Annotated in this window: 96 protein-coding genes; 55 read left to right on the forward strand and 41 right to left on the reverse strand. The window is 73.1% G+C overall.

From position 1 onward, the window contains the following. The first annotated feature begins 1,534 nt into the window (after positions 1-1,534). Positions 1,535-2,308 (forward strand): protein phosphatase 2C domain-containing protein, encoded by a 774-nt coding sequence (locus ACQPW6_RS33415; protein WP_433893451.1) that lies wholly within the window; start codon positions 1,535-1,537, stop codon positions 2,306-2,308. Between the two features lie 114 nt (positions 2,309-2,422). Beyond that, positions 2,423-4,165 carry a pyruvate dehydrogenase gene (locus ACQPW6_RS33420; protein WP_433893452.1) on the forward strand — a complete coding sequence of 581 codons (1,743 nt, stop codon included), beginning with the start codon at positions 2,423-2,425 and terminating at the stop codon, positions 4,163-4,165. 105 nt (positions 4,166-4,270) lie between these two features. Here the strand turns inward: ACQPW6_RS33420 and ACQPW6_RS33425 are convergent, their stop codons facing one another. The 4 genes from ACQPW6_RS33425 to ACQPW6_RS33440 form a co-directional block, all read right to left on the reverse strand. Continuing rightward, the gene (locus ACQPW6_RS33425) at positions 4,271-6,067 is read right to left on the reverse strand and encodes a hypothetical protein (protein WP_433893453.1); all 1,797 of its coding nucleotides are present in this window, start codon (positions 6,065-6,067) and stop codon (positions 4,271-4,273) included. Then, entirely contained in the window at positions 6,064-8,790 is a 2,727-nt protein-coding gene (locus ACQPW6_RS33430; RefSeq protein WP_433893454.1) for a hypothetical protein, read from the reverse strand. Before ACQPW6_RS33430 ends, ACQPW6_RS33425 begins: the two co-directional genes overlap by 4 nt. 101 nt (positions 8,791-8,891) lie before the next feature. Next, entirely contained in the window at positions 8,892-9,728 is an 837-nt protein-coding gene (locus ACQPW6_RS33435; protein WP_433893455.1) for an IclR family transcriptional regulator domain-containing protein, read from the reverse strand. 180 nt (positions 9,729-9,908) lie between these two features. Then, on the reverse strand, positions 9,909-12,737 hold the full coding sequence (locus tag ACQPW6_RS33440) for a fascin domain-containing protein (protein ID WP_433893456.1): 2,829 nt from the start codon (positions 12,735-12,737) through the stop codon (positions 9,909-9,911). A gap of 283 nt (positions 12,738-13,020) precedes the next feature. Between ACQPW6_RS33440 and ACQPW6_RS33445 the strand changes: the two genes are divergently transcribed. Further along, the gene (locus tag ACQPW6_RS33445; protein ID WP_433893457.1) at positions 13,021-13,542 is read left to right on the forward strand and encodes an ATP-binding protein; all 522 of its coding nucleotides are present in this window, start codon (positions 13,021-13,023) and stop codon (positions 13,540-13,542) included. A gap of 72 nt (positions 13,543-13,614) precedes the next feature. Here ACQPW6_RS33445 and ACQPW6_RS33450 read toward each other — a convergent pair whose 3' ends face one another. Next, positions 13,615-14,736, reverse strand: coding sequence for a DUF2637 domain-containing protein (locus ACQPW6_RS33450; RefSeq protein ID WP_433893458.1), 1,122 nt, complete (start codon positions 14,734-14,736; stop codon positions 13,615-13,617). A 444-nt stretch (positions 14,737-15,180) separates the two neighbouring features. Here ACQPW6_RS33450 and ACQPW6_RS33455 point away from each other — a divergent pair, with 444 nt between their 5' ends. After that, a complete protein-coding gene (locus ACQPW6_RS33455) occupies positions 15,181-15,942 on the forward strand; it encodes a GntR family transcriptional regulator (RefSeq protein ID WP_433893459.1) in 762 nt (253 codons plus the stop codon). 290 nt (positions 15,943-16,232) lie between these two features. Here the strand turns inward: ACQPW6_RS33455 and ACQPW6_RS33460 are convergent, their stop codons facing one another. Then, positions 16,233-16,997, reverse strand: coding sequence for a hypothetical protein (locus tag ACQPW6_RS33460; protein WP_433893460.1), 765 nt, complete (start codon positions 16,995-16,997; stop codon positions 16,233-16,235). A 200-nt stretch (positions 16,998-17,197) separates the two neighbouring features. After that, positions 17,198-18,847 (reverse strand): PucR family transcriptional regulator, encoded by a 1,650-nt coding sequence (locus tag ACQPW6_RS33465; protein WP_433894740.1) that lies wholly within the window; start codon positions 18,845-18,847, stop codon positions 17,198-17,200. Between the two features lie 195 nt (positions 18,848-19,042). On the opposite strand from ACQPW6_RS33465, the gene ACQPW6_RS33470 reads away from it, so the two are divergent. From ACQPW6_RS33470 to ACQPW6_RS33510, 9 genes are all read left to right on the forward strand, one after another. Next, positions 19,043-19,933: an FAD binding domain-containing protein gene (locus ACQPW6_RS33470; RefSeq protein ID WP_433893461.1), complete on the forward strand. Its 891-nt coding sequence runs from the start codon at positions 19,043-19,045 to the stop codon at positions 19,931-19,933. Continuing rightward, positions 19,924-20,400 carry a (2Fe-2S)-binding protein gene (locus tag ACQPW6_RS33475; RefSeq protein ID WP_433893462.1) on the forward strand — a complete coding sequence of 159 codons (477 nt, stop codon included), beginning with the start codon at positions 19,924-19,926 and terminating at the stop codon, positions 20,398-20,400. The genes ACQPW6_RS33470 and ACQPW6_RS33475 overlap by 10 nt, the downstream gene beginning before the upstream one ends. A 2-nt stretch (positions 20,401-20,402) precedes the next feature. Continuing rightward, a complete protein-coding gene (locus tag ACQPW6_RS33480; RefSeq protein ID WP_433893463.1) occupies positions 20,403-22,811 on the forward strand; it encodes a xanthine dehydrogenase family protein molybdopterin-binding subunit in 2,409 nt (802 codons plus the stop codon). 134 nt (positions 22,812-22,945) lie between these two features. Then, on the forward strand, positions 22,946-24,412 hold the full coding sequence (locus tag ACQPW6_RS33485; RefSeq protein ID WP_433893464.1) for an NCS2 family permease: 1,467 nt from the start codon (positions 22,946-22,948) through the stop codon (positions 24,410-24,412). Positions 24,413-24,492: 80 nt separating this feature from the next. Beyond that, a complete protein-coding gene (locus ACQPW6_RS33490) occupies positions 24,493-25,632 on the forward strand; it encodes an XdhC family protein (RefSeq protein WP_433893465.1) in 1,140 nt (379 codons plus the stop codon). A gap of 89 nt (positions 25,633-25,721) precedes the next feature. Then, positions 25,722-26,066: an SAV_915 family protein gene (locus ACQPW6_RS33495; protein WP_433893466.1), complete on the forward strand. Its 345-nt coding sequence runs from the start codon at positions 25,722-25,724 to the stop codon at positions 26,064-26,066. Next, positions 26,059-27,489, forward strand: a complete 1,431-nt coding sequence (locus ACQPW6_RS33500; RefSeq protein ID WP_433893467.1) for a hypothetical protein — start codon at positions 26,059-26,061, stop codon at positions 27,487-27,489. The genes ACQPW6_RS33495 and ACQPW6_RS33500 overlap by 8 nt, the downstream gene beginning before the upstream one ends. Beyond that, positions 27,490-28,035 carry a hypothetical protein gene (locus ACQPW6_RS33505; RefSeq protein ID WP_433893468.1) on the forward strand — a complete coding sequence of 182 codons (546 nt, stop codon included), beginning with the start codon at positions 27,490-27,492 and terminating at the stop codon, positions 28,033-28,035. Positions 28,036-28,097: 62 nt separating this feature from the next. Next, positions 28,098-29,210 (forward strand): winged helix DNA-binding domain-containing protein, encoded by a 1,113-nt coding sequence (locus tag ACQPW6_RS33510; RefSeq protein ID WP_433893469.1) that lies wholly within the window; start codon positions 28,098-28,100, stop codon positions 29,208-29,210. Positions 29,211-29,261: 51 nt separating this feature from the next. Here the strand turns inward: ACQPW6_RS33510 and ACQPW6_RS33515 are convergent, their stop codons facing one another. The 6 genes from ACQPW6_RS33515 to ACQPW6_RS33540 all read right to left on the reverse strand — a co-directional run bounded on the left by ACQPW6_RS33515 (position 29,262) and on the right by ACQPW6_RS33540 (position 38,106). Continuing rightward, positions 29,262-31,424 (reverse strand): sigma-70 family RNA polymerase sigma factor, encoded by a 2,163-nt coding sequence (locus tag ACQPW6_RS33515; protein ID WP_433893470.1) that lies wholly within the window; start codon positions 31,422-31,424, stop codon positions 29,262-29,264. A 192-nt stretch (positions 31,425-31,616) separates the two neighbouring features. After that, positions 31,617-33,011 carry a cellulose binding domain-containing protein gene (locus ACQPW6_RS33520; protein WP_433894741.1) on the reverse strand — a complete coding sequence of 465 codons (1,395 nt, stop codon included), beginning with the start codon at positions 33,009-33,011 and terminating at the stop codon, positions 31,617-31,619. Positions 33,012-33,154: 143 nt separating this feature from the next. Further along, on the reverse strand, positions 33,155-34,723 hold the full coding sequence (locus ACQPW6_RS33525) for a beta-N-acetylhexosaminidase (RefSeq protein ID WP_433893471.1): 1,569 nt from the start codon (positions 34,721-34,723) through the stop codon (positions 33,155-33,157). 149 nt (positions 34,724-34,872) lie between these two features. Further along, positions 34,873-35,760: a carbohydrate ABC transporter permease gene (locus ACQPW6_RS33530; RefSeq protein ID WP_433893472.1), complete on the reverse strand. Its 888-nt coding sequence runs from the start codon at positions 35,758-35,760 to the stop codon at positions 34,873-34,875. Then, the gene (locus ACQPW6_RS33535) at positions 35,757-36,734 is read right to left on the reverse strand and encodes a carbohydrate ABC transporter permease (RefSeq protein WP_433893473.1); all 978 of its coding nucleotides are present in this window, start codon (positions 36,732-36,734) and stop codon (positions 35,757-35,759) included. The genes ACQPW6_RS33530 and ACQPW6_RS33535 overlap by 4 nt, the downstream gene beginning before the upstream one ends. 82 nt (positions 36,735-36,816) lie before the next feature. Next, positions 36,817-38,106 (reverse strand): extracellular solute-binding protein, encoded by a 1,290-nt coding sequence (locus tag ACQPW6_RS33540; RefSeq protein ID WP_433893474.1) that lies wholly within the window; start codon positions 38,104-38,106, stop codon positions 36,817-36,819. 271 nt (positions 38,107-38,377) lie between these two features. On the opposite strand from ACQPW6_RS33540, the gene ACQPW6_RS33545 reads away from it, so the two are divergent. After that, positions 38,378-39,220, forward strand: coding sequence for a GntR family transcriptional regulator (locus tag ACQPW6_RS33545; RefSeq protein WP_433893475.1), 843 nt, complete (start codon positions 38,378-38,380; stop codon positions 39,218-39,220). A 168-nt stretch (positions 39,221-39,388) separates the two neighbouring features. Here the strand turns inward: ACQPW6_RS33545 and ACQPW6_RS33550 are convergent, their stop codons facing one another. Together ACQPW6_RS33550 and ACQPW6_RS33555 are read right to left on the reverse strand one after the other, a co-directional pair. Further along, entirely contained in the window at positions 39,389-39,772 is a 384-nt protein-coding gene (locus tag ACQPW6_RS33550) for an SAV_915 family protein (protein ID WP_433893476.1), read from the reverse strand. A 62-nt stretch (positions 39,773-39,834) separates the two neighbouring features. After that, a complete protein-coding gene (locus tag ACQPW6_RS33555) occupies positions 39,835-41,811 on the reverse strand; it encodes a PLP-dependent aminotransferase family protein (RefSeq protein WP_433893477.1) in 1,977 nt (658 codons plus the stop codon). Positions 41,812-41,839: 28 nt separating this feature from the next. Here ACQPW6_RS33555 and ACQPW6_RS33560 point away from each other — a divergent pair, with 28 nt between their 5' ends. Further along, the gene (locus tag ACQPW6_RS33560; protein ID WP_433893478.1) at positions 41,840-42,688 is read left to right on the forward strand and encodes a methyltransferase domain-containing protein; all 849 of its coding nucleotides are present in this window, start codon (positions 41,840-41,842) and stop codon (positions 42,686-42,688) included. A gap of 46 nt (positions 42,689-42,734) precedes the next feature. On the opposite strand, the gene ACQPW6_RS33565 is transcribed toward ACQPW6_RS33560, so the two are convergent. The 5 genes from ACQPW6_RS33565 to ACQPW6_RS33585 all read right to left on the reverse strand — a co-directional run bounded on the left by ACQPW6_RS33565 (position 42,735) and on the right by ACQPW6_RS33585 (position 49,388). Continuing rightward, positions 42,735-43,970, reverse strand: coding sequence for an MFS transporter (locus ACQPW6_RS33565; protein WP_433893479.1), 1,236 nt, complete (start codon positions 43,968-43,970; stop codon positions 42,735-42,737). Positions 43,971-44,363: 393 nt separating this feature from the next. After that, on the reverse strand, positions 44,364-45,371 hold the full coding sequence (locus ACQPW6_RS33570) for an oxidoreductase (protein WP_433893480.1): 1,008 nt from the start codon (positions 45,369-45,371) through the stop codon (positions 44,364-44,366). Between the two features lie 484 nt (positions 45,372-45,855). Further along, positions 45,856-47,394 (reverse strand): MFS transporter, encoded by a 1,539-nt coding sequence (locus tag ACQPW6_RS33575; protein WP_433893481.1) that lies wholly within the window; start codon positions 47,392-47,394, stop codon positions 45,856-45,858. Positions 47,395-47,573: 179 nt separating this feature from the next. Beyond that, positions 47,574-48,257: a LysE family translocator gene (locus ACQPW6_RS33580; RefSeq protein ID WP_433893482.1), complete on the reverse strand. Its 684-nt coding sequence runs from the start codon at positions 48,255-48,257 to the stop codon at positions 47,574-47,576. Between the two features lie 300 nt (positions 48,258-48,557). Beyond that, on the reverse strand, positions 48,558-49,388 hold the full coding sequence (locus ACQPW6_RS33585) for a LuxR C-terminal-related transcriptional regulator (protein WP_433894742.1): 831 nt from the start codon (positions 49,386-49,388) through the stop codon (positions 48,558-48,560). A gap of 140 nt (positions 49,389-49,528) precedes the next feature. Here ACQPW6_RS33585 and ACQPW6_RS33590 point away from each other — a divergent pair, with 140 nt between their 5' ends. Both ACQPW6_RS33590 and ACQPW6_RS33595 read left to right on the forward strand, forming a co-directional pair. Beyond that, entirely contained in the window at positions 49,529-51,202 is a 1,674-nt protein-coding gene (locus ACQPW6_RS33590; protein ID WP_433893483.1) for an AMP-binding protein, read from the forward strand. A gap of 89 nt (positions 51,203-51,291) precedes the next feature. Further along, the gene (locus tag ACQPW6_RS33595) at positions 51,292-52,878 is read left to right on the forward strand and encodes an AMP-binding protein (RefSeq protein WP_433894743.1); all 1,587 of its coding nucleotides are present in this window, start codon (positions 51,292-51,294) and stop codon (positions 52,876-52,878) included. Positions 52,879-52,893: 15 nt separating this feature from the next. Here the strand turns inward: ACQPW6_RS33595 and gcl are convergent, their stop codons facing one another. The 4 genes from gcl to ACQPW6_RS33615 form a co-directional block, all read right to left on the reverse strand. Further along, entirely contained in the window at positions 52,894-54,675 is a 1,782-nt protein-coding gene (gene gcl, locus ACQPW6_RS33600) for a glyoxylate carboligase (RefSeq protein WP_433893484.1), read from the reverse strand. 197 nt (positions 54,676-54,872) lie between these two features. Then, complete coding sequence (locus tag ACQPW6_RS33605; RefSeq protein ID WP_433893485.1) at positions 54,873-55,649, reverse strand: hypothetical protein; 777 nt, start codon at positions 55,647-55,649, stop codon at positions 54,873-54,875. A gap of 210 nt (positions 55,650-55,859) precedes the next feature. Further along, positions 55,860-56,759, reverse strand: a complete 900-nt coding sequence (locus ACQPW6_RS33610) for a 2-hydroxy-3-oxopropionate reductase (RefSeq protein WP_433893486.1) — start codon at positions 56,757-56,759, stop codon at positions 55,860-55,862. 55 nt (positions 56,760-56,814) lie between these two features. After that, complete coding sequence (locus tag ACQPW6_RS33615; protein ID WP_433893487.1) at positions 56,815-57,633, reverse strand: TIM barrel protein; 819 nt, start codon at positions 57,631-57,633, stop codon at positions 56,815-56,817. Positions 57,634-57,764: 131 nt separating this feature from the next. On the opposite strand from ACQPW6_RS33615, the gene ACQPW6_RS33620 reads away from it, so the two are divergent. From ACQPW6_RS33620 to ACQPW6_RS33645, 6 genes are all read left to right on the forward strand, one after another. After that, entirely contained in the window at positions 57,765-58,016 is a 252-nt protein-coding gene (locus ACQPW6_RS33620; RefSeq protein ID WP_433893488.1) for a hypothetical protein, read from the forward strand. A 50-nt stretch (positions 58,017-58,066) separates the two neighbouring features. Then, positions 58,067-58,387, forward strand: coding sequence for a helix-turn-helix domain-containing protein (locus ACQPW6_RS33625; protein ID WP_433894744.1), 321 nt, complete (start codon positions 58,067-58,069; stop codon positions 58,385-58,387). Between the two features lie 91 nt (positions 58,388-58,478). Then, a complete protein-coding gene (uraD, locus tag ACQPW6_RS33630; protein ID WP_433893489.1) occupies positions 58,479-59,000 on the forward strand; it encodes a 2-oxo-4-hydroxy-4-carboxy-5-ureidoimidazoline decarboxylase in 522 nt (173 codons plus the stop codon). Further along, positions 58,997-59,449, forward strand: coding sequence for a hydroxyisourate hydrolase (locus ACQPW6_RS33635; RefSeq protein ID WP_433893490.1), 453 nt, complete (start codon positions 58,997-58,999; stop codon positions 59,447-59,449). The genes uraD and ACQPW6_RS33635 overlap by 4 nt, the downstream gene beginning before the upstream one ends. Before the next feature lie 5 nt (positions 59,450-59,454). Then, positions 59,455-60,342 (forward strand): factor-independent urate hydroxylase, encoded by an 888-nt coding sequence (gene pucL, locus ACQPW6_RS33640; RefSeq protein ID WP_433893491.1) that lies wholly within the window; start codon positions 59,455-59,457, stop codon positions 60,340-60,342. Positions 60,343-60,355: 13 nt separating this feature from the next. Continuing rightward, positions 60,356-61,756, forward strand: coding sequence for an 8-oxoguanine deaminase (locus ACQPW6_RS33645; protein WP_433893492.1), 1,401 nt, complete (start codon positions 60,356-60,358; stop codon positions 61,754-61,756). Between the two features lie 172 nt (positions 61,757-61,928). On the opposite strand, the gene ACQPW6_RS33650 is transcribed toward ACQPW6_RS33645, so the two are convergent. The 3 genes from ACQPW6_RS33650 to ACQPW6_RS33660 all read right to left on the reverse strand — a co-directional run bounded on the left by ACQPW6_RS33650 (position 61,929) and on the right by ACQPW6_RS33660 (position 64,860). Next, positions 61,929-62,435, reverse strand: a complete 507-nt coding sequence (locus tag ACQPW6_RS33650; RefSeq protein ID WP_433894745.1) for an N-acetyltransferase family protein — start codon at positions 62,433-62,435, stop codon at positions 61,929-61,931. A 1-nt stretch (position 62,436) separates the two neighbouring features. Continuing rightward, a complete protein-coding gene (gene aceB / locus ACQPW6_RS33655; protein WP_433893493.1) occupies positions 62,437-64,062 on the reverse strand; it encodes a malate synthase A in 1,626 nt (541 codons plus the stop codon). A gap of 123 nt (positions 64,063-64,185) precedes the next feature. Beyond that, the gene (locus ACQPW6_RS33660; protein WP_433893494.1) at positions 64,186-64,860 is read right to left on the reverse strand and encodes a nucleotidyltransferase family protein; all 675 of its coding nucleotides are present in this window, start codon (positions 64,858-64,860) and stop codon (positions 64,186-64,188) included. Positions 64,861-64,974: 114 nt separating this feature from the next. On the opposite strand from ACQPW6_RS33660, the gene ACQPW6_RS33665 reads away from it, so the two are divergent. Continuing rightward, a complete protein-coding gene (locus ACQPW6_RS33665) occupies positions 64,975-66,855 on the forward strand; it encodes a serine/threonine-protein kinase (protein ID WP_433893495.1) in 1,881 nt (626 codons plus the stop codon). A 287-nt stretch (positions 66,856-67,142) separates the two neighbouring features. Beyond that, entirely contained in the window at positions 67,143-67,472 is a 330-nt protein-coding gene (locus tag ACQPW6_RS33670) for a DUF5955 family protein (RefSeq protein ID WP_433893496.1), read from the forward strand. Positions 67,473-67,549: 77 nt separating this feature from the next. On the opposite strand, the gene ACQPW6_RS33675 is transcribed toward ACQPW6_RS33670, so the two are convergent. Continuing rightward, positions 67,550-68,488, reverse strand: a complete 939-nt coding sequence (locus ACQPW6_RS33675; protein WP_433893497.1) for a hypothetical protein — start codon at positions 68,486-68,488, stop codon at positions 67,550-67,552. 281 nt (positions 68,489-68,769) lie between these two features. Between ACQPW6_RS33675 and ACQPW6_RS33680 the strand changes: the two genes are divergently transcribed. Continuing rightward, entirely contained in the window at positions 68,770-69,627 is an 858-nt protein-coding gene (locus ACQPW6_RS33680) for an SCO6745 family protein (RefSeq protein ID WP_433893498.1), read from the forward strand. 82 nt (positions 69,628-69,709) lie between these two features. Then, the gene (locus tag ACQPW6_RS33685; protein WP_433893499.1) at positions 69,710-69,910 is read left to right on the forward strand and encodes a hypothetical protein; all 201 of its coding nucleotides are present in this window, start codon (positions 69,710-69,712) and stop codon (positions 69,908-69,910) included. 57 nt (positions 69,911-69,967) lie between these two features. Here the strand turns inward: ACQPW6_RS33685 and ACQPW6_RS33690 are convergent, their stop codons facing one another. After that, entirely contained in the window at positions 69,968-70,738 is a 771-nt protein-coding gene (locus ACQPW6_RS33690; protein WP_433893500.1) for an IclR family transcriptional regulator, read from the reverse strand. A 130-nt stretch (positions 70,739-70,868) separates the two neighbouring features. Between ACQPW6_RS33690 and allB the strand changes: the two genes are divergently transcribed. Next, complete coding sequence (gene allB, locus ACQPW6_RS33695) at positions 70,869-72,224, forward strand: allantoinase AllB (protein ID WP_433893501.1); 1,356 nt, start codon at positions 70,869-70,871, stop codon at positions 72,222-72,224. A 118-nt stretch (positions 72,225-72,342) separates the two neighbouring features. Here the strand turns inward: allB and ACQPW6_RS33700 are convergent, their stop codons facing one another. Genes ACQPW6_RS33700 through ACQPW6_RS33715 form a run of 4 tightly spaced genes read right to left on the reverse strand, consistent with a single transcriptional unit; the run spans position 72,343 to position 76,956 of the window. After that, positions 72,343-73,698 (reverse strand): GH1 family beta-glucosidase, encoded by a 1,356-nt coding sequence (locus tag ACQPW6_RS33700; protein ID WP_433893502.1) that lies wholly within the window; start codon positions 73,696-73,698, stop codon positions 72,343-72,345. Between the two features lie 19 nt (positions 73,699-73,717). Then, positions 73,718-74,587: a carbohydrate ABC transporter permease gene (locus ACQPW6_RS33705; RefSeq protein WP_433893503.1), complete on the reverse strand. Its 870-nt coding sequence runs from the start codon at positions 74,585-74,587 to the stop codon at positions 73,718-73,720. Next, entirely contained in the window at positions 74,580-75,584 is a 1,005-nt protein-coding gene (locus tag ACQPW6_RS33710; RefSeq protein ID WP_433893504.1) for a carbohydrate ABC transporter permease, read from the reverse strand. The genes ACQPW6_RS33705 and ACQPW6_RS33710 overlap by 8 nt, the downstream gene beginning before the upstream one ends. Positions 75,585-75,600: 16 nt before the next feature. Next, a complete protein-coding gene (locus ACQPW6_RS33715) occupies positions 75,601-76,956 on the reverse strand; it encodes an ABC transporter substrate-binding protein (RefSeq protein WP_433893505.1) in 1,356 nt (451 codons plus the stop codon). 148 nt (positions 76,957-77,104) lie between these two features. Between ACQPW6_RS33715 and ACQPW6_RS33720 the strand changes: the two genes are divergently transcribed. From ACQPW6_RS33720 to ACQPW6_RS33750, 7 genes are all read left to right on the forward strand, one after another. Then, positions 77,105-78,388 (forward strand): ROK family transcriptional regulator, encoded by a 1,284-nt coding sequence (locus tag ACQPW6_RS33720; RefSeq protein WP_433893506.1) that lies wholly within the window; start codon positions 77,105-77,107, stop codon positions 78,386-78,388. 74 nt (positions 78,389-78,462) lie between these two features. Continuing rightward, positions 78,463-79,290 carry an AIM24 family protein gene (locus tag ACQPW6_RS33725; protein ID WP_433893507.1) on the forward strand — a complete coding sequence of 276 codons (828 nt, stop codon included), beginning with the start codon at positions 78,463-78,465 and terminating at the stop codon, positions 79,288-79,290. A 260-nt stretch (positions 79,291-79,550) separates the two neighbouring features. Then, positions 79,551-80,168, forward strand: a complete 618-nt coding sequence (locus ACQPW6_RS33730) for a bifunctional 4-hydroxy-2-oxoglutarate aldolase/2-dehydro-3-deoxy-phosphogluconate aldolase (RefSeq protein ID WP_433893508.1) — start codon at positions 79,551-79,553, stop codon at positions 80,166-80,168. A gap of 312 nt (positions 80,169-80,480) precedes the next feature. Continuing rightward, the gene (aroA, locus tag ACQPW6_RS33735) at positions 80,481-81,716 is read left to right on the forward strand and encodes a 3-phosphoshikimate 1-carboxyvinyltransferase (protein WP_433893509.1); all 1,236 of its coding nucleotides are present in this window, start codon (positions 80,481-80,483) and stop codon (positions 81,714-81,716) included. A 113-nt stretch (positions 81,717-81,829) separates the two neighbouring features. Beyond that, a complete protein-coding gene (locus ACQPW6_RS33740; protein WP_433893510.1) occupies positions 81,830-82,168 on the forward strand; it encodes a hypothetical protein in 339 nt (112 codons plus the stop codon). Between the two features lie 988 nt (positions 82,169-83,156). Beyond that, positions 83,157-83,981, forward strand: coding sequence for an alpha/beta fold hydrolase (locus ACQPW6_RS33745; RefSeq protein WP_433893511.1), 825 nt, complete (start codon positions 83,157-83,159; stop codon positions 83,979-83,981). A 9-nt stretch (positions 83,982-83,990) separates the two neighbouring features. Beyond that, complete coding sequence (locus ACQPW6_RS33750) at positions 83,991-84,812, forward strand: helix-turn-helix domain-containing protein (RefSeq protein ID WP_433893512.1); 822 nt, start codon at positions 83,991-83,993, stop codon at positions 84,810-84,812. 26 nt (positions 84,813-84,838) lie between these two features. Here ACQPW6_RS33750 and ACQPW6_RS33755 read toward each other — a convergent pair whose 3' ends face one another. From ACQPW6_RS33755 to ACQPW6_RS33765, 3 genes are all read right to left on the reverse strand, one after another. Further along, positions 84,839-85,873 (reverse strand): LacI family DNA-binding transcriptional regulator, encoded by a 1,035-nt coding sequence (locus ACQPW6_RS33755; protein ID WP_433893513.1) that lies wholly within the window; start codon positions 85,871-85,873, stop codon positions 84,839-84,841. A gap of 179 nt (positions 85,874-86,052) precedes the next feature. Beyond that, positions 86,053-87,003, reverse strand: a complete 951-nt coding sequence (locus ACQPW6_RS33760; protein WP_433893514.1) for an ROK family protein — start codon at positions 87,001-87,003, stop codon at positions 86,053-86,055. Further along, positions 87,000-88,721: a class I mannose-6-phosphate isomerase gene (locus tag ACQPW6_RS33765; protein ID WP_433893515.1), complete on the reverse strand. Its 1,722-nt coding sequence runs from the start codon at positions 88,719-88,721 to the stop codon at positions 87,000-87,002. The genes ACQPW6_RS33760 and ACQPW6_RS33765 overlap by 4 nt, the downstream gene beginning before the upstream one ends. Before the next feature lie 196 nt (positions 88,722-88,917). Between ACQPW6_RS33765 and ACQPW6_RS33770 the strand changes: the two genes are divergently transcribed. The 5 genes from ACQPW6_RS33770 (at position 88,918) to ACQPW6_RS33790 (ending at position 96,564) form a co-directional block, all read left to right on the forward strand. Beyond that, entirely contained in the window at positions 88,918-90,234 is a 1,317-nt protein-coding gene (locus ACQPW6_RS33770) for an ABC transporter substrate-binding protein (RefSeq protein WP_433893516.1), read from the forward strand. Continuing rightward, entirely contained in the window at positions 90,231-91,181 is a 951-nt protein-coding gene (locus ACQPW6_RS33775) for a carbohydrate ABC transporter permease (RefSeq protein WP_433893517.1), read from the forward strand. The genes ACQPW6_RS33770 and ACQPW6_RS33775 overlap by 4 nt, the downstream gene beginning before the upstream one ends. A gap of 2 nt (positions 91,182-91,183) precedes the next feature. After that, positions 91,184-92,080 carry a carbohydrate ABC transporter permease gene (locus ACQPW6_RS33780; protein ID WP_433893518.1) on the forward strand — a complete coding sequence of 299 codons (897 nt, stop codon included), beginning with the start codon at positions 91,184-91,186 and terminating at the stop codon, positions 92,078-92,080. A gap of 81 nt (positions 92,081-92,161) precedes the next feature. Continuing rightward, complete coding sequence (locus tag ACQPW6_RS33785; protein ID WP_433893519.1) at positions 92,162-93,364, forward strand: glycoside hydrolase family 76 protein; 1,203 nt, start codon at positions 92,162-92,164, stop codon at positions 93,362-93,364. An 83-nt stretch (positions 93,365-93,447) separates the two neighbouring features. After that, positions 93,448-96,564 (forward strand): alpha-mannosidase, encoded by a 3,117-nt coding sequence (locus ACQPW6_RS33790; protein ID WP_433893520.1) that lies wholly within the window; start codon positions 93,448-93,450, stop codon positions 96,562-96,564. Positions 96,565-96,612: 48 nt separating this feature from the next. On the opposite strand, the gene iolD is transcribed toward ACQPW6_RS33790, so the two are convergent. From iolD to ACQPW6_RS33815, 5 genes are read right to left on the reverse strand one after another with little or no spacing between them, the layout of a single operon-like run. Next, positions 96,613-98,460: a 3D-(3,5/4)-trihydroxycyclohexane-1,2-dione acylhydrolase (decyclizing) gene (gene iolD / locus ACQPW6_RS33795; RefSeq protein WP_433893521.1), complete on the reverse strand. Its 1,848-nt coding sequence runs from the start codon at positions 98,458-98,460 to the stop codon at positions 96,613-96,615. Further along, entirely contained in the window at positions 98,457-99,404 is a 948-nt protein-coding gene (gene iolB / locus ACQPW6_RS33800; RefSeq protein ID WP_433893522.1) for a 5-deoxy-glucuronate isomerase, read from the reverse strand. The genes iolD and iolB overlap by 4 nt, the downstream gene beginning before the upstream one ends. After that, complete coding sequence (iolC, locus tag ACQPW6_RS33805; RefSeq protein WP_433893523.1) at positions 99,401-100,381, reverse strand: 5-dehydro-2-deoxygluconokinase; 981 nt, start codon at positions 100,379-100,381, stop codon at positions 99,401-99,403. Before iolC ends, iolB begins: the two co-directional genes overlap by 4 nt. After that, positions 100,378-101,298 carry a TIM barrel protein gene (locus tag ACQPW6_RS33810; protein WP_433893524.1) on the reverse strand — a complete coding sequence of 307 codons (921 nt, stop codon included), beginning with the start codon at positions 101,296-101,298 and terminating at the stop codon, positions 100,378-100,380. Before ACQPW6_RS33810 ends, iolC begins: the two co-directional genes overlap by 4 nt. After that, on the reverse strand, positions 101,295-102,350 hold the full coding sequence (locus tag ACQPW6_RS33815; protein WP_433893525.1) for a Gfo/Idh/MocA family protein: 1,056 nt from the start codon (positions 102,348-102,350) through the stop codon (positions 101,295-101,297). Before ACQPW6_RS33815 ends, ACQPW6_RS33810 begins: the two co-directional genes overlap by 4 nt. A 108-nt stretch (positions 102,351-102,458) precedes the next feature. Here ACQPW6_RS33815 and ACQPW6_RS33820 point away from each other — a divergent pair, with 108 nt between their 5' ends. The 15 genes from ACQPW6_RS33820 to ACQPW6_RS33890 all read left to right on the forward strand — a co-directional run bounded on the left by ACQPW6_RS33820 (position 102,459) and on the right by ACQPW6_RS33890 (position 115,297). Further along, positions 102,459-103,250, forward strand: coding sequence for a GntR family transcriptional regulator (locus ACQPW6_RS33820; RefSeq protein ID WP_433893526.1), 792 nt, complete (start codon positions 102,459-102,461; stop codon positions 103,248-103,250). Between the two features lie 197 nt (positions 103,251-103,447). After that, complete coding sequence (locus ACQPW6_RS33825; RefSeq protein ID WP_433894746.1) at positions 103,448-104,431, forward strand: sugar ABC transporter substrate-binding protein; 984 nt, start codon at positions 103,448-103,450, stop codon at positions 104,429-104,431. Further along, on the forward strand, positions 104,428-105,465 hold the full coding sequence (locus ACQPW6_RS33830) for an ABC transporter permease (RefSeq protein ID WP_433893527.1): 1,038 nt from the start codon (positions 104,428-104,430) through the stop codon (positions 105,463-105,465). Before ACQPW6_RS33825 ends, ACQPW6_RS33830 begins: the two co-directional genes overlap by 4 nt. Then, a complete protein-coding gene (locus ACQPW6_RS33835; protein WP_433894747.1) occupies positions 105,465-106,307 on the forward strand; it encodes an ATP-binding cassette domain-containing protein in 843 nt (280 codons plus the stop codon). The genes ACQPW6_RS33830 and ACQPW6_RS33835 overlap by 1 nt, the downstream gene beginning before the upstream one ends. Beyond that, positions 106,304-107,443 (forward strand): ROK family glucokinase, encoded by a 1,140-nt coding sequence (locus ACQPW6_RS33840; protein WP_433893528.1) that lies wholly within the window; start codon positions 106,304-106,306, stop codon positions 107,441-107,443. Before ACQPW6_RS33835 ends, ACQPW6_RS33840 begins: the two co-directional genes overlap by 4 nt. Continuing rightward, positions 107,440-108,099 (forward strand): hypothetical protein, encoded by a 660-nt coding sequence (locus ACQPW6_RS33845; RefSeq protein ID WP_433893529.1) that lies wholly within the window; start codon positions 107,440-107,442, stop codon positions 108,097-108,099. Before ACQPW6_RS33840 ends, ACQPW6_RS33845 begins: the two co-directional genes overlap by 4 nt. Before the next feature lie 33 nt (positions 108,100-108,132). After that, positions 108,133-109,512, forward strand: a complete 1,380-nt coding sequence (locus ACQPW6_RS33850; RefSeq protein WP_433893530.1) for an alpha/beta fold hydrolase — start codon at positions 108,133-108,135, stop codon at positions 109,510-109,512. Between the two features lie 13 nt (positions 109,513-109,525). Continuing rightward, positions 109,526-110,152, forward strand: coding sequence for an MBL fold metallo-hydrolase (locus tag ACQPW6_RS33855; protein WP_433893531.1), 627 nt, complete (start codon positions 109,526-109,528; stop codon positions 110,150-110,152). Between the two features lie 72 nt (positions 110,153-110,224). Then, positions 110,225-111,004 (forward strand): exodeoxyribonuclease III, encoded by a 780-nt coding sequence (locus tag ACQPW6_RS33860; RefSeq protein ID WP_433893532.1) that lies wholly within the window; start codon positions 110,225-110,227, stop codon positions 111,002-111,004. Between the two features lie 114 nt (positions 111,005-111,118). Further along, a complete protein-coding gene (locus ACQPW6_RS33865; protein ID WP_433893533.1) occupies positions 111,119-111,571 on the forward strand; it encodes a DUF6278 family protein in 453 nt (150 codons plus the stop codon). A 233-nt stretch (positions 111,572-111,804) separates the two neighbouring features. Then, entirely contained in the window at positions 111,805-112,056 is a 252-nt protein-coding gene (locus ACQPW6_RS33870) for a TfoX/Sxy family DNA transformation protein (protein WP_433894748.1), read from the forward strand. Then, positions 112,053-112,817 (forward strand): amino acid ABC transporter ATP-binding protein, encoded by a 765-nt coding sequence (locus tag ACQPW6_RS33875; RefSeq protein ID WP_433894749.1) that lies wholly within the window; start codon positions 112,053-112,055, stop codon positions 112,815-112,817. The genes ACQPW6_RS33870 and ACQPW6_RS33875 overlap by 4 nt, the downstream gene beginning before the upstream one ends. A 19-nt stretch (positions 112,818-112,836) precedes the next feature. After that, the gene (locus tag ACQPW6_RS33880; protein ID WP_433893534.1) at positions 112,837-113,736 is read left to right on the forward strand and encodes a glutamate ABC transporter substrate-binding protein; all 900 of its coding nucleotides are present in this window, start codon (positions 112,837-112,839) and stop codon (positions 113,734-113,736) included. Positions 113,737-113,822: 86 nt separating this feature from the next. Next, entirely contained in the window at positions 113,823-114,467 is a 645-nt protein-coding gene (locus ACQPW6_RS33885) for an amino acid ABC transporter permease (protein ID WP_433893535.1), read from the forward strand. Then, positions 114,464-115,297 carry an amino acid ABC transporter permease gene (locus ACQPW6_RS33890; protein WP_433893536.1) on the forward strand — a complete coding sequence of 278 codons (834 nt, stop codon included), beginning with the start codon at positions 114,464-114,466 and terminating at the stop codon, positions 115,295-115,297. The genes ACQPW6_RS33885 and ACQPW6_RS33890 overlap by 4 nt, the downstream gene beginning before the upstream one ends. Positions 115,298-115,343 lie beyond the last annotated feature (46 nt).

A 115,343-nucleotide genomic window follows, 5' to 3' on the forward strand; every position in this document is an offset into this window, starting at 1 on the left:
AGGGCAGCAGCCCGGCGATTCGGGCTCGCCGTCAGCCGTTCCCACGCAGGACGTTCAGCCGGGCGACCTCCCGGGCGCCGGTGGGGAGTTCACGTCGGCGCCCCACGACGTGCGACGGGCGGATGATCCCCGCACTGGGCCCTCGCGGGATGGTCAGCCGGGGGAGGCCGAGCCCGGCGTCTCGGGTGGTGGGCCGCTGGCCGGGGTTGATCCGGACTCCGCGAACCGGCCGGACCCGTACGAGTCGCGTCCGCAACCTGCTCCGCCCGTCCAGACGCCTGAGCCTGGCAACATCCCAGCCGACGACGCGGGGCGGCGTGAGGGGTCGCAGCCTGACGATTGGGCCGCTGGCGGCGACTCGCGTTCGGCCTCCGCTCCGCCGGTGCGGGGTCCCGAACCGAGTGGAACCCCGGCCGCCCCGGGGGAGTTCGGACCGTCGGCCTACGACGTCGGGGGGCGCGCTGAGCAGCCGGGCGAGGGGGCGGACCTTGCCGATCCGGCTGCGCCGTACGGCTCGGCTCCGTCGTACACCCCGTCTGCGCAGACTCTCGCGCCCGGCAACGCCCCCGCCGCTGCACGCGAGTTCGGGCCTTCTCCGTTGCACGACGAGGGGACGCGTGGCGCGTCGCAGCCCGGCGAACGGGCTGACGTTGGCGACTCGCGTTCGCCGTTCCCCCTGCCGGTGCGGGCTCCCGAGCCGGGTGATGACCCGGCCGCACAGGGAGAGTTCGGGCCGTCGGCCTACGACGCCGGGGCGCGCGGTGAGCAGCCGGGCGAGAGCCCAACCGTCGCGGATTCGTCGGCGCCGTACGGCTCGCCTCTGCCGGCCGCCCCGCCCGCGCGGGGTTCCGAGTCGGGCGAAGCCCCCACTGCCCCCGGGGAGTTCGGGTCTTCGCCCTACGACGCGGGCTCGCGCGACGTTCCGCTGTCCGGCAGCCAGCCGGATGCCGGCGCCGGGCGTCCCGCGCCAGCCGCGCCGCCCGCGCCCGCGCCGGGCGATCAATCCGGCCAACCGCCGGCTCCGTACAGCTCGCGTCCCGCGCCCGGCGTCCCGTCCGCCCAACCGCCGGCGACAGCCGGGGACCCTGCGGCCGGCAGCCCGCGCCACGTCCCCCCGCCTCGCGTTCAGCCGGGTGAGCCCGCGGCCCGTGCCTCGTCCGGCGCGGCGCCGTCCGGCGAACCCCAAGTGCCGGTCGGCGGCGGCCCCGGCGTCGTGGACGTCTCTCCCTACCGCTCGCGTCCCCTCCCCGTCGTACCTCCCGGCGGGCTCGCCGGGTCGGGCTCGCCGGATCCGCGGGGCGGGGAGCGCGGGTGGTGGGAGGCCGCGCGGGACGGGGAGACCGCCGGTGGGGAAGGGGATGTGCGGTGGGCTCCCGAGCTGCCGCCGGGGTGGGTTGCTGCTGAGGGCGGGGGGGCGGCGCTGCCCGCGGGGAGTGTGGAGGGTGGGGACGTCGGGGGGCCGGAGGTCGTGGGTGGGGGGCCGCCTACCTATGCCGCTGAGCCCACTGCCTGGCCCGAGGCTGATCCTGAGCGGTTGGACGGGCTCGTCGCGGACACCGTGCTTGACGGGGCCGCGTACGGGGGGCTCACCCTGCGGACCGTCTCCGTGCGCGGGGACTCCGCGCGGTACCGGGGGCAGCCTCGCCGGGACGCGCTGCTGACCGCGCGGTTCGGGGGCGGGGACGACGCGCTGCTGCTGGTCGCCATGGCCAGCGGCGCCCGCGCCGCCGATGACGCGCATCGGGCCGCGCAGGACGCCGTGTGCTGGATCGCCGGGGCGGTCGGGCGCAGCCGGGCCCGGCTGGCGGAGGACATGCGGGCGGCCCGGCGCGGCTCGCTGAAGTCCGGGCTGCACCGGCTGACCGACCGCTGCTACGGGCGGCTGCGCGCCCGCGGCGAGGATCTGGGGCTCGGCGACGGCGCGTACACCGCCTCCGTGCGCTGCCTGCTGCTGCCCGCCGACCCGGAGTGCCCGATCCGGCTGTTCTTCGGCGTCGGCGACGGCGGGCTGTTCCGGATCAGGGCGGGCGAGTGGCAGGATCTGGACCTTGACCAGGGAACCTCGGCGGACGGCGAGGACGCCGGCCCGTTCCGCTTCCGCGCCACCGTCGCCCAGCCGGGTGACGCCCTGACGATGTGCAGCGCGGGCCTGGCCGAGCCGCTGCGCGGCGAACCCGCGCTCGCCGCGCATCTCGCCACCCGCTGGAGCGCGGGCCCGCCGGGCACGGCCGCGTACCTGGCCGACGTCCAGACCCGCGTCAAGGGCTACGCCGACGACCGCACGGTGGTGACCGTCTGGGACGAGTGACGGCGGCCGGCCGGCGCGATTGCGGCATCGCGCACCCCGTGCGGAGATGGGAGGGAGCCCGGGTACGCGCCCCGGGACCGAGGTCCCGACCGAGAACCGAGACGGGTGCGCCGGATGCCGAAGCAGACCGTGGCCGAGCAGTTCATCGACGTGCTGGTACGCGCCGGCGTGCAGCGGCTGTACGGGGTGGTGGGCGACAGCCTCAACCCCGTCGTGGACGCCGTCCGGCGCAACCGTTCCATCGAATGGGTGCACGTACGGCACGAGGAGGCCGCCGCCTTCGCGGCCGGCGCGGAAGCCCAGCTCACCGGGCGGCTCGCGGCCTGCGCGGGCTCCTGCGGGCCGGGCAACCTGCACCTGATCAACGGCCTGTACGACGCCCACCGCTCGATGGCGCCGGTGCTGGCGCTGGCCTCGCACATCCCCAGCAGCGAGATCGGCACCGGCTACTTCCAGGAGACCCACCCCGACCAGCTGTTCCGCGAGTGCAGCCACTACAGCGAGCTGGTCTCCAACGCGCAGCAGATGCCCCGGGTGCTGCAGACGGCGATCCAGCACGCCGTCGGCCGCGGCGGCGTCTCGGTGATCAGCCTGCCCGGCGACATCGCCGCGCAGCCCGCGCCGCAGCGCGTGTTCGAACACGCGCTGGTCACCCGGCGGCCCGCCGTCCGCCCCGGTGACGCGGAGATCGACGATCTGGCCCGGCTGGTGGACGGCGCGAACAAGGTGACGCTGTTCTGCGGCAGCGGCACGGCGGGCGCGCACGACGAGGTGATGGCCTTCGCGGAGCGGGTCAAGGCCCCGGTCGGGCACGCGCTGCGCGGCAAGGAGTGGATCCAGTTCGACAACAGCTACGACGTCGGCATGAGCGGCCTGCTCGGCTACGGCGCCGCGTACGAGGCCATGCACGAGTGCGACCTGCTGATCCTGCTGGGCACCGACTTCCCGTACAACGCCTTCCTGCCGGACGACGTGACCATCGTCCAGGTCGACGTGCGCCCCGAACACCTCGGCCGCCGCTCGAAGTTGGACCTCGCGGTGTGGGGTGACGTGAGCGAGACGCTGCGCTGCCTGATGCCCAAGGTGCGGGAGAAGAAGGACCGCAGGTTCCTCGACGCGATGCTGAAGAAGCACGCGGCCGCGCTGGAGGGCGTGGTGAAGGCGTACACCCGCAAGGTCGAGAAACGCACCCCGATCCACCCGGAGTTCGTGGCCTCGGTGCTGGACGAGGAGGCCGCCGACGACGCCGTCTTCACCGTCGACACGGGCATGTGCAACGTGTGGGCGGCCCGCTATCTCACCCCCAACGGCAGGCGGCGGGTGATCGGTTCGTTCACCCACGGCTCGATGGCGAACGCGCTGCCGCAGGCGATCGGCGCGCAGTTCCTGGACCGCCGGCGGCAGGTGGTGTCGATGTCGGGCGACGGCGGATTCGCCATGCTGATGGGGGACTTCCTGACCCTCGTGCAGTACGACCTGCCGGTCAAGATCGTGCTGTTCGACAACTCCTCCCTGGGAATGGTCGAGTTGGAGATGATGGTGGAGGGACTGCCGGCCTACGGCACCACCAACCACAACCCGGACTTCGCCGCCATCGCCCGCGCGGCGGGCGCGTTCGGGGTGCGGGTGGAGAAGCCCAAGGAGCTGCGCGGCGCGCTGCGGGACGCCTTCCGGCACAAGGGGCCGGCGCTGGTCGACGTGGTGACCGACCCGCACGCGCTGTCGCTGCCGCCGAAGATCACCGGCGAGCAGGTCAGCGGCTTCGCACTGTCGATGGGGCGGACGGTGCTGGACGGCGGGGTCGGCAAGATGGTGCAGCTCGCCCGCTCCAACCTCCGCAACGTGCCCCGCCCTTGAGCCGGACGGAAAGCCGGCTCCGAGGTCCCGGGCCGAGATCCCGGAGCCCCGCGGCCCGGCCCCCGCGCCCCGGCTCCCCACCCGCGCGGCCCGCGCCCCCCGCCGTCACGGCCACGGCCCGAAGCACTGCTCCACGAACCCCCTGCTCCCCGCGCCCTGCGGCTCGTCCTTGAACACGTCGCCGCCCACCACCGCCACGACGTGCTGGAAGACGCCGTACTGGTCGTCGTGGCCCCGGTCCTTCGCCGCCTTCTCCCTCTCGCTCTTCACGTCGGCCGCCACCGCATCCGCCCTCGCGTCCCAGTCGGAGAGCAGGTAGCGCTGCCAACTCGGCCCGGTGAACGGCGGTCTGGCCCAGAAGCGGGCGAAGCCGGCCGGGTCGGGGAGCGTCACCAGATCGGCCTTGGCCGCCGTCAGGGCATCGAGCAGGGCACGGGGCAGCCCGCCGGTGTGCGGCGACTTCACCAGGAGGACCTGGAGCCTGCGGCCCGCCTTGCGGGCCTTGGCCGCCGCCTCCACCAGCTCCTTGCGGTGGTTCGCGACCGTGGGATCGTCCATGGAGATCAGCCGGGAGACGCTCTCCGCGTTGGCGGCGAGCGCGAGGTTCGCCGCCTCGCCACCGCGGCTGTAGCCGCCCACCCACAGCAGCGGGTCGAGCGTGAGCGGTGCCGACGAGCCGGCCGCGGACGGCGGGGCGATGGCACGGGTGGTCAACGGCTGGCCAGGACCGCCGATCGCGCCCGTGCACCAGAGCAGTGCCAGCGCCCGCTTGGCATGGGCGGCGAGCCCCGGCTTCAACGCGTGCGTGTAGGCCGCCGAGGTGCCCAGCGCCCCGGGCCACGGCAGCAGCAGCACCCGTACCGCGGGCGGGTCGGCGTCCTTGGTGCGGCGTGCCACCAGGTCGAGCTGCCGCTCCATGCCGATCGGGAGGTTGACCATCCGTGCGCTCGGCGGCAGCAGTTCCTGGCCCTTGGCGGGCGGCGGCAGCCACTCGCGGTCGAGCAGCGACGCGAAGTGGTTGCCCTTGTAGTGGCTGATCGACCGCTCCTGGCCGCGGCTGCGGCCGGTCAGCAGGTAGCGGGCCAGTGAGGCCATGCCCTCGGTGCGGTGCCTGGGGTCGATGATCCCGGTGAAGGTGGCCGAGTCGTAGGCGTACGCGCTGTGCAGCGGCCGGAAGAAGACCGAGCCGCCGACCCTGGTGCCGGCCCGCAGCGGCCCCCGCGCGGACCTCGGCACGGCCGCGAACCAGAGCAGCGGCACTCCCCAGGTGCTGGCCAGCACCCGCAGCCCCTCCGGGTCGCCGTCGCACGCCGGGTCCAGGTACTTCGGGTCGAACTCCCACCGGCCCTGCTCCGCGTCGGCGAAGGAGGTCTCCCGGTGGTGCAGGTCCCACCACAGGGCGGTGATGTCGACGAAGTCGGTACTGATCCGCAGCTGGGACGCGCCCGGCCCGGTCTCCAGCAGCGGGTGCTGCCCGCCCTGCACCTCCATCACGTCCGGGATCTCCGCCACCGGCCGGCGCCCCGGCAGGGTCGCGCCGCCCTGCGGCTTCATCACGAACCTCCCGCGCCGGACGGCGAACTCGTCGAAGGTCACCGTGCCCTTGTCGCTGACCCGCAGCAGCTGCACCACTTCGAGGCCGACGGCGGTGGGCTTGCCCTGTGGTCCCGGCCGCAGGGCGAACTGGAGCCGCAGCGGCACCCCGGTCGGTACGTCGAAGGTCTCGTTTGTCGGCCCCGGCGGCCCGGTGTTGAGCGAGGCCAGGCCGGTGCCGGGGTTCCACCAGTCCGGTTTGGCGCCGGGGTCCTGGAAGACGTCGAGCGACACCGCGTCCTTCTCGGTGAGCAGGAAGTGCGGGTGTCGGTCGGGGCCCCAGCTCACCCTGAGCCGGGCGCGGCTCACAACTGCCGTCCCGTCCTGGGGTCGTAGGCCACCTCGACGGCCACCACCTGGTCGGTGGGCAGCACCTCCACCCACTGGTCGAAGACCTGGTAGGGCTCGGCGGGCCGGAAGCCGCCCTCCAGCGGGTCGAAGCCGGTCTCGAACACCTGCTCCGAGGCGAGGGTGTTGGCGATGTCGGTGTTCTTCGCCTGGAGTTCGGCGGCCAGCAGTTCCAGGACGCCGCCGATGGTGTTGTCGCGGTACTCGGGCGGGTCACCGGGCTGCCAGGTGTACGGCTTGGCGAGCGCGCCCTCGCCCTCCACGCCGGCCCCCGACAGCCAGCCCAGCGCCTCCAGTTCGTGGCCGGGCCGGATGGGCAGCACCGCCTTCACCCAGGCCGCGTTGAGGAACTCGTTGCGCCGCTCGTCGCCGTCGGACTGGATCAGCCAGCCCAGCGAACTTCCCACCGGGGCGGGCGGGGTGTCCTCGGTGATCAGGTAGTTGACCCGGTACTCCAGGTCCGCGGCACCGGTCGAGGCGGTGGCGTGCGGCGGGTTGGAGCCGGCGGTGTGCGCGTAGCGGCTGAGGACGGTGTCGCCGTCCAGCGGGTCGGTGGACGCGGAGTCCCAGTCGTGCGCCGGGACCGGGTAGCGGCCGCGCGAGTCCGCGGTGGTGCCGTGCGGCGGCGGGGTGGTGTCGGGTCGCCAGTAGTCGGGCGCGACGAAGTACAGCATCGAGTCCACGTCGAACATCTGCCGGATCAGCTCGGCCGACAGGTGCGACCGGGTGCCGTGGAAGAGGTCGAGGCCGTCGATCAGGTGGATGAAGACGCTGTGCCGCTCCTCCTTGCGCAGGTCCTCCGACGACCGCTGCTTTACGCCGCTGACCAGGCCGAGCCGGTCGCGCACCGCGCCGGCGTACGCGTCTCGCTGCACCTTGGCGACCGCCTTGCCGTACTCGGCCAGCTCCTCCTGGTAGGCGGCGTCCGCGGGGTCGGCGGCCGGCGGGTCCCAGACCAGCGAGAGGGTGAACGCGATGTAAGGTCCGCCGCCGAAGTGCACGTTGGTGCAGTTGATCCGGAACCGGCCGGAGGCCGCGTCGACCACCTCGTACGTGGCGAGGAACTTGGCGACCTGGCCGCTGCTGGTGGTCGCGGACACCTTGGTGATCCGGTTCTCCGGCGCGGTGCTCAGCCGGTAGCCGGGACCCGGCGGGATCGCGGTGTACTCGAAGTGGGCGACGATGTACTCGTCCTCCTCGCCGTGCCACAGCCGGTCCCAGCCGGGTTCGAGCACCCAGTCCTTGTCGTTGTGCGGGGCGTTGGAGCTGTCCGGGCTCTGCTGGATCGGGTAGTTGTCCGAGTACGTGGTCCTGGCGAGCGTCAACGGGTCGGGTTTCACCGGCTTCTTGATCGACGTCAGGTCCGGCGCGGGCACCACGTGCGCCAGTTCGCCGAGCCCCAGCGACCGGCCCGGGTCGCCGACGAAGACCTGCCAGCTCATCTGGGTGCCGATGTGCTGGAGTTGGATGCCGACCTTGCGCATCTTGCGGCGCAGCTCGTAGTTGACCAGCTTGTCGGTGGTGTTCTGCACCACGTAGCGCCGGCTCGAGGTGTCGGTGGTCTCGGTGACCGTCTTGAAGGTGGTCTTGAAGTTCCGGGTGATCTCGCTGGTGGCCTTGGAGCTCTGCGTCCTGGAGTGCTTGTGGGTCTCCTCCGAGGACGTGTTCGTGGTGTTCTTGGTGCTGTAGCTGGTGCTGACGTCGGCGTGCACGATCCCCACGTAGCTGGCCCCGGCGTTGGCCTGCACGCCGAGCGACGTCTCGTTGGCGTTGGACTCCTTGACCGCGTCGGCGACGTCGGTCTGGTCGGTCAGCGACTCCTCGGTCTTGCGGGTGGACTGCTCGGACTGCTCGGCGGTCTGCTCCACCAGGGTGCGCCGGGTGGCGGTCTCCACCACCTCGACGGTGCCGCCCGGGCTCAGCCACAGATGGCCGACCGGCGTGCCGAGGAAGGTGTCGAACTCGAAGAAGTACTCGCGGAACAGGTTGACCAGGCCGACCGGCGACAGGATGCCCTCGGTCGGCGGCGCCGGCAGTGCCAGCGGGGCCAACGCGCCCTCGCCGACGGTCAGTTGGCCTGCCCCCTCGCCGCTGAACAGCGACCGGTCCAGATCCGCGCCGAGCGCCGCGCCCAGCCTGCTGGCGGCCCCGTAGCCGAGCCAGCCCGGCAGCGGCTGGTAGACGCCGAACAGCTCGCTGGCATACGGGAAGGCGCCCGCGAAGTCGGTGACCGGGCGGCCCTGCTGGGCGGACGGCGACGCGGCCGGCGCGGGCATCGGGTGCACGTTGTCGGCGCTGCCGCCGCTGCTGGTCGCGTACGGCCGTACCGTCCACGGGCGGCCCGGCTGCGGCTGCGTCACCAGCATCACCTCGCGGTCGTCCTGGGCCCGCGGCGCCACGAACGAGACGGTCTGCGCGCCGACCCCGGCGACCTGCCGTCCGACGTACAACCGGCTGAGCCCGTCGTCCTGTTCGAGGAAGCAGCCGGCCAGCGCGGGCACCCCCGGGTAGAGCGCGGGGTCCCGGACGTCGGCGTCGGCCGGCAGTGCCAGCGCGACCCGCTGGCCCGGCAGCAGCTCGGCCGGGGAGCCGGCCTGTACGGAGTAGGTCCACACCTGGTACCAGGACCCGGTGCCCGGTGTGGTCAGCGGTGTCCTGCCGATGAAGGTGACGACGAGCGTCATGAGCGGGTCCCCCCGGGATCGCACGGCGCGAGTGCCGTGGGCGTACGGCTGTCGCTCGCAGACTGCGACACGCCCGAGGGCGGTGTCAGCAGGTGTTCCGCTCAGCGGCCCGGGACGCTCGGATGTTCGGACGTGACGGCGGCGGGCGAGCCGGTGGCGGCGGCGGGGGAGCGGCCCTCGACGGCGGGGGAGCCCGGAACGGCTATGGGCGGCCCGGCGGTTGAGGACGCGGGGCTAGCTGCGGGGCCCGTGGCCGCTGCGGGCCGGGAGGCGCGGGGGAGTGCCGCGGAGATCTGCCGGGCGGTCCTGGTCAGCGCGTCCGCGAGCCGGCTGAGGTCGCGCCGCGGCGGCACCATCGCGCAGAGCGAGGCGATCACCTCGCCGCGCGGCCCGATCAGCGGCACGGCCGCGCAGCACACCCCCGCCGTCAGCTCCTCGTGGTCGAAGGCCGCCCCGCGCGCCCGGATCTCGCTCGCCGCCCACCGCCAGGACCCGGGCATCGGGCCGATCGGCAGGTCGGGCGGCGCGGTGGCCACCAGCACCTTGCCCGCGGCCGTCGTCCACGGCCACATCAGGCCGGGCCGCAGCGGCACCAGCTCCCCGACCTCGCCCGGCACTCCGGCCACCGCCATGGCCTGGCCCTCGCGCAGCACGCTGATCCCCACCGTCGCGCCGGTGGACTCGGCAAGCCGCCGCACCGGCCCGGTGGCGGCGGCCAGCAGGCCCGGGTAGGGCTGCCAGGTACGGCCGAGCCGGAAAACCCGAGCGCCCATTCGATAAACACCGCCGGAGCGTTCGACGGCGCCGAGCGCCGTCAATTGCTCAAGTAATCGGTGCGCACTGGATTTGGGAAGGCCGCTTTCCGCGGCGAGCGCGGTCAGGCCGGCCTCGCCGACCCGCTCCAGCGCTTCGAGCAGCGCGAACGCGCCTTCAAGCACTCCCCTCCCGGCACCCTCCACCGGCTCGACCCCCCGTCCTGGTCCAGCGGTCGCCCAGACAATCAGCCGTTGCTATACAGCCGATAATCCCGGACTTCTCCCGGCCGGCGCAATCATACTTTCGCGCCGACCGGAAACCGCCGGATCAGAACGGGGGGTCAAGGGAGGGTGATATCCGGGTCAGCCCCCGATCAGGTCGAACTCCTCCCACGGCCCGATCGACGTACGGTTGGCGATCAGCGCGGCGGCGCCGGCGTTCTCCGCCGTCACGTAGTCGCCGTTGACCCGGGCCTTGAGGCTGACGCTGCCGTCACCGTTGTGGATCAGCTGGAACTGCTCCCAGGTGCCCACCGAGTCCACCTTGGCCAGCAGTGGCGCCGCGCCCGCGTTGTCGGCGGTGACGTACTTGTTGTTGGCGTGCGCCCGCAGCGCGATGTAGCCGCCGCCCTGGTCGATCTCGTCGAACTGCTCCCACTGGCCGATCGCGGTCCGGTTGGCGATCAGCGGCGAGGCGCCGGCGTTGTCCGCGGTGACGTAGTCGCCGTTGGCGTGCGCCTTGAGCGAGATCACCGAGCCGCTCGGCGGCGGGGTGGTGCTGCCGCCGCCGTCCAGGCCGATCTGCACGTTGCCCAGGTGCCGCGCGCTGGTGGCCGGCGAGCCGGAGACCTGCGCGAACGGCAGCCCGGTGGTCGGCGCGGCGACCTTCTCGACCAGGTACGACTGGCCGGAGCTGACCGGCACGTTGAACGTTCCCGCGGTGGTGCCCGACACCACGACGGCGTTGCTGGAGCCGTTCACCACCTGCACCGACTGGCCGGGCCAGGGGTTGCGCACCTTCATGGTCTGCGACGACCCGGCCTGGATGGCGACCGTGACCGGGGTGCCGCCCTGTACCTGGACGTCGACCTTGGTGTTGCCCTGTACCGAGACCGTGCCGCTGACGTCCCAGCCGGCCGGCCAGGCCGGGGCGATCCGCAGCGTGCCGTCGTAGTCCTGCACCAGCGCCTCGTTCAGCGCGGTGGCCACGCCCGAGACCTGCTCGATGTACGCCTCGGTGCCGACGGTGTTGCCGAGGTCGGCCAGCCCGTTGATGTACACCTGGTGGCTCTGCGTGATCGACACCAGCTTCGACGCGACCTCGCTGGCCATGCCGAGCCTGGCGGCCTGGATGGCGTCCATGCTCCAGTCGTTGCCGCCGGTGAACACCCGGTGGTTGTACGTACGCACCGCCAGGTCCTTCAGCGGGCCCGGGTCGTCGGTGATCAGGTTCCACGGCCAGACCGGCTCCAGGTCGATGTTCTCGCCGTTGCGGGTCTGCGCGGTCGGCTGGTACGACCAGGCGATGACGTCGTTGTTCTGCGCGTCCGCCGAGGCGGGCAGCAGCTGGGTGTGGCCGTAGTCGGTACGCGCCCAGCTCGGGATCTGGCCGATCGCGGTGTTCAGCTGCGACACCAGCGAGCCGTCGGTGCCCAGCAGTTGGGCCGCCTTGATCACGACCGGGAAGAGCGCGGAGTCGGCCGTCAGGTCGGTGGTCGGGTCCTGCACCGCCCACTGCGTCTCATGCGCGTTGGCGACCGCGTGCAGCTTCCCGTCGGAGCCGACCTTCTGGTAGGCGAGCAGGAAGACCGCGGAGTCGCGCATCACCGGGTAGAACGAGCGCAGGAAGTTCAGGTCGCCGGTGTCCTGGTACTGCTCCCAGGCGTAGAGGCTGATCTCCGGGCCCGAACTGATGTCCAGGGCGTTCCAGTTGGGGCTACCCGGCTCGCTGCACGCCGCGTTGGCACCGGGGGACGGGTCGCCGCCGTTGCCGTTGAAGCGCATCACCTCGGGGACGCAGGCCCCCGGCAGACCGCCCATCTGCTGCTTGGTCCAGGTCTCGATGCCGGGCAGCGCGTTCTGGTACAGGTTGAAGATCGGGGTGTTCAGCGCGAAGTTGCCGCTGCTCATGTTCGCCGAGATCTGGGTGCGCAGGTTCCACAGCCAGGTCGCCGACGGGGTCCATGCCTGCTTGTCCTGGCCGAAGTTGAACATGTCGGCGACGCCGGCCTGGCTGCCCGGGATGGTGCCGCGCATCGAGGCGGCCTCCATGAACAGGTACAGGGTGCGCAGCGACTCCATGTACTGGGCCTGGCCGTCGGAGGAGTTGGCCTCCAGGATCCCGCTGTTGGCCCAGAAGTTGGACCACCAGCCGGTCTGCGAGGACATCAGCGAGGACTCGGCGGCGGTGGCGTCCGAGCCGAGCAGGCTGGACGCGGTGCTGCCGGCGTTGCCGCCGGTCCAGGTGGGGGCGCCCACGACGACCCGGTACGTGCCGTCGGCGTTCGGCGTGAAGGTGGTCTTCACCTGGGTGGAGTTGACCACCGACGCCGACACGTTGCGGCCGCCCGCGGTGATCGCGGCCAGCGAGCCGAAGGTGCGGCCGGAGTTGCCGGCCTCCTGGTTGTCCACCCAGGTCTCGGCGAGCGTGCCGATCGAGCCCGAGGCCGCCGCCTGCGGGTTGCGGCCCGACCACAGGCTGACGGTGGCGCTCTGCTGGGCGCCGGGGTTGGCGCCGGTGACATCGACGATCAGCTCGTCCTTGGTCGCCGACACCCACGCCTTGAGCGTCATGCCGCCGCCGGACTCGTTGAGCACGCCGCTGTACACGTCAAGCGAGCCCTTGAAGTCGGAGGCCCCGGTCAGCGCGGACAGACCCGGGATCTGCACCTGCCCGGGCGACTTGCGGCCTGGCAGCGTGTCGGAGCGGTTGAGCTGTGCGGTGAAACCGCCGGCCGCCCAGGCGGCCACGCCCAGCGAGCCGTTGCCGAGCGGCAGCGACTGCGCGGCGGCGGTGTTCGCCTTGCCGAGCACGATGTTGGAGCGGCGCACCACGTTGGGGGTGTCGACGTGGAAACTGCCGTTCTGCCAGGCGGTGGTCGCGGTGGCGGCCGCGGCCGGTGGCGCGGCGGCTGGTACGAGAAAGCTCGCGGCCAGGAGAGCGGTCGCGGCAAGAGCTGATGGTCGGATCATTCGGGAAATTCCGAATGTGCGGTGCTCTGAGAACACGGCCCCTCCCGAGGCAACGGGACTACGACACAGGCGCAACATCCCGGAAACATGGGATGAGTGGGCCACAGAGTGGCGGGCGTGACGGGGAACTGTCAAGACCTCGACCGGCAATACATCCGATCTATCAACGGACTTGACTGGCAAGGCAGTTGGCCGCCAAGGTCGTCGCCGCCGGGCGCTCCCGGCCGATGACTGGACGCTCGCGGGACGGGGCATCCCTTACCCAAGGGGAAGACAGCGCACGTTGGACCGGATCGGAACGGGGAAACCGACGGACATCACGGGGCACCGGCTGCGGCACTCCATACGGCGCGCCGACCTCCGCGCCGTGGCCGAAACGCGACGGCGGCTGCGCGAGCACCTGCGGCGGTGGGGCGTCCCGGCGCTCACCGACACCGCGGAACTGCTCGCCACCGAACTCGTCACCAACGCGCTCCAGCACACCGGCGGCGGGGCGGTGGTGACCGCCACCCTCTCACCGGGCCCCGCGCACCGGCTGCGGGTCGAGGTACGCGACTCCGCGGGGCGGTACGCGCTCGGGCGGTACGTCAGGCGGCACGGCAGGCCCGCGGAGCCGGACGAGGACGAGCGGGTCGAGCACGAGCAGGTCGAGGACGAGCGGGTCGAGCCGCCCGACGAGGCGGGGGAGTACGCCACTTCGGGCCGCGGCCTGCTGCTCGTGCAGGCGCTCGCCGACGCCTGGGGCGTGCACGCGCGGGGCGGCGGCAAGGTGGTGTGGTTCGAACTGCTGGTCCACACCGCGTGAGCGCGGCGGCGTGAGCGCGCGGCGACGGCGAACCGCCACCACGCGCCCAAGGCGGCGTGCCGAACCCTCGGATCAGCCGAACTGCCGCTCCATCTCCTCCAGTTTGCGCTCCAGCGAGTCGAGCCGGGGCAGCGTCATCGTGTCGTCCTCGGCGGTGAGGTCGATGGTGAACGACGACTTCGCCGCGCTCTCGGCGGCCGCGGTCTCCTCCCGCCGGGCCTCCTCGCGCAGCGCCTCCTCGCGCACCGGCTGGAGCGCCGGGCGGGCCCGCACCGGGAGTTCGGCCGCCGACACCTCGTGGGAGCCCCCTATCGCAGGCTCCGACGCGGCCTGACCGCCGCCTGCCGCGTTCGCCGCGGGCAGCTCCACCTGGCGGCCGCCCCGGCCGCCGCCCCTGGGCCACGTCCTGTGCTGGCGGTTTATGGCCTTGACCTTGGCGCGCTCTATCCGGTCGTGGTCGCGGCGCCGCAGGCTGTTGTGCTCGCGCTGCCGCTTGTCCTCCCTGACCTCCTCGACCGCCTCGTCGAGCGAGCGGACGCCCTCCAGCAGCATCAACGACCAGGCGCCGTACGTCTCGCGCGGCGCCCGCAGCCAGCGGACCATCCGGATCTGCGGCAACGGCCGCGGCACCAGGCCCTGTTCGCGCAGCGCGGCCCGGCGGGTCTGCTTCAGCGCGCGGTCGAAGAGCACCGCGGCCGAGAGCGACATGCCGGCGAAGAACTGCGGCGCGCCCGCGTGGTCGACCCCGCGCGGCGCGTGCACCCAGTTGAACCAGGCCGCGGCGCCGGCGAACAGCCACACCAGCATCCGGGAGCCCAGGGCCGCGTCGCCGTGGCTGGCCTCGCGGACCGCGAGCACCGAGCAGAACATGGCGGCGCCGTCCAGGCCGAACGGGACCAGGTACTCCCAGCCGCCGGTCAGGTTGAGGTTCTCCCGGCCGAAGCCGACCAGACCGTGGAAGGAGAGCGCGGCGGCGACGGCCGCGCAGCAGAAGAGCAGGACGTACGACGCGCTGCCGTACACCGCCTCCTTGCGGCGGCGGCGCTCCTCGCTGCGCTCCCACGAATCGCCCTGGGCGCCGCTGTCGCCGCTGCCGGCGCGGCGGTTGCGGAACACGACAGCGCAGGCTGCGAGGACGACCAGGCCGATGACTCCCGAGAGCGCCCAATCCAGCGATATGTCGTTAAGTCTCATGTGCGATTCCTAGTGTCGCTTCCGTCGCGCTCGGGCCGCGGGACGGCTTACGACCGACATCTTCGCCAAGAGCGCGGATGAATGCAGACGTTATGGCTCAAGAGCACGCCAATGGCTTGTGGGGGTCGAACTCTCGTACCAGAACAACTGAGTTGAGCGAGATCGTAGCGTGATCGCCAGGTCGCCGAGGCCCGGCGGCCGATCCCGGCCGGTTCGCAGGTCCGCGGGTACGTGCTGCGGAGGTCCCGGGTGCTGGTGGTGCGGGAGGGGCGGGCCGGGGAGCCGATGACGGGTTCCGGCCAGTTCGCAAGACCGTTCGAGCCACTTTTGGTGAGGCAAGCCTTGCCATATCAGTACCGGATCGGGGTTTAACCTGACGGCAGTAAGCCATCCGGGTGACGGGCCTGGCCGGATCTCACGGTACTGACGGAAGGGAGCGGGGCTGTGGACGCAGCGGCGGCCGATCACCCGCGCCCCGACCACTCCGGCGCCGACCACTCCGGCGCCGACCCCCGCCCGGACCACTCCCGCCCCGCCGAGGGCCTGCCGGAGCTGCCCGCCCCGCGCCGGATGCCCGAGCGCTACTCGGTACGCGACCAGGTACTCGCCGAGCTGCGCGGGGCCATCGCCGGCGGCGAGCTGCGGCCCGGCAGCGTCCACTCCGCGCCCGTGCTCGCCGCCCGCTACGGGGTGTCGGCCACCCCGGTACGCGAGGCCATGCAGCTGCTCGCCCGGGAGGGCGCGGTCGAGGTGCTGCCCAACCGCGGCTTCCGGATCGCCGAACGCGGCCCCCGCGACCTGGCGGAGCTGGCCGAGCTGCGGGCCCTGCTGGAGGTCCCGGTGCTCCTGCGGCTGGCCCGTACGCTGCCCCCGGGCGTGTGGGAGTCGCTGCGTCCGCTGGCCCAGGCCACCGCAGGTGCAGCGGCGATGGGCGACCGGGCCGCCTACGCCGAGGCCGACCGCGCCTTCCACCGCGCGCTGCTCGAACCAGCCGGCAACCGGCAGCTCGTCGCGTTCGCCGACGACCTGCAGCGCCGCGCCCAGTGGCCGCCGTCCGCCCCGCAGCCGCACCGGTACCCCCGGCCGGCCGCCCTGCTGGCGGACGCGACCGAGCACGCGCTGCTGCTCGACGCCCTGATCGCCGTCGACCTGCCCACGGTCGAGGCGCTGGCCCGGGCCCACCTGTCCGGCTCCCCCTGGGGTTAGCCGGGACGGCTGCGCGCCGCGGTGGTCCCGGCCGTCCCCCGGTTGCGCGCCGCGGTGGTCCCGGCCGTCCCCCGGCTGCGCGCCGCGGTGGTCCCGGCCGTCCCCCGGCTGCGCGCCGCGGTGGTCCCGGCCGTCCCCCGGCTGCGCGCCGCGGTGGTCCCGGCCGTCCCCCGGCTGCGCGCTTCGTCGTGGCTGGTCGCGCAGTTCCCCGCGCCCCTTCGGGGGCGCGCCCTCGCCTGCCCTCCGCGGGTTGTGCCCCTCCGGGGGCCGCCGCTTCGGCCTCAGCGGGGTTACGAGGCCGCCTTCTGCTCGGGGAACGACGGGGACAGCCAGATCGGAATGCCGCCCAGCAGCTCGTACAGCCGGGCCGCCTCGGCCCGCAGCCGTGCCGCCTCCAGGTCCGGTTCCAGGGCGGCCAGCGACAGCAGGGCCGGGGCGGTGCCCACCAGGTAGCCCAGCGAGACCCGCAGCCGCAGCGATTCGGCGTAGCCGTGCCTGGCCTCGGCGAGATCGCCGTCGGCGGCGGCCAGGCCCGCCAGGTGCCGCCAGGTGAACGAGGAGAGGAACGCGTTGCCGTGCGCGACCGCGCCCGCGTGCGCGCGGCGGTAGGCGGCACGGGCGGCGGTGGGATTCTCCGCGATGTTCTCGGCGACCAGGCCGCGCCGGAAGTCCAGCAGCGGGCGTCCCGCGGAACCTGGCGCCAGCAGCGCCGCGCTGCGGCCGAAGGCGGAGCTGGCCTCGTCGGCCCGGTCCCGGGCGGAGTAGAGGGTGGCGCCGTAGGCCAGGTAGCCGCGCTCGGAGGCGGCGGCGCCGCGCTCCTCGTCCGTGGCGGCCAGCGCCTCCGCCGTACGCAGCGCGTCCTCGGCCTCGGCCCAGCCGTCCAGATGGTAGAAACAGCGTTCCACCAGCAGTTCCGCCCTGCTCATCGCGGCACCGGCGTCGTCGTCGCAGAACGGCGCGAGCAGTGCCGCCGCCTCCGCCCAGCAGCCGCGTGCCCGCAGCCGCCATACGTCCGGTACCCCGACCACAGATTCCGACAGGGCGGTATCCGCCACAGCTTCTCCCCCAAGCGCGTCGTCGAGCCAGCGTGAGCAGTGCCTGTGTGTTGTTTGTTTGTGGTGTGTTACGTCAGCAGTCGCCTGCCTGTGGCCGAAGTCCAGCACGGCGGAGGGTCCCCCGCCAAGGGGTCGGAGATCACATCTTGTGAACGGGATCACGAACGCCCCGGCCGGCCTCCCGCCCGTGGGCCGATTCCTCAGCTCAGCCGCAGTGCGAGGAAGAAGTCGAGCTTGTCCTCGAGGCGGGCCAGATCCCGCCCGGTGAGCTGCTCGATCCGGCCGATCCGGTACCGCAGCGTGTTCACATGCAGATGCAGCCGGGTCGCGCAGCGGGTCCACGACCCGTCGCATTCGAGGAACGCCTCAAGCGTCGGGATCAGCTCGGCCCGGTGCCGCCGGTCGTAGTCGCGCAGCGGGTCGAGCAGCCGGGCGGTGAAGGCGCGCCGCACGTCGTCGGGTACGAACGGCAGCAGCAGCACATGCGAGGCCAGCTCCTCGTGCCCGGCCGCGCACACCCGCCCCGGGCGCGCCGCGGCCACCCGCCGGGCGTGCCTGGCCTCTTCGAGCGCGCCGCGCAGCCCCTCGGGGGAGTGCACCGCCGCGCTGACCCCGATGGTGAGCCGGCCGTCGTCGGCCAGGCCGCGGGAGAGCGGGCCGCGCAGCATCGCCAGCAGCGCGCCGGCGTGCAGCGGCTCGGGGCCGCCGCTGCCGTCGGCACCGCTCAGCGGCACCAGCGCCATCGCCTCGTCGTCGGCGTGCGCCACCGCGATCCGGTCGGCCGACTCGGTGCCGGGCGCCGCCGGGTCGGTCAGGGTCTCCTCCAGCACCGCCTGGGCGGCGGGCCCCGACGGCACCTCGCCGCCGGTCCAGTCCACCCGGGCCACCACGATCTGCCAGTACGGGGTGCCGCCGGCCCCCGGCAGCAGCATCGGGGCCGCGGCCCGCAGCCGGGCGCCGATCTCGGCCGGCGCCGCGCCGCCGCGCACCAGGTCGAACACCTCCGCCGCCAGCCGCCGCCGCACGGTACGGGCCGCGTCCCGCCGGTCGCGTTCCACCGCGATCAACTGGGTGACGCCGTACAGCAGGTCCAGGCGCTCGGCCGGCCACTCGCCCGCGTCGGCCTCGACGGCCAGGAACCAGTCGGACAGCACTCCGGCCCGTACGTCAGCGGTGCCGGTGCCGCCGCGCACCGGGAACAGCGAGTACGTCCGGCCGCCCTGCGCCGCCACCCGGTGCGGCGCGGGCCGGCCGGAGCGGACGGCGGCCTGCTGGGCGCCGGCCAGCTCGGCCCGCACCGAGCCCGGCAGCGGGTGCCCGGCGCCGCCGATCTCCCGGCCGGTGCAGGACAGCACCCACGCCTGCAGGTCCAGGTCGCTGCCGAGCAGGTCGAGCACCGCGTCCGGGCCGCCGCCGGTGGGCCCCGACGACATCAGCCTGCGGTGCCGGTCCACCACCGCGGCCAGGTCGCCGGCCCGCTCGCCCGAGACCTGCCGGACCACGTGCTCGGTGATGGTGGCGAAGGCGACCCGCTCGTCCACCGCGAACAGCGGCAGCCGGTGCCGGGCGCAGGCGGCCACCAGGTCCTCCGGGATGCCGACGAGACCGGCCTCGCCGGCCGCGAGCGCGGCCACCCCGGCCCCGGCCAGCAGTCGGACGAACGGCTCGGAGTCGGCCGGCCCGCGCCGCCAGGCGAGTCCGGTGAGCACCAGCTCACCGCCTGTGAGATAACGGCTGGGATCGCGCAGGTCCGTGGTCATCACCCCGCGGACGGTGCGGTCGAGCTCCGCGTCACCGCCGAGCAGCCGCAGGCCGAGGGCTTCGGTGTCAAGCAGTGCGCGCAGCCGCATCGTCATCGCCTTGTCCTGGGCACGGAGGTGCCTTCTGCGGCCCCTTTCGGAGGAATCTACAAGACCAGGGCCCCGGCCTGCTGAGCGCTTCATGGTTTCGGTGACTGCACCCGGACGGCCGTACGGCCGTGTACTTGGCCCACGCAGCGTGTACAGGACATGAACAGCTCATTCGAATGCGAGAAGAGAATCCCCATGGACTTCCTGCGCCCCGCAAGCTGGGACGAGGCGCTCGCCGCCAAGGCCGAGCACCCCGCCGCCGTACCCATCGCGGGTGGCACGGACGTGATGGTCGAGATCAACTTCGACCACCGCAGGCCCAAGGTCCTGCTCGACCTGAACCGGATCGGCGAGCTGGAGCAGTGGGAGGACGGTGAGCACACCGTCCGGCTCGGCGCCTCCGTCCCGTACAGCAGGATCATGGCCGAGCTGCGGACCCGGCTGCCGGGGCTCGCGCTGGCCAGCCACACCGTCGCCTCGCCGCAGATCCGCAACCGCGGCGGCGTCGGCGGCAACCTCGGCACCGCCTCCCCGGCCGGCGACGCGCACCCGGCGCTGCTGGCCGGCGGCGGCGAGGTCGAGGCGGTCTCGGTGCGCGGCAGCCGGCTCATCCCGATCGACGACTTCTACACCGGCGTGAAGCGCAACGCGCTCGCGCCCGACGAGCTGATCAGGGCCGTCCACCTGAAGAAGGCCACCGGGCCGCAAGCGTTCTCCAAGGTCGGCACCCGCAACGCGATGGTGATCGCGGTGTGCGCCTTCGGCATCGCGCTGCACCCCGACACCCGGACCGTGCGCACCGGCATCGGCTCGGCCGCGCCCACCCCGATCAGGGCTAAGGCGGCCGAGGAGTTCCTGGCCGCCGCGCTGGACGAGGGCGGCCTGTGGGAGGGCCGCGGCGCCCTGCCGCCGTCAGTGGCACGGCAGTTCGCCGACCTGGTGGCCGGCGCCGCCAACCCGATCGACGACGTGCGCGGCACCGCCTCCTACCGGCGGCACGCACTGGGCGTGATGGCCCGCCGCACCCTCGGCTGGACCTGGCAGGAGTACCGCGGCGGCGACGAGAGGAACCAGTCATGCGCGTGACCTTCACCGTCAACGGCCGCCCGCAGGAGGCGGACGACGTATGGGAGGGCGAGAGCCTGCTGTACGTGCTGCGCGAGCGGATGGGCCTGCCCGGCTCCAAGAACGCCTGCGAGCAGGGCGAATGCGGCTCCTGCACGGTGCGCCTCGACGGCGTGCCGGTCTGCTCCTGCCTGGTCGCGGCCGGCCAGGTGCAGGACCGGGAGGTCCTCACCGTCGAGGGCCTGGCCGGCGAGAACGGCGAACTGTCCACCGTGCAGCAGGCGTTCGTGGACGCCGGCGCCGTGCAGTGCGGGTTCTGCACCCCCGGCCTGCTGGTCGCCGCCGACGAACTGCTGGAGCACAACGCGTCCCCGTCGGACGGCGACATCCGGGAGGCCCTGTCGGGCAACCTGTGCCGCTGCACCGGCTACGAGAAGATCCTCGACGCGGTCCGGCTGGCCGCCGCCCGCAGCGAAGGGGCGGTGTGACCGTGCCCCCGCAGACATCAGGCGGCTCCGCGCCGGCCCGTACACCCACCAGCCTGACCCAGGGCGCCGCCACCAAGGGCGGCGTCGGCGAGTCCACGCTGCGCCCCGACGGCGTCCTGAAGGTCACCGGCGAGTTCGCGTACTCCTCCGACCTCTGGCACGAGGACATGCTGTGGGGCTACACCCTGCGCAGCACCGTCGCCCACGCGGAGATCGTCTCCATCGACACCTCGCAGGCCCTGGCCACCTCCGGGGTCTACGCCGTGCTGACCTACGACGACCTGCCCACCGACGTGAAGACCTACGGCCTGGAGATCCAGGACACGCCGGTGCTCGCGCACGGCAAGGTCAGGCACCACGGCGAACCGGTCGCGCTGGTCGCCGCCGACCACCCCGAGACCGCCCGCCGGGCCGCCGCCAAGATCGTGGTCGAGTACGCCGACCTGCCCGTGATCACCGACGAGGCCAGCGCCACCGCGCCCGGCGCGCCGCTGGTGCACGAGGGCCGCGACGACCACCACATCGGGCACGTCCCGCACCCCAACATCGTGCACCGGCAGCCGATCGTCCGCGGCGACGCGGTGGCCGCCGCCGAGCGAGCCGACGTGGTGGTCAGCGGCGAGTACGTCTTCGGCATGCAGGACCAGGCGTTCCTCGGCCCGGAGTCCGGCCTCGCGGTGCCCGGCGAGGACGGCGGCGTCGACCTGTACGTGGCCACCCAGTGGCTGCACTCCGACCTGCGGCAGATCGCCCCGGTGCTCGGTCTGCCGGAGAAGAAGGTCCGGATGACGCTGTCCGGCGTCGGCGGCGCCTTCGGCGGCCGGGAGGACCTGTCGATGCAGATCCACGGCTGCCTGCTGGCGCTGCGCACCGGCAAGCCGGTGAAGATCGTCTACAACCGCTTCGAGTCCTTCTTCGGCCATGTGCACCGGCACCCGGCCAAGCTCTGGTACGAGCACGGCGCCACCAGGGACGGCAAGCTCACCCACGTCAAGTGCCGGATCGTGCTCGACGGCGGCGCCTACGCCTCGGCCTCACCGGCCGTGGTCGGCAACGCCGCCTCGCTGTCCGTCGGGCCCTACGTCGTCGAGGACGTGGACATCGAGGCGCTGGCGCTCTACACCAACAACCCGCCCTGCGGGGCGATGCGCGGCTTCGGCGCCGTACAGGCATGCTTCGCCTACGAGGCCCAGATGGACAAGGTCGCCGCCGAACTCGGCCTCGACCCGGTCGAGTTCAGGCAGCGCAACGCCATGGAGCAGGGCACGCTGCTGCCCACCGGGCAGCAGGTGGACTCTCCCGCGCCGGTCGCCGAACTGCTGCGCCGGGTCAAGGCCCGCCCGCTGCCGCCCGAGCGGCAGTGGGAGAGCGCCGGCAGCGCCGCCGACGTGCGCGCGCTGCCCGGCGGGCTGTCCAACACCACCCACGGCGAAGGCGTGGTGCGCGGCGTCGGCTACGCCGTCGGCATCAAGAACGTCGGCTTCTCCGAGGGCTTCGACGACTACTCCACCGCCCGGGTGCGGATGGAGGTCATCAACGGCGAACCGGTCGCCACCGTGCACACCGCGATGGCCGAGGTCGGCCAGGGCGGCGTCACCGTGCACGCCCAGATCGCCCGCTCCGAACTCGGCGTCAGCCAGGTGACGATCCAGCCCGCCGACACCCAGGTCGGCTCGGCCGGCTCCACCTCCGCCTCCCGGCAGACCTACATGACCGGCGGCGCGGTGAAGAACACCTGCGAGGCGGTCAGGGAACGGGTGCTGGAGATCGGCCGCCGCAGGTTCGGCAGCTACCACCCGGCCTGGGCGACCGCCGAACTGCTGCTGGAGGACGGCAAGGTCGTCACCGACGGCGGTGAGGCGCTCGCCGACCTCGCCGACGTCCTGGAGGGCGAGGCGGTGGACCTGGAGCTGGAGTTCAGGCACCGGCCCACCGAGGCGTTCGACCTGCGCACCGGCCAGGGCAACGGCCACGTCCAGTACAGCTTCGCCGCGCACCGCGCCGTGGTCGAGGTCGACACCGAGCTCGGCCTGGTCAAGGTGGTCGAACTGGCCTGCGCCCAGGACGTCGGCAAGGCGCTCAACCCGCTGTCGGTCGTCGGCCAGATCCAGGGCGGCACCACCCAGGGACTCGGGGTGGCCGTCATGGAGGAGATCGTCGTCGACCCGGTGACCGCCAAGGTCCGCAACCCGTCCTTCACCGACTACCTGATCCCCACCATCCTCGACACCCCGGCCATCCCGGTCGACGTGCTCGAACTCGCCGACGAGCACGCCCCGTACGGGCTGCGCGGCGTCGGCGAGGCGCCCACCCTCTCGTCCACCCCGGCCGTACTCGCCGCCATCCGGCAGGCGACCGGCCTCGACCTCAACCGCACGCCGATCCGGCCGGAGCACCTGACCGGATCGTAGGGCGGCCGGGGGCTTCCGCCCCCGGTCCCCGCACTTGTTCGCTCCGGGCCGTCCCCCGGGTCGTGCAGGCCACGCAGTTCCCAAATCCCGTACACCGCGTACGGGTGCCCCTGTGAACCTTGGGAGTCGGCATCATGACCCAGACGCCAGTAGAGCCGCGGACGGCGGCGGAGGACGCGGGCCCAGGCCCGCGGCAGCCCGCTGGGAGATCCTGGCTGGACCGGTACTTCCACATCTCAGAACGAGGGTCCTCGATCCCCCGCGAAGTCCGCGGCGGCCTGACGACCTTCATGGCGATGTGCTACATCCTGCTGCTCAACCCCCTGCTGCTGTCAGGCCCCGACGTCACCGGGCACAAGCTCGGGCACGCGGCGCTGATCACCGCGACCGCGCTGGCCGCGGCCGTCTCGACCCTGCTGATGGGCTTCGTCGGCAAGGTGCCGCTGGCGCTCGCGGCGGGGCTGAGCGTGGCCGGGGTGATCTCCACCCAGGTCGCCCCGAACATGACCTGGCCGCAGGCCATGGGCATGTGCGTGATCTACGGCGGCGTGATCGTGCTGCTGGTGGTCACCGGGCTGCGCGAGATCGTGATGAACGCGATACCGCTGGCGCTCAAGCACGGCATCACCATCGGCATCGGCCTGTTCATCGCGATGATCGGCCTGGTCAACGCGGGCTTCGTCGGCAAGGGCGACCCGCACGGCAGCGCCCCGGTCACGCTGGGCACCGACGGCAAGCTGGCCGGCTGGCCCGTCCTGCTGTTCTGCGTCACGCTGCTGCTGATCTTCATGCTCCAGGCCCGCAACATCCCCGGCGCGATCCTGATCGGCATCGTCACCGGCACGGTGCTGGCCGTCGTGGTCAACGCGGTCGGCAACCTGACCGCCGCCGACTGGGGCGGCACCGCGCCCAAGCTGAACGGCAGCGCGGTGTCGATGCCCGACTTCGGGCTGTTCGGCCATGTGGAGTTCGGCGGCTGGGGATCCATCGGCGGGATGACCGTCGGCGTGATCGTCTTCACCCTGGTACTCGCCGGGTTCTTCGACGCGATGGCCACCATCATCGGCGTCGGCACCGAGGCCGGGCTCGCCGACGACAAGGGCCGGATGCCCGGCCTGTCCAAGGCGCTGTTCATCGACGGCGCCGGCGGCGCGATCGGCGGGGTGTCCGGCGCCTCCGGGCAGACCGTCTTCGTGGAGTCCGCCACCGGGGTCGGCGAGGGCTCCCGCACCGGGCTGTCCGCCGTCGTCACCGGCCTGCTCTTCGCGCTCGGGCTGTTCTTCACCCCGCTGGCCCAGATCGTGCCGGGCCAGGTCGCCGCCGCCGCCCTGGTGGTGATCGGCGCGATGATGATGAGCAACGCCCGGCACGTGGACTGGTCGGACCGGGCGGTGGCGGTGCCGGTCTTCATGACCGTCGCCCTGATGCCGTTCACCTACTCCATCACCGCGGGAGTCGGCGCCGGAGTCGTGTCCTACACCGCGATCAAGGCCGCACAGGGCAAGTGGCGCGAGCCCGGCGTCTTCATGTGGGCGCTGACCGTGGTCTTCGTCGTCTACTTCGCGCTGCATCCCATCGAGGGCTGGCTCGGCGTCAAGTAGCCGCGCCCGCCACCCCGTCATCCCGCCCCTTCGTATCCGTGCCCGCCGACCACCCCCAGTCCACGAGGAGTTGAGCCACCATGCTGGACATCGCCGACGAACTGCACGAGTGGTGCCTGCGCGGGCTGCCGTTCGCCGTCGCGACCGTCACCGCCACCGGCGGCAGCGCCCCGCGGCAGCCCGGCGCGGCGCTCGCCGTCGACAGCGAGGGCACCGCGGTCGGCAGCGTGTCCGGCGGGTGCGTGGAGGGTGCGGTGTACGAGCTGTGCCGGGAGGCGCTGGAGGCGGGCCCCGGCGCCCCGCCGGTGCTCCAGCGCTTCGGCTACTCCGACGAGGACGCCTTCGCCGTCGGCCTGACCTGCGGCGGCGACATCGACATCCTCGTCCAGCGGATCGACCCCGGCGGGCAACCGGAGATCGCCGCCGCACTGGCCGCAGCGGTACGCGGCGAGGCGGCGGCGGTCGCCCGGGTGGTGGCCGGGCCGCCGGAACTGCTCGGCCTGGCCCTGCTGGTCGGGCCCCGGCAGGCCGGGGCCGGCTGGTACGAGGGGTCGCTCGGCGACCCCGAGCGGGACCGGGCGGCGGCCGGCGAGGCGGCGGCGATGCTCGCGGCCGGCCGCACCGGCACGGTGGTCATCGGCGCCGACGGCAGCCGCTGCGGGGTGCCGCTGACGCTGCTGGTGGAGTCCAGCGTGCCGCCGCCGAGGCTGCTGGTGTTCGGCGCGATCGACTTCGCGGCGGCGCTGGTGCGGGCGGGCAGCTTCCTCGGCTACCGGGTGACGGTCTGCGACGCGCGGCCGGTCTTCGCCACCCCGCGCCGGTTCCCCGACGCCGACGAGGTGGTCGTGGACTGGCCGCACCGCTATCTCGACGCCGAGGCGCGCGCCGGGCGGCTCGACGGTCGCACCGCCGTCTGCGTACTGACCCACGACGCCAAGTTCGACATCCCGCTGCTGGAACGTGCGCTGCGGCTGCCGGTCGGCTACGTCGGCGCGATGGGCTCCCGCCGCACCCACCTGGACCGGCTCGACCGGCTGCGGGCGACTGGCGTCAGCGAACGCGAACTGGACCGGCTGCGTTCGCCGATCGGCCTCGACCTGGGCGCGCGCACACCGGAGGAGACGGCGCTCTCCATCGCGGCCGAGATCGTCGCGCTGCGTCACGGGGCCACCGGGGTACCGCTGACCGGGGCGCACACACCCATCCACACGGCGGCGTGAACCCGTCCCCGCGGGCATGACGAATTCTTGACGGGACCCTGGCGGCAAGCGGGTTCGCCCGGTGGCGGGGCGCACCTACTGTGGCGCGCATGAGTGACGACCCCGGCATATCCGAGGGCTCCGAGGGCTCCGAAGGTCCCGAGGGCTCGCAGGACGAGGCGCGGATACTCGTCCTGCCGCTGATGAGCCCGCTGCCCGCGCGTGACGGCGTCCCGGTGCGCGAGGGCGACGTGCGGCTGATGCTCCGCTGGGTCGTCGGCGCCGACGGCGAACGGCACCTCGTGGCGCCCGCGTTCAGCACGGTGGCGCTGCTGGTGGAGCGGATGGGCGAGGCCCAGCCGTGGGCGGCGATCCCGGCCCTGGCCCTGACGGACGCGCTCGAAGGGTCCGGCGCCGAAGCCGTCCTCCTCGACCCGGTGGTGGCCCATGGCTGACGACTTCTCGGGCATCGACCCCGCCGCCCTGACCACCATGATCAGTTCGCTGTCCAAGGACAGCACGGACCTCGGTACCAGCGTGCGCGCCTTCAAGACGTCCTTCGCCGGACTCGGGCTCGACACCGGCCCGTTGGACGAGCTGATCGGCATGAGCAGCTGGGCAGACGACCAACTGCCCATGCTGCGCCGCAGGCAGTCGCTGGCCGCCGCGATGGGCCACAAGGGCATGGGACCGTACGCGGCCATGGTGCAGATCCCCGAGCCGGTGCCGCTCACCGCCAAGCAGGCCCAGGCGGACGGCAAGCGGGCGGCGGGCGAGGCGAACGCGGCCGAACTGCTCGACTCGGGCCCGGCCGGCGACGCCTTCCACCGGATCGCGCTCGAAGTGGCGGCGCACAAGGGCGACCCCGACTGGACGTCCGCCTTCTACGCGGGCCTTGACCCCAAGCTCGCCGCCCAACTGCCCTCGGTGGTCGCCGCGACGCACAGTCCGACGGCCGAGGCGGACATGGCCGACTTCGCCGACGCCTTCCATACCGCGCTCAACGCCACCACGCCCGCCCCCGGCTTCGACAAGGTGCTCGCCCTCTTCCAGGGCCCGATCCCCAAGGACGACCCCTCGGCGGTCTGGAACCGGGCGCTGATGCAGCAGGACGACCCGGACCTGTGGAGCATCGCCTGGGCCGACCTGGAGGACCTGTTCGTGCCGGCGCACAACTGGTCGTCCGAGGGCGGCATCCTGCAGGGCGTGCTGGCCGGCCAGGCGCAGTACGCGAGCCTGGTCCACGACCGGGCAGACCGCTTCGCCAAGGCCGCGGAGGCACTGCACGAGTACCGGGTGAACAGCCCGAACCTGACCTCGGCGCAGCGCAACACGATCAAGAAGCTCACCGGCAACTTCGGCCGCCAGTCGGCCGCCGACCTGCGCCAGTCCGAGGGCGTGCTCGCGAAGTTCAACCTCGGCGGCCTGTCGAAGCTGATGAACGTCTCGGTCACCGGGGCCGCCGACACGCTGCTGCACGGCGCCGGCGCCGACACGAAGGTGCTCGGCAGCTTCCTGCGGGTCGGCGAGAAGGTGCCGGTGGTCGGCGCCGTGCTGACCATCGGCGGCACGGCCTGGGACATCAAGAACGGCACCGACCCCGACGTCGCCGTCACCGCGAACGTCGGTTCGCTGGCGATCGGCACCGGCGCCGGATTCGGGGCGGAGGCACTCACCGTCTTCATCGCCGGCGGCCCGGTCGGCTGGGCCGCCGGCGCCGGTGTGCTGGTCGCCGCGGGCGTCGGCTACGCTGCCTACCGCTTCCTGGAGAGCGGCACCGGCCAGAAGGCGATCAAGGGCACCGAGCACGCCGTCGAGGGTGCGGCCAAGGACGTCGGCCACGCGGCCAAGAGCGTCGCGCACTGGATGGGCTTTTGAATGACGCGCAAGACCAAACGCCAGGACTGGACCCCGCCGGCCGTGGCCGAGCCGGCCGCCTGGCCCGCCGCGGCCCGTCCCGCGGTGGCGGCGAGGACCCCGGGGCGCGGCCTGCTCGCGGTGGCGCTGGTGCTGAGCGCGCTGTGCTTCGGGATGTTCTTCGCCCTCCGCGCCGACTGCGGCTCGACGGTGGACGCCCTGCGCGCGCACGGTGCGCAGAAGGTCGCCTTCGTCTCCCGGACAGGAACCGACAAGTTCGGCGAACTCACCCATGTCGACGTGACGTTCGAGAACGCCGCCGGCAGTCACCGCGGCACCCTGTGCGTACCGGCCGGCGGTTCGCTGCCCAAGGGCGTCACCACCGGTTCCGCCGTGGCCGTCGTCTATGACACCCGGCGGCCTTCGCGGGTGATGCTGGCCGCGCAGGTGGCGCATCCGCCCGGCTGGAGCCTTTCCACGGTGTTGTCGCTGGCCGGCGGGGTGCTCTTCCTGGGCCTGGGTGCCGGGGTCTTCGTCCGCCGCCGGATGATGATGCGCGGGCGCTGACCGCGGACGCCGAACGGCCATGCGGACCGGAACCGTCCGCGATCACCTCTACCGTAGGCAGCATGCCGACCGCGCCCCTGGACCGCCGCACCCTCAACCGGACCCTGCTGTCCCGCCAACTGCTGCTGGAACAAGCGGACATGGGCGCCGAGGAGGCAGTCGCCCACCTGCTGGGCCTGCAGTCGCAGGCGCCCGCCTCCGCCTACCCGGGGCTGTGGAGCCGGCTGGACCGCTTCGACTTCGCCGAACTCGGCAAGCTGCTCACCGAACGCCGGGTGGTGCGGGTGGTGCTCATGCGCAGCACCGTCCACCTGGTGACGGCCGCCGACGCGCTGGCGCTGCGGCCCTGGCTCCAGCCGTCCCTGGACCGCGGCTTCCGCTCCTCGCAGTGGGCGGCAGGCGTCGCCGGGGTGGACCGGGCGGAGCTGCTGGCGTACGGCCGCGAGCTGCTGGCCGCCGGCGGCACGGCGGAACAGGCCCCGGGACCTGCCGAGTTGCGCACCGCGCTGAGCGAACGCTTCCCGGCCGCCGATCCGGCGTCGCTGGTCAACGCGCTGCGGGTGTGGGCACCGCTGGTTCAGGTGCCGCCGCGCGGGCTGTGGGGCGGGGTCGGCGGCCCGCGCTACGCGCTGCTCGACGACTGGGCGGGCGCGCCGCTCGCCGAGCCCGACCCGGCCGGCCTGGTCCGCCGCTACCTCGCCGCGTTCGGCCCGGCCACCCCGGCCGACATGCAGAAGTGGTCCGGACTCACCGGCCTCAAGCGGGTGTTCACCGGCCTTGACCTGCGGACGTACCAGGCCGAGGACGGACGGGTGCTGTACGACCTGCCGGAGGCCGAACTCGCCGACCCGTCGGTCGCCGTACCGGCCCGGTTCGTCACCGACTTCGACAACCTCGTCCTGTCGCACGCCGACCGCACCCACGTACTGGCCGACGAGCACCGGTCGCGGGTGATGACGGTGAACGGCATCATCCGCGGCACCGTGCTGGTGGACGGATTCGTCGGCGGCACCTGGCGGTTCGAGCGGGGCGGCGACACCGCGGCCGTGGTCGTCACGCCGTTCGCGCCGCTGAGCCGGGCCGACCGGGCCGCCCTCAGCGAGGACGGCGGCCGGCTGCTGGCCGCCTCGGACCCGGGCGCGGGCAGCCGCGAGGTCCGCTTCGAAGCGCCGTGACCGGCAGGGCCGTTGAGCCCTGCCGGTCGGCGTTGGTGGTTTGCGCGGCCGTCAGCGCGCCGCCTCGAACGCCCGGCCCGCCGGGGTCTCCGCCGGCCCGCTGTGGAACAGGCCGCTGCTGGGCGCCTTGTCGTCGGCCGGCAGCCCGAACCAGGCGTAGCGCTGGAGGTACGGCAGCCCGTCGAGCATCTTCGCCGCCGCCGTGACGAACGCGGCCTGCTGGTCGTCGGTGGGGAAGCGGGTGCCGCCGTTGGCGAAGTCGATCAGCGCGAACTCGGTCAGCCAGATGGGCTTGTGGTAGCGGTTGTAGACCGCCTGGAGATACGACTTGAGCTGCGAGACGGCGTTCGGCGTCGTGAAGTCGCCGCCGTACCAGTGCAGTGCGATGAAGTCGACGCGGTAGCCGCGCTGCTGGGCGCCCGACATGAAGCGGTCCAGCCAGCCGCCCGCGGTGTCACCGCCGTACGCGACCGCCGGAGAGCCCAGCACCTTGCCGCTGGACATCAGCTTGGGCCACAGCGACAGCGCCTGGTCGGTGGTCATGTTCGACTGGCCGGCCATGTCGGGCTCGTTGAATCCGAGCAGGTAGGGGCCCGCCTGCTTCGCCTGGGCCAGCGAGGTCGCGTCGGCGCTCTTGGCGCCCCAGATCATCGGGACGAAGCCGGGGCCGCTGATCCCGCTGTGCGTGGTGGACCAGGTGTAGTACCAGCCGGCGCCGGAGCGGGTCAGCGCGGTGTTCACCCCGTTGAACGTCCATACGCCCACGCCCTTGCGCACCGACGAGGCCGGCGGCGCGGGCGGCGGGGCCTTGGCGGGCGCCTTCGCCGGGGTGGTGCGCGGCGCCTTCGGGGTGGGCTTGCGGGTCGGTGTCGCCGACGGTTTGGGCTTCGGCTTCGGCTTGGCCGCCGCGCTGGTGGTCGGCGGGGTGGTCGGCACCGTCGCCGGGACGGTGACGGCCGGCGTCGTCCTGCGCGCGTCGGCCGCCGGGGCGGGGTCGGCGGTCAGATGGACGGCGAGCAGCGCGCCCGCTGCCGCCACGGCGACGGCGGCGACCGCCGCGGCCGGTATGCCGAGCGGGCCGCCGTGCAGCAGCCGGGGCCTGACGTGAGCACCCCGGGGCGCACCGCTCCGCCGTGGGGGGCGTGGTCGCGGAGCGGTGCGCGGGGCCGCAGATGCGGCCTGGGAGGGTGGCATGGGGGAGTGCGCCGGCAGGGGGGCCGGCGGGTGGCCGGGCAGCTGCCCGGCGGGGTGACCGGGCGGCCCGCCGTGGCCTGCGGGCGGTCCGGGGTGTCCGGGCGGCGGGCCCTGCGCGGGGGGAGCGCCGTGGCCGGGCGGGGCGCCGTGCGGCGGCGGACCGCCGTGCCCCGCGGGCGGTGCCGGGTGGCCCGGCTGGAGGCCCGGCCCGGGAGGGGTCCAGTGGCCGCCGCCGAAGCCGAGCGGGACCGGGAGCAGCGGGAGGCCGCTGAGCAGCCGGTCCATCGGGAGCAGCGCGCCGCTGAGCCGGGAGCAGTCGGCGCAGCCGCGGATGTGCCGGGCGAACCGCTTGCGCCACAGCGGGCTCGGCACCCCGTCCCAGCCGTCGGTCAGCTCCCGCAGTTCCGCGCAGTGCACCGCGTCGGCGTCGCCGAGCGCCCGCACCACCGAGCGGGAGATCTCCAGCTGCTCCTTCATCCGCTGGACCTTCACCGCCGCGTGCTGCCGGGTCAGCCCGAGCGCCTCGGCCAGCTCCGCGCGGCGCAGCTCGCCGGTCTCCTCCAGCCACCACAGCGCCAGCAGCGTGCGGTCGTCCGGGTCGAGCCAGCGGGTGGCCTCGGCTATCTCCCGGCGCTGGTCGGTCAGTCCGAGCCGCAGGATCGTCACCGAGGCGAAGTCGGAGGCCGGGTCGGCGATCAGCTCGGCGGCGTCCAGGGCGGTCTGGTGGTGCCAGGACGCCTTCCTGGCCTGCTCGCGGTCCCGCACCTGGCGCACCGCGATGGCCACCATCCAGGACCTGAACGCCTCCGGGTCGCGCAGCTCGCCGAGGCCGCGCACCACGCGCAGCAGCGTCTCCTGCACCACGTCGTCGACGTCGTCGTTCCCGTCCAGCGCGCGGCCCACGATGTTGTAGACCAGCGGCAGGCACTCCGCGACCAGCTCGTCCAGCGCCCGCTGGTCGCCGGCACGTGCCGCGACCACGACCCTCGGGTCGGGTCCGACCCGGTCGCCTGCCCGCATGCTGCTCCACCTTCCGTCTGCCTGTGCTCTGAACAGGAGACGGTGCCATGACCTGCGGATAACAGAAACCTCTGGGCATGGCCTGACCGAAAATCACGGCACTTCACGGTTCGGGGCGCCGGCCGCCCGGCCCGCGGTGACGGGCGGACGGCCGGCGCCCCGCTGGAGGCTCCCGGTCTCAGACTCGCCGGCTCAGGAGCCCGGCACCGTGTCCTTGAACGCGGTGCCCGCCGAACGCAGCCCGGCGACCTGCGAGGTGACCTGGGCCGGGGTCAGCACCTGGTCCTTGACGAAGTAGACGTAGTCCACCTGCTCGTTGTACGAGCGGGAGGTGCTGCTGGTCTGCCCGGCGAGGTCGATCAGCCAGTGGTTGAAGTCGATGAACTGGCCGCCCTCGGGCAGGTACGGCTCGCCGTGCGTCGCCACGGCCTGGCCGTCGATGTAGTACGTGATGCTGGTGTTGTCGATGGTGATCTGGAGGTCGTGCCAGCCGTCCAGGCTGCCGTACTGCTGCCCGTGGGTGTTGACCGCGTTCCAAGGGTCGGGGTTGTACGTCTCCCAGGACGTCTCGTACATGATGTTCTGCGTCTCGCCCCAGCCGCCGTTGGGCAGGTACTCGAAGTCCTGCTCGCTGTAGTCGGGGTCCATCGGCGCCTTGAGCGGCGTGAAGGTGAAGAACGTCTGGTTGACGTGGTCGCCGTCCGGGCCGCCGGTGGGCGTGTCGTCGAACTTCACCCGGGCCGCGTAGGTGCCGTTCTTGAACTTCTGCGCGGTGCTCTGGATCTCGGTCTCGCGGGTGCCGGCCGCGGTGCCGTCGGTGGTGAGCTTGAGGTTCATCACCTTGCCCGAGCCGTCGGCCACGAAGGTCAGGTCCTGCGGCGACCAGGTGGCGCCGGCCACGCCGGGGCCGCCCTGCCCGGACTTCACCGTCCAGCCGTGCTGCTGGATGGCCGGGTCGGAGCTGGTGGTGTAGCTGAAGTCGTCGAAGAGCGCGGGCGCGTTGGGGTCGGTCGGCGGGGTGGTCGGGGGAGTGGTGGGCGGCGAGGTCGGGTCGTTGCCGGCCGGCGCGGTGCCCCACAGCACGGCGCCGCCCTTCTGGACGGTGACCTTGCTCCAGTTGGCGTACGAGGTCTGCGCGCCGTTGAAGGAGTAGTCGTCGGACTGGGTGAGCGTCTGCCAGTCCGCGCGGTAGAAGCGCAGTTGCAGGTCGCCGGTGTTCTGGCCGGGGGAGAGCGAGCCCGCGCCGGAGGTGAAGCCGATCTCCAGGTAGCGGTCCGCGGTGGCGGTCGGGTTGGCCAGCGTGCCGAACGTGCCGGTGACGTTGGCGCAGCCCTTCACCGCCCAGGAGCAGGCGAAGCGGTAACTCGTGCTCGGGCCGTCGGACTTGAAGTAGTAGCGCACGGTGACCCCGCTGAGCGGCACGGTGGTGCTGCCGGTGTTGGTCACCTCCAGCCACGGCTCGGACTGGTCGGCGGTCGCGCCCGAGGCGCTGGTGCGGTACTGGGCGGTGAGCGCGTCCTGTGCGGCGGACGCGGGCAGCGCGGTGAGCGCGGCGCAGGCGAGGCCGGCGGCCGTGGACACCGCCATGGCGGTACGGACCCGGGTGGGCACGCGGAACTTTCCTGACACGGTTGATCCCTTTCCAACGTGGGGGTGGTGCGGGATGGCTGGTGGTGCGGTCTGGGGGGTGGTGCGGTTTTCTCGGCGGCGGCGGCGGCCCGGACCCGGGCCTAGCGGGGGGTGGTCGGGGCTGGCCGCGGCGCGGAGGCGCGGACGCCGGGAACGGGCAGCGGGTGGCTGTGGACGTCGAGCGCCGCGAGCCGGGGCTCGTGCAGCCGCAGCGCGGGCAGGAAGTCGGTGGCCCAGTCGGAGGCCGGGTTCCATGACCGGTCGGCGAGCGCGCACAGCCGCGGGAAGGCCAGGTATTCGAGGTCGGCCGCCCGCACCGCGAACTCGCTCCACAACTGCGCCTGGGTGCCGAGCACATGGGCCGCGGCGGCCGGCTCCCAGTCGGCCGGCGCGGGCTCGCCCCGGTGCACCGCGCGCAGGTCGACCACCGCGCCGGCCTGCCCGAGCGGCTCGTCGGCCGCGTCCGACTGCGGGTAGTCCAGATAGGTCGAGCGGTACGGCGTCATGACGACGTCGTGGCCGCGCCGGGCGGCGGCCAGCCCGTGCGCGGTGTCCCGCCACGGCATCACCGTCAACTCCGGTGGCAGCGCCCCGGAGTCCTCCGCCCAGCACACCGGCCGCCGGCCCTGTTCGAGCAGGAAGTCGGCGATCCGGCCGAGGAACCAGCCGTGCAGCGCCTTGGGTGCGGCCAGCCCCAGTTCCGCCGTGCGGCGGCGCGCCTCGGCACTGGCCTCCCACTCGGTGACCGGGCACTCGTCGCCGCCGATGTGCACGTAAGGGGACGGGAAGACGTCCAGCACCTCGCCGAGCACCGTGCGGCAGAAGTCCAGCACCTCGTCGTGGACGCCGAGCACGTTCTCGCACACGCCCCACTCGGTCCAGACGTCGAGTTCGCGGCCCGGCACGTTGCCCAGGTGCGGGTACGCGGCCAGCGCCGCCCGGGCGTGCCCGGGCATCTCGATCTCCGGCAGCACCGTCACCCCGCGCTCGGCGGCGTAGGCCACCAGCGCGCGCAACTCGGCGGCGGTGTAGGCGCCCTGGTGCGGCCGGTCGTCGAACCGCCCGCTGCCCGCCCGGCCGGTCATCGACCGGGCCCGCGCCCCGCCGACCTCGGTCAGCGCCGGATACGCCGACACCGGCATCCGCCAGCCCTGGTCGTCGGTCAGGTGCAGGTGCAGCACGTTCAGCTTGTGGAAGGCCAGCAGGTCCACGAACCGGCGCAGCACCGGCACCGGTTGGAAGCGCCGGGCGACGTCGAGCATCGCCCCGCGCCAGCCGAACCGCGGCACGTCGGTCACCTGCACGCAGGGCATCCGCCACGGCACATCGGTCACCGGACGTGCGGACAGCGCCTGCGCGGGCAGCAGTTGGCGGATGGTCTGCACACCGTTCAGCAGTCCGGCCGGCTTGGCCGCGCGCAGCAGCACCGCGTCCGGGCCGACGGTCAGCCCGTAGCCCTCCGCGCCGAGCCCGCCGAGCAGCGGGTCCAGGACGAACACCACGTTCCCGGTGGGGGAGTTGCGCAGCCGCAGCCCGGTGGCCGGGGCCAGCAGGGTCCGCAGCAGCCGGGCCGGGCCCAGTGCTTCGCCCGTCGCCCGGACGGTCGTTGACGCGTCGAAGGTGAAGTGGCCCGGAATACGGGCGATATGGGTGGGATGCGGAATGATCACGGCGGTGGTCTCCAGGAGGCCGGGGGGACAAGCGGGTTCGCGGGAGCGGGCACGCCGGACCGGCGGGCGCGCCGGACGGGCGGCGCGACCGGCGGGGCGGTGGCGTCGGGACGGGAAGCGGCGTCGGGACGGGAGGTGGCGCGCGGGGCTCAGCCCTTGACGGCGCCCGCGGTCATTCCGGAGGTGACCCGGTTCTGGAGCAGCAGGAAGACCACCAGGACGGGCAGCATGAACAGCGAGGAGGCGGCCATCGTGGCGCCCCAGTCGGTGCCGAAGACATTGCTGAACGAGGACAGCCAGACCGGCAGGGTGCGGGCGTCCTGGTTCTTGATGATCAGCGTGTTGGCGAACGCGAACTCGTTCCACGCCGTGATGAAGCCGAACAGCGAGGTGGACAGCAGCCCCGGCGCCAGCAGCGGGAAGGTGACCCGGCGGAATGCCTCGGCCCGGGTGCAGCCGTCGACCTGCGCGGCCTCCTCCAGCTCCACCGGGATCGCGGCCAGGAAGCCGCGCAGCATCACGATGGTGAACGGCAGCGTGGTCATGAAGTAGATCAGCGTCAGCATCGACAGCTTGTCCAGCATGTCCACGTCCCGGGCGATGACGTACATCGGGATCAGCAGCGCCTCCCACGGCGCCATCTGCGCGATGAACACCATCAAGATGAACGCCCGCCGGCCGCGCCACCGCATCCTGGCCACCGCGAACGACGCCAGCAGCGCCACCACCAGCGACATCAGCACCGCGCCGAGCGTGACGGTCAGGCTGTTGCGCCAGTAGGTGCCGAAGCCGTCGGAGTGCACGGCGGTGCCGAAGTGCGCCAGCGTGGGGTGCAGCGGCAGGAACGACGGGGTGTCGGCGGTGATGGCCGAGGACGGCTTGAAGGCCGTGATCACCATCCAGTACACGGGGAAGACCGACAGCAGCAGCGTCACCAGCGCCGCCAGGTTCAGCGGCAGCCGGCGCAGCGCCTTACCAGTCGTCCTCGGCCGCGGGTTCCGGGCCGGCCGCGGGTTCCTCAGGGTCAGGGTGCTCACAGCGCGTTCTCCTCCCGGCCTTCCTGGCGGAACATCCGGCGCAGGTTGAACACCAGCGCGCCGAGCAGGATCAGGACGGTCAGGGTGGAGACCGCCGATCCCAGGTCGTACTTGTGCAGCGACTGGGCGATCTGGAACGCGTAGACCGGCAGCGTGGTCGTCGCGCCGTTCGGACCGCCCTGGCTGATCACCCAGATCTGGGCGAAGCACTTCAGGCACCAGATCACCTCAAGGGAGGTGACCAGTGCGAACAGCGAGCGCAGCATCGGGAAGGTGACCAGCCGGAAGGTCTGCCACGCGCCGGCGCCGTCGATCCTCGCCGACTCGTACAGCTCCACCGGGATCGTGGTGAGGCCGCCGTAGAGGGTGAGCGCCGCGAACGGCACGGACTGCCAGACCACCAGCGTCACCAGGATGGCGAAGGTGGCGTCGCCGTGCGCGAACCAGGCGTAGTCGCGGTAGGAGTCGAAACCCAGCTTGACCAGTAGCCAGTTGACCACTCCGAAGCGGGACTGGAACAGCCACTGGAAGATGGTGGTCGCGGCGATCACCGGAGTGGCCCAGGTCAGCACCAGGCCGCTCATCACCGCGAACCGCATCCGCCGGCCGAGCTTGTTCAGCATCAGCGAGACCAGGGTGCCCAGGACCATGATCAGTACGACGTTCAGGCCGGTCCACCACAGGGTGCGGCGGACCACCGTCCAGAACTCCGGATCCTCCAGCACCGTGCGGTAGTTGGCGAAGCCGACCCAGGTCGCGCCGCCCCGGATCAGCTCGCCGAGGCCGAAGTGCTGGAACGACATGACGATGTTCCTGGCCAGCGGGTACAGCAGCAGGAAGGCCGTGCCCACCACGGTGGGTGCGACCAGCAGATACGGCCAGAGCGCGGACAGCCGGCGGCGGCGCGGCCGGCGCGGCTCCGGCGGCGGCGCCGCGACGGCCGGCCGCGGATCGGCGGAGTGAGCGGTGAGCACGGCGGGTCTCCTGTGAGTGCGGGAGGGCGGTTGCACGGGCGGGCGGCGGGCTCCGGAGCCGGTCCGGAGCCAAACCGGACCTCTAGAGGGACTCGTTCAGGGCCTTGGTGATCGCGGCCGAGGCGGTCTTGGCCGCCGAGTCCGGATCGGCGCCGGTCAGCACCTGCGTCATGTACTGCTTGATCGGGTTGTTGGCCTCCACCGCGGCCCAGTTGGGCGAGTTCGGTGTGGCGTGGCCGTTCGCCGCTCCCACCGCCATCGTCGAGGCGCCGTCGTTGCCGGCCAGCACGCTGGCCAGCGACGTGCGGTTGGGCACGTAGCTCATCTCCTTGGCCATGTCCGTCTGCCACTTGGTGCCGGCCAGCGCCTTGACCACCTGGTACGCCTGCGCCTGGTGCTGCGACGCTTCCGGGATCACCAGGTCGGAGCCGCCGGTGAACACCGCGCCGGGCTTGTCGGCGGTCTTGCCGGGGATCGGGAAGAAGCCGATCTTGTTCTTCATCGCCGGGTTCGCCTTCAGGATCGCCGCGGCGCCGCCGGGCACCGAGATGATCTGCGCGCTCTTGCCCTTGGCGAAGACGTCCGCCTGCGGCGGCTTGGCCTCGTCGGCGTCCTTCGGGCCGTTGCCGAGTGCCTGGAGCTGCTTGTAGAAGTCCATGCCGGCCTTGGCCTGCGGGGTGTCGAGGGTGCCCTGCCACTTGCCGTCCGCGCCCTTGGCGGCGAGGTCGCCGCCCTCGTCCCAGACGAAGCCGGCCAGCGCGTACCAGGTCTGGCCCGGCAGGTAGATCCCGTCGTCGCCGCCGGTGTCGAGCTTGGTGGTGTCGGTGATCCACTCGGCCCTGGTCTTGGGCGGGGTGGTGATGCCGGCCTTGGCGAACAGGTCCTTGTTGTAGATCACCACCCGGTTCGCGGCGTACCACGGGACGCCGAACTGCTTGCCGTCGATCTTGCCGGGGTCGGCCAGCCCCGGGATCCAGTCGGCGCCCTGCAGGTCGGACACCTTGGAGGTGAGGTCCTGCACACCGCCGCCGGCCGCGTACTGGGCGACCTGGGTGTTGCCGACCTCGATCACGTCGGGGGCGTCCTTGCTGGCCAGCGCACTGGTGATCTTCTGGCCTATGCCGTCCCACTCCTGGATCTGGATGTCCAGCGTGGTGCCCTTGTGGGCGGCCTGGTAGTCGGCGGTGAAGCGCTTGAGGAAGCTGTCGGACATGCTGTCGCGCATGATCCAGACGGTGAGCTTGGCCGGCGCGTCGGCTTTGGCGTCGCCGCCGGAGCCGGAGCCGGAGCCGGAGGAGGACGAGCCGCAGGCGCTGAGCGCACAGGCGGCGAGCACGAGCGCGGCGGCGCCGGGGACGAGTCTGGATCTCACGGGGATGTCACCTCGAAGTAGAGCGGGCCGGAACTGACCACTGGCCAACTGGTCTGGTGCTGGTCAGGAAAGTGGCATAGACCACTGGTGGCGTCAAGAGCTTGCGCGGGAATGGCGGTGGCGGTCGTATACGGCCGGGAAACCCTGCGAACCAGGGCGAATCACCGTTCAACGGGCCGTCCGTCACGCGTCCTCGCAGGTGGCACTGGCGTGCTGGTCAGCATCTGGATAACCTCGACTGGACAACACAGCAGCCGGAGGGACACACGTCATGGTCAGCGAGCCGGCGCGCTCGGCGCTCAAACGCGAACGGGTCCGCGACTACCTGATGGAGCTGGTCGAGTCCCGCTCACCCGGCGACCCGATCCCGTCCGAGCGCACGCTGTGCGAGCAACTCGGCGTCTCCCGGCCCACGTTGCGCTCCGCGGTGGACGAACTGGTCACCACCGGGCTGCTGGTGCGCGAGCACGGCCGCGGGATGTTCGTCGCCCCCGAGAAGATCACCCAGGAGCTGGCGCCCAGCCGGCACGCCTACCATCTGCCGCAGGCGTCGGGCACCTGGGCCAGCCGGGTGCTGGAGTTCACCACCGTGCAGGCCGGGGCCCGGGTCGGCCGCAAGCTGCACATCTCGCCGGCCGCGGAGATCACGTACATCGCGCGGCTGCGGCTGGTGGACGGCGAACCGATGGCGATCGAGTACCTGCACGTCCCGGCCGCGGTGGTGCCAGGGCTCCGCCCGGCGGACATGGAGTCAGGCGACTTCTACGACTTCCTGCGGGAGCGGCACGGGGTGCGGGTGCACGAGGCGGTCCAGTCGATCGAGCCGACGGTGACCAACGAGGAGGAGGCCCGGCTGATCGGTGTCCCGGTGCTGTCGCCGGCGCTGCTGTTCGAGCGCCTGACGAAGGACGCGACGGGCCGCCCGGTCGAATACGTGCACTCGGTGTACCGCGGTGACCGTTACCGGATCGTCTCGCGGCTGGCACTGGGTGACGCTTCCCCGCCGGGCCCGCAGTCCGCCTCCCAGCACCACCCCGGCATCCCCCCGGGCGACCTCGCCGGGCGCGGCGACATCCCGGCGCTGATGGTCGGCGACGTCCAGCCGGGCACGTAGGCGTTCCACTGGGGGTGACGGGAGCCGGGCGTGTCCGGCTCACCCGGCGGGAGCCGGGCCGGGGACGGCGGCAACCAGCTCGGCTGGTGGCGGTTTTCTGCCGTCCGCGGACGCGTCGTGGCTGGTCGCGCAGTTCCCCGCGCCCCTGACGGGGCACTTGCCTTTCGCTCAGCCGGTGGCGGCCGGCGGTCCGGGGGCGAGGGGCGCCGGGCTCGGCGGGGCGGCTGCCCGAGTGCCGGGGGCCGGGGCGGACCAGGCCGCCGGCGGCCGGGCCGTCAGGAGGGGGTCCACCGTCAGGAAAGTCGCACCGAGGGGCTCGGCCATCGCCCGCAGCGCGGTCTCCGAGAGCCGGATCCACGGCTGGGTGGGCCCGAGCACGGACCGCAGCCGCCGATCGCTGGTGAACCCCACAGCCGTCCTGCTCCCGAACGGCGTACGCCACAGCCGCACCACATGCCCCGCGGGCCCTCGCCGGACCGGAACGTACAGCAGGCGCCGCCCCGGCGGATCCACGGAATCCCCGTCAGCCACCTGCCGCCCGCTCGCGTCCATGAGCCCACCGTAACCCGGCTCAGCGGCAGCGCATTCGCTGAGGTCAGCGGGGGAGACGGCGATCACAGCAGGCCGCGCAGCGCCGCACCGACCTCCGCGACCGCCCCGGCGAGCACATCCGGCGGATTGGCGGCGTATCCCAGCACCAGGCCCGGCGGTCCCGGCCGCTGCCGGTGCCAGGACAGCGGCTGCACCTTCACCCCCCGTTCGAGTGAACCCGCGGCCAGGTCGGTGTCCGCGAAGCCGCCCTCGAACGTCACCGTCAGATACAGACCGGCCGCCGCGCCGTGGACGACGGCCCGCCCCGGGCCCCGGGCGGGCAGCAGCCCGCCGAGCGCCTCCCGCAGAGCGTCCCTGCGCCGCCGGTGCCGCTGCCGCAGCAGCCTCAACTGCCGTTCCAGCGCGCCCGATTCCATCAGCCGGGCCAGTACCAGCTGGGGCAGCGCCGGGCTGCCCAGGTCCGCGAACCGCTTCGCCTCCACCACCGCCTCCCGGTACGGGGCCGGCACCACCACCCACCCCATCCGCAGCGCGGGCGCCAGCAGCTTCGACACGCTGCCCGCGTACCAGACCCGGTCGGGCAGCACGGCCCGCAGCGCGGCCACCGGCGGCCGGTCGTAACGGTGCTCGGCGTCGTAGTCGTCCTCGATGACGAGCCCGCCGCGCTCCACGGCCCACCCGGCCAGCTCCCGTCGCCGCGCCCCGCTGAGCACGACTCCCAGCGGGAACTGGTGCGCGGGCGTCACGCAGACGGCGGCGGCACCGGTCTCCCGCAGGGCGCCGACGTCGAGCCCGTCGCCGTCCACCGGGACCGGCGGGGTGGGGTCGGGGCCGCCGCCCAGGCCGTGGGCGAGGTGCTGGCGGACGCCGAGCGATCCGGGGTCCTCCAGCGCGACCCGGTCGACGCCGTGAGCGCGCAGCACCTGCCCGAACAAGGTGAGCGCCTGCGCGGTGCCCGCGACGATCACGATCTCGTCCGGATCCGCGACGAACCCGCGATTGCGGGCCAGCCAGGTGCTCACCGCCCGCCGCAGCGGCAGCGCCCCGCGCGGATCGCCGTACCCGAACCCGGCGGCGGGCAGCTCCGCGAACACCTGCCGCTCCGCCCGCAGCCAGGCGGCCCGCGGAAACGCGGCGAGATCCGGCACCCCCGGCGAGAGATCCACCCGCGCGGGCACGTCGCGCACGGCGTCGAACACGCCGTACCCGACCGGCTGCCGGAACACCCCGGAGCCGCCTGAACGCCGTCCCCCGCGAGGCCCCGGCGGGGGGTCGTCCGTGGCGCGGTCGGCGCCGGACGGGCCCGTACGCCCGCCGGGCCGTTCGCCGTTCGAGGACCGGCCCGCGGGAGCACCCAGGGCAGGGCCGGGCGTGGCGTGACCAGCGCTGCGGCCCGGGCCGGCGGTGGTTGCCGGCGGCGGGTCGACACGGTCGCCGGTCGAGAGGCGGGACCTGGACGCACTCCGGGCCGGGTCGGCCGTGGCGCGGCCGGCGCTTGACGGGTCTGCCGGCGGCGTGGGCTTACGGGGCCCGGGCTCGTTGCCGGTCCAGCGCTTGGTTGCCGCCGCGCTCGGGGGCGGGACGGGCGGCCCGGCTGCTGGAGGTTGCGCAGGAGGGGTGAGGACGGGCCGGTTCTCGGGACGGCTGGCGGGGGCGGGCGGCGGTCGGCGGGTCGTGCCCGGGTCCGCGGCCGGGCGGGAGAGGGTAGGGGACGTCAGGACCACCGTGCCGGCCCGGCCGCGGCCTTCCACGTGGCCGTCCTCCGCCAGGCGGCGGTACGCCTCGGTGATCACTCCGCGTGACACCTGCAGGTCGGCCGCCAGCGTGCGGGACGGTGGCAGCTTCGTGCCGACCGGGAGCCGGCCGTCGGCGATCGCGCGGCGCAGGTGGTCGGTCAGCCAGCCGGAGAGGCCGCCCACCGGGGCGTCCTCGGCGCGGAGTTGGAGGAAGTCGGCGCCCGAGGCGGTGGAAGCGGTGGAATCGCTGGACGCGGCGGGCGTTGTGGACCGGTCGGAACGTCGTCTTTTGGACCTGTTCACCAGTCCATAGTGCCGCCAGGGTCGGCGTATGACCACACCCACCACCCGCAACACGCCCTACGTTCACGGCTATTCCGCGCGCGAGACGCGCCGCCTCACCGATCAGGCCGACACGCTCGCAGCCCTGCTGCACGACGGCACCGGCTACCCGCCCGGCAGCCGGATCCTGGAGGCGGGCTGCGGCGTCGGCGCGCAGACCGCGCACCTCGCGGCGGCCGGCCCCGGCGCCCATATCGTCGCGATCGACATCGACGAGGAGTCGCTCGCCGCGGCCGAGCAGCGGCTGTCCGGCCGGCCGCCCGCCCCCGGCCGGCAACCCGCGAGCATCGAGTGGCAGCACGCCGACCTGCGTGAACTCCCCTACCCGGACGCCGAGTTCGACCACGTCTTCGTCTGCTTCGTGCTGGAGCACCTCACCCGGCCCGACCTCGCGCTGGCCGGGCTGCGCCGGGTGCTGCGGCCCGGCGGCACGCTCACCGTGATCGAGGGCGACCACGGATCCGCCTTCTTCCACCCCGCCGGCCGGCACGCGGACGCCGTGATCGCACACCAGGTACGGCTCCAGGCCGCCGCCGGCGGCGACGCGCTGATCGGCCGGCGGCTCGCCCCCCTGCTGGCGGCCGCCGGCTTCACCGACGTCGAGGCCAGGCCCCGTACGGTCTACGCCGACCGGACCCGTCCCGCCCTCGTGGACGGCTTCACCCGGCAGACGTTCATCGCGATGATCGCCTCGGTCAGGGACGAGGCGGTGGCCGCCGGGCTGTGCGGCGAGGCGGAGTTCGACCGGGGCCTGCGCGAACTGGACCGCACGGCGACCGGCGAGGGCACGTTCCACTACACGTTCGTGAAGGCGACGGCGGTGAACCCGCTGCCCTGAGCCCCGGGCCCCGCCGCCGGCGCGCGTCCCGTCGGAAGCCGCCCGCTCACGCGGCCTGTTGTCGCACCTCCGCCCGTCCGGCCGGGGCCGCGCACCCGGCCCGCCTGCCCCGGATCACGAGCGCCGCGACCGCCGGAGCGGCCGCCGCCACCGCGAAGCACAGCGGCAGCGGCGCCCGGGCGACCAGGACGGCGGCCAGCGCGCCGCCCGCCGAAGAGCCCGCGTTCACCGCGGAGTTGACCCAGGTGGTGGCCCGGGTCGCGGTGCCGGCCGGGGCGAGGTCGGCCGCCGCCAGGTAGGCGGTGGCGAGTACCGGCGAGATCAGCGTGCCGGTCGCCGCCACGCCCACCGCGAGCACGGGCAGGCCCGGTGCCGCGCCGGTCAGCGCGAGCAGCCCGGCCAACAGGGCCAGCAGGTACGGCAGTCGGGCCACGGCGGGCAGCCGCCAGCCGATCCTGCCGTACAGCAGCCCGCCCAGCGCGCTGCCCGCGGACTGCGCGGCCAGGATCCAGCCCACCGCGGCCCCGTGGTGCGCGTGGTCGGCGAACGCGATGACGTACAGGTCGATGCCGCCGAGGCAGCAGCCGGACCCGAGTGCGGCGTAGGCGGCCCTGCGCACGCCGGCGCCCTCGGCGCTGAGCAGCCGCAGGCGTGAACGGACCGCGCCGGTACGGGACTCGGGCGCGATCAGCTTGACGGCAGGTGAGGTGACCATGGCCAGCGTGCCGACGGCGATCACGACACCGGACAGGACGAGGCCGCGCACGGGGTGCACGGCGACGACCAGCAACGGCCCGGTGAGGAAGATCAGTTCCTCGGCGACCGTGTCGAGGCTGAACGCTCTTTGCAGCAGCGCGCCGTCGGGAGTCATGGCGTCCCACAGCGCGCGCATCGTCGGCCCGAGCGGCGGGCACAGCGCGCCCGCCACGGCGGTCAGGGCGGCCAACTCGGCGAACGGCGGGCGGTGTTCGCCGGTGAGCGCGGCGAGCCCGAACAGGGCGGCGGCGAACGGCCAGGCGAGCGTGGGCAGGGCCCGGCGGGGCCCCCACCGGTCGACGAGACCGGCCCTGGCCGGGCCGAGGGCGACGGACACGGTGGCGAACAGGGTGGCGAGCAGCCCGCCGCTCGACAGCGAGCCGGTGGCGGAGGTCAGGGACAGGACCAGGGACAGCGAGACCGTCCCGTAGCCGAGCCGCCCGAGCATCGCGGCGCCGAACGTGCGGCGGGCGTGGGGCAGCGCGAGGACGGCGGCGTAGGACGCCGCCGGGCGTGGCGAAGACATGGGTGTGTGTTCCTCGGGGAGGGTGGGGCGTGGGCAGGCGGACCCGGATGCATCGGCTCAGCCGCGGGACCGCGGCAGGCGCGGTAGGGGCGGCGGGGACGCGGGTCGCGACCTACGCACGGAGAGAGAACACGACGTGCACTTTACCGGCCTGCGGCCGCCCCGACCACACTTGCGCGCACCGGGAGCCCCCCGAAACGCTGCCCGCCCCGCCGCGGGCCCGCGCCCTGTCCCCGGACCTTGCCCCCGGTGGTGGGCTGGTGGCGCAGTTCCCCGCGCCCCTTCGGTGCGCCCGCCTTCGGCGCGGCGTCACTGACCGCACCGGGCAACGCAGCCCCGTCAGGGGCGCGGGGAACTGCGCGAACAGCCACGACGGGCGCGCAGCCAGAAGCGTCAACTCCTGGGCGCTCCGCGCCCGTTTCCCGTCGGCGTCGGGGTGAAGTCGTAGCTCACCTCGGTCAGGGAGCGGGAGATCTCCCACAGGCGGATCGCCGACGTGGTGTCGCGTGCGCGGGGAGCGGGGGTCAGGACCCCGGGGGTGCCGCGCAGGCCCGTGCGGCCTCCGGGGCCCAGATACGTGCCGCCGGGGAGGCCGGGGAGGGTCGCCGCGCACAGAGTGGGGAGAGCGCCTGTCGCGGGGCTCACCGCGATCAGCCTGTTGGGGACCGCCATCAGCGTCCTGACCGGGCGCGACCGTCCCGTCGTGATGAGCGACGTGGCCACCAGCCCGGGGTGCACGCCGTAACCGTGCACCGGGAGGCCCGCCGCGCTCGCGCGGCGGTCGAACTCCGCCGTGAACAGCAGGTTCGCCAGCTTGGAGTTGCTGTACGCGCGCAACCGCCCGTAGTGCCGCCGCCCCTGGAGGTCCGTGAAGTCCAGCCGCCCGCGCGAGTGCAGGTCGCTGCTGACCGTGACGACCCGGGCCGCGGACGAGGCCGCGAGCGCCGGCAGCAGCAGCCCGGTCAGCGCGAAGTGCCCGAGGTGGTTCGTGCCGAACTGCAACTCGTAGCCGTCGGCGGTCAGCCGGCGCGGCGTCGCCATCAGCCCCGCGTTGTTGATCAGCAGGTCGAGCGCCGCGTGCTCGTCGAGGAAGCGGTCGGCGAAGTCGCGTACCGACCCGAGGTCGGCCAGGTCCAGGCGCCGTACCTCAAGCAGCGCGCCGGGCGCCGCCGCGCTGATCTCGGCCGCCGCCGCGTTCCCCCGGCCGGGGTTGCGGACGGCGAGTACCAACGCCGCTCCCGCCTTGGCCAGTTCGAGCGCGGTCGCCAGGCCGATGCCGTTGTTCGCGCCGGTGACGACCGCGACCTTGCCGGTCAGGTCCGGTATGCGGTCGGTGCCCCAGCCGGCGGGGACCGGATAGGTGGCGCTGAAGAGTTCGGTGTCCGTGCTGTCGGCCGACATGACGAGCCTCCGGGTACATCCGGTGGTGCCGGGTCCGCGGGGCGGCGTGCGGATGCGGGCCGGTCGGCGGGCCGCGGATTACCCCGTCAACTGGCGTGGAGCGGCGGGCGGTCGGCCACGTTCGCGGTGGCCGTGGGGCGCGGGCAGTGATGCACGGGCAGTCCTGGGCCGTACGGGTGCAAGGTCCCTTTCACGGTCGCTCACCGGCTTCCGCGGTGTCAAGCACGATCAGGTGTGATCACCCCCGGCCGAGCGCCGCCGTGTATGACCACCGCCGGGCGCACGTGCGCAAAAAGGCCGTCCCATCGGCGCGCACGGGGGCGGTGCGCCGATGGGACGGCCGTACGGAGGGGGGCCGGCTGCCGGGTGTCCCGTCCCCACGATGACCCGGCGGTCGGCCCCCGGGCCCCGGGCGTTCTCCGCTGACACGGCACCGGGGGGTCGGGGGAGGCCGTCGGTCGGACGGCCCGGGGAAGCCTGGCGGCTACATGTGGACGGCCTGCACGCCGCCCTCGACCGGCTCGGGCCGGCCCTTGCGGTACATCACCAGGGTGATCACGGCGCCGATCGCGAACAGCCCCGCCGACCACCAGTAGGCGGTCGAGTAGCTGTGCAGCTGGGACTGCGCCTGAGCCGCCTTCGACGTGCCGTGGCTTGCCAGGTAGCTGCTCGCGGCGCTCGCCGCCAGCGTGTTCAGCAGCGCGGTGCCGATCGAACCGCCCACCTGCTGCATGGCGTTGACCGCCGCGGACGCCACACCGGCGTCCTCCTCGCCGATCTCCGCGGTCGCCTGGCTCATCGCGGTCGGGATCACCAGGCCGAGGCCGAGGCCGATCACGATCAGCGGCGGCAGCACGTTGGCCGCGTAGGTGCTGTTCAGGTCGAGCACGGTCAGCCAGGCCATGCCGGCGCCCGCCATCAGCATGCCGAGCGGGACGATCGGCCGCGGGCCGAGCTTGGGCAGCAGCGAGTTGGTGGCCAGCTGGGCCGAGACCATCAGCGCGCCGATCATCGGCACGATGGCCAGACCGGTGTGCACCGGGTTGTAGTTGAGCGACAGCCGCAGGTAGTACGTCAGGAAGAGGAACACGCCGAACATTCCGGCGCCGGAGATCGCCAGCACGGTGAAGGACGCGCCGCGGTTGCGGTCGAGCAGCACGCGCATCGGCAGCAGCGGGTGCCGGGTGCGGACCTGCCAGTAGCTGAAGGCCGCCAGCAGGACGGCGCCGGCCACCAGGAAGCCCCAGGTCATCGGGGAGGCCCAGCCGTGGGTCTCGGCGTTGGCGAAGCCGTAGACCAGGCCGAACAGCCCGGTGGTGACCAGCAGGGTGCCGGGGATGTCGAGCTTCGCGCCGCGGACCGGGACGGTCTTGCGCAGCAGGAGCAGGCCGCCGGTGAAGGCGAACACGGCGAAGAACAGGTTCACGTACAGCGTCCAGCGCCAGTTGAGGTGCTCGGTGAGCACGCCGCCGAGCAGCAGGCCCACACCACCGCCCGCACCGGCCACGGCGCCGTAGATGCCGAACGCCTTCGCGCGTTCCTTGGCGTCGGTGAAGGTGGTGTTCAGCAGGGAGAGCGCCGCCGGCGCGAGCAGCGCGCCGAACAGGCCCTGCAGGGCCCGGCCGCTGACCAGGACCTCGAAGTTCTGCGCGGCGCCGGCCAGCGCGGATGCGCCGGCGAAGCCGACCACGCCCACCAGGAAGACGATCTTGCGGCCGACCAGGTCGGCGAGCCGCCCGCCGAGCAGCAGCAGCGAGCCGAACGCCAGCGAGTACGCGGTGACGATCCACTGCCGGTTGCCGTTGCTGAAGCCGAGGTCCTGCTGCGCGGAGGGCAGCGCGATGTTCACGACGGTCGCGTCGAGGACCACCATCAGCTGGGCGAGGGCGATGACCGCGAGCACCCACCAGCGGTGGTTCGCCTTCTCCGCCCCCTTTGACAGGTCGACGGCGGAGTCGCCGGCGGCCCCGGTGACCGGTGCCGGTTCGCCGACATGCGCGTCGGCGGTGTGCTGGGATGACATGGGACGAACTCCTCGGAAGCGACTGGGCGGGGACGGGGGCCGCAGGAAGAACGAAACTGTTTCGTACTCCACGAACCGTACGACCCGGGCTATCGAAACGCAAACGTTTCGCTCCCGGTGATCGTGTGCCGCTCCTCACACGCGCGGTGACCAGGCGGAAGGCGGCTCGGGCGGTGCCGTCAGCTGTCCACCCGGCCGGTGACGGCGACGGTCACGCCGAGGCCGATCATGGCGATCCCGCCGGTGCCGCCGACCGCGGCGAGCCGCTTGGGGGAGCTGGCGAACCAGGTCCGGGCCGCGGCGGCGGTCAGCGCCCACATGCTGTCGCAGACCAGGGCGATGCCGGTGAAGACCAGGCCGAGGAGCAGCATCTGCTCGTGCACGGCGCCGGCGCCGCGGTTCACGAACTGCGGCAGTACGGCGGCGAAGAAGATCGTCGTCTTGGGGTTGGTGACACCCACGACGAAGCCCTCCCAGAGAGTGCGGGCGTTGCCCTGCCGGGGCGGCTCGGCCGCTTCCCGCGCCTCGCCGGCGGGCAGCAGGGAGTGCCGGTGGCGGAACGCCTTCACGCCGAGGTAGACGAGGTAGACGGCGCCGGCGAGCTTCAGCGCCACGAAGACGGTGACCGAGCGGGCGACGACCTCGCCGAGGCCGAGGGAGACGGCGACGACCAGGACGTAGGCGCCGATCGCGTTGCCCAGGACGCTGCCGAGGGCCACGCGGCGGCCGGCCGAGAGGGCGCGGCCGAGCACGAACAGGACGCTCGGGCCTGGGATCAGGACGAGTATCAGCGACATCGCCGCGAATCCGAGCAGCCGGTCGACGGTCATGTTCTCCCCCTCCGGGGCGGTCCCGCCCCCCATCCGCCCGAGGCTACCGACCCCTGGGCTCCGCCCGCGCCCCTTTTTCCCCGGGCCCAGCCCCTTGCTGCCCGTCCCGGGACCTTCCCCCCGGTGGTGGGCTGGTCGCGCAGTTCCTCCCCCAGCTACCGCTGGGAGGTGCCCCCAGCGCCCCTGGGGTAACCGGGGACGCCGCGCGATGGGGTGCCCCGTGGGGGCGCGGGGAACTGCGCGACCAGCCTGGGGGCACCCCCGGCCGAAGGTTGGGGCAGAGCCGGCACTCGGGGGACGGGGGAAGCCCCCGCGGCGGGGGGCCGTCCCGTCCTACGGGAGCAGGCCCGCGCGGCGGGCGGCCACCACTGCCTCCAAGCGGGTGTGCGCGCCGAGTTTGCGCATCGCCGACCGCAGGTAGCTCTTCACGGTCTCCGGGCGCAGCCTCAAGCGGCCCGCCGCCGCGGAGTTGGTCGCTCCGGAGGCCACCGAGGCCAGGACGTCGAGCTCGCGCGGGGTGAGCCGGTCCGGCATGGGGAGGCCGGGAGCGGCCGCCGAGCCCGCGGGGGCCGCCGCCGAGGCGATCCGGGCGCAGGCCACCAGCAGCTCCGCGCGCAGGTGCGGATCCGGGATCCGCCCGGCCAGCGAGCGCAGCTCCGTGTGCGCCTCCCGCACCTCCTCCCAGGCGCGCGGATCGGCCACCACCGGCTGCCGCAGGCAGGACAGCAGGCGCTGCGCCTCCTCCCGCACCGCGAGCGCCTGTTCCAGCTCGCGCGCCGCGTCCAGCGCGACGTTCAGCGGCCGGTCGCCGAGCGCGTACGGCTGGCGCAGCGCCCCGTACAGGACGCCCCGCACCCGCCGCCGTACCACCACCGGCACCGCGAGCACCGAGCGCAGCCCCTCCGCCGCCACCGCCGTGTCGTACTCGTGGCTGATCGCCCGCGACGAGCCGTAGTCGGTCACCGCGTTGGGCCGGCCGAGTGCCAGCGTCTTGCCGCCGAGGCCGCTGCCGGTCGCGATGGCCAGGCCGCGCAGCGACTCCGTGTCGGTGCCGGCCAGCTCGGTGATCCGGAACTGCCGGGCCGCGTGTCCGGCCGGCGCCCCCGTACCGGCCCCGCCGACCAGCCCGCCGAAGGACACCGGCAGCAGTCCGGAGCCGCGCATGCGCAGCAGCGCCGCCCGCACTTCCACGGCCTCGCCCCGACTGTCGTCCACCGCGCACCTCCCGCACCCCCGTCCGGGGGTAGTGAGACCCAGGTCACTCCCGGACGATGCTACTCAGGCTCCATCAACGAGGAGGACGCATGGCCGCAACAGACGCGACGGGGACATTCCGTGCCGCGCGTGACTTCCTGCTGCGGCACCGGGAGGACTACGACACGGCCCGCAGCGGCTTCCGCTGGCCGCGCCCCGAGCACTTCAACTGGGCGCTCGACTGGTTCGACGTGATCGCGGCGGACAACGACCGGCCCGCGCTGTGGATCGTCGAGGAGGACGGCAGCGAGACCCGGGTCTCGTTCGGCGAGATGTCCGAGCGCTCCAGCCGGGTGGCCAACTGGCTGGCCCTGCAAGGGGTGCGGGCCGGCGACCGGCTGCTGCTGATGCTCGGCAACCAGGTGGAGCAGTGGGAGACCGCGCTCGCGGCGATGAAGCTGCGCGCGGTGGTCATCCCGGCGACCCCGCTGCTCGGCCCGGCCGACCTGCGGGACCGGATCGACCGCGGCGGCGCCCGGCATGTGATCGTCCGGGCCGCCGACACCGCGAAGTTCGACGAGGTGCCGGGCGACTACACCCGGATCGCGGTCGGCGGCGCCGGCGCGCCCTGGCTGGCCTACGAGGACGCCCACACCGCCGCGGCGGAGTTCACCCCGGTGGCTCCCACCAGGGCCGACGAGCCGCTGATGCTGTACTTCACCTCGGGCACCACCGCCAAGCCCAAGCTGGTCGAGCACACCCACGTCTCGTACCCGATCGGCCATCTGGCCACCATGTACTGGATCGGGCTGCGCCCGGGCGATGTGCACCTGAACATCTCCTCGCCCGGCTGGGCCAAGCACGCCTGGTCGAGCCTGTTCGCGCCGTGGAACGCCGAGGCGACCGTCTTCGTGTACAACTACAGCCGGTTCGACGCGGCCCGGCTGATGGCCGAGATGGACCGCTGCGGGGTGACCAGCTTCTGCGCGCCGCCCACCGTGTGGCGGATGCTGATCCAGGCCGACCTGAGCGCGCTGCGCAACCCGCCGCATGCCGCCGTGGCGGCGGGCGAGCCGCTGAACCCCGAGGTCATCGAGCACGTACGGCGGCTGTGGGGAGTGGAGATCAGGGACGGGTTCGGGCAGACCGAGACCGCCGTCCAGGTCGCCAACTCGCCCGGCCAGCCGGTGAAGGCCGGTTCCATGGGACGGCCCACGCCCGGCTACACGGTGACGCTGATCGACCCGCTCAGCGGCGTCCCGGGCAACGAGGGCGAGATCTGCCTCGACCTGAGCAACCGCCCGGTCGGCCTGATGACCGGCTACGCGGGCGCCCCCGAACTCACCGACGAGGCGATGGGCGGCGGCTACTACCGCACCGGCGACATCGGCTCCCGGGACGCGGACGGCTACATCACCTACATCGGCCGCTCCGACGACGTCTTCAAGTCCTCCGACTACAAGATCTCGCCGTTCGAGCTGGAGAGCGCGCTGCTGGAGCACGAGGCCGTCGCCGAGGCCGCGGTGGTGCCGGCCCCGGACGACCTGCGGCTGGCGATCCCCAAGGCGTACGTGGTGCTGGCCGAGGGCTGGGCGGCGGACGGCGAGACCGCGAAGCTGATCTTCGCGCACTCGCGGGCCGTGCTGGCCCCGTACAAGCGGATCCGGCGGCTGGAGTTCGCCGAGCTGCCCAAGACCGTGTCGGGCAAGATCCGCCGGATCGAGCTGCGCGAGCGCACGATGCACGACGGCAGCGCCGAGTACCACGAGGAGGACCACCGGTGAGCGCCGCCGGCCCCTCCGACCCCGGCCCCTCCGACCCCGGCCATCCCGACGCCGGCTCGGCCGCCGCAGGCCCGTCCTACGCACACGGCATCGGAGACACCCCCTTGCTCGGCGACACCATCGGCCGCAACCTGGACCGGGCGGTCACCGCCTTCCCGAGCCGTGAGGCGCTGGTCGACGTGCCGAGCGGCCGGCGCTGGACCTACGCCGAGTTCGGTGCGGCGGTGGACCGGCTGGCACGCGGACTGGCCGCGCACGGCGTGCTCAAGGGCGACCGGGTCGGCATCTGGGCGGTCAACTGCCCCGAGTGGGTGCTCACCCAGTACGCCACCGCCCGGCTCGGCGTGATCATGGTCAACATCAACCCGGCCTACCGGCTGCACGAGTTGGCGTACGTCCTGCGGCAGTCCGGCATCGAGGTGCTGATCGCCTCCACCGAGTACCGCGGCAGCGACTACCGGGCGATGGCCGCCCAAGTACGCGGCGAATGCCGGCGGTTGCGCGAGGTCGTGCACATCGGCGACCCGGAGTGGGACGAGCTGGCGGGTGCCGGCGGCGGCCTGGACGCGGACTATCTCGCGGTCAGGGAAGCCGAGTTGAGCTGCGACGAGCCGATCAACATCCAGTACACCTCGGGCACCACCGGCTTCCCCAAGGGCGCCACGCTCTCGCACCACAACATCCTCAACAACGGCTACTTCGTGGGCGAGACGGTCGGCTACAGCGAGCAGGACCGGGTCTGCCTGCCGGTGCCCTTCTACCACTGCTTCGGCATGGTGATGGGAAACCTCGGCATCACCTCGCACGGCGGCTGCATCGTCATCCCGGCCCCGGCGTTCGACCCGGCGGCGACGCTGCGCGCGGTGCAGCAGGAGCAATGCACCTCGCTCTACGGCGTGCCCACCATGTTCATCGCCGAGCTGAACCTGCCGGACTTCGCCTCGTACGAGCTGTCCTCGCTGCGCACCGGCATCATGGCCGGCTCGCCGTGCCCGGCCGAGGTGATGAAGCGGGTGATGTCCGAGATGCACATGCCCGAGGTGTCCATCTGCTACGGCATGACCGAGACCTCACCGGTGTCCACCCAGACCCGGCGGGACGACGACCTGGAGCACCGCACCGCGACCGTCGGACGGGTGCTGCCGCACATCGAGGTCAAGGTCGTCGACCCGGTGTCGGGGGTGACGCTGCCGCGGGGCAGCGCCGGTGAACTGTGCACCCGCGGCTACTCGGTGATGCTCGGCTACTGGGACGAGCCGGCGCGCACCGCCGAGGCGGTGGACGCGGGCCGCTGGATGCACACCGGCGACCTCGCCGAGATGCGGGACGACGGTTACCTGGCGGTCGTCGGCCGGATCAAGGACATGATCATCAGGGGCGGCGAGAACGTCTACCCGCGGGAGGTCGAGGAGTTCCTCTACACCCACCCGAAGATCGCCGATGTGCAGGTGGTCGGGGTGCCCGACGAGCGGTACGGCGAGGAGATCCTCGCCTGCGTGATCGCCCGCGACCCGGACAGCCCGCCGACCCTCGCCGAGATCACCGGCTTCTGCACCGGTCAGCTGGCGCACTTCAAGATCCCCCGCCACCTGCGGATCATGACCGCGTTCCCGATGACGGTCAGCGGCAAGGTCCGCAAGGTGGAGCTCCGCGAGGACTTCCACCCGGCGGACTGACGGAAGGCGTCCGCCTCAGCGCGCCGCGAGGATCGCGGTCGGCGCGTGCCCCGGCTCGGTGGCCAGCTCCTCGAACTCCACCACGTTGCCGATGTCGGCCGTGGTGCTCATCGAGATGTTGGTGATCCGCTCCAGGATCGCCTCCACCACCACCGGCACCCGGTGCTCGGCCGCGAGCTTCTTGGCCTGCTCGAAGGCCGGCCCCAGCTCCGCCGGGTCGGTGACCCGGATCGCCTTGCAGCCCAGGCCCTCGGCGACCTTGACGTGGTCCACGCCGTAGCCGCCCAGCTCGGGCGAGTTGAGGTTGTCAAACTCCAGGTTGACCTGGAAGTCGATGCCGAGGCCGATCTGCGCCTGCCGGATCAGCCCCAGGTAGGAGTTGTTCACCAGGACGTGCACGTAAGGGATGCGGTGCTGCGCGCCGACCGCGAGCTCCTCGATCATGAACTGGAAGTCGTAGTCCCCTGACAGCGCGACGACCTGCGCCTGCGGGTCGGCCACCGCCACGCCCAGCGCCGCCGGGACAGTCCAGCCGAGGGGGCCCGCCTGGCCGCAGTTGATCCAGTGCCGGGGCCGGTAGACGTGCAGCATCTGGGCGCCGGCGATCTGCGACAGGCCGATGGTCGTCACGTAGCGGGTCTCCGGGCCGAACGCGCGGTTCATCTCCTCGTAGACCCGCTGCGGCTTCATCGGGATGTCGTCGAAGTGCGTACGGCGGTGCAGCTCGCCCTTGCGCTGCCGGGCCGAGGCCGCCCACTGCGAGCGGTCGGGCAGCCGGCCCGCCGCCTTCAGCTCGCGGGCCACCGTCACGAACAGTTCGAGCGCGAGGGCGGCGTCCGAGGCGATCCCGAAGTCCGGGGCGAAGATCCGGCCGATCTGGGTCGGCTCGATGTCCACATGGACGAACGTGCGGCCCTTGGTGTAGACGTCCAGCCGACCGGTGTGCCGGTTGGCCCAGCGGTTGCCGATGCCCAGCACGAAGTCGGACTCCAGGAAGGTCGCGTTGCCGTAGCGGTGCGAGGTCTGGACGCCGACCATGCCGGCGTTCAGCTCGTGGTCGTCGGCGATGGCGCCCCAGCCCATCAGCGTCGGCACCACCGGCACCCCGGTCAGCTCGGCGAACTCCACCAGCAGGTCGGACGCGTCGGCGTTGATCACCCCGCCGCCGGCGATGATCAGCGGGCGCTCGGCCTCGCCCAGCATGGCGAGCGCCTTCTCGATCTGCGCGCGGCTCGCGGCCGGCTTGTAGACCGGCAGCGGCTGGTAGGTGTCGGGGTCGAACTCGATCTCGGTCTGCTGCACGTCGACCGGCAGGTCGATCAGCACGGGGCCGGGCCGGCCCGAGCGCATCAGGTGGAACGCCTGCTGGAAGACGCCCGGCACCTGCGCGGCCTCGAGGACGGTGGTGGCGGCCTTGGTGACCGGGCCGGCGATCGAGGCGATGTCGACGGCCTGGAAGTCCTCCTTGTGGATCACCGCGGTCGGCGCCTGCCCGGTGATGCACAGGATCGGGATCGAGTCGCCGGCCGCGGAGTACAGGCCGGTGATCATGTCGGTGCCGGCCGGGCCCGACGTGCCGACGCAGACCCCGATGTTGCCCGGGTGCGTCCTGGTGTAGCCCTCGGCCATGTGCGACGCGCCCTCGACGTGCCTGGCGAGCGTGTGCCGGATGGCGCCCGACGCCTTCAGGGCCGCGTAGAAGGGGTTGATCGCGGCGCCCGGCACGCCGAACGCGACCTGGACGCCTTCCAGTCGGAGGATCTCCACGGCCGCGCGGGCGGCGGTCATACGAGGCATGAGGGGCTCCTTCTTCCGCGACTGCTTCCACGCTGTATTCCGTAATGTGGAAGTATGATTCTGCTATATGGAAGGAATCTAGGCCGCCGCGTGGTGCGCGTCAAGGGAGCGGCCGGCCGCCGGCGGGCGCACGGGAAAGCGCCCGGCCGCGGGATGCGGACAGGCGCCTGAAGGGAGAGCGGGGGAGCGCGGGCGGATCAGCCCCGGCGGTCGGGACCTGAGCGGATCAGGACGTCGGCCGCGTCGTTGACCGGCTGCGGGGTGCCGGTCAGGTCCATCACGAACAGCGGCACGTCGAGCCGGTCGGCCCGCGTCCTGGCGTCGGCGGCGTAGCCGGCCAGCGAGAAGAACGCCCCGGTGGCGTCCTCGTTCACGCAGTTCAGCCACAGGCACTCGACATCGCGCAGCGTGGACGGCTGCGTGCTGGGATCGACCTGGGCCACCAGTCCGTCGCCGCGCAGGTCGATGCCGTTGGCCGTACGGTCGCCCGCCAGCCGTACGTTGCCGAAGCCGAGCCACTTCAGGTACTGGGCGGCGGCGGTCAGCGCGTCCCGGGCGGTGCGGATGGTGACCGGGCGGAACGGCGGCCTGGCCGTGGTCGGCGGCGGCACCTGGCCGGTCGGCTCGGGCGCCGCCCCGGCCGGCTGCGGCACCGGCGCGGAGCCCTGGTCGGCCGGCAGCCCGCCGCGGCCGCCGGCGCCGCCCACCGACAGGTCGTCACCGACCGGCAGCCGGATCAGCGCGCCGCACGGGCAGCCGAACTCCGGCTGCGGCCAGTGGTCGCAGCGCCCGCACTCCGGGCAGCACATCCGTACCCACGAGTCGTCCCACGACTGGTGTCTGATCTCCATCGGCAGCCCGCCGTGCCGCACCGGCACCGCCAGCGGCGCGCCGCAGGCGCAGGGGAACGTCGGGGCGGTGTACGTGTGCTCCCGGCGGCACACCGGACACAGCACGAGCACGCTCTCTGCCATGGTTCGCAACTCCCGGTCGGGCGCGGCGTTCTGAGCCGAAGATGTCGTGCTCCCATAGTGCAGGAAGTATGCGCCGCTGTGACCGGAGCCGGACACTCCGTGACCCGTGGACTGACGGGGTGTCGGATGGTGGCCGTCCGGCGGTGCGCTTGGCGCGACAGGACAGGTCACGCACCGCCGGACGGAGCTATCGGGGCCCTCGGCCGCCGGTCAGTCCTTGACCGGCAGCCCGGACAGCCGCTCGACCCCGCGCAGCAGCGCCGAGTGGTCGAGGCCGCCGTCGCCCTGGGCGCGCAGCGCGGCCACCAACTGGGCGACGACCGAGCCGACCGGCAGCGCGGCGCCGACGGCGCGGGCCGCGTCGGTGACGATCCCCATGTCCTTGTGGTGCAGGTCGATGCGGAAGCCGGGGCCGAACTCGCGGTGCAGGAAGTTGTCCTTCTTGCGGGTCAGCACGGTGGAGCCGGCCAGGCCGCCGTTCAGCACGTCCAGGGCGGCGCTCAGGTCGACGCCTGACTTCTCCAGGAAGACCACGGCCTCCGCGCACGCCTGGATGTTCACCGCGACGATCAGCTGGTTGGCGGCCTTCACGGTCTGGCCCGAGCCGTGCGGGCCGCAGCGCACGATCGTCGCGCCGAGCGCGCCGAGCAGCGGTCCGGCCTCGTCGAAGTCGGCCTGCTCGCCGCCCACCATGATGGACAGCGTCCCCTCGATCGCGCCGGCCTCGCCGCCGGAGACCGGGGCGTCCAGCACCCGGATGCCCTTGTCCGCGCCGGCCTCGGCCAGGTCGATCGAGGTCTGCGGGGTGATGGACGAGGTGTCGATCAGCAGCGCGCCGGGCCGGGCGTGGGCGAGGATGCCGTCCTCGCCGTAGGCGACGGCCTCCACCTGCGGTGAGGCGGGCACCATCGTCACGATCACGTCGGCGTCCTTGACTGCCTCCGCGATCGAGGCGGCCGGGGTGCCGCCGGCGGCGCGCAGCCGTTCCAGCTTCTCCGCCTCCAGCGTGTACCCGGTGACGTCGTAGCCGGCGCGGATCAGGTTCTCCGCCATGGGCGAGCCCATGATGCCGAGCCCGATCCAGGCGATCCGGGGCAGTTGGTCAGCCATGTGTGGTCCTTTCAGGGGTGGACTCAGGGGTGGACCGGTCCAGGGGTGGGCCCCGTCAGCGCAGCCAGTCGAAGGAGGCCGCGCTCCCGGCGGGGGACGGCTTGTACTCAAGGCCGGTCCAGCCCGCGTAACCCGCCTTGCGCAGCAGGTCGAGCAGGTCGGCCAGCGGCAGCGACCCGGTGCCGGGGGCGCCGCGGCCCGGGTTGTCGGCGATCTGGACGTGGCCGGTGAGCGGGGCGTATCGGTTGACCACCTCGGCGAGGTCCTCGCCGTTCATCGACAGGTGGTAAAGGTCGAGCAGGAAGCGGGTGTTGTCCAGACCGGTGGCGGCGTTCACCCGGTTCACCACGTCGATGGCGGCGGGCGCGCTGACCAGCGGGTAGTCCGGGGACTCGGGCGCGTTGAGCGCCTCGATCAGCAGGGTGGCGCCGACCCGGTCGGCGGCCCTGGCGGCGGTGGCCAGGTTCGCCAGCGCGAGGGCGTCCTGCTCGGCCGGATCGACGCCCGCCACCCGGTTGCCGTACAGCGCGTTGAGCGCGGTGCAGCCGACCGACGCGGCGAAGTCGGCGGCGACGTCAAGATTGGCCAGAAATCGCTCAGACTCGGCGCCGGGAACGGACAGCGCGCCGCGATCGGGCCCCGGCAGCCGGCCCGCGTAGAAGTTCAGCCCGACCAGCCGGGTGCCGGCCGACTCCAGCGCGGAGCGCAGCCCGTCGAGCACCGACTGCTCCGGCGCCGGGTCGTCCACCCACGGCCACCACAGCTCGACCGCGTCGAAGCCGGCCGCCGCGGCGGCGGCCGGGCGGTCCAGCAGCGGGAGTTCGGTGAACAGGATCGAGAGGTTCACATCGAAGCGCGCGTCGGTGAAGCTCACAGGAGTGCGCTCCTTCCGTATTGCGGAAGTAATATTCTGTCTTGTGGAACAGTGAATCAGCCGGACCGCGACTGTCAAGTGCCGCCGGCCGCCCGATGTCGCAGCCGGGGCCGACCGGCTAGGTTGACCCCGTGAAACTGAGGCTGGAATTCACCACCGAGCCGTTCGACCTGGACGAGCCGCCACGGCACGCGCTGGTGGCCCGGGAGGTCGTGGAGGGCGGCGCGCTGGAGGCCGTGGACGTCGGCCCGTTCGGCAACACCGCCGAGGGCGGTGTGGAGGACGTGGTCGCGGCCGTCGGCGAACTGCTGCGCCGCACCCTGGACGCCGGCGCCACCCGGGTCTCGCTCCAGGTCAACGTGCTCGGCGAGGACGACAGGTGAGCGGGCCGTCGCAGCCGTTCCGCGACGCCGTCAAACCGCTGGTGGACGCCATGGGTGCCGAGCTGATCGAACCCGCGCAGGCGCGCGGCGACGACGTGGTGCTCAGCTGGGAGGGCGAGCCGGCGGTGGCCGTCCGGCTGCCGCACCTGGCCGACTCGCTCGACCATCTGCTGGCCGACCTGCGCCGCCGGCACGGACCGCTGCCCGACCTCGGCCGCAAGGAGAAGCAGAACGTCGTCCGGATCCTGGAGGAGCGCGGCGCGTTCTCGGTCCGGCACGGCGTGGAGACCGTCGCCTCGGCGCTCGGCGTCAGCCGCTTCACCGTCTACAACTACCTCAACAGGGAGAACGCCGGCCGGGCCACCGAGTGACCCGCGGCCGGCCCGCCGCCACGGCGCGCCGTAACCGGAAGTTTTCAACAAACTGTTGACGTCATGCGGTGGCGGCTCTTAGCTTGCGACTGTGACTTCCAGCGCTTCGCCGGGTCTTGCCCGGTTCAACGAGGCCCCCGCCGGCACCGCGTCCGCCCTGCTGCACGAGGTGTGCGCCAGCCGCGCCTGGGCCGCCGCGGTGACCGGCGGACGGCCGTACGCCGGCCTCGACGACCTGCTCGCGGCCAGCGACACGGCCATGGCGGCGCTCGGCGTCGCCGACCTCGCCGAGGCGATGTCCGGCCACCCGCCGATCGGCCGCCCGGCACCGGGCGACCCGGTCTCGGCCCGCGAACAGAGCGGCGTGCAGGCCGCACAGCGTGAACGGCTGCTCGAACTGAACCTCGCCTACCAGGACGTGCACGGGCATGTCTTCCTGATCTGCGCCACCGGCAGGACCGGCGACGAGATGCTGGCCGCGCTCGAACAGCGGACCGGCAACGACGCGGACACCGAACGCGAGATCGTCCGCGCCGAACTCGGCAAGATCAACCGCATCAGGCTGTCCCGGCTGGCGGAGCGGCCCGCGGTAGCAGAAGGAGACCCGTCATGACGGACACGAGCGCGTCCGGCGCGCCCGCCACCAGCGTGTCCACCCACATCCTGGACACCAGCGCCGGCCGCCCCGCCGCGGGCGTGCCCGTCGAGCTCTCGGTCCGCGCCTCCCCGCGCTCGGACTGGGCGCCGCACGGCACCTCCGAGACCGACGCCGACGGCCGCTGCAAGGACCTGCCGGCGCTGCCGGCAGCCACCACCCACGTACGGCTGCACTTCGACGTACAGCCGTACCTCACCCGCGAGACCCGCGAGACCCGTGAGACCTCTGGATCCCGCGACACCCACACCAGTAGAGCCGAGGCACAGCAGGACGCCCCCCGCGTAAGGGACAGCGGAGCCTTCTTCCCGGAGGTGGCGGTGGTCTTCGCCGTCGCACCGGGCGAGCACTACCACGTACCGCTGCTGCTCAATCCGTTCGGCTACTCCGTATACCGAGGGAGCTAGCACCGATGCCCACCCATCTCGGCCAGAACCAGTACGGCAAGGCGGAGAACCGCGTCGTCAGGATCACCCGCGACGGCGGTACCCACCACATCAAGGACCTCAACGTCTCCGTCGCCCTGTCCGGCGACATGGACGACGTCCACCTGTCCGGCTCCAACGCCAACGTGCTGCCGACCGACACCACCAAGAACACCGTCTTCGCCTTCGCCAAGGAGCACGGCATCGAGTCGGCCGAGGCGTTCGGCATCCACCTGGCCCGGCACTTCGTCGGCAGCCAGGAGCCGATCCGGCGGGCCAGGATCCGGATCGAGGAGTACGGCTGGGAGCGGATCCCCACCGCGAAGGAGGGCGACCACTCCTTCGTCCGCACCGGCCAGGAGACCCGCACCACCGAGATCAGCTTCGACGGCGAGCACTGGCAGGTGGTCTCCGGGCTGAAGGACCTGGTGGTGATGAACTCCACCGACTCCGAGTTCTGGGGCTTCGTCAAGGACAAGTACACGACGCTCAAAGAGGCGCACGACCGGATACTGGCCACCGAGGTCACCGCCCGCTGGCGGTTCAACTGGACCGGCGACGACCAGCCGCAGCCGCAGTGGGAGCAGGCGTACGCCGACGTCCGCCGGCAACTGCTCGACGCGTTCGCCGCGACCTACTCGCTGTCCCTTCAGCAGTCGCTGTTCGCGATGGGCACCCGGGTCATGGAGACCCGCGCCGACGTGGACGAGGTCCGGCTGTCGCTGCCGAACAAGCACCACTTCCTGGTGGACCTGGAGCCGTTCGGCCTGAAGAACGACAACGAGGTCTACCTCGCGGCCGACCGCCCGTACGGGCTGATCGAGGGCACGGTGCTGCGCGACGGCGCCGAGGCCCGCATCCCGGTGACGGACTGAGAGGGCCACCGCCATGACCGAGACCCACACCGAGAGCGGCGCCCCCGTCGAGCGCGTCGTCATCGAGAACTGCGCCATCGCCACGGTGGACGCGGCCGGCACCGAGCACACCTCAGGCCACATCGTCGTCGCCGGCAACGTCATCGAGTCGGTGGCGGCCGGGCCCGCGCCGGCCGGCCTGGCCGGGGTGACCCGCAGGATCGACGGCACCGGCCATCTGGCCACCCCCGGCCTGGTCAACACCCACCACCACTTCTACCAGTGGCTCACCCGCGGCCTGGCGCAGAACAGCAACCTGTTCGACTGGCTGGTCGAGCTCTACCCGACCTGGGCGCGGATCGACGAGCCGATGGTCTACGCGGCCGCTGCCGGATCGCTCGGCGTCCTGGTCCGCGGCGGCGTCACCACCGCGATGGACCACCACTACGTCTTCCCGCGCGGCGCCGGCGACCTGCTGGGCGCCGAGATCAGGGCCGCCGCAGAACTCGGCGTGCGGTTCACCGCCGCCCGCGGCTCGATGGACCGCGGCAAGAGCGACGGCGGGCTGCCGCCGGACTTCGCGGTGGAGTCGACCGAGGAGGCGCTGCTCGCCACCGAGCAGGCGATCGACACCCACCACGACGCCTCGTTCGGCTCGATGCTGCAGATCGCCGCGGCGCCCTGCTCGCCGTTCTCGGTGTCGACCGAGCTGATGCGGGAGGCCGCTGTGCTGGCCCGCCGCAAGGGCGTACGGCTGCACACCCACGGCAGCGAGACGGTGGAGGAGGAGAAGTTCTGCCACGAGCTGTTCGGCATGGGCCCGACGGACTACTTCGAGTCCACCGGCTGGCTCGGTGACGACGTGTGGATGGCGCACTGCGTCCACATGAACGACTCCGACATCGCCGCCTTCGCCCGCACCGGCACCGGCGTGGCGCACTGCCCGTCCTCCAACGCCCGGCTGGCCGCCGGGATCGCCCGGGTGCCCGACATGCTGGCCGCCCGCGTGCCGGTCGGCCTCGGCGTGGACGGCACCGCCTCCAACGAGTCCGGCGAGCTGCACACCGAGCTGCGCAACGCGCTGCTGATCAACCGGCTCGGCGGCGGCGAGAAGGCGCTCGACGCCCGGCAGGCGCTCCGCCTGGGCACCTACGGCGGCGCGCAGGTGCTCGGCAGGACCGCGGAGATCGGCTCGCTCGAACCGGGCAAGCTCGCCGACCTGGTGCTGTGGAAGCTCGACGGCATCGGGCACGCGTCGATCGCCGACCCGGTCGCGGCACTGGTCTTCGGGGCCGCGGCCCCGGTCACGCTGTCGCTGGTCGGCGGGGTGCCGGTGGTCGAGAACGGCAGCCTGACCCGGGCCGACGAGGACGGCATCGCGCGGCTGACCCGCACTGAGGCCAGGCGGCTGGCGGAGATCGCCGGCCTGGCCTGAGGCCGAGCCCGCGGCCGAGCCTGAGGCCGCGGTTGCGGTTGCGGTTGCCCAGACGACCGGTCGGGGAGGGACGGCCCCCGGCCGGTGAGCGGACCCCGTCCTGACCTGGGGTCCGACGACACCGCCCCCGGCACTTCCGTGCCGGGGGCGGTGTCGATCTGTCGATCTGCCGTCAGGCGCCGGTGTCCGCACCGATCGGCCGGAACATGATCAGCAGGTCTACATAGCCCTTCGCGGGATGCCGGAAGCCGCCGGGAATCGTGCCGGCCACCCGGAAGCCCACCGACTCGTAGAGCGCCACGGCGTTGGTGTTCGTGGCCACCACCGCGTTGAACTGCATGCCGCGGAAGCCCTGCTGCTCCGCCCAGGCCAGCGTCTCGTCCACCAGCGCCCGCCCGACGCCCCGGCCGGAGTGCGCCGGGTCCACCATGTAGCTCGCGCTGGCGATGTGCGCCGCGTTGCCCATCTGGTTGGCGTTCATCTTGGCGGTGCCGAGTACGGTGCCGTCGTCGCCGACCGCGACCACCGTCCGGTTCGGCGCGGCGAGCATCCAGAACTCCCTGGCCCGCTCCTCCGGCAGGTCGACGGGGTAGGAGAAGGTCTCGCCCGCGGCGCAGATCTCCCGCAGGAACGGCCAGATCCGCGGCCAGTCGGCCTCGGTCGCGTCACGTATCAGCACATCAGTCACGCAGCTCACGGTAGGCAGGCAGCGTCAGGAAGTCCACGTAGTCGGTGTCCAGCCCGGTGCGCAGCAGCAGCTCGTACGCCTCGGTCCACTTGCCGGTGGCGAAGGCGTCCTCGCCGACCTCGGTGCGGATGGCCACCAGCTCGTCGGCAGCGACCTGCCGGACCAGCTCGGGGGTGGCCTTCTCGCCGCCCTCGAAGACCACACCGGCGTTGATCCACTGCCAGATCTGCGAGCGGGAGATCTCCGCGGTCGCCGCGTCCTCCATCAGGTTGAAGATCGCCACCGCGCCCATGCCGCGCAGCCACGCCTCGATGTAGCGGATGCCGACCTGGACGGCGTTGCGCAGGCCCTCGAAGGTGGGCCGGGCGTCCAGCGAGGCCACGTCGATCAGCTCGGCGGCGGTGACGTGCACGTCCTCGCGCAGCCGGTCCTTCTGGTTCGGCCGGTCGCCGAGCACCGCGTCGAACGAGGCGCGGGCGATCGGCACCAGGTCGGGGTGCGCGACCCAGGAGCCGTCGAAGCCGTCGGCCGCCTCCCGGTCCTTGTCGGCCTTGACCTTCTCGAACGCGACCTTGTTGACCTCCGGGTCGCGCCGGGACGGGATGAACGCGGCCATGCCGCCGATCGCGTGCGCGCCGCGCTTGTGGCAGCTGCGCACCAGCAGTTCGGTGTAGGCGCGCATGAACGGGGCCGTCATCGTCACCGCGTTGCGGTCCGGCAGGACGAAGCGCTCGCCGCCGTCGCGGAAGTTCTTCACGATCGAGAACAGGTAGTCCCAGCGGCCCGCGTTCAGCCCGGAGGCGTGGTCGCGCAGCTCGTAGAGGATCTCCTCCATCTCGTACGCGGCGGTGATCGTCTCGATCAGCACGGTCGCCCGTACGGTGCCCTGCGGGATGCCGACATGGTCCTGGGCGAAGACGAACACCTCGTTCCACAGCCGGGCCTCAAGGTGCGACTCGGTCTTGGGCAGGTAGAAGTACGGGCCCTTGCCGAGGTCGATCAGCCGCCGCGCGTTGTGGAAGAAGTAGAGGCCGAAGTCCACCAGCGCGCCCGGCATCTGCTCGCCGTCCACGGCCAGGTGCCGCTCGTCCAGGTGCCAGCCGCGCGGCCGGACCACGACGGTGGCGAGGCTCTCGGCGTCGCCCAGCGCGTACGACTTGCCCTCGGGGGAGGTGAAGTCGATCCGCCGCTCGTAGGCGTCGATCAGGTTGACCTGGCCGCCGATCACGTTCTCCCAGGTGGGGGCCGAGGCGTCCTCGAAGTCGGCGAGCCAGATCCTGGCGCCGGAGTTGAGCGCGTTGATCGTCATCTTGCGGTCGGTGGGACCGGTGATCTCCACCCGGCGGTCGTCCAGCGCGGCCGGGGCCGGGGCCACCCGCCACTGCGGGTCGTCGCGGATGTGCGCGGTCTCCGGCAGGAAGTCCAGGGTGCCGGTGCGGGCGATCTCGGCGCGGCGGCGCTGCCGCAGGGCCAGCAGTTCGGCCCGGCGGGGGGCGAAGCGGCGGTGCAGCTCGGCGAGGAAGGCCAGCGCCTCGGGGGTGAGCACCTCCTCGCCCCGGTGGACTGGCCCCGCCGTCCCGGGGACGACGACGGCGGACGAGGGGGTGCTTGCGGACATGCGGTCACTCCTCCAGAGAGCAAGGGTGCTGGCGTCCGGCGGTGCGGGAGGCACGCAGTGCCGTGCGGCTCCGTGGTGCGGGCGCTTCTGCAAGGTGGAGCATAGTTTTCACAGTGCGGAAGTTCAACGTTTTGTGGCACGCGGTGCAGCGGGCCGGAGAAGCCGCAGGTCGGCGGGGGTGTCGATATCCGCGGGATCGCCGACGTCGGCGCACTCCACGAGCACGGTCTGCTCGGCGTGCTCGCGCAGATACGTCCGCGCGCCGCGGTCCTCGCCGGCGCCGGCCGCCACCCCGGCCCAGCGGGCGGCGCCGATCAGCACGGGGTGGCCGCGGCGGCCCTCGTACATGGCCGAGACCAGCGCGGAGACCAGGTCGTCGGCGGCGGGGGCGGCGGCCAGCACGCGGGCCACGGACTCGGCGCCGATGCCCGGCTGGTCCACCAGGCTGATCAGGGCGGCGGAGGGGCGGGCCGTCTGGGCGGCGTCCGGCGCCGCGTCGGCGGCCGGGTGGCCCGCCAGGGAGGCCAGGCCCGCGCGCAGCGAGGAGCCCATGCCCTCCTCCCAGTGCGGATTGCGGACGATCACGCAGCCCGCCAGGTCGGCCCGCGCCTCGACCTCGTCGGCCGCCGCGCCCAGCACCACATGCACAGGACCGCAGCCGCCGGCCCGCAGCACCGCCACCGCGTGCTCGACCAGCGGGCGCCCGTCGTACGGCAGCAGCGCCTTGGGACGGCCGCCGAGCCGCCGTCCGCCGCCCGCGGCCAGCAGCAGGGCGGCCACCTCGCCATTCGTCTCCATGCGTCCTGCATACCGCGTACCGGGCCGTCGGGACAGGCCGCCGTCGGCGTGGCGTGTTCCGGTATCGTCAGGCGTGTGCCGGGAGGAGCGGTGCCAGCCGAGGAACGGGGACTGATGGGCGCTCAGCACGGCGGTCCGGTCGTCAGGGGACAGGTCTTCGAACCGCCGGGCGCCGCGGACCCGACGCTGCTCTCCGGCCACCGGATCAGCGCGCGGCTCGGCGACGGCGCTCTCGGCCGGGTCTTCTTCGCGCACGCGCCCGACGGCCGGCCCGTCGCCCTCACCGTCGTCCGCCCCGAACTCGCCGCGCTGCCCGGCTTCGCCACCCGCTTCCACCACGACGGTCTTGCCGCCCAGCGGGTGCGCGGCCCGTACACCGTCCCGGTCACCGGCAGCGGTGCCGACGGCGGCCGGTACTGGTTCGCCTCCGGCTACGTCCCCGCGCTGTCGCTGCACGCGGCGGTCGCCGCCGCCGGGCCGCTGCCGGTCGGCGGGGTGCTGCGGCTGGTGGCGGGGATCGCCGAGGCGCTGGCCGCGATGAACCGCGCCGGGGTGGTGCACGGCGACCTGCGGCCCGCGAACGTCCTGCTCGCCGCGGACGGGCCCCGGGTCAAGGACTACGGCATCGCGCGGGCCGCCGACGCGGAACTGCTCACCGGCCGGCCGGAGGCGGACGGGACGGGGGAGGGGGAAGCGGAGGCCGAGGCCGAGGGGGCTGAGGGCGCTGCCGGGTCCGAGGGTGCCCCGGCCGGCCGCGCGCCGGTCCTCCGCTCGCCCGAGCAGGCCGCGGGCCGGCCGGGCGGCCCGGCCACCGACGTCTTCGCGCTCGGCCAGATCGCTGCCTACGCGGCCACCGGGATCGCCCCGTTCGGCGACGGGCCCGCGCAGGCCGTGCTGGCCCGGGTCGCGCAGGAGGAGGCCGACCTCTCCGAACTCCCGGGCCAGCTGCGGGAGATCGTCACCCGCTGCCTGATCAAGGACCCGGCGCTGCGGCCCTCGCCCGCGCAGATCATCGCGATGTGCGGCCAGGCGGCGCCGGAGTCGGTACGGCCCCGGCTCGACCCCTGGCTGCCGCCCGCCCTGCTGGCCGCGCTGGTCCCGCCGATGCCGCCGCCCGCACCGCCGGCCCCGGCGGCGCCGCCACCGCCCGCGCAGCCGCCGGGGCACGGCTGGCCCGCGCCGCACTGGCACACCGGGTGGACCCGGCCGGTCCACATGCACCTGCCGAGACCGCTGCCGCTGCGGCCGCTGCCCTTGCCGCTGCACCGGCCGGGCGGCCGGGGCCGGCGGCGGATGGCGGTCCTGGTCGGGGCGCTGGCGGCGCTGGCCGTGGTGATAACGGCCGGGGTGGCGCTGGCCGGCGGCTTCGACGGGTCGTCGGCGAAGGGCGGCCCGGCGCGGGCGGCGGGCGCGGCGCCCAGCACGGCGCCTGGCCATGGCACGCCACCGCGGGACGACGGTCGCGTGCCCACGACGGTCCCGGGCGGCGGCAGCGCGCCGACCACCGTGCCGGGCGGCGCCGTTCCCGGTGTGCCGACCGCGCCCGGCGGCGGCGACGGGAACGCGACCGGCGCGCCGGAACCGCAGGGCACGATCTACCGGGGCGTCCAACTGCCCGCCGGATACGCCCTGGTGCTGGCGCAGGACCCGCTCCAACTGCTCCAGGGCCCGGCCGCCGGCAACCTCGGCTACTCCGTCCAGCCCGACGTCTTCACCACCGACCCGCACGCGGGCACCCTCGCCCTGCTCGAACCGGGCGCCCCCGGCACCCTGGCCGCCTGCCGGGCCGCCACCCACCCGATGCCGACGATCGCGCGCGACCGGCTGAACGCCGGCTCGCGGCTGTGCGTGCAGTCGATGGACGGCACGGCCGCACTGGTGACGTTCCGTCAACTCACCGCCCAGGGTGAGCCGGACCCCCGGGTCATCCTGGACATCACCGTCTGGCGCGGCCTCCAGGTCGCCGACCGGAGCGCGGCGGGCCAGGGCCCGTAGCTTCCGACAGCTCCGACAGCTCCGCCGGTTGACACGGCTCCGAATGTTCTGACGATCCGTCGTCCAGAGGGCGTCACGGCCGGACAGGACCGGGCACCGAACGGCCGAATTGTCACCCGGCGTCGGTCAACGACCCCGCACCGCAGCGAATTTGGCGCATTTTTCGCCGACCATGTGGCGCGATCGGCACCTCGTCGCGTTTACTGATCCGCCCCGGGGGTCACGACCGGGCGCCGGGGGGCGAAGTATGCGCGCGAGGCAGGGGATGTGTGGTGGGGGAGTCGCAAGTGATCGACGGGGACCGCAGCGGTACGTTCGCGTGGTCGGCCGCCGAGGTCGCGCTGGGGAGCGCGCCCGGTGCCGCGGGGCTGCTCGGGGCGGTACTCCGGTTACGCAGTGAACTCGCCGCGCACCGCGCCCCGTTGCCTGACCGGGCGGTGGCCGAGGACCAACTCGACGCGCTGGGCCGGCAGGCGGTGTCCTCGTCCGCGCCGGACACCGAGTCCCTGCGGCACTCCTTATTGCTGGTGGCATCCGCCCTGGGCTCGGTCAGCGCCCTGTCGGCCGCACTGACCGAACTCCGCGTGGCAGTAGAGGCGATGGCCTTGCCCCGCTGACCTCGGTCCCTGCTGACCGCGACCCCTGCCGGCCGTGAACCCGGCCCCGCGCGCTCCGGCGCGCGGGGGGCGAGCGGTCAGACCGTGCTGGACGAGCCGTTCTTGGCCGCCGCGGCGATCTGCTGGGTGGCGTCGGTGACCTGCCCGGCCGGCGGGGCGGTGACGTGCACCGGCGTGCCGAAGTCCGTCAGGTGCAGCGTCATCGTCAGACTGATCGACTGCGACGAGCCGGCCGACGGCGAGGCGGTGGACTTGGCCGTCATCACGGCCGTCAACTTCTCCTGCCGCACCCGGTGCTGGGCATCCACCCACACGTCGACCGGGATCGGCTTGGCGCTCACCCCGGAGGCGGACAGCGCCTGCGGCGAGACGACCACCCGGTAGTGCGTGGTGGGCGCCCCGTCGACGGTCTCCGAGCCGACCTTGGTGACCTGCTGCGGGTGGTCCAGGTAGGCGAGTTGGCCGGACGCGTCCGGGGCCTCGTTCGCCATGCTCCCGGTGCCGTGCGGGATCTTCGTGGTGTCCACCTTGATCCACGGCTTTCCGTGGGTCAGCTTGCCGGTCGCCGCGGACGGCGGCAGCTTCTCGTAGAGCGTGCTGCCCACCACCCGCATCTCGACCTTCTGCCCGGCCGTCACGACGGTGAACTCCCCGCGCGGGTCGGCCCCCGAGCCCTTCATCGAGGTCACACCGCTGCCGTGCACGGCCAGATCCTTGCCGCCGGTGCGCACCGACTCGTCCAGCGTCATCCGCGCCGAGTCGGCCTTGGAGGTGGTCGTCAGGGCGGTCTGCACGGCGGTGGCGTCGCCGGTGCCGCCCGGGTCTCCGGCCGACGCCGAAGGCGACGGGGCCGCGGACGTCGTGGGGGAGTGCGTCGTGCCGCCGGCCGAGGCGTCGCCGTTGCCGGACGACGAACCGCAGCCCGCCAGCGCCACTACCGCCGCTATCGCCACGCCTCCGCCCGCCAGGGCGGCGGACCTCGAAGCCGTCCCTGTCCTGCGCCGGGTGCCAGCCATGTCCTCACTCCTCGTCATCGTGGGTCCGGTGCCGCCGGCCGCAACTCGCCTGTTCCGTAGGGCGGTTGTGCGGTCCGTGGCGCCGCGATGCTGGTTCGCGTGCCCGCCGGGCGCCGTCCCATGCAGTGCGTAACGGCACACAAGCGGCCTGAGCACGCAAGTCACCGCTCACCGCCCGAAAGCGGAATGGCTGCCGCGGAGGCGGGTGACCCGGTGGCCACCGGGATCCGGCCGCCCAAGGCGCGAAAGGGAGGAGCAGGACCCGCCCCTACGATGGGTACATGACTCCCTCCACGGCCAGGACCTGCAACGACGCCATCAACCCGCTGCACTCGCTGATCTACTTCGCGCCCGAGGCAGAAGCGGAGTTCACCGCCGCGGGCCTGGAGCCGGGCCGGATGTGCTATCTGGCCGGGCGGGCCGCGGCCATGGGCGCGGTGGGGGCGGGCACGGTGACGGCCACTTTCTACAATTTCAGTCCCACGCTCGTCGCCCGCCACATCCCGCGGGCCTGGCAGGCCGCCGCCCCCCGGGACGTGCTGGCGGCGCGGCTGCGCGCGGTCGACTCCGTGCTGCGCCGGCTGCTCGGCCCGGCCGCCGTCGACGATCCCGAGGTGGCGGAGGCCGCGCGGCTCGCGCAGACCGCGGCGGAGGCGTGTACCGCCGCCGGGCGCCCGCTGTACGCCGCCCACGCGGAACTCGACGTCCCGGACCAGCCGCATCTCGCGCTCTGGCACGCCACCACCCTGCTGCGTGAGCACCGCGGCGACGGGCACCTCGACGCGCTGGCCGCGTCCGGTCTCGGCGGCCTGGAGGCGCTGATCACCCACACCGCCACGGGGAGCGGCTTCACCGCGGAGTTCGCCCGCAGGAGCCGGGGCTGGAGCCAGCAGGAGTGGGACGGGGCGGCCGAACGGCTGCGTGACCGCGGACTGCTCGACGCCCAGGGCGGACTGACCTCGGAGGGTGCGGCCGTACGCCAGGAGGTCGAGGACCTCACCGACCGGCTGGCCCGTGATCCCTACGACCACCTCGGCGAGGCCGGCGCGCGCCGGCTCGCGGACATCGGCAGCCGGCTCACCCGTACCGCCGTGTCGAACGGAGCCTTCCCGCCGGGGGTGTTCGCGGTACGGAAATGACGCCGGAAGCCACCGCGGCACCGTATCGGGGGAATTCCCCGATACCGCCCGTCGCGCTGCGTGCGCGTCCTAGGCTGTCAGCGTGACGAACGAAGGCAGTCAGGGGCCGGCGGAGGAGCGTTCCACGCCGTCCACACCGAACACCGCGCCGTACGACCGCGCCGAGGAGGAAGCGAACCGCCGGATGATGCAGCGACAGGTGGAGAGGCGCCTGCGGCGGCAGCCGCGTTTCGTCCTGCCGCCCGGCCACGCCCTGCGGATCGACGACAGCGAAGTCTCGTAGCGCCCGCGGGAGTCGGCCGGTGGCGCCGGCGGGAGCCGGCCGGCCCGCGGGCGGCGGTCACTGCGGTTGCGGGGTGGCCGTCGTCAGGGCCGTCGCGAGGTGGCCCGCCACGTCGTGCAGGATCGGGATGATCTTGTCGGTGGCGGCCTCGGTCACCCGGCCGGCCGGGCCGGAGATGGAGATCGCCGCGGCCGTCGGGGAGCCGGGGACGGTGACCGCCAGGCAGCGCACGCCGACCTCCTGCTCGTTGTCGTCCACGGCGTAGCCCTGGGAGCGGATCCGCTCCAGTTCGGCGAGGAACGCGTCCGGCTCGGTGATCGTCCGCTCGGTCGCGGCCGGCATGCCGGTACGGGCCAGCAGCGCGCGCACCTCCTGCGGCGGCACCTCCGCGAGCAGCGCCTTGCCCACGCCGGTGGAGTGCGGCAGCACCCGCCGGCCGACCTCGGTGAACATCCGCATCGAGTGCCGCGACGGCACCTGGGCGACGTAGACCACCTCGTCGCCGTCCAGCAGCGCCATGTTCGCGGTCTCGCCGGTCGCCTCGACGAGGTCGGCCAGATACGGCCTGGCCCAGGTGCCGAGCAGCCGGGCCGCGCCCTCGCCGAGCCGGATCAGCCGGGGGCCGAGCGCGTACCGCCGGTTCGCCTGCTGTCGTACGTAGCCGCAGGCGACCAGCGTGCGCATCAGCCGGTGGATGGTCGGCAGCGGCAGGCCGCTGCTGGCCGACAGCTCGCTCAGCCCGACCTCACCACCGCTGTCGGCCATCCGCTCCAGCAGGTCGAAGGCGCGTTCGAGCGACTGGACGCCGCCGGCGCGGTCAGCAGACACGTGCGATCCCCTCGTGGATACGGAAGCAGATTTTCACTCTGTGGAATCCTATCGCCCTTGACGCCCCGGCGAACGATATCCACCATGGCCGTCAACAGAACGTTGAAATTCTCGCAGAGGTGGAGACCCCGTGGTGGAGGACCTGGTACTGCGCTCGACGCGTGTCGTGACGCCGCAGGGCGAGCGGCCGGCCGATGTCGCCGTGGCCGGCGGCACGATCACCGCCGTACGCGGCCAAGGCGGCCCGGTGCCGGACGGCGCCGTGCTGACCGACCTCGGCGACGACGTGCTGCTGCCCGGCCTGGTGGACACCCACGTCCACATCAACGACCCCGGCCGCACCGAGTGGGAGGGCTTCGCCACCGCGACCGCCGCCGCCGCGGCCGGCGGCATCACCACCCTGGTCGACATGCCGCTGAACAGCATCCCGCCCACCACCAGCACCGCGAACCTGGCGGTCAAACGGGACACCGCGCGCGGCCGGGTGTACACCGACGTCGGCTTCTGGGGTGGCGCGGTGCCGGGCAACCTCGCCGACCTCCAACCCCTGCACGAAGCCGGGGTGTTCGGCTTCAAGTGCTTCCTGCTGCCGTCCGGCGTGGACGAGTTCCCGCACCTCGGCCCGGCCGAACTGGCCGAAGCGCTCGCCGAGTTGACCCGCTTCGACGGGCTGCTCATCGTGCACGCCGAGGACCCGCTGCTGATCGGCGGCGCACCGCAGCGCGGCGGCCCGCACTACGCCGACTTCCTCGCCTCCCGGCCGCCCGCCGCCGAGGACACCGCCATCGCCGGGCTGATCGCGCTGGCCAAGAGGCTCGGCGGCCGGATCCACGTCCTGCACCTGTCCTCGGCCGGGGCGCTGCCGCTGATCGCCGCCGCCAAGCGGGACGGCGTCCGGATCACGGTGGAGACCTGCCCGCACTTCCTCACCCTGACCGCCGAGGAAGTGCCGGACGGGGCAACGGAGTTCAAGTGCTGCCCGCCGATCAGGGAGGCCGCCAACCAGGACGCGCTGTGGCAGGCGCTGGCCGACGGCACCATCGACTGCGTGGTCTCCGACCACTCGCCCTCGACCATCGACCTCAAGCGCAAGGACACCGGGGACTTCGCCGCCGCCTGGGGCGGCATCTCCTCGCTGCAACTGGGCCTGCCCGCGGTCTGGACGCAGGCCAGGCGGCGCGGCCACACGCTGTCCGACGTGGCCGGCTGGATGTCGGCGGGCCCGGCGAGGCTGGCCGGCCTCGACCGCAAGGGCGCCATCGCCGAGGGCTTCGACGCGGACTTCGCCGCGCTCGCCCCCGAGCAGACCTTCACCGTCGATCCGGCGGCGCTCAGGCACCGCAACCCGATCACCGCCTACGCGGGCCGCACCCTGTACGGGGTGCCGCGCGGCACCTGGCTGCGCGGCCGGCAGATCGCGGCCGGCCCGGCCGTCACCGGCGAGCCCGCCGGCCGGCTCATCGAACGGCCGGCCGGCGGGAGTTGAGCGGGCGCGACCGCACCGCCCGGCGAACCGGGCGGGACCGCTGCACCGTACGCGACAACGCTGTCGTGTCCCGTGCACCGGCCCTGCCCGGCGCCGCTTCCGCGGATTCGCGCGACCGTCAGGCAGCGCGCCGCACCCGGCGCCGGTGTGCGGCGACGAGGTCGGCGTACCTGCGTCCGCTGCCCTTGATCGTGCGCTTCTGGGTGGCGTAGTCCACATGGACCAGGCCGAAGCGCTTGTCGTAGCCGTACGCCCACTCGAAGTTGTCGAGCAGCGACCAGGCGTAGTACCCGGCCAGCGGCACCCCGCGGCGGATCGCCCGGGCGCAGGCGGCCAGGTGCTCCTCCAGGTACGCCGTGCGCTCCGGGTCGTCCACCTGGCCGTCGGGGCCCACCGTGTCGAGGTAGGCCGAGCCGTTCTCGGTGACGAAGATCCGCTCGGCGCCGTAGTCCTCGGAGAGCCGGACCAGCAGCTGCTCCAGGCCGTCGGCGTTCACCTCCCAGTCCATCGCGGTGCGGCGCACGCCCGGCAGGTACACCGACTTGGCGTGCGGCGCCGGCCCCGTGGGGTCGTCGGTGATGACGTTGCGGAAGTAGTAGTTCAGGCCGAGCCAGTCCAGCGGCGCGGCGATGGACTCCAGGTCGCCGTCCTTGATCGGCAGGTCCACCCCGTACAGCTCCACCATGTCCTGCGGGTAGCCGCGCCCGTGGATCGGGTCCAGCCACCAGCGGTTGGTGTGTCCGTCGGCGCGGCGCGCGGCGGCCACGTCGGCCTCGCGGTCGGTGGCCGGCTCGCACGGGCTGAGGTTGTTGACGATGCCGATCCGCAGGTCGGAGTGCGCGGCGCGGAGCGCCTGCACGGCCAGGCCGTGCCCGACGTGCAAGTGGTACGAGGCGCGGACCGCCGCCGTCAGATCGGTCCAGCCGGGGGCCATGGTGCCCTCCAGGTGGCCGATCCAGGCCGAGCACAGCGGCTCGTTGAGCGTGGCCCAGTCCTTCACCCGGTCGCCCAGCGCGCCGGCGACCACGGCCGCGTACTCGCCGAACCGCTCGGCGGTCGCCCGCTCCGGCCAGCCGCCGCGGTCCTGCTGTGCCTGCGGCAGGTCCCAGTGGTACAGGGTGGCGTTCGGGGTGATGCCCGCTTCGAGCAGGGCGTCCACCAGCCGGTCGTAGAAGGCCAGTCCGGCCGCGTTGACCGCGCCCGAGCCGTCCGGGATGATCCGCGGCCAGGCTATGGAGAACCGGTAGGAGTCCAGGTCGAGGGCCTTCATCAGGTCCAGGTCCTCGGACCAGCGGTGGTAGTGGTCACAGGCGACGTCGCCGGTGTCGCCGCCCGCGACCTTGCCGGGGGTTCGGGAGAAGGTGTCCCAGATGGACGGGGCCCGGCCGTCCTCGTCCACCGCGCCCTCGATCTGGTAGGCGGCGGTGGCCGCCCCCCAGACGAATTCGGCGGGAAGAGCGCTGAGGTCGTTCACAAGCAGCCTTTCGCTGGGGTTACTTGACGGCACCGGCGGTGAGGCCGGCGACGAGGTAACGCTGAAGTAGCAGGAATCCGACGACCACCGGCACGCTCACCACGATCGAGGCCGCCATGACCTGGTTCCAGTACACGTCGTTCTGGGTGGCGTACTCGCGCAGGCCCACCGCGAGCGTTCTGGTGGACTGGTTGGTCATGACAGAGGCGAAGAGGACCTCACCCCAGGCCGTCATGAAGGCGTAGACGCTGACCGCCACGATGCCCGGCACGGCGGCCGGCACCACGACCCGGAACAGCGCCCCGAGCGGCCCGCAGCCGTCGACCTTCGCGGCCTCGTCCAGATCCCGCGGGATCGAGTCGAAGTAGCCCGCCAGCATCCAGATGGAGAACGGCAGCGAGAAGGTGAGGTAGGTGATGATCAGGCCCAGCCGGCTGCCGTTGAGCGTGATGCCCGTGCTGTTGCCGAGGTTGACGAAGATCAGGTACAGCGGCAGCAGGAACAGGATGCCGGGGAACATCTGGGTGGACAGCACCGTCACGGTGAAGACCTTGCGGCCCATGAACCGGTAGCGGCTCACCGCGTAGGCGGCGAACACCGCGAGCACCACGGAGAACGCGGTCGCGCTGACGCACACGATGACCGAGTTCACGAAGTAGTGCGCCAGCGGGATCGTCTTCCAGATGTCCACATAGGGCTTGAACGTCAGGCTGTGCGGGATCCACTTGAACGAGCCCTGCACGTCCTGAAGGCTCTTCAGGGACGAGCTGAGCATCACGTACACCGGAACGAGTACGAAGACCAGCAGCAGCGTCAGCACGATCCGCCGGGTCCAGATGAAGGACTTCGGCTGCGCCATCGGCGACGGCTGGTCGGAGAACCTAGACATCGTTCTCGCTCCTTCCCCTTGAGGTCACCAAGAGGTAGACCGCCGTGACCACGAGCAGGAACAGCAGCAGCAGGACCGACATCGCGGAGCCGGAGCCGAAGTTCCAGTTGATGAACGACGACTGGTAGATGTGGATCGAGATCAGGTCCGACTGGCGTGGCGGGTTCTGACCGAACATCACGAACGGCGTGTTGAAGTCGTTGAACGTCCACAGGAACAGCACCAGCACGATGACCTGGTTCACCGGCCGCAGTGACGGCATGGTGATCTTCCTGATCTGCTGCCAGACGCCGGCGCCGTCCATGGCGGCGGCCTCGTACAGCTCGCGTGGGATGTTCTGCAGGCCGGCCATCAGCGCCAGGAAGGCGAACGGCCAGGACTTCCAGACCGAGACGATGATCATCGCCCAGAAGCTGTTGTCGCCGATCAGCCAGAACGACTTGCTCGACGTCAGGTGCAACTGGTCGTGCAGGACGTGGTTCACCAGACCGGTGTCCTGCTGGAACATGAACGTCCAGGTGATCAGCGCCGCGTAGGCCGGCAGCGCGTAGGGCACCAGGAACAGCGTCCGGATCAGGCCGCGGCCGCGGAACTTGTCCTGCAGCAGGATCGCGGCGGCGGTCCCGAGCAGCCACGACAGCGCCACCGACAGCAGGGTGTAGGACAGCGTCACCCAGAACGAGTGCAGCAGCTCCTTGCCGATCGGCTGGTGGATCTTGACAGCGGTCTTGTAGTTGCCGAGTCCTGCCCACGGGGCGCTGTCCCAGTGGCGGATGTAGAACAGGGTCAGGTTCTTGAAGCTGATCAGGATGCCGAAGAACATCGGCACGATGTGGATCAGCAGTTCGGCGACAATGGCGGGTAGCAGGAGCAGGTACGGAAGTCCGCCGCGGCGGATCCGTTCGACGACACGCGGGCCGAGCCGGCGCCCGGCAGCGGACTTGCCGCTACCGGGGCCGGCTTCGGGCGCACGCCTCGGGGGGGCGGTGGCAGTCATGGAGGAGAGCCGATCCTTACGAGGCGGGCATCTGCTGCTGCGCCTTTTGCAGCGCGGCCTTGACGGAGTCGTCGGTCACTGCCTTGCCGGCCGCCGCGTCGGCGAACAGGCTCTTGACGGCGGGGCCGACCAGGTTCTCGAACTGGCTCTCGTTGGCGACCTGCGGCAGCGGGGCCGCCGACTTCTGCAGCACACCGGCCAGCACCTTCAGGTCCGGGGTCTGGAACGCCGGGTCGCTGTCCGCCTCGACGACCGGCGGGATGGAGCCGTACTTGCCGTTGAGCGCCTTCTGCTCGTCCGTGCTGGTCATGAACTTCACGAACGCCTCGGCGGCGGCCTTGTGCTTGGTGCTCTGGAAGATGGCGATGTTGATACCGGCCACCATCGAGGTCACACCGGCGTCACCGGTGGCACCCGCGGTCTGCGTCGGCACCGGCACCACGCCGTAGTCGGTGGGCTTCATGCCGTGCGAGGCGATCGCCGGGGCGGCCGACTGCCACATCATCATCGCGGCCTTGCCGGTGGCGAAGTCGGTGATGGTCTGGTTCTGGACGTACTCGGCGTCGCCCTTGGCCGCGATCTTGTCGCTGGCGATGAAGTCCACGTACTGCTTGACCGCCGCGACCTGCTGCGGGCCGGTGAAGGTCGGCTTGCCGCTCGCGTCGAACCAGTCGGCGCCGCGCTGCTTGGCCAGCACGAAGACGTGGTGGATGTTCTCCGCGCCGTTGGCACCCTCGACCGCGATGCCGTAGTGGCCGCCCGTGGTGAGCTTCTTGCCGTCGGCGACCAGCTCGTCCCACGTGGTGGGCGGGGTGGCTATGCCCGCGTCGGCGAACATCTTCTTGTTGTAGTACAGGCCGTACGCCATCGAGTACAGCGGCACGGCGGCCGGGTCCTTGCCCGCGGCGCCCGCCGAGGCGATCGAGGCGGCCGTGAAGCGGTCCTTGCCACCGATGGTGGAGAACGCGGCGGAGTCCCACGGCATGAGCGCGCCGGTGGCCTGGAGCGAGGCCGACCAGGTGTTGCCGATGTTGAGCACGTCCGGGCCCTGGCCCGAAGTGGTCGCCGCCAGGATCCGGTTGAGCAGGTCCGCCCAGCCGATGACCTCCAGCTTGACCTTGACGCCGCTCTGCGCCGTGAACTTGTTCAGCTCGGCGGTCAGGGTCGTCTTGTCGGCCTCCAGGCTGGTGCCCTGGTTGCTCGCCCAGTAGGTGATGGTCTGGCCCTTGAGGCTGCCAGGAGCCGCCGGGCTGCTGCCGCTGCCCTTGTTGTCGTCGTCGTTGCCGCCGCCACAGGCGGAGAGCGTCAGACCGAGCGCGGCCACAAGAGCGGTGGCCGCGAGGAGTCTGGTGGAGGTGCTGGAGGTGCGCATGACGGTTCCCTCTCAGGGGTGGGATCGCTTCAGGAAGTGAACAGCGCCTGTACCTTAATTCAGGCCGTGATTTAACTTGTGAGAAAAGGTGGCGTCAAGACCTTGTGCAGCGATAGATTCGCGCCGGACAGGCCAGGAGGGGCGACTGATGGCTGAACGCGGCAAGCGAACCGTGCGTGACCTGCGGCGCGGCAACCGTGCGGCGCTTCTGCGTCATTTGTATTTCGAAGGCCCGCTCAGCCGCCAGGAGCTCGGCCGGGACACCGGCCTGAGCGCCGGCTCGATCAGCAACGTCGTTGGAGAGTTGATCGCGGACGGCATGGTCGAGGAGGCCGGAGCCGTCGAGTCCGACGGCGGCAGGCCGCGGATCCTGCTCCAGGTCGCCGCCGGCCACGGCTACGTCGTCGGGGTGGACGTCGGCGAAACCCGGGTCAGGGTCGAGCTGTTCGACCTGGCGCTGACCGAACGCTCGTCGGCCGACCTGCCGTTGTCCGACAGCGGCCACGACGTGGACCACGTGGTGCGCCTGGCTCTCGAAGGCATCGAGACCGTGGTCCGCGAGGCCGGCATCGACGACAGCGAGGTGCTCGGCGTCGGCATCGGCGTGCCCGGCATCGTCGAGCAGGGCGACAACGCGCCCGGCGCCGGCGACGGCATCGTCGTGCACGGCCAGACCATCGGCTGGGACGCGGTGCCGCTCGGCCGGCTGCTGCGGGCCGGCACCCGGCTGCCGCTGTTCATCGACAACGGCGCCAAGACCCTCGGCCAGGCCGAGATGTGGTTCGGCGCCGGACGCGGCTCGGGCAACGTCGTCATCGCCCTGATCGGCTCCGGCGTCGGCGCCTGCGTGGTCACCAATGGCAAGCCCTACCACGGCGCCAGCAGCAGCGCGGGGGAGTGGGGCCACACCACGCTGCGGGTCGGCGGCCGGACCTGCCGCTGCGGGTCGCGCGGCTGCCTGGAGGCGTACGTCGGCGCGGAGGCGCTGATCGGCCGCTGGCCGTCCGCCCCCGAGGGGGTCAGCGAGGAGACCGGGCTCGCCCTGCTGCTCGCCGCGGGCGACACCGACCCGGAGGCGGGCGCGCTGCTCGCCGAGGCCGCGGAGTACCTCGGCGCCGGCATCGCCGACCTGATCAACCTGTTCAACCCGCACCGGATCGTGATCGGCGGCTGGGCCGGGCTGCTGCTCGGCCCCCGGCTGCTGCCCGGCGTCCGCGAGGTGGCCGCCGCCTACTCGCTGCACCACCCCTGCGCGCAGACCTCGATCGAGCTGGGCCGGCTCGGCCCGGACGCGGTCACCGTGGGCGCGGCCACCCTGCCGCTGGCCCGGTTCCTCGACACCGGCGGCGAGCGCGCGGTACGCATTCCACCGCAAGAGGGTCATGTCGGACTCGATGGGGTCCGGAACCGAATCGCCCGGGCGATACGTTGACAGGACGGCCCGGTCCGCGCGAGCGGCACCAGGTCCCCCCCTCGAAGCACGCGCACGCCCCTAGGAGCCCGGCTGTGACCGTTCAGCAGCAGATCGTCGGCAACGCCATGCAGATGGCCGTCTGCACCCTCAGCCCCGGTCAGACCGTGTACTGCGAGGCGGGCAAGTTCCTGTTCAAGACCGCCAACGTCTCGATGGAGACCCGGCTCGGCGGCCCCGGCTCCGCCGGCGCCCGCTCCGGCGGCGGCGGGGCGGCCGGCGGCGGTGGCGGGATGGGCGGGCTGCTCCGGCAGGCCGTCGGCACCGCGATGCAGGTCGGCCAGCGGGCGCTGGCCGGCGAGAGCCTGGCGTTCCAGTACTTCACCGCCTCCGGCGGGGAGGGCACCGTCGGCTTCGCCGGGGTGCTGCCCGGCGAGATGCGCGCCCTCGAACTGAACGGCTCGCGCGCCTGGTTCGCCGAGAAGGACGCCTTCGTGGCCGCCGAGAGCAGCGTCCAGTTCGGCATCGCCTTCGCCGGCGGCCGGCAGGGCATGAGCGGCGGCGAGGGCTTCATCCTGGAGAAGTTCACCGGCCAGGGCACCGTGATCATCGCCGGCGCCGGCAACTTCGTGGACCTCAACCCCGCCGATTTCGGCGGCCGGATCGAGGTCGACACCGGCTGCATCGTCGCCTTCGAGGAGGGCATCCAGTACGGCGTCCAGCGGATCGGCGGCCTCAACCGGCAGGGCGTGATGAACGCGGTCTTCGGCGGCGAGGGGCTGTCGCTCGCCACGCTTGAGGGCAACGGGCAGGTGATCCTGCAGTCGATGACGATCGAGGGGCTTGCCAACGCGCTGAAGAAGGCGCAGGGCGGGGACAAGCAGGGGCCGACGGGCGGGATGTTCTCCACGCATGTGGGATGAATCACACTCGTTCCGACCTCGGGGCGGCCCCGGTGAGCGGTCGTCAGACGGCGGATCCCGGCCGCCGGTGAGGGGCGGGTCTACGCGGGAAGACCCGGAGGCCCCAGGGCTCTCATGCTCCTCTCATGTCACGGTGCGGTGACAGCTCGCCCTTCTGGCGGCGAAGCGGCCCGTCCCGCCCGGTAGCGTGCTGATCGCGGGCACCGCGCAGCGGTGCGAAACCCGCCGCGCAGTAGCTCCAGGAAGGACGGCGATACGCCGTGTACCGCTGGGAGACCACCCGGGCCGCACTGGCCCAGCGGGTATTCGCCACGATCCGCAGCGAGAGCTACGACCAGGCCGCCGCGACCGCCGACACCCTGCTGTCCGCCGGGCTGACCACCCTGGAGATCTCGCTCACCACGCCGTTCGCGCTGGAGGCCGTCACCACCCTGGTGCGCGAGGTCGGCGACGACGCGGTGATCGGCGCGGGCACCGTCATCGACGAGGTGTCCGCCCGGCTCGCGATCGAGGCGGGCGCGCGCTTCCTGCTGTCGCCCAACCTCGATGAACAGGTCCTGCGCACCGGCCACCGCTACGGCATCCCGGTCTTCCCCGGCGTCGCCACGGCCACGGAAGCGGTCCGCGCGATGGAGCTCGGCGCCGACGCCCTGGCCCTCTACCCGGCGACGTCCTTCACCCCGCTGTGGATCACCGACGTCCTGGCCATCCTCCCCCAGGCCCCGGTGATCCCCCTGGGCGGCATCACGATCCAAGAGGCCCCCGACTGGATCGCCTCCGGCGCGGTGGCGATAGGCATGGGCTCGGCGTTGACAGAGGGCGACCGCGAAACGGTGACGAAGCGCTTGACGGAACTCCTGGACCGCTTGACGTCCTGACGGACGGTACGACGAGGGAAGATCCGCACCCGGGAGGCCCCCGGGGCCGACAGTGGTTCCCACCGCGACGGCGGGGCCGCTGGCCGGCGTGAGCCGGCGGTGCCGTACGGGCTCGGCGGTGCCAGGCGGCATCCGGCCGGGGGTCGGGTGTTGCCCGGAGGGCGGATGTCGCTGCCGCCGCGGCGGCGGGGCTCGGCGTGCCGGACGGGCGGATGGGTCCCGGGGCTGGGCCGGGGCCCAGGGGGTGGGGCCCTAGACTCGCGGGCGGGCCGCGGAGGCCCGGTTTTGGTGCTACCTGCCAGGAGGCAACCCGTGTCGATCGTCGCCGTCCCCGGCTCCAAATCGGTGACCGCTCGCGCCCTCTTCCTCGCCGCCGCGGCCGACGGGGTCAGCGTGCTGCGGCGGCCGCTGGTCTCGGACGACACCGACGGTTTCGCGGCCGGCCTGGAGACCCTCGGCTACGAGGTGGAGCGCGGCCCGGACGCCTGGCGGATCACCGGCCGGCCGGCCGGACCCGCCGCCGCCGAAGCCGAGGTGCACTGCCGGGACGCCGGCACCGCCTCCCGCTTCCTGCCCGCCCTGGCCGCCGCGGGCCACGGCACGTACCGCTTCGACGCCTCCGCCCAGATGCGCCGCCGCCCCGTCGCCCCGCTCACCGAGGCCCTGCGCTCCCTCGGCGTCGACCTCACCCACGACGAGGCCGAGGGCCACCTCCCGCTCACCGTCGTCGCGCACGGCATCAAGGGCGGCGCGATCGACCTCGACGCCAGCCTGTCCTCGCAGTTCCTGACCGCGCTCCTCATGGCCGGACCGCTGATGGCCGAGGGCCTGCGGATCCGGGTCACCGGCATCGTCTCGGTACCGTACGTGGAGATCACCCTCGCCATGATGCGGCGCTTCGGCGTCGAGGTCGGCCGCGACGGCGACACCTTCGCCGTACCGCCCGGCGGCTACCGCGCCCAGGACTACCCCGTCGAGCCCGACGCCTCCGCGGCCAGCTACTTCTTCGCCGCCGCCGCGCTCTCCGGCCGCAGCGCGACCGTGCCCGGTCTCGGCACCGACGCCCTCCAGGGCGACCTGCGCTTCGTGGACGTCCTGGCCCGGATGGGCGCCGAGGTCGAGACCACCGCCGACGCCACCACCGTCACGGGCACCGGCCGGCTGTCCGGCCTCACCGTCAACATGCGGGACATCTCCGACACGATGCCGACCCTCGCCGCCATCGCGCCGTTCGCCGACGGCCCGGTCCGGATCGAGGACGTCTACAACACCCGCGTCAAGGAGTGCGACCGCCTCGAAGCGTGCGCGGGGAACCTGCGCCGGCAGGGCATCCGGGTCGAGACCGGCCGCGACTGGATCGAGATCCACCCCGGCACGCCCGCCCCCGTCGAGATCGCCTGCCACGGCGACCACCGGATGGCGATGAGCTTCGCGGTGGCCGGCCTGCGCACCCCGGGCACCACCTTCGACGACCCGGAGTGCGTACGGAAGACGTTCCCCGGCTTCCACGAGTTCTTCGCCGCGGTGCGCGCCGACTGGGGTGTGTGAACGGGCCATTGGGCCGACGCGCCCGGGTGCCCGTCCGGCCCTGAAGAAGCGTTTCACTCTGTTCGCCCCGTTTTAACGTGGTTCTTTCTCCGACCGTGAGAGGGACCCGCCCCATGCGTTTCCACGCCACCGCCGCCGCCTGCGCGCTCGCCACCACCTTCCTCCTCCCCTCCGCGGCGCAGGCGGCTGACGGCACGTTCGCCTACTCCTTCCAGAGCCGGCAGGGCCCGATGACCACGGTGCTGACCGACCCGCCGAGCGGCCAGTGCCTGCTGCTCCCCGAGGTGATGGGCCCGGACGCCGACAAGTCGGCGTACGCGCCGCGCAACGAGACGGACTCGGTGGCCGTCGGCTTCACCGGCCCCCGGTGCGCGGGCGACGGCTTCGCGATGCGCCCGCACGGGGGCGCGATGTCGCAGCGCGTGAAGCTGCGTTCGGTTGTCTTCTCCTAGCGGCGCGGGATGGCGGGCGTCGCCGAGGTGCTCGCTGATCGCTCCCGGTTGGGTTTTCGCCCCGGTGGTCGGTGCGGTTCGTTTTCACGGCTGGGCGCCGTGCCTGCCGTTTTTCCCACCGCCCCGCCCGTGCGGGTGCGTCCTTGGGTGCACGTTCTCTGGTGGGTGGGGTCGGTGCCGGCCCGGGGCACCTCCTCGGGCTGCTCACGCACCCGGGATAAATCACGAGGCCCCATGTCGTTCACAGCCCTGCGGGGGCACCCCGGACCGTCCCCTCCCATGCCGGACGGCGGCTTGAGGCCGCGGGGGGTGATCGGTGGGGGTGCGGGTTCGTTGTCGGGTGCCGGTTACTGATGGGGCATTGGGCCTCCTGTCCGCCCCCGCTCGCGCCCGGGTGGCGGCCCATGGTCGGTGGGGGTGGAGGTGCCAGCGCGGGCGGCTGGTGCGGTGCTGGGTGTTCGATGGCGGCTGAGTGGTGCGGCGCGGGTGGGTGTCTGAGACCGGCGGTAGTTGGAGGGGGGATCGGGCTCCGGATGGATCGACGGGCGGTGGGCGCCAGACGGCCTCAGCCGGCGGCCCTCGGGGGGCGCAATGCTCCCTCAGTGACCGGCACTTGCCCACGGACCTTAGCCCCCACCAGATACCCCCTCGCGGCCTCAAGCCGCCACTCGGCCTGGGAGGGGACGGTCCGGGGTGCCCCCGCAGGGCTGTGAACGACATGGGGCTTCACGATCTACCCCCGGTTCCGTGAGCAGCCCGAGGAGGTGCCCCGGGGCGGCCCCGACCCCACCCACCACAAGACGTGCACCCAAGGACGCACCTGCACGGGCGGGCGGGTGGGAAACACCGGAAGGCAACCGGGCCGCACCCGGAAACGTAACCGCACCACCCACCGGGGGCGGAGCCACCACCTCCCCCACCCGTGCACCCACCGGCGAGCGGACAAACGTACAAGACGGCCAGCCCCGAGCTTCCCCAGAATCGCCCCATGGGCGAAAAAGACATCCCGCGCGGAATACACGTCGTTCACGACGGACCACCCGACGCGCCCCCGCTGCTCCTCATACACGGCTCCGCCGCCTCCGGCGCCACCTGGAGCCCGCTGATCCCGGCGCTCGCCAGCCGGCATCACGTCATCCGGGTCGACCTGCCCGGCTGCGGCCGGTCCGCGCCCGCGCCGAAGTACGACGTGCCGTTGCAAGCGGCGGGAGTGGCGGCCGTGCTGGACGGGCTCGGGCTCGGGCTCGGGCAGGCCGACGTGGTCGGGCACTCCAGCGGTGGCTACGTCGCCACCGCGCTGGCCGAGCAGCGGCCCGACCTCGTGCGCTCGCTCGCGCTGCTCAGCTCGGGGCCGAGCCTCGACGCGTTCCTGCCGCAGCCGCTCATCCTGCGCGCGCTGCTGGCCCCGCCGCTCGGTCCCCTGCTGTGGGCGGTGCGTTCCGACGGGGTGACCCGTAAAGCCCTGAACGCGACGGCCGCTCGCCCGGTGGACCTGCCGGACGAGGTGGTCGCCGATCTGCGGAGGATGACGTACCGCACGACCCGCGCGGTGCTGCGCTGCAACAGCGCCTACGTCGCCGAGAAGAGCGTGCCCGATCGGCTGAAGGCCCTCGACGTCCCGATACTGGTGATCTTCGGTGCGGCAGACCCGCGTTGGGAACCGTCCTCGGTGCACCAGTACGACGCCGTGCCCGGCGCGCGCGTCAAGACGCTGGCCGGCGTCGGCCATCTCGTCATGTTCGAGGAACCCGAGCGCACCGGCCGGCTCCTGCTGGACTTCACCGCGTCGCGCCCGTCCGTCCCAGAGACCTAAGCTGGCCACGTGCTGCCGACGGGCGACCCCGACTGGGCGAGCGTGGACATCGCCGTCCCCCGACTGCCGCTGCGGCTGCCCGGAATCAGCATGGCCGGCTTCCGCCAGCGCGCCCCGGCCCCGGTGAACATCGCCATGGTCGCGCACCCCTCCGTCACCCTGCTCATCGACCTGAGCGACGGTGAGGGCCTCGCGTACGAGACGGACGGCCGGCACGGCCACGGCAGCGTCGTCGCCGGCCTGCTCCCCGGCGGGCTCAGGACCGGCGGCCAGGTCGGTGAGTGCCTGCAGATCCGGCTGGAACCGGCCCTGGCCACAGCGGTGTTCGGAGCGCCGGACCTCACCGGCACCGTGGCGTCCCTCCGCGACCTCTGGGGCCACGGCGCAGAACAGGCCGAGAACGCCCTGCGCGCGGCCGCCTCATGGGACGAACGGTTCACCCTCGCAACGGACTTCCTCGCCCGCAGGCTCGGCGCCCGCCCCGAAGTCGACCCCGAGATCGCCCACACCTGGCGCCGTACGCTCACCCACCGGGGACGCGTACAGATCAACGCCCTTGCCGACGAGGTCGGTTGGAGCCGCAAACGCCTCCTGGCCCGCTTCCGCGCCCAACTCGGCATCACCCCCAAGCGGGCGGCCCGCCTGATCCGCTTCGACCACGCCGCCCACCTGCTGGCGACCGGCCACGCCCCCGCCGCGGTCGCGGCCACCACCGGCTACGTGGACCAGCCGCACCTGCACCGCGAGGTGAAGTCCTTCACCGGCCTCACCCCGTCGGCCGTCGCGGTCGCGCCCTGGCTGGCCATCGACCGGACCACCTGGCCGCACTGACCGGGAGCCCGCCAACGGCCCGCGGCCTAGGCCGGCGCAGCCCCGTAGCGGATCACCCGCGTCGGGACGACGGTCCGCCGCGCCGCCTGCCCCGTACCGGCTGCCTGGCCGATCCGTTCGAGAAGGAGCCGTGCCGCCCGCCGCCCCACCTCGTCCGCGTCATAGGCCACGATCGTCAGCGGCACCCCGAGAACGCCCAGCACGTCGGAGAGTTCGAAGTCGTCGAAGCCGGCGATCGCCACCGGCCGCCCCAGCGCGTGCACCGCGCGGATCGCCCCCTGGCTCATCCGGTTGTTGGTGCAGAACAGCGCGGTGGGCGCGTCGGCGGCGCCGAGGATCGCCCGGGCCGCGGCCTCCGCCGCGGCCACGTCGGTCAGGCCGCGGCGGACGAACTGCTCGTCGGGCTGCAACCCGGCCGCCTCGTGCGCGGCCCAGTACCCGCGGAACCGCTCCGCGCCGGTGTAGATGACCGGCGGGTTGCCGAGGAAGCCGATCCGCCGGTGGCCGTCGGAGATCAGCTGGCGGGTGCCCTCCTCGGCGCCGCCGAAGTCGTCGACCAGGACGCAGTCGGCGTCCATCCCGGCCGGCGGCCGGGAGGCGAGCACCACGGGCATGTGGTGCACCGCGGCGGGCGCCAGGTGCGACTGGCTGCTGCCCGCGGGGACGACGATCATCCCGTCCACCTGGTGGGCCACCAGGTCGGTGACCACGTCGCGTTCGCGCTCGGCGTGCTCCCCGGTGTTGCTGAGCAGCACCCGCAGACCGTGCGCGGAGAGCACCTCCTGCACGCCCAGCGCGAGCCGGGAGTAGAAGGGGTTGGCCAGGTTGGTGACGACCAGACCGACCAGGCCGCTGGCGCCGCCGAGCCGCAGGCTCCGGGCGTTCTCGTTGCGGCGGTAGCCGAGGGCGTCGACGGCCGCCAGCACCCGGGTCCTGGTGTCCGCGCCGACCCCGGGGTCGTCCTTGAGTACCCGGGAGACGGTCATCGCGCTGACGCCGGCGCGCGCCGCCACGTCGCGCATCGTCGGCGCACCGCCGTCGGCGGCACGGGCGCGCGCCATGGTGTTCCCTTCCCCGGCCGGACCGGCGGCCGGTGCCGTGCCGGTCCGCGCAGGAGTCCTCGGTCTGTTCGATGTTCCTGACGACTGTGGTGACTGCGCTGACTGCGGTGTGTTCGCCGGCTTCGGCGGCTGTCCCGCCGTCAACTCGGCGCGCTCGGGCCCCGCGCCGGAAGGTGCCGTCATTCTAGTGCCGGCTGCCGCGCCGCCCGCAGTGCCCAGTGCGCGGCCCCGGCCAGCGGCGCGTCCGCCGGCCGGGCCGCCGGGCGCAGCTCCCATCGGCCCTCCGGTTCCCCGCCGGCGGCGAGTCCGGTACGCAGCGCGGGCCCGATCAGGTCCCAGGACGCAGTCATCGAGCCGCCCACCACCACGACCTGCGGGCGGAACCGTTCGCACCACGGCGCCAGCGCCCGCCCGAGCGCCCCGAAGCAGTGCGCGAGGGTGGCGGCGGCCCGCCGCTCGCCGGCCCGCGCGCGCCCCGCGATCTCCCGGACGTCGACCGCCTCCGCGGCACCCGCCGCGTACCGCGCCAGGATCGCCCGCCGCGACACGACCTCCTCCAGCGGCACCCCGTCCACGGACAGCAGGTGCGCCCGCCCGTCCGGCGGCACCTCGGGGCCGTCCGTCACCGGCATGCCCGCGTCCAGGAACGACGTGCCGACGCCCGTTCCCAGCGTGATGCCGAGCACCCGCCGCCGGCCACGCGCCGCGCCCGCGTGGTACTCGCCGAGCGCGAAGGCGTCCGCGTCGTTGAGGAAGACCAGGCCGGAAGGACGGGGCAGCAGCCGTCCGGCGAGTTCCGCGCCGACGTCGACGCCGTCAAGAGCGTCGAACTTGCCCACGTCGCGGAACCGCCCGACCCCGGCCGCGTAGTCGAACGGCCCGGGCACCGCCACCCCCCAGCGCCCGCCCGCCGGGGCGCCGATCCCGCGCCCCGCCTCCGCGACCCGGTCGAGCAGCGCACCGGCCGGCGCGTGCGCGTCGAGCGGCAGCCGTACCGCCTCCAGGACCGGCGACCCGGCGGCGGCCGGGTCCACCAGCGCGGCCGTCACATGGGTGCCGCCGATGTCCAGTACGGGCACGGCGGTCGCCGGCGGCCGAGCGCCCCGTACGACGCGTGCGGTGCCGGTCATGCGGGCGTCACCAGGGCCTTCACCACGTGGACGGGGCGCTCGCCGATCCGCCGCAGCCGGTATCCGCCGACGGAGGCCGGCACGGTCAGGGTCTCGGCGAAGGCGAGGTCGTGCCGGACGCCGCCGGCGGTCTCCACCACGACGCCGTCGCCCGAGGAGACGTTGAGGATGTGGAACCGGCCGTCGGTGTCGTCCTCGGCGGGGGTGTCCGCGTCGATGACGAAGCGGTGGACCGCGTAGAACATCTCGGGCAGCGCGCCGACCGCCTCCTCGCGCCAGCCGGGCCCCTCGCGCAGGACGCGCGGCTGCTGGACGAGTTCCTTGAGCACGTCGTCGCCGCGCCGCGCGGTGTCGAGGTTGGCGAAGGCGTGCGCGTGCGACAGCGGGCGCGGCACCCCGGAGCCGGAGCGGCGCAGCCAGTCGTAGAAGCGCAGCGAGTACAGGTAGGGCGTGGCGCTGACCTCCAGGACCAGGTTGCCGGCGCCGGAGGCGTGCGGGGTGCCGGCCGGGATCATGAAGAGCTGCCCGGGCTCGGCCGCGTGCGACTGGACGTGGTCCTCCACGCGCAGCGGCACCCCCTCCTCGGCGGACCTCTCGACGTCCTCGCGCATCGCCTCCACGTCCGTACTCTCGCGCAGACCGAGGTAGACACGCGAACCGGGGCGGCTGTCGGTGACGTAGTACGTCTCGTGCTGGGTGTACGGCCAGCCGAAGACCTCGCGCATGTAGGTCTCGCGCGGGTGCAGGTGGAGCGAGAGGTTGCCGCCGCCGACGGTGTCGAGGTAGTCGAAGCGGATCGGGAAGGACGTACCGAACCGGCGGTGCACCTCGGGGCCGAGGAAAGCGTCCGGGTGCAGGACGCACAGCAGCTGGAACGGCAGCTCCACCTGGGCGCCGTGCTGCCCGCCCTCGCCGACGAGCACGCCGGCCTCGGGTGCGATCAGCTCGTAGCCCAGCGCGGTGTTGCCGTGCCGCGGCGCGAAGCCGAGCTCGTCGGCGGCCCAGTGGCCGCCCCACGGGGTCGAGTTGAAGTACGGCCGGGTGCGCACCGGGCCGCCGGCCAGCGCGGCGAGGGTGGCACGTACCGCGTCGCCGTCGAGCGAGGCGGGCGCCGCGGGGTCCTGGAGGTCGATCCACCGGTCGAGGCGCCCGGCGAGCGCGTCCCGGTGCCGGTCGCCGACCGGCCAGTCGGTGTAGAACAGGCTGCGCAGCTCGCCGGGCCCGCCGGGCCTGCCGAGGTTGGTGCCGACCGGCAGCGCGCCCGCGGCGACGGCCTCCTCGGCGTACCGCTTGGGCAGGTCGGCCCACCACACCAGGTCGGCTGAGCACAGGGCGGCGCCCGGCCCGTGGACGAGCAGCACCCCGTCGTCCGGCCGCGGCACGGTGCGGGAGCCGGCCGCGAAGAGGTCGGCCATCTCGAAATCGGCCAGCGGCAGGAAGAACGGGTCCGCGCCGGCGTCCGGCACGCACAGCCGCTCGACGGCGGGCGCCGACCAGCGGGTGCGGACGTCCAGGGTGCGGACGGCGGTGCCGCGCGCCCGCAGCGCCGCCGCCAGGCCGCCGACCGCCGCCGGCCAGTCCAGCGCCGCCGGCCCGTCGAGGGCGAGCACCACGGGCGCGGCCGGGAGGTCCGCGACCGCGGCGGCCCAGCCGGAGGCGACGGCTCCGCCGACGGCGGGGTAGCGGGGTTCGAGTTCGTAGGGGCGGCGCTGGTGCACAGGGGCTCCTGATCGCAGAGAGGCGAACGACCAGGGCAAAGGTATCGTTAACATTCACTTCCCACAAGGTCGGGGTGGATCGGTGGCGTAGTGACGGCACTTGAGCTGGGAAAACAGGAAAGTTACCCGGCAGCACTTGTATCTGAACTTTCGGTGTCGTTAACATCCTGGCAATCCCTCTCCGAGGAGCGAACTCATGGCATCAACCGGCGGGCCGGCACCGGCGCCGTCCCACCCGATCGGGCGCAGGACCCTGCTGGCCGGACTCGGCGCGGGTGCCGCGGCCGCGGTCACGGCAGGCTGCGCACGGGGCGACAGCACCGCGGCCCGGCCGGGCACCACCTCGCTCGCCAACGACAACGCGACCTGGGACGCGGGCTACATCGCGGCCGGCGCCGCGCTGAAGAAGCTCACCGGCTACTCGCTGCGCCCGCTGTCCAATCCCAACCCCACCGCGTACACCCAGGTCACCCAGATCTCGTTGCAGACCACCAAGGCCACCGACCTGGTCAAGTGGGCCTCGGGCTACAAGCTCAAGCAGCTGGCCCGCAGCGGCAAGCTCTCCGACCTGTCGCAGATCTGGTCGGCGTACGAGCGCAAGGGCTGGGTCAACAGCTCGCTGCGGGACTCCATGTCGTACCGGGGCAAGGTCTACGGCGTGCCGCTCTACCAGTCGTACTACGTCCTCTTCTACAACAAGGACCTCTTCCGCCGGCACGGCCTGCGGCCCGCCGGCACCTGGGACGAGCTGCTGCACAACGCGGAGGTGCTGAAGAAGGCCGGCACCACGCCGTTCGTCGCCACCCAGAACGGCAACTGGCCGGCCTACGAGTGGTTCCAGGAGCTGATCAGCAAGGTCGATCCGGACTTCTACTCCGACCTGATCGCGGGCAAGGCGCACTACACCGACCCGCAGGCCGGCAAGGCGATGGACATCTGGCAGGACTTCATGCGCAAGGGCTGGATGACCCCGGCCGACTTCGACCAGAACAACGGCGCCGCCGCGCTGAAGGCCGGCAAGGTCGGGATGTTCCTGCACGGCTCCTGGCAGTCGCAGGGGCTGGCCGCGGCCGGCCTGAAGCCGGGCACCGGCTTCGACGCGTTCGTGATGCCGCCGGTCGAGGACGGCACCCGCCGCTCGGTGATCACCGAGTCGGGGGTGCTCGCCGTGCCGCTGAAGGCGGTCTCGCACGGCGCGGCGATGGCCAACGCCGGCCACTGGCTCGACCCGGGCGTGCAGAAGGTGTGGACCGACTTCCTGCAGGACAGCTCCGCCAACCCCGAGGCGGGCGTGAGCAATCCGGTGGTGGCCCGGATCAAGGACACCGTGCAGCACGACGGTTGGGCCCAGCTGCCGCGCTACGGCGAGTCGGGCCCGCCCAACCTGATCCAGGGCAACACCGACGACCTGGGCGCCTTCATGACCGGGGCGATGTCGGCCCAGGCCACGCTGCGCAGCATGGCCGGGCGCGCCACCAAGGAGTGGGCGAGCTGGAACGAGGACGAGTCATGAGCACATCCGTCGACCGCCGGCCGCTGCCGCGCTCCGCCGCGAGCTCCGGGCGGGCCGCCGCGCCACCGCCGCCGGGCCGCCGCAGGCGCCGGATCCGCGAGGCGCTGGGCGGCGCCGGCTTCCTGGCCCCGGCCCTGCTGCTGGTGGCCGCCGTGCTGCTCGCGCCGTTCGTGGCCACCGTCTACCGCAGCCTGTTCGGCGACCACCGGGTCTCCACCTTCAGCGGGTTCGGCAACTACCGGCTGTTCTTCGACGACCCGGTGCTGACCAGGTCGATCGAGAACACCCTGATGTGGGTGGCCGGTTCGGTGCTGCTGCCGCTGGTGCTCGGCCTGGGCATCGCCGTCATGACGCACGGCGCCGGCTGGACCAGGGCCGCCCGGCTCGCGGTGGTGCTGCCGTACGCGATCTCCGGCTCGGCGGTCGCCGTGGTGTGGAACTTCATCCTGAACTCCGACGGCGCCGCCAACCAGGCGCTGCGCTCGCTCGGCCTCGGGTCCTTCGCCCAGGGCTGGCTGCTCGAATGGCCGGGGAACACCCTGGTGATGATCATGGCGAGCACCTGGCAGTCCACCGGGGTCGCGGTGATCCTCTTCATGGTCGGCCTGCAGACGATCCCGCCCGAGACGCTGGAGGCGGCCTCGCTGGACGGCGCGGCCGGCTGGCGGCGGTTCTGGTACGTCGTGCTGCCGCAACTGCGCACGGTCTCGGTGATCGTGGTCGGGTCGAGCCTGGTCAACGGGCTGAAGTCGTTCGACCTGATCTGGGTGCTCACCCAGGGCGGCCCGGGCCGGCAGTCCGAGACCCTCGCGGTCTCGATGTACCAGGAGACCTTCCTCGACCTCAAGCCGGGCGCGGGCGCCGCGGTCGCGGTCGTCCTGACCGTCATCGTGCTGCTGGCCTCCTGGCTCTACCTGCGGCGCCAGTTGACCCCGAAAGGCGCGTGACCATGTCCTCCGCGAATCCCGCGTCCGCCACCCCGGCGCCGCCGTCGCCGGCGTCCCCCGCTCCGGCACCGGCCAGGCGGCGCCCGACGGCCGGCCGGCTCGTCCGCAACACCGCCGTGATCGTCATCGCCGTGCTGTGGGCGATCCCCACCTGGCTGCTGCTGGTCAACGCCCTGGTGCCCGCCTCGCACTACACCGGCGGCCCGCACTGGTGGCCGTCCGGCGGCTTCGGCCTGATCGGCAACATGCGCCAGGCGTGGAACCAGGCCGAGTTGGGCCCGGCGATGGGCAACAGCCTGCTGTACTCGGTGTCCAGCGCGGGCGCGGCCACCCTGATCGCCACCTTCGCCGCCTTCGCCACCGTCATCATGCCGGTCCGGCACAAGACGCTCTGGTTCTGGCTGATCTACTCCGGGACCCTGCTTCCGCTCCAGGTCTTCCTGCGCCCGCTCTTCCTCGCCTATGCCAACACCGACCTGTACGACACCCAGTTCGGCCTGTTCGTCGTCTACGCGGCCATCGCCGTGCCGTTCGCGTACTTCGTCATGCGCAACTTCGCCCAGACGCTGCCGCCGGAGGTCATCGAGGCGGCCCGGATCGACGGCGCCTCCTGGTGGCGGATCTTCTGGCGGATCCACGTGCCGCTGTCGGTGTCGGCGATGATCGCGGCGTTCGTCTTCCAGTTCGTCGCGGTCTGGAACGACCTGCTGTTCGGCATCACCCTGTCCACCAGCGACAACATCCGGCCGGTGATGGCCGCGCTGGCCGAACTCCAGGGCAACTACTCCAGCGTCGGGCCGCCGGTGGTGCTCGGCGGGGCGCTGCTGGTGTCGCTGCCGACGGTGGTGCTGTTCTTCTGCGCCCAGCGGTTCTTCGTCAGCAGCCTCAAGCTCAACTGAGCCGCCCCGGCCGCCGGTTCGCCGCGCCGCCGCCCGCGCGCCACCCCCCACCCCGTCCCCTTCGTGAAAGGGCACTCCCCGATGAAGACGACCTCGCGCCTCCCGCTCGCCGCGACCGCCCTCGCCGTCGTCTGCGGCTTCCTGGCGGCGTCTCCGGCCACCGCGGCCGGCCGCCCCGCCGCCGGCCATCCCCGTCCCACCACCCCCGCGACCTGGGCCGCCCGGGCCGGGAACGCGTACGACGCGCTCCAGAAGAACCTGTACCAGGGGCCGGCCGAGCACGGGCTGTACGCGGAGCAGACCCCGCAGGCGGCCACCGACAACCCGCACTCCTACCTGTGGGAGTTCCGCGAGGCCACCGAGGCCGCGATGGACATGGCCGCGCTGCCGCACGGCGGCCAGGCGTACACCGCGGACGCCGCCGAGCGCTTCGACACGCTCCAGCTCTACTTCAACCCCCGTGACGGCAGGCCCGGTTACGACTCCTACCTGCCCGCGCCGCTCGGCCAGGACGGCGACGTCTTCTACGACGACAACGCCGTCGTCGGCCTGTCGCTGCTCGACCAGTACCGCGCCACCGGCGACCGCACCTACCTGGACCGGGCCGAGACCGCGTACGGCACCGTCAGCCGCGGCTGGGACACCGACCAGAGCAAGACCTGCCCCGGCGGGATGGACTGGACGGACACCCCCACCAACACCGTCCGCGCCGCCAACGTCACCGGCCTGGCCGCCGAACTCGCCGCCCGGCTCTACCAGGCCGACCCCGACAGCCGTTTCCTCACCAGCGCCAAGACCTGGTACGGCTGGAACCGGGACTGCCTGCGGCAGGCCCCCGGGCTCTACAACAACGACCGCGACGACGACGGCACCGTCAACACCACGCTGTGGACGTACAACTCGGGCGCGATGGTCGGCGCGGCCACCGCCCTCTACCGCGACACCGGCGACCGCGGCTACCTCGGCAAGGCCGTCGAGGACGCCGACGCCTCGCTCGCGTACTGGACCCAGGGCACCCGGCTGCACGACCAGCCGGCCGTCTTCAACGCGTTCTACTTCGCCGACCTCGCCGGGCTCGACGCCGTGCGCCCCGATCCCCGCTACCGCGCCGCCGCGGCGGCGTACGCCGAGCAGACCTGGCAGCACAACAGGGACGCGGCCACCGGCCTGTTCCGCTTCCAGCCCTCCGGCGGCGGCGACTACGACCCCGCCGGGCCCGCGCAGACCCTGGAGCAGTCAGCAATGGTCCAGATCCTCGCCGGACTGGCCACCCGGTCCCGCTGACCGGCGGCGGGGCGGTCCTGCCGTCCCCGCCCGCCGGCCCCCGCACCAGAACCAGCCGTCACGACCAGTGGAGTCCGCACCCCATGTCCCGTCCCGACCTCGCCCGCCCCTCCTGGTGGGACTCCGACACCGCCCGCGCCCTGCTCAAGGAGCGCGGCGTCACGGCCGCCGGCGTCCTCGGCGGCCACCAGGTCCGGCTGTCCTGCGAACCGCTGCTGCGCCATGACGGGAGCGGCGGCCTGCTCCAGTCGGTACGGGTCGAGGCCGGCCGCCCGGTGACCCGGGCCGCCGTCACCACCGCGGGCGGCGCCGCGCTGCGCTGCGACGTCGTCCCCGGGCCCGGCGGCTCGGCGCGGCTGCTGGTGCCGGAGACCGCGGAACCCACCACCATCCAGGTGGAGTTGCCCGAACTCGCGCCCGGTGAGCGGCTGGAGACGCCGCTCACCCCGCAGCGCCACTGGACGCTGCACCTGGTCCAGCACGCCCACCTCGACATCGGCTACACCGACCCGCAGGGCACGGTGCTCGCCGAGGGCCGCAAGTACCTCGACTCGCTGCTCGAACTGTGCCGCGCCACCGACGGTCTGCCCGACGAGGCCAGGTTCCGCTGGGCCGTCGAGGGCCTGCTGTCGTACGAGGACTGGTCGGCGAACCGGCCGGCCCGCCAGGTCGCCGCCTTCCTCGACCGGGTCCGCGAGGGCCGGATCGAGCTGACCGCCATGCCGTTCAACCTGCACACCGAGACCTGCTCGACCGACGAGCTGCACGAACTGCTGCGCCCGGTAAGGCGGTTGCGCGAGCAGCACGGGCTGGACATCGCGACCGCCATGCAGACCGACGTGCCGGGCCAGGTCGTCGGGCTGCCCGACGTCCTCGCCGACAGCGGCATCCGCTACCTGTCGGTGGCCCACAACTGGGCCGGCCGGGCGGTGCCCCACCACACCGGCGGCGACCGGCTGCCCCGGCTCTTCCGCTGGCAGGCGCCCGGCGGCCGGAGCGTCCTGGTGTGGCGCACCGACACCCCGCACGGCCTGGCCTACATGGAGGGCTCGATCCTCGGCTTCGACGAGTCGTACGGCCAGGTGGACGACCTGCTGCCGCACTACCTGACCGCGCTGGCCACCCGGCAGTACCCGCACGAAGGGCGCGGCATCCCCGGATTCCCGGTGCTGGACGAGGAGTTCGACGGGCAGCCGTACCCCTGGGACGTGCTGCACCTGCGGGTGCTCGGCCGGTTCGCGGACAACGCGCCACCGCGCCGGATCATCGCCGACACCGTCGACCGCTGGAACCAGCAGTGGGCCTTCCCCGCCCTGCGCACCTCGCGCAACGAGGACTTCTTCCGCGACGCCGAAGCCCGCTACGGCGACCGGCTGGAGACCTACGAAGGCGACTGGAGCGACTGGTGGGTGGACGGGGTCGGCGCCGGCGCCGTACCGCTGGCGGCCACCCGCGACGGGCAGGCCGCACTCGCCGGCGCGCAGAGTCTCGCCGGCCACGCCGAGGTGCTCGGCGCCCCCGACGCGGCCGGGATCACCGCGTCGGCGCCGGCCGTCTACCGGGCCGCCTCGCTGTTCAACGAGCACACCTGGGGCGGCGGCGACCCCTGGACGCACGGCGACCACGGCCACGCCTCCGGCGAGCGCCAGTGGCACTGGAAGTACGCCCAGGCGCTGCGCGCCCACGACGACGCCGCCACCCTGCTCGACGCCGCCGGCGCGGCGCTCGGCGGCCGGCTCGCGCCCCGCGCCGGCACGCTCGCCGGGTTCTACGTCGTCAACACCGCGGGCTTCGCGCGCTCCGAGACCGTACGGCTGTTCCTGCCCGAGGCGACGGTCCCGCTCGGCGAGCCGGTCGAGCTGCGCGACGCGCGGGACGGCTCGCGCCTGGCGGCCACCGAGGAGGCCCAGACCAACGAACTGCACCGGGCGGCCGGCCGGTTCCTGCTCTTCCACCTCGCGGCGGTGCCCGCGCACGGGGCGGTCCGGGTGGACGTCGTACCGGGCCGCGCGGAGCAACCCGCCCCGGCCGAGGCCGCGGCCGAACCCACCGTGCTGGAGAACGACTTCCTCCGGGTCACGGTCGACCTCGGCGCCGCCTGGATCGGCTCGGTCGTCGACAAGCGCACCGGCCGCGAACTGGTCCGCCAGGACGCCGCCCTCGGCCTGAACGGCTACCTCTATGACCAGTACGCCACCGCCGGCGGCTTCAACCACCAGTCGAGCAAGACCACCGCGAACGACTCGATGCACCTGCTCGCCGCCCGTACCGCGGCACCGCCCGCGGCCCTGGTCGAGCGCCGCACCGACGCCGTCGGCCAGACCCTGGTCTACGAGTGCGCCCCGGCCGGCACCACCCGGCTGCGGGTCCGGGTCCACCTGCCGCACGCGAGCGCCCGCATCGACCTCGACAACCGGATCACCAAGGACGCCACGCTCACCAAGGAGAGCGCCTTCTTCGCCTTCCCGTTCGCGATGGCCGCGCCGACCGTACGGATGGAGGCGACCGGCGGCGTCACCGGCACCGGCCTGCCGGTCGTCCCCGGCTCGGCGGGGCACATGCGGGCGGTGCGCCGCTGGGTGAGCTTCGAGGACGGCACGGCGGTCGCGGCCGTCGCCACCCAGGACGCGCCGCTGGTCCAGATCGGCGGGATCGCCGTCCCGTACGCGCCGTACCCGCAGTCGCTGCCGCAGGACGAGCCCGGCACGCTCTTCTCCTGGGTGCACAACAACATCTGGGACACCAACTTCCCCTCGGAGCAGGCGTTCGACCATGTCTTCCGCTACAGCGTGGCCTTCGGCCCGGGCGGGGTCGGGGACGGGGCACGGCCCGGTGCCGGGCCCGTGCTCGGCATGCGGACGGCGGCGGCCGGCAGCCGGCCGCTGCTGGCCGTCCGGGCGCAGGGAGATCCGGTCGCCGAGCCGGACACCGGATACGCGCTGCTCACGGTGGACGATCCGCGGGTGCGGGTGGTGGGGCTGACAGTGCCGGCGCCCGGCCAGGTGCTCGTGCGGCTCCAGTCGATGGCGGAGGTCGCGGTCGACTGCGGCGTCACCGCGCTCTTCCCGGTGTCCCGGGCGGCTCTGGCGGACTACCTGGCGGCGGAGACCGCCCCGCTGCCCGTGGCGGCCGGCGGCGCCGTCACCGTGGCGCTGCCGCGCCTGAGCACGCGAGCGGTCCTCTTCTTCACCTCCCCCTGAAGTCCTCCCGGGTGGGCGGTGGAGCGGACGGTCCCGCCCACCCGGGGGTCACAACCGGGGCCGCCCCCCGCGGGGTCGGGCCTCGTACGCCTCCCGCGCGGCCACCGCAGCGGGCCGGGTGGCCGCCCCGGCCACCGGGACGTCCCACCACGCCTCCGGCGGCGGCCCCGCCGGGTCCGCGGCGGTCTCGACGTACACCGCGGTCGCCCGCGGCGACCGGCGCGCCGCGGCCAGCGCTTCGCGCAACTCGCGCACCGAGCGCGCGGTGAACACCTCAAGTCCGAGGCTCGCCGCATTCGCGGCGAGATCGACCGGCAGCGGCTTCCCGGTGAACTCACCGTCCGGGCCGCCCTCGCGGAAGCGGTAACCCGTCCCGAACCCCTCCGCCCCCACCTGCTGTGAGAGCCCGCCGATCGACGCGTAGCCGTGGTTCTGCACGATCACCACGTTGATCGGCAGCCCCTCCTGCACCGCCGTCACGACCTCCGTCGGCATCATCAGGTACGTCCCGTCGCCGACGAGGGCGAACACCTCCCGGTCAGGGGCGGCCAGCCGCACCCCGATCGCGGCGGGGATCTCGTAGCCCATGCAGGAGTACCCGTACTCCACGTGGTACTGCTCGACATCCCGCGCCCGCCACAGCTTGTGCAGGTCCCCGGGCATGGAGCCGGCCGCGTTGATCACCACGTCCCGGTCGCCGAGCACCGCGTCCAGCGCGCCGATCACCTCGCCCTGGGTGGGCGGGCCGTCGCCTTCGCCGTCGCCGAAGACCCGGTCGGTGAGGGCCCGCCAGCCCGCCGTGCCGTGCTCGACCGCCGGGGCGCGCCAGCCCGCCAACTCCCCGCCGAGCGCGGCGATTCCGGCCCGCGCGTCACCGGTCAGCGCGAGCCCGGTCTGCTTGTGCGCGTCGAAGCCGGCCACGTTGAGGCTGACGAACCGCGCGCCGGGCGCGAAGAGCGTGCCGGACGCGGTGGTGAAGTCCGTCCACCGGGTGCCGATGCCGAGGACGACATCGGCCGCGCGGGCCGCGGTGTCGGCGGGGGCGGTGCCGGTGTGGCCGATGCCGCCGAGCGCCTGGGGGTGGTCGTGCCGCAGCGAGCCCTTGCCCGCCTGTGTCTCGGCCACCGGGATGCCGGTGGCGGCGGCCAACTCGGCGAGCGCGGGGGCCGCTTCGGAGTGCCGCACCCCGCCGCCCGCGACGATCAGCGGCCGTCGGGCGCCGCGCAGCAGTCCGGCGGCCTCGGCCACCGCGGCGGCGTCCGGCGCCGGGCGCCTGACCTGCCAGACCCTCGTCCGGAACAGCTCCTCGGGCCAGTCGTACGCCTCGGCCTGCACGTCCTGCGGCAGCGCGAGCGTCACCGCGCCCGTTTCGACGGGGTCGGTGAGCACCCGCATCGCCTGGAGCAGCGAGGCGGGCAGCATCTCCGGCCGCCAGATCCGGTCGAAGTAGCGGGAGACCGGCCGCAGGCAGTCGTTGACCGAGACGTCGTACGCCCACGGCACCTCCAACTGCTGGAGCACCGGGTCGGCGGGCCGGGTGGCGAAGACGTCACCGGGCAGCAGCAGCACCGGCACCCGGTTGACGGTGGCCAGCGCCGCGCCCGTCACCAGGTTGGTCGCGCCGGGGCCGATGGAGGTCGTGCAGGCCATCGCCGAGAGCCGGTGCTTCATCCGGGCGTAGCCGACCGCCGCGTGCACCATCGCCTGCTCGTTGCGGCCCTGGTGGTAGGGCATGGCCCCGGGCCCGGCCTCCAGCAGCGCCTGGCCGACGCCCGCCACGTTGCCGTGGCCGAAGATGCCCCACATGCCGGCGACGGTCCGGTGCCGTACGCCGTCCCGCTCGGTGTACTGCACGGACAGGAAGCGGACCAGCGCCTGCGCGACGGTGAGCCTCACGGCAGTTCCCTCCTCGGAGCCGGACCGGGCGGCTCATGACCGGGCGGCTCATGACGGGGCGCCCCATGACCGGGCGGCTCCTGCTCGGGCGCCTCGTACAACGGCAGCCGCTCGTCCCGCTGTTGGCCCGCCCAGCTGTCCCGCACCCACGCGTGCGCCGGATCGTCGCTGATCAGCCAGGCGCGCAACGGGCCAGGCCCGGCCATCACGTTGAGGTAGTACATGTCGTAGCCGGGTACGGCCATGCTCGGGCCGTGCCAGCCGTCCGGGATCAGCACCGCGTCCCCCGAGCGCACTTCGGCCAGCAGGTCGGAGTCGCCGCCGGGGGAGGGGTAGACCCGCTGGTAGCCGAGCGCGGCCGGGCCGCCGCCCAGCTCGTAGTAGTAGATCTCCTCCAACGCCGACTCGTGCGGCCCGGGTTGGTCGTGCTTGTGCGGCGGGAACGAGGACCAGTTGCCGCCCGGGGTGAGCACCTCCACGGCGATCAGCCGGTCGCACTCGAAGACGTCGGCGGCGGCGAAGTTGTTCACCTGCCGGCTCGCCCCGCCCGCGCCGCGCAGCTCCACCGGTACATCGGACGCCGGGCCGTAGCGCGCGGGCAGCCGCCGCGAGCAGCGTGCCCCGGCGAGCGCGAACCGGCCGCCGGCCGGGCTCGCCAGCTCCGCCCGCGAGCCCCTGGGCAGGTAGCAGAAGTCGCTGACGCCGGAGAACACGTCCTGGCGGCCGTGCAGCGCGAAGGTCAGGCCGTCCACCCGCACCGTGCAGCCGCCGCGCAGCGGCAGCACGATCCACTCGCTGTCGCCGGTCGCGAACTCCCGTGACCCGCCCGGCTCCAGGTCCAGCACCCGCAAGGCCGAGTAGCCCCAGCCGGCCGACTCCGGGTCCACCCAGAGCTCGAAGCCGCCCCTCGCGGTACTGCCGGCCGGCAGGTGCGCGGCGCTCAACTCGTCCCTCCCGTACGGGAATCGGCGTCGCGCAGCGCCGCGTCGATCTCGGCCCTGGTCGGCATCGCGTCGGCGCAGGCCAGCCGGGAGGCGACGATCGCGCCCGCCGCGTTGGCCGCGCGCAGTACGTCCTCGGGCGGATCCCCGGCCAGCAGGCCGGCGCACAGCGCGCCGCCGAACGCGTCGCCCGCGCCGAGGCCGTTGACGACCTTGACCGGGAACGGCGGCACCGTGTACAGCCCGCGCGGGGTGCGGGACAGCGCCCCGGCCGGCCCCTGCTTGACGATGGCGGTGTGCACCCCGCGGCGCAGCAGCAGCCCGGCGGCGGTCTCCGGGTCGTCGCTGCCGACGGCCACCGCCGCCTCCTCGCGGTTGCCGACGGCCACGGTGGCATACGACAGGGCGCGGGCGTAGAGCGCGGGCGCCTCGTCGGTGTCGGCCCAGAAGCCGGGGCGCCAGTCCAGGTCGAACCACACCTCGGCGCCGGCCCGTTCCTCCAGCGCGGCGAAGACCGCGGACCTGGTCGGCTCGACGGCCAGCGCGGAACCGGTGATCCACAGCGCCCGCGCGGCCCGCACCGCGGCCAGGTCGAGGTGGTCCGGTGTCAGGCACTGGTCGGGCGCGACCGGCCGCCGGTAGAAGTACAGCGGGAAGTCGTCCGGCGGGAACAACTCGCAGAAGGTCACCGGGGTCTGGGTGCCCGGCACGGTGGCCACCAGCGCGTCGTCCACCGCGAACTCCCGCAGCGCGGAACGCACATAGCCGCCGAACGGATCGTCGCCGACCCCGGTGAGCACGGCGGTGCGCAGCCCCAGCCGGGCGCCGGCCACCGCCACGTTCCCCGCGGTGCCGCCCAGCGACTTGGCGAACGACCGCACTTCGGCCAGGCCCACGCCGCTCTGCTCGGGGTAGAGGTCGACTCCGACCCTGCCGAGGGTGATCACGTCGTGCGGGGCCGCCGCCGGGCCGGTGGTCAACGGCCGGCCAGCCAGTCGAGCGACCTTCCGACGTCCCGGACCGGGCCCTCGCCCGCCGCCGGCTCCGCGGTCAGCACGGTGTCCTGCTCCATCACGTACCAGCCCCGGTAGCCCGCCGACTCCAGCGCGCCGATCAGCCCGGCCAGGTCCAGGTCGCCCTGGCCGAGCGGCCGGTACAGGCCCGCGGTGACCGCGGCGGTGTAGTCGGTGCGCTTCTCCAGTACGGCGGTGGCGGCGGCCCGGTCGACGTCCTTGAGGTGGACGTGCGCGACCCGGGACGCGGCCTGCCGGGCGATGGCGACCGGATCGGTGCCGCCGACCAGCATGTGGCCGGTGTCCAGGCACAGCCCGATCCGGCTGCCGTTGAGCACCCGGACGACCTCCTCGGGGCCCTCGACCACCGTGCCGACGTGCGGGTGCAGCGCCGCCGTCACACCGGCCGCGGCGGCGATCGCGGAGATCTCGTCCAGCCGGGCCAGCAGGAGCCGCCAGCCGTCGGCGTCGACCTCGGGGCGGCTGTCGTAGCCGTCCTGCCCGGTGGCCGCGGCCAGGACCAGCGTGCGGGCGCCGGCCGCGGTGAACTGGTCGATCGCGGCGCGTACGCCCGGCAGCGGGTCGTGGCCCGGCTCGTGCAGCACGACCGGTACGAAGCCGCCGACCGCCGTCACCCCGGCCTGCGCCAGCAGCGGTCCGGGCAGGAAGCCGGCCGGCCCGAACTCGGTCGCCCCGATGCCCAGCCCGGTCAGCTCGTCGAGTACCCGCTCGGGCGTCAACTGGTGCCCCCAGCCGGGCACTTCGCACACCCCCCAGGAGATCGGCGCCGCCGCGATCCGCTCCCGCGGCACCAGCCCGGCCCCCGTAGCTCCGGCGCCCGTCCCGCCGGCACCCGCACCTCCGGCGCCGTCCGTCCCGCTCACGCCACCACCCCTTTCACTCCGCTGGATCCGGCCGCCCGCCTCCGCGCGCGGTCCGTCACTTCCGCCATCCGCACCGGCCGCCGCTCCTGCCGGGAGAGCTCGCACGCCTCGGCCACCAGCAGCGCCCGCAGCGCCTCCTGACCCTCGCAGGGGTTGGGCGCCTCGCCGCGCGCGACGCGCAGGAAGGCGCCGATCTCGGCCCGGTAGGCGTCGGCGAACCGGGCCAGGAACCCCGGCCAGCGCTCGGAGCGCGGCGCGTGCGCACCGGCGTCGGGTTCGAGCGAGGCCAGCGGGGTGCGCGGGCCGAAGCCGATCCCGAACTGCTCGTCGGTGCCGGCCAGTTCCATCCGTACGTCGTAGCCCGCCGCGTGGTACCGGGTCGCCGTCGCGGTGGCCAGCACCCCGCCGTCCAGGGTGAGCAGCACGGCGGCCGTGTCGGCGTCGCCGGCCACCCTGAAGTAGTCCGCGCCGATGTTGGCGCCGGTCGCGTAGACCTCGGTGATCTCCCGGCCGGTCACCCAGCGCAGGATGTCGAAGTCGTGGATCAGGCAGTCCCGGTACAGGCCGCCCGACGCGGGCACGTAGGCGGCCGGCGGCGGGGTGGCGTCGGAGCTGACGGTGCGTACGGTGTGCAGCCGGCCGAGCCTGCCGTCCCGCAGCGCCTGCCGGGCGGCGAGGTAGGCCGGGTCGAAGCGGCGCTGGAAGCCGATCTGCAGGATGCCGCCGGCCGCGGCGACGGCGTCGAGTGCCGCCGTGGTGCCGGGCACGTCGAGCGCCACCGGCTTCTCGCAGAAGGTGGGGATCCCCTGCTCGGCGGCCCGGGTGATCAGGTGCGCGTGCGCCGCGGTGGCCGAGGCGATCAGCACCGCGTCCGGCCGGGCCTCCAGCGCCGCGTCCACCGACAGGGCCCGGGCCCCGGTGTCCGCGGCCACGCCCTGCGCCCGTACCGGATCCGCGTCGGCGACCAGCAGCTCGCCGACGTCCGGGTGGGCGGCCAGCGTTTCGGCGTGAAAGGCGCCGATCCGGCCGGCGCCGAGTAGTCCGATCCGCATACCTGCCCCTTCTGAGGAGGAGACGTGACGGCCGTGCGCGGTCCCAACCTCCCGCGCCGCCCGCCACCGTGTCAACGTTTTGTCCTGACATAAGGACTTCCCGTCATCATGCCCTCCCGCTACGCTCCCAGCGTGCCTACGCACGAGCCACAGCACGAGCCCACGCACCTGCGGCTGGCCGTCGACCGCGCGAGTCCGGTCCCGCTCTACTTCCAGCTTGCCCGGCAGCTGGAGACGGCGATCGGTGAGGGCACCCTCGCCCCCGGCAGCCTGCTCGGCAACGAGATCGAGCTGGCCGCCCGGCTGGGCCTGTCCCGCCCCACCGTCCGGCAGGCGATCAGGTCGCTGGTGGACAAGGGCCTGCTGGTCCGCAGGCGCGGTGTCGGTACCCAGGTGGTGCACAGCAGGGTCGCCCGGCAGCTGGAGCTGAGCAGCCTGTACGACGATCTGCTCGCCGCCGGGCTGCACCCCAGTACCCAGGTGCTGCACAACACCCGCGCCGACGCCCCCGCCGAGGTCGCCGCCGCGCTGGAGCTGCCCGGATCCGGGCAGGTGGCCGTCGTCCACCGGCTGCGGCTGACCCGCGGCGAGCCGATGGCGTACCTGTGCAACTACCTGCCCTGCGACCTGCTGGAGCTGCCCACCGCCGAGCTGGAGTCCACCGGCCTGTACGCGCTGATGCGGCACCAGGGCATCACGATGCACAGCGCCCAGCAGGAGGTCGGCGCGCGGATCGCCACCGACGAGGAGTGCGCGCTGCTGGCCGAGCCGCCCGGCGCGGCGCTGCTGACCATGCGGCGCACCACCTACGACGACCGCGGCCGGCCGATCGAGTACGCCAGCCACGTCTACCGCGCCTCCCGCTACGCCTTCGAGTTCCGGCTGCTGGTCAGGGGCTGACACAGTGCGCGCCACCCCTTGACGGATACTTGGGCCGCCGGGATGGTCGCACGCAGCACTTTTCTCACATCCTTCCCGGCTGCAACAGGATCGGCATGGAAAGGCGGGGCCCGGTGGCGGAATCGGCGGATGCAAGGGCGGGAACGGGACGACCGGCGCGGAGGGCGCCGCGCGGGACGGGCCGGGCGGCCCGGGTACTGGGCGGGCTGCTCGCGGTGGCGCTCGGCGCCGGCCTGCTGGCCGGGTGCAGCAGCACCGGCGGCAAGCGCGCGGCGGACCGGGCCAAGCAGGCGGCGGCGAACGGCTCCGCGGTGGACACCCCGCACTGGACGTTCGCGATGGTCACCCATTCGGGTGCGGGCGACACCTTCTGGGACATCGTGCAGAGCGGCGCCAAGCAGGCCGCCGCCAAGGACAACATCAAGTTCGTCTACTCCAACAGCGACCAGGGCAACGAGCAGTCGCAGCTGGTGCAGGCCGCCATCGACAGCCACGTGGACGGCCTGGTCGTCACGCTGGCCAAGCCCGACGCGATGAAGGCGGTGGTCACCAAGGCGGTCAAGGCCGGCATCCCGGTGATCACCATCAACTCCGGCTCCGAGGAGTCCAAGCAGTTCGGCGCGCTCGCGCACATCGGCCAGGACGAGTCGATCGCCGGCAAGGCGGTCGGCGACGAGCTGAACAAGCGGGGCAAGAAGCACGCGCTGTGCGTCCTGCACGAGCAGGGCAACGTCGGCCACGAGCAGCGCTGCGCCGGCGCGAAGTCCACCTTCTCCGGGAAGATGGACAAGCTGTACGTCAACGGCACCAACATGCCCGACGTGGAGTCCGCCATCCAGGCCAAGCTCCAGGCGGACAGCAGCATCGACTCCGTGGTCACCCTCGGCGCGCCCTTCGCCGCGACCGCCGCCAAGGCCAAGAACCAGGCCGGCTCGAAGGCCGAGATCGACACCTTCGACCTGAACGCGCAGGTCGCCTCCTCGCTCAAGGACGGCACCATCGGCTTCGCGGTGGACCAGCAGCCCTACCTCCAGGGCTACGAGGCGATCGACCTGCTGTGGCTCTACCGCTACAACGGCGACGCCCTCGGCGGCGGCAACCCGGTGCTGACCGGCCCGCAGATCGTGACCAAGGACAACGCCGACGCGCTGCTGTCGTACACCAAGCGGGGTACCCGATGAGCGTGCTCGCGAGCCCCGCCGACGAGCGGCTGGCACCCCGCTCGGCGGCCAGACGGCTGCTCGGCCGCCCCGAGCTCGGCGCGGTGGTCGGCGCCGCGGCGGTCTTCGTGTTCTTCGCGGTGGTCGCCGACCACTTCCTGCAGGCGTCCAGCCTGGGCACGGTGCTCTACGCGTCCTCCACGATCGGCATCATGGCGGTGCCGGTGGCGCTGCTGATGATCGGCGGCGAGTTCGACCTGTCGGCCGGCGTGCTGGTGACCAGCTCAGCGCTGGCCTCGTCGATGTTCAGCTACCAGATGACCGCGAACACCTGGGTCGGCGTCGGCGTCTCGCTGCTGGTGACGCTCGCCATCGGGGCGTTCAACGGGGTGCTGCTGGTGCGCACCAAGCTGCCCAGCTTCATCATCACGCTCGGCACCTTCCTGATGCTCACCGGCCTGAACCTGGGCCTGACCAAGTTCATCAGCGGCACCGTCTCGACGAAGTCGATCTCCGACATGCAGGGCTTCCCGACCTGCCGCGACCTGTTCGCCTCGCACTGGACGGTCGGCTCGGTGGACCTCCAGGTCACCATCCTGTGGTGGATCGGCCTGGTCGCGGTGGCGACCTGGGTGCTGCTGCGCACCCGCGCGGGCAACTGGATCTTCGCGGCCGGCGGCAACGCGGACGCGGCCCGCGCGGTGGGCGTGCCGGTGGCCCGTACCAAGATCGGCCTGTACATGGCGGTGGCCTTCTGCGCCTGGATCTCCGGGCAGCACCTGCTGTTCTCGTTCGACGTGGTGCAGTCGGGCGAGGGCGTCGGCAACGAGTTCCTGTACATCATCGCGGCCGTCATCGGCGGCTGCCTGATGACCGGCGGCTACGGCAGCGCCATCGGCTCGGCGGTCGGCGCGTTCATCTTCGGCATGACCAACAAGGGCATCGTCTACGCCCAGTGGAACCCGGACTGGTTCAAGTTCTTCCTCGGCGCGATGCTGCTGCTCGCCACGCTGCTGAACGCCTGGGTGCGCAAGCGGGCGGAGGCCAACGCGTGATCAAGGTAGAGGACGCACCCAACGGCCCGGAGCCGGCCGCGGACCCCCCGCTGATCGAGCTGACCGAGGTCGCCAAGTCCTACGGGAACGTCCGGGCGCTGCGCGGCGTCTCCCTGGACGTGCGAGCCGGCGAGATCACCTGCGTGCTGGGCGACAACGGCGCCGGCAAGTCCACCCTCATCAAGATCATCTCCGGGCTGCACCCGCACGACTCGGGCAGCTACGCCGTCCAGGGCGAGCAGGTGCGGCACGCCTCGCCGCGCGAGGCGCTCGACCGCGGCATCGCCACCGTCTACCAGGACCTGGCCGTGGTCCCGCTGATGCCGGTCTGGCGGAACTTCTTCCTCGGCTCCGAGCCCACCAGGGGCCGCGGAGTGCTGCGCCGGCTGGACGTGGCCGCCATGCGCCGCACCACCCATGACGCGCTGCTGCGGATGGGCATCGACCTGCGGGACGTGGACCAGCCGATCGGCACCCTGTCCGGCGGCGAGCGGCAGTGCGTGGCCATCGCCCGCGCGGTGCACTTCGGCGCCAAGGTGCTCGTCCTCGACGAGCCGACCGCCGCGCTCGGTGTCAAGCAGTCCGGAATGGTGCTGAAATACGTGGCGGCGGCCCGGGACGCAGGGCTCGGAGTCGTACTGATCACGCACAACCCGCACCACGCTTTTCTGGTGGGCGACCGCTTCATTCTGCTCAAGCGCGGCACCATGGCGGGCAGCCACCTGAAGAAGGACATTACGCTGGACGAGTTGACCCGGCAGATGGCCGGCGGCAGCGAGCTGGACGAACTGACCCACGAACTGAGCCGGACCCCGGCCAACGACCCGGAGACCTCCGCTTGAGCGTCAATCGTGAACGTGTGTACCGCGGCGGCGCCGCGAGGACCACGGTGTGGCAGAACGTCGGCCGCCGGGAGCGGCGGTCGCACCTGACCGCGCCCCGGGTCCCCACCGTGGGGATCGACATCGGCGGCACCAAGGTGATGGCCGGTGTGGTGGACGCCGACGGGGTGATCCTGGAGAAGCTGCGCACCGAGACCCCCGACAAGTCCAAGAGCCCCAAGGTGGTCGAGGACACCATCGTCGAGCTGGTGCTCGACCTCTCCGAGCGGCACGACGTGCACGCGGTCGGCATCGGCGCGGCCGGCTGGGTGGACGCAGACCGCTCCCGGGTGCTGTTCGCCCCGCACCTGGCCTGGCGGGACGAGCCGCTGCGCGAGCGGCTCTCGGAGCGGCTGCTGGTGCCGGTCATGGTCGACAACGACGCCAACACCGCCGCCTGGGCCGAGTGGCGGTTCGGCGCCGGCCGCGGCGAGGACGACCTGGTGATGATCACGCTGGGCACCGGCATCGGCGGCGCCATCCTGGAGGACGGCCAGGTCAAGCGCGGCCGCTACGGGGTGGCCGGCGAGTTCGGCCATATGCAGGTGGTGCCCGGCGGGCACCGCTGCGCCTGCGGCAACCGCGGCTGCTGGGAGCAGTACAGCTCGGGAAACGCCCTGGTCAGGGAGGCCCGTGAGATGGCGGCGGCCGATTCGCCGGTCGCCTACGGGATCATCGACCGGGTCGGCGGCAGCATCAGGGACATCACCGGGCCGCTGATCACCGAGCTGGCCCGCGAGGGCGACCCGATGTGCGTCGAGCTGTTCCAGGACATCGGCCAGTGGCTCGGCGTCGGCATCGCGAACCTGGCCGCCGCCCTCGACCCGTCCTGCTTCGTGATCGGCGGCGGGGTCAGCGCCGCGGACGACCTGCTGATCGCCCCGGCCAGGGACGCCTTCCGGCGCACCCTGACCGGCCGCGGCTACCGCCCCGAGGCCCGGATCGCCAAGGCCGAACTCGGCCCCGAGGCCGGCATGGTCGGCGCCGCCGACCTGGCCAGGCTGGTCGCCCGCCGGTTCCGCCGCGCCAACCGCCGCCGGGTCGAGCGCTACGAGCGCTACGGCCGGGTCTACGGACGGCCGGTGGCCGGCTCGTGACCACCACCCCCGAGGAGCAGCACGCGGGCCCGCCCGCGGGCGCCCACCTGTACGAGCCTGACGGCACCACGGAGGACGTCGTGAGCCCGCTGACCCCGGCCATGTCCCGGGCCGCCCGGCCGCCCAGGGACCTGCCGCGCTGGGTGCGCTGGACGGTGCTGCCGCTGCTGGTGCTGGTACCGGTCGGCTATGTGATCGTGGCCGCGCGGCAGAGCCGGGTGGCCGGCGAGGACAAGCAGCAGGAGGCCGCGGTGCGGCACCTGGCCAACGGCTATCCGACCGGGCTGCAGAAGCGGATCTACCAGATCCCGATGAAGAAGGGCGTGTACGAGGGCGGCGTCCTGGAGACCAACTCCTGGGACGTGAGCGTGCTCTACGTGCGCTTCACCACCACCGCGGGCGGCCTCGACACCTTCCTCGCCGACGTCGGCACCAGCCGCTACGCCCTGCACCAGGGCACCGCGGCGATCAACGCCAAGCAGGCCAAGGAGGCCGGCTGGGACTTCACCAAGCGGCACGCGTGGTCGGGGATCACCATGCACCAGGTCGGCGACAAGCCCGACCACGACATCAGCGTCGACCTCACCTATCCTGACGCACCCGTGGTCTATGCGGTGTCCACGGTCAACTTCCAGCACGGCTTCGGGGGCGGCTGACCCACCGGCCGATTCACTCGATAGCGTGAGGCGATGAGCGACGTGACCGGCGCGGAGTACGACGCCGCCTTCGACGACGTGTACGACGACACGTACGACGAGCAGACCCCGCCCCTGCAGTACCGCTTCGACGGGGCCGACGACGCTCCGGTGCTGGTACTGGGCCCGGCCCTCGGGGCCACCTGGCACATGTGGGACCGCCAGCTGCCGGTGCTCAGCGGCACCTGGCGGGTGCTGCGGTACGAGCTGCCCGGGCACGGCGGCGCCCCCGCCGACCCGGCCTCCTCGGTGGACGACCTGGCCAGGCGGCTGCTCGCGGTGCTCGACGACGAGGGCATCGACACCTTCGGCTACGCGGGCTGCTCGCTCGGCGCGGCCGTCGGCGCCCGGCTGGCGCTGCTGCGCCCGGACCGGGTCGCCGCCCTCGCGCTGGTCTCCGCCGCCGCCCGTTACGGCACCGCCGACAGCTGGCGGCAGCGCGGGGTGGTGGTCAGGGCGAGCGGCCTGGAGCGCACCGCGCGCTCCAGTCCCGAGCGCTGGTTCACCGACGCCTTCCTGGCCACCCAGCCGGCGATCACCGACTGGGCGGTGCAGATGGTCGCCACCACCGACCCGGAGTGCTATGTGGCCGGCTGCGAGGCGCTGGCCACCTTCGACATCCGCGACGCGCTGACCCGGATCACCGTGCCCACGCTGGTGGTGGCCGGCGCCGACGACACCGAGACGCCGCCGGCCGACGCCCGGCTGCTGGTGGCCGGCATCCCGGACGCCCGGCTCGCGGTGGTGCCGGCCACCGGGCACCTGGCGCCGGTCGAGGAGCCGGCCGCCGTCGGCGACCTGCTGGCCACCCACTTCGGGGCCGCCTGGACCGGCACCCCGACCCCGCACGCCGCGCCGCCCGGCACGCCCACCCCGGCGCCGCCGCCGGCCGCGGTGCCCGCCGTGGCCGTCGTGCCGCCGCCGCCCGCGGCGCCGCCGGTTCCCGACCGGTACGCCGAGGGGCTGCGGATCCGCCGCGAGGTGACCGGCGAGGCCGGGCCGGACCGTTCGGCCGCCAAGGCCGGCGGGTCGAGCGGGTCCGGTGGCTCCGGCGCCTCCGGCGGCTTCGGGGACGAGTTCGACGCCTTCGCCACCCGCGTCGCCTGGGGCGAGATCTGGGCCCGGCCGGGGCTCGACCGCCGCACCCGCAGCTGCCTGACGCTCACCGCGCTGACCGCGCTCGGCCGGCTCGGCGAGCTGGCCGAGCACACCAGGGCCGCGCTGCGCAGCGGGCTGACCCCGGCCGAGATAGAGGAGGTGCTGATGCACACCGCCGTCTACTGCGGGCTGCCCGCCGCCCGGGCCGCCGTCGACACCGCGCGGACCGTCATCGCCGCGGCGGGCACCGGACCGGCGGCGCCCGGCCGTCCGTAGGAAGATGGGTTCCATGAAGCTGACCAAGAAGCGGCACGCCTGCGTCCGGCTGGAGAAGGACGGGCACACGCTCGTCATCGACCCCGGCGGGTTCAGTGAGGAGGACGCGGCCGTCGGCGCCGACGTCATCCTGGTCACCCACGAGCACCCCGACCACTTCAACGAGGCGCGGCTGCGGGCCGCGCTGGACGCCGACCCGGCCGCCGAGCTGTGGACGCTGGGCAGCGTCGCCGACCAGCTCTCCGCCGCCTTCCCCGGCCGGGTGCACACCGTCGGGCACGGCGACACCTTCACCGCGGGCGGCTTCGACGTCCAGGTGCACGGCGAGCTGCACGCCGTCATCCACCCGGACATCCCGCGGATCGCCAACATCGGCTACCTGGTGGACGGCTCGGTCTTCCACCCGGGGGACGCGCTCACCGTGCCGGGACACCCGGTGGACACCCTGCTGCTGCCGGTGCAGGCCCCGTGGAGCAAGCTCTCCGAGGTCATCGACTACGTCAGGGAGGTCAAGCCGCGCCGGTCGATCGACGTGCACGACGCGCTGCTCACCGACCTGGCGCGGCCGATCTACGACAGCCAGATCGGCGGCCTCGGCGGGGCGGAGCACCTCAGGCTGGCGCCGGGCGGCGAGGCGTAGCGGGGGCGGGCGGCGGCGGCCCGCGGGCCGCCGGGAGGGTCGCTGTCGTACCCAGCCGCTAGGTTGTCAGGCATGCGCATCGCGACCTGGAACATCAACTCGATCACCGCCCGCCTGCCGCGGCTGCTGGCCTGGCTGGAGAGCAGCGGCACCGACGTCCTGTGCGTGCAGGAGACCAAGTGCACCGACGCGCAGTTCCCGCGGGACGAGCTGCGCGAGCTCGGGTACGAGGCGGCGGTCAACGCCGACGGGCGGTGGAACGGGGTGGCGCTGATCTCCCGGGTCGGCCTGGCCGACGTGGTGCAGGGGCTGCCCGGCGGCCCCGGGTACGAGGGCGTGCAGGAGCCGCGGGCGGTGTCCGCGACCTGCGGCCCGGTCCGGCTGTGGTCGGTCTACGTGCCCAACGGCCGGGAGGTCGGCCACCCGCACTACGCGTACAAGCTCCAGTGGCTGGAGGCGCTGCGGGCCGCGGTCGCCTCCGACGCCGGCGGCGAGCGCCCGTTCGCGGTGCTCGGCGACTTCAACGTGGCGCCGGCCGACGAGGACGTCTGGGACCTGTCGGTCTTCGAGGGCCAGACCCATGTCACCGAGCCCGAGCGGGCCGCGCTGGCCGCGCTGCGCGAGACCGGCCTGTCCGACCTGCTGCCGCGCCCGCTGAAGTACGACCACCCGTTCACCTACTGGGACTACCGGCAGCTCGGCTTCCCCAAGAACCGCGGCATGCGGATCGACCTGGTGTACGCCAACGAGCCGTTCGGCAAGGCCCGCACCGACTCGTACGTGGACCGCGAGGAGCGCAAGGGCAAGGGCGCCTCCGACCACGCCCCGGTGGTCGTCGACCTCGACGTGTGACGGTGGCCGGCGTCCCGCCGGGCGCCTGCCCGCTCGACTGACGGACGGTCAGGTCGGGGCCGGTGCCCGCGCGCCGGTGGTCAGCCGGCCACGGCCGGTGACACGCTGGCGGCTATGGACATCCCCTTCTTCGGCAGATGGCGCGAGAAGCACGCGATGGCGCGCGGGGTCGCCGTCTCGTCCGCCGGGCCGTCCGCCTGCGACCCCGACCAGGCCGGCCTGGCCGAGCTGCTCGGCGAGTGCGAGCTGCTGCGGACGCGGGCCGCCGACGAGGGGGTGGAACTGGACGGCTCCGAGGGCTCGTTGAGCGCGCTGGACCAGCTGGTGCCGAATTGGCGGGACGACCCCGACGTGCTCTCCTGGCTCGGCAACGACGCGGGGCTCTACCTCGGCACCGTCATGGTCCGCACCGTCCCCGGCGCCACCTGGCGGGTCTGGCCCAACGGCCACCCGGTGGTCCGGCTCGCCACCGGCCGGGAGATCGACACCGTGGACCTGGGCCACGGCTGGGCCGAGAGCGGCAGCCCCGAGCTCTCCCAGGTGCTCGCCGAGGCCGCGGAGGACTGAGCCCTCGCCCGGCGGAGGCCGCCATCGACCGACGGCCGGCCCCGCCGGTGACCCGGATGGCTGACCCCGTCCACCTGGCGCCCGCTGTCACCCGAACCGGTGGCTCCCGTCGCACGGTGGGGTAAGGAACCGGGCGTGTCCGGGCTTGATCGCCGGCAGCGCCCGGCCGCACGTGCATGATGGCGCCAGTGTTCCCTTCAGCTCATTCAACAGCCTGGCACCGGAGGCACGACGTGGACTCCCTTCAGAAGCTGCCGAACATCGGAGCGGTGCTCGCCGACCGCCTGCGCCAGGCCGGCGTGGACGACGCGGGCGAACTGCGCAGGCTCGGCTCCGGCCGGGCCTTCGAGAAGATCCGCCCGGCCCTGCCGGAGGACGCCTGCACCCACACCCTGCTGGCCCTCGAGGGCGCCCTGCGCGGCATGCGCTGGACCGCCATCCCGCAGACCGAGCGCGACACCCTCGTACACCGGGTGCTCGGCTGACCGGGACCGCGCCGGACCCGCCGGTGGCACCACTGATCGTCCTCAGCGGCGTCAACAAGCACTTCGGTCAGCTGCATGTGCTCAAGGACGTCGATCTGACCGTCGCCCGGGGCGAGGTGGTGGTCGTGATCGGCCCGTCGGGGTCGGGCAAGTCCACCCTGTGCCGGGCGATCAACCGACTGGAGCCGGTGGAGAGCGGCAGCATCACCATCGACGGTCAGCCGCTGCCCGCCGAGGGCCGGGCGCTGGCCAGGCTGCGCGCCGACGTGGGCATGGTCTTCCAGTCGTTCAACCTCTTCGCCCACAAGACGGTGCGGGAGAACGTGATGCTCGCCCCGGTCAAGGTGCGCGGCCAGGACCGGGCCACGGCCGCCCGCCGGGCCGACGAGCTGCTGGACCGGGTCGGGCTGCTCGACCAGGGCGACAAGCTGCCCGCCCAGCTGTCCGGCGGGCAGCAGCAGCGGGTGGCGATCGCCCGCGCGCTGGCCATGGACCCCAAGGTGATGCTCTTCGACGAGCCGACCTCGGCGCTCGACCCCGAGATGATCAACGAGGTGCTCGAAGTGATGAAGCAGCTCGCCGAGGAGGGCATGACCATGGTGGTGGTCACCCACGAGATGGGCTTCGCCCGCTCGGCGGCGCACCGGGTGGTGTTCATGGCCGAGGGCCGGATCGTCGAGGACCGGGTGCCCGAGGAGTTCTTCACCGCGCCGCGCAGCGACCGCGCCAAGGACTTCCTGTCCAAGATCCTGCACCACTGACCGGCACCTGGAACCCCCCATGCCACGCATCCACCGGCCCGCGGCCGCGGCCCTGGCCGCGGCGGCGCTGCTCGCCGGCTGCGGCAAGTCCGGCAGCCCGCCCGTCAAGGGCCCGCGCGCCGACGCCCTGCCGTCCTACCGGGTCCAGCGCGGCTTCACGCTGCCGGCCTCGGCCACCTGGAGCGCCGCCCACCGGCGCGGCCGGCTGGTGATCGGCGTCAAGGACGACCAGCCGTACCTGGGCGAGAAGGACCCGGCCACCGGCACCTACTCCGGCTTCGACATCGAGATCGCCAAGATGACCGCCGCCTCGCTGGGCTTCGCCGCCGGCCAGATCCGCTACCAGGCCATCGCCTCGGCCAACCGGGAGACCTCGCTGAGCAACGGCCAGATCGACTACTACGTCGGCACGTACACGATCAACGCGCTGCGCAAGAAGCAGGTCGGCTTCGCCGGCCCGTACTACCTGGCGGGCCAGGGCCTGCTGGTGCGCCGCGACGAGCACGACATCAACGGCCCGCAGGACCTCAAGGGCCACAAGGTCTGCTCGGCGGCCGGCTCCAGCTCCATCCAGCGGATCGAGGCCGACTACCCGGACGCCACCCCGGTCAGCTACGACACCTACTCCGTCTGCGTGGACAACCTGCTGACCTACCAGGTGGACGCGGTGACCACCGACGACTCGATCCTGCTGGGCTACGCGGCCAAGGCGCCCGACCAGATGAAGGTGGTCGGAAAGCCGTTCTCCAAGGAGCCGTACGGCATCGGCCTGGCCAAGGGCGACCGCGCGCTGCGGGCCGCGCTCGACGACGCGATCACGGCGCACGAGCGCAACGGGGACTGGAAGAAGGCGTACGACGCGACCCTGGGCCTGTCCGGGGTGCCCGCCCCCGCGCCGCCGCCGGTCGACCGGTACTGAACCGCGCCTACCCGCGCCTACCCGCGCTGACCCGCGCCGACCCGCGCTGACCGGCCGCTGACCGGCACTGAGAAGGGCGACCAGCCGTGAACGTACTCACCGACAACTTCTCGCTCTACGGCAAAGGGCTGTGGGGCACCGTCCAGCTCACCCTGCTGGCCGGCGCGCTGGCGCTGGCCGTCGGGGTGCTCGTCGCCGGCTTCCGGGTCTCGCCGGTGCGGGCGCTGCGGGCGTTCGGCACCGGGTGGGTGACGGTGCTGCGCAACACCCCGCTGACCCTGCTGTTCTTCGCGGTGCTGCTCGGGCTGCCGCGCTTCGGGGTGGTGCTGCCCTTCATGGTCTTCGCGGTGCTCGCGCTCGGCGCCTACACCTCGGCGTTCATCTGCGAGGCGGTCAGGGCCGGGATCAACACGGTGCCGGCCGGCCAGGGCGAGGCGGCCAGGAGCCTGGGGATGAGCTTCACCCGCACGCTGAGCCTGGTGGTGCTGCCGCAGGCGGCCCGCGCGGTGATCTCGCCGATCGGCTCCACGCTGATCGCGCTGGCCAAGAACTCCGCGATCGCCGGCTCGTTCTCGGTCACCGAACTGCTCGGCACCTACAAGCCGCTCAACGAGCGCGGCTACAGCATCGTCTGGACCTTCGTCTGGATCGCGGTCGGCTATCTGATCGTCACCCTGGCCATCAGCGCGGTGTTCAACGTCCTGGAGAAGAAGATGGGGGTCTCCCGATGAGCGGCAGCGCGCTGTACGACATCCCCGGGCCGAAGGCGCTGGCCAGGCACCGGCTCTACGGCTGGATCGCGGGCGCCGCGCTGGCCGCGCTGGCCGGCTTGGTGATCTGGAAGCTGGTGGACACCGGGCAGTTCTCCGCGGTCAAGTGGCGCCCGTTCGAGTACGCGGGCATCCAGCGGCTGCTGCTGACGGGCCTCGGCAACACCCTCAAGGCGTTCGGCTGGGCGGCGCTGTTCTCGCTGGCCTTCGGCGCGGTCTTCGCCGCCGGGCGGCTCTCCGACCACCGGCCGGTGCGCTGGCTGAGCACGCTGGTGGTGGAGTTCTTCCGGGCCATGCCGCTGCTGGTGATGATCTTCTTCATCTTCGTCGCGCTCAAGGTCGATCCGATGATCGCCCTGATCACCGGCCTGACGCTGTACAACGGCTCGGTGCTCGCCGAGGTCTTCAGGTCCGGCATCAACTCGGTGCCGCGCGGCCAGCGCGAGGCGGCCTTCGCGCTCGGCATGCGCAAGTCACGGGTGATGGCGTACGTACTGGTGCCGCAGGCGGTGCGGGCGATGCTGCCCACGATCGTCAGCCAGCTCGTGGTGACCCTGAAGGACACCTCGCTCGGCTACCTCATCACCTACCAGGAGTTCCTCTACGCCGGAAAGCTGATCGCCACCAACCTGGACTACGACCTGCCGTTCATCCCGGTGGTCATGGTGATCGCGCCGATCTACATCGGGATGTGCATGCTGCTGTCCTGGTGCGCGAACCGGCTGGCCAGGCTGCAGCGGCACAGCCAGAAGACGGCGGAGGCCCCCGTCCAGGCCCCGCCGCAGATCTGAGCGGCCGGCCCCGCCGCGGCGCCGGACCGGGCCTGCCGCCCCGTTT

The organism is Streptomyces sp. CA-111067 (assembly GCF_050956065.1).
Classification (GTDB): domain Bacteria; phylum Actinomycetota; class Actinomycetes; order Streptomycetales; family Streptomycetaceae; genus Actinacidiphila.

Bases quoted from the DNA above. Each gene is read 5' to 3' on its own strand.
- ACQPW6_RS33420 (WP_433893452.1), top strand. From the start codon at position 2,423: ATGCCGAAGCAGACCGTGGCCGAGCAGTTCATCGACGTGCTGGTACGC.
- ACQPW6_RS33430 (WP_433893454.1), bottom strand. From the start codon at position 8,790: ATGACGCTCGTCGTCACCTTCATCGGCAGGACACCGCTGACCACACCG.
- ACQPW6_RS33440 (WP_433893456.1), bottom strand. From the start codon at position 12,737: ATGATCCGACCATCAGCTCTTGCCGCGACCGCTCTCCTGGCCGCGAGC.
- ACQPW6_RS33450 (WP_433893458.1), bottom strand. From the start codon at position 14,736: ATGAGACTTAACGACATATCGCTGGATTGGGCGCTCTCGGGAGTCATC.
- ACQPW6_RS33465 (WP_433894740.1), bottom strand. From the start codon at position 18,847: ATGCGGCTGCGCGCACTGCTTGACACCGAAGCCCTCGGCCTGCGGCTG.
- ACQPW6_RS33470 (WP_433893461.1), top strand. From the start codon at position 19,043: ATGGACTTCCTGCGCCCCGCAAGCTGGGACGAGGCGCTCGCCGCCAAG.
- ACQPW6_RS33475 (WP_433893462.1), top strand. From the start codon at position 19,924: ATGCGCGTGACCTTCACCGTCAACGGCCGCCCGCAGGAGGCGGACGAC.
- ACQPW6_RS33485 (WP_433893464.1), top strand. From the start codon at position 22,946: ATGACCCAGACGCCAGTAGAGCCGCGGACGGCGGCGGAGGACGCGGGC.
- ACQPW6_RS33490 (WP_433893465.1), top strand. From the start codon at position 24,493: ATGCTGGACATCGCCGACGAACTGCACGAGTGGTGCCTGCGCGGGCTG.
- ACQPW6_RS33495 (WP_433893466.1), top strand. From the start codon at position 25,722: ATGAGTGACGACCCCGGCATATCCGAGGGCTCCGAGGGCTCCGAAGGT.
- ACQPW6_RS33500 (WP_433893467.1), top strand. From the start codon at position 26,059: ATGGCTGACGACTTCTCGGGCATCGACCCCGCCGCCCTGACCACCATG.
- ACQPW6_RS33505 (WP_433893468.1), top strand. From the start codon at position 27,490: ATGACGCGCAAGACCAAACGCCAGGACTGGACCCCGCCGGCCGTGGCC.
- ACQPW6_RS33510 (WP_433893469.1), top strand. From the start codon at position 28,098: ATGCCGACCGCGCCCCTGGACCGCCGCACCCTCAACCGGACCCTGCTG.
- ACQPW6_RS33515 (WP_433893470.1), bottom strand. From the start codon at position 31,424: ATGCGGGCAGGCGACCGGGTCGGACCCGACCCGAGGGTCGTGGTCGCG.
- ACQPW6_RS33520 (WP_433894741.1), bottom strand. From the start codon at position 33,011: ATGGCGGTGTCCACGGCCGCCGGCCTCGCCTGCGCCGCGCTCACCGCG.
- ACQPW6_RS33545 (WP_433893475.1), top strand. From the start codon at position 38,378: ATGGTCAGCGAGCCGGCGCGCTCGGCGCTCAAACGCGAACGGGTCCGC.
- ACQPW6_RS33550 (WP_433893476.1), bottom strand. From the start codon at position 39,772: ATGGACGCGAGCGGGCGGCAGGTGGCTGACGGGGATTCCGTGGATCCG.
- ACQPW6_RS33560 (WP_433893478.1), top strand. From the start codon at position 41,840: ATGACCACACCCACCACCCGCAACACGCCCTACGTTCACGGCTATTCC.
- ACQPW6_RS33565 (WP_433893479.1), bottom strand. From the start codon at position 43,970: ATGTCTTCGCCACGCCCGGCGGCGTCCTACGCCGCCGTCCTCGCGCTG.
- ACQPW6_RS33570 (WP_433893480.1), bottom strand. From the start codon at position 45,371: ATGTCGGCCGACAGCACGGACACCGAACTCTTCAGCGCCACCTATCCG.
- ACQPW6_RS33575 (WP_433893481.1), bottom strand. From the start codon at position 47,394: ATGTCATCCCAGCACACCGCCGACGCGCATGTCGGCGAACCGGCACCG.
- ACQPW6_RS33580 (WP_433893482.1), bottom strand. From the start codon at position 48,257: ATGGGGGGCGGGACCGCCCCGGAGGGGGAGAACATGACCGTCGACCGG.
- ACQPW6_RS33585 (WP_433894742.1), bottom strand. From the start codon at position 49,388: ATGCGCGGCTCCGGACTGCTGCCGGTGTCCTTCGGCGGGCTGGTCGGC.
- ACQPW6_RS33590 (WP_433893483.1), top strand. From the start codon at position 49,529: ATGGCCGCAACAGACGCGACGGGGACATTCCGTGCCGCGCGTGACTTC.
- gcl (WP_433893484.1), bottom strand. From the start codon at position 54,675: ATGCCTCGTATGACCGCCGCCCGCGCGGCCGTGGAGATCCTCCGACTG.
- ACQPW6_RS33605 (WP_433893485.1), bottom strand. From the start codon at position 55,649: ATGGCAGAGAGCGTGCTCGTGCTGTGTCCGGTGTGCCGCCGGGAGCAC.
- ACQPW6_RS33610 (WP_433893486.1), bottom strand. From the start codon at position 56,759: ATGGCTGACCAACTGCCCCGGATCGCCTGGATCGGGCTCGGCATCATG.
- ACQPW6_RS33625 (WP_433894744.1), top strand. From the start codon at position 58,067: ATGGGTGCCGAGCTGATCGAACCCGCGCAGGCGCGCGGCGACGACGTG.
- ACQPW6_RS33635 (WP_433893490.1), top strand. From the start codon at position 58,997: ATGACGGACACGAGCGCGTCCGGCGCGCCCGCCACCAGCGTGTCCACC.
- pucL (WP_433893491.1), top strand. From the start codon at position 59,455: ATGCCCACCCATCTCGGCCAGAACCAGTACGGCAAGGCGGAGAACCGC.
- ACQPW6_RS33645 (WP_433893492.1), top strand. From the start codon at position 60,356: ATGACCGAGACCCACACCGAGAGCGGCGCCCCCGTCGAGCGCGTCGTC.
- aceB (WP_433893493.1), bottom strand. From the start codon at position 64,062: ATGTCCGCAAGCACCCCCTCGTCCGCCGTCGTCGTCCCCGGGACGGCG.
- ACQPW6_RS33660 (WP_433893494.1), bottom strand. From the start codon at position 64,860: ATGGAGACGAATGGCGAGGTGGCCGCCCTGCTGCTGGCCGCGGGCGGC.
- ACQPW6_RS33665 (WP_433893495.1), top strand. From the start codon at position 64,975: ATGGGCGCTCAGCACGGCGGTCCGGTCGTCAGGGGACAGGTCTTCGAA.
- ACQPW6_RS33675 (WP_433893497.1), bottom strand. From the start codon at position 68,488: ATGGCTGGCACCCGGCGCAGGACAGGGACGGCTTCGAGGTCCGCCGCC.
- ACQPW6_RS33680 (WP_433893498.1), top strand. From the start codon at position 68,770: ATGACTCCCTCCACGGCCAGGACCTGCAACGACGCCATCAACCCGCTG.
- ACQPW6_RS33705 (WP_433893503.1), bottom strand. From the start codon at position 74,587: ATGTCTAGGTTCTCCGACCAGCCGTCGCCGATGGCGCAGCCGAAGTCC.
- ACQPW6_RS33710 (WP_433893504.1), bottom strand. From the start codon at position 75,584: ATGACTGCCACCGCCCCCCCGAGGCGTGCGCCCGAAGCCGGCCCCGGT.
- ACQPW6_RS33715 (WP_433893505.1), bottom strand. From the start codon at position 76,956: ATGCGCACCTCCAGCACCTCCACCAGACTCCTCGCGGCCACCGCTCTT.
- ACQPW6_RS33720 (WP_433893506.1), top strand. From the start codon at position 77,105: ATGGCTGAACGCGGCAAGCGAACCGTGCGTGACCTGCGGCGCGGCAAC.
- ACQPW6_RS33740 (WP_433893510.1), top strand. From the start codon at position 81,830: ATGCGTTTCCACGCCACCGCCGCCGCCTGCGCGCTCGCCACCACCTTC.
- ACQPW6_RS33745 (WP_433893511.1), top strand. From the start codon at position 83,157: ATGGGCGAAAAAGACATCCCGCGCGGAATACACGTCGTTCACGACGGA.
- ACQPW6_RS33755 (WP_433893513.1), bottom strand. From the start codon at position 85,873: ATGGCGCGCGCCCGTGCCGCCGACGGCGGTGCGCCGACGATGCGCGAC.
- ACQPW6_RS33760 (WP_433893514.1), bottom strand. From the start codon at position 87,003: ATGACCGGCACCGCACGCGTCGTACGGGGCGCTCGGCCGCCGGCGACC.
- ACQPW6_RS33770 (WP_433893516.1), top strand. From the start codon at position 88,918: ATGGCATCAACCGGCGGGCCGGCACCGGCGCCGTCCCACCCGATCGGG.
- ACQPW6_RS33775 (WP_433893517.1), top strand. From the start codon at position 90,231: ATGAGCACATCCGTCGACCGCCGGCCGCTGCCGCGCTCCGCCGCGAGC.
- ACQPW6_RS33780 (WP_433893518.1), top strand. From the start codon at position 91,184: ATGTCCTCCGCGAATCCCGCGTCCGCCACCCCGGCGCCGCCGTCGCCG.
- ACQPW6_RS33785 (WP_433893519.1), top strand. From the start codon at position 92,162: ATGAAGACGACCTCGCGCCTCCCGCTCGCCGCGACCGCCCTCGCCGTC.
- ACQPW6_RS33790 (WP_433893520.1), top strand. From the start codon at position 93,448: ATGTCCCGTCCCGACCTCGCCCGCCCCTCCTGGTGGGACTCCGACACC.
- ACQPW6_RS33815 (WP_433893525.1), bottom strand. From the start codon at position 102,350: ATGCGGATCGGACTACTCGGCGCCGGCCGGATCGGCGCCTTTCACGCC.
- ACQPW6_RS33820 (WP_433893526.1), top strand. From the start codon at position 102,459: ATGCCCTCCCGCTACGCTCCCAGCGTGCCTACGCACGAGCCACAGCAC.
- ACQPW6_RS33830 (WP_433893527.1), top strand. From the start codon at position 104,428: ATGAGCGTGCTCGCGAGCCCCGCCGACGAGCGGCTGGCACCCCGCTCG.
- ACQPW6_RS33850 (WP_433893530.1), top strand. From the start codon at position 108,133: ATGAGCGACGTGACCGGCGCGGAGTACGACGCCGCCTTCGACGACGTG.
- ACQPW6_RS33855 (WP_433893531.1), top strand. From the start codon at position 109,526: ATGAAGCTGACCAAGAAGCGGCACGCCTGCGTCCGGCTGGAGAAGGAC.
- ACQPW6_RS33860 (WP_433893532.1), top strand. From the start codon at position 110,225: ATGCGCATCGCGACCTGGAACATCAACTCGATCACCGCCCGCCTGCCG.
- ACQPW6_RS33865 (WP_433893533.1), top strand. From the start codon at position 111,119: ATGGACATCCCCTTCTTCGGCAGATGGCGCGAGAAGCACGCGATGGCG.
- ACQPW6_RS33880 (WP_433893534.1), top strand. From the start codon at position 112,837: ATGCCACGCATCCACCGGCCCGCGGCCGCGGCCCTGGCCGCGGCGGCG.
- ACQPW6_RS33890 (WP_433893536.1), top strand. From the start codon at position 114,464: ATGAGCGGCAGCGCGCTGTACGACATCCCCGGGCCGAAGGCGCTGGCC.